This is a genomic window from Actinocatenispora rupis (assembly GCF_016861975.1).
GTDB lineage: Bacteria > Actinomycetota > Actinomycetes > Mycobacteriales > Micromonosporaceae > Actinocatenispora > Actinocatenispora rupis.
Map to the genome: position 1 here is coordinate 1 of NZ_BOMB01000004.1, position 110679 is coordinate 110679.

Sequence of the window (110679 nt, forward strand, 5' to 3'; positions counted from 1 at the left end):
TGGGGCGTACCAGGCGATTCCGGCCGCGCGACGGCCAGTGGGGCCGCAGCGCCCGCACGTGTCGGAGGTGCGGCGTGCGGCGCAGGGCCGGGGCGCGCCGGGTGGCCAGGGCCGCGACGAGGACGGCGAGGAGAGCGGCGAGCACCGGTGGGCCGCCGTACAGGTGGTCGAGGACGCTGGCGGTGGCACCGACCGTCACCGGCGGGATCCACGACACCTCCGCCGTCTGGCCCGCCGACACCACGACCAGCGGGGCGCACGCGACCACGACCACCGACCCGGTGACCAGCCAACGGCCGGCGGGCCGGGCCCGGCGTACCGCGACGACGGCGTGCGCCAGCAGCACCAGCGCGGCGAACAGGTGCAGGTACACCGCCGCCACCGCGACGATTGCGTACCCGGCGAGCCGGCGCGGCACCGGCCGGTCCAGCGCCCGGACGTACAGCAGGGTGGCGCCGGCCGTGGCCGCCGTGGCGAGCGCGTACGGACGGGCATCCTGCGCGTAGAACGCGAACGTCGGGTGCACGGCGAGCAGGACACCGGCGACCGCCGCGGCCGGTGCCCCCACGTACCGGGCGGCGAAGGCGACGGTGCAGCCGACCGCCACGACCGCGGCGACCAGGCTGGGCAGGCGTACCCACGCCTCGGTGGGCGGAAGCCGCAGCAGGCGCCCGAACGCCAGCCAACCGTGCAGGCCCAGGTAGTACGCGCCGAGCGGGGCGTCGGTGTGTCGCAGCAGCGCGGCCAGGTCCGGCAACCGGTGCCGCGCCGCCGACACGCTCACCGCCTCGTCCCACGACAGCGGCTGCCGGCCGAGCCCGATGCCCGCCACGATCGTCGCGGCCAGCACCGCCAGCGCCACCGCCCGCTTGGTACCGAACCCCGCGCGCCGCGCCAGCGGGACACCCGCGTACGCGCCGGTGACAGTCGACGCCATCACGCTCCCGGACTCCGAACCGGCCCCAAGGAACGAACCCTAGGCGGCGATCCGGGCGACGCGACCGGCGTTCACCGACCCCTCACCGTCCGCTGGCCGACCCCTGGCCCGGCAGACGTCGCACGACTCCCACCGCCGGGCTCTTCCAGACGATCAGGGCTCGACCGGCCACTCGGCGGCGAGCATCCCGTACACGAGGGTGTCGCTCCACTCGCCCTTGCTCCAGTAGTCCTCGCGAAGGTGCGCCTCGCGCCGCATGCCGACCCGCTCACACAGCCGCGCCGACGCGGTGTTGCGCGCGTCGAGCTGCGCGTACACCCGGCGCATCCGGTACGTCCCGAACGCGACGCCGAGCAGCGCCCGCACCGCCTCCGTCGCGTACCCGCGGCCGGCGACGGACGGGTGGAACGCCCAGCCGACCTCGCCGCGCTCCAGCGTCTCGTCCGCCGGCCACACCACCACGTCGCCGACCAGCCGCCCGTCGTGCTCGACGACCAGCGCGAGCGACGAGTCCGGCCCCACGATCCCGGTACGCTCCAGTCGCTTCCGCAGGTGTTCCTCGGCGTCGGCGCGCGTCCACGGCCCCCACGGGAGGTACCGGCAGACGTCCGGGTCGGCGTAGTAGTCGTAGAGCGGTTCGAGGTCGTCGGGGCGGTGGGCGCGCAGGCGCAGCCGTTCGGTGTCGATCGGGAGGCGAAGGTCGGTCACGACCCGACCCTAACCGCACCCCCCACCGGTATCCCGGCCGGTGGGCCGTGCGGCTCGCGCGTGGTTTCAGGCTGAGCAGGGGGTGGGGGCGGGGACGTGGCCGGCGAGGAACGCGGCCGGCGGTACGCCCATCAGGTCGCGGAAGTCGGCGGTGAGGTGCGCCTGGTCGGTGTACCCGGCTTCGCTGGCGAGCCTGGCCCACCGGCCGTCGCGGGCGCGGGCGAGGACGCCGCGGACCCGGGCGATCCGGGCGTACCGCTTCGGGGCGAGGCCGACGGCGTCGGTGAACAGCGCGCGCAGGTGGCGTTCGCTGAGGTGGAGCCGGCCGGCGGTGGCGTGCACTCCGGTCGGCCGCGACCCGGTCAGGCTGGCCGCGGCGCCGGACACCAGGTCGGCGCGGGCGAGGTCGGCGTGGCTGAGCGCGGAGAGCCGCGCGGCGCCGGCGGCGGCGAGGCGCCGGAGGATCCGTTCGTCCTCCGGTACGGGTGTGTCGGTGAACGCGGCGCCCGCGGCGTCCCACAGCTCCGCCAGCGGTACGCACCGGTCGGCCAGCTCGCGCGCCGGTACGCCGAGCATGAGGTGGGCGCGGCCGGGCCGGAGACGGATCCGCAGCCACGACACCCACGCCTTGCCGGCCGAGTACGTGGCGCGGGTGCGTGGGCCGAGGACGACGGCGCCGGTGACACCGGGCGCGCGCCGGTACACGAGGGTGGTGGCGCCGTCGGGTGGATGCACCATCACCTCGGCCGGGTCGGCGGCCGAGCCGACGGCGATGTCCGAGACCCAGGGGCGCAGGCCGGCCGGCACCGGCAGCCCCCGTTCGCCACGCGTACGCACGGCGGCAACGCTAACCACCCACCCGCCGTACGGCCAGGGGAGCCGCGGCGTACCGCCGAAAGTTCCAAGCCGGCGGGGCGGGTGCGGCGGCATCGTCGGGGCATGATCCTCATCAGCGGTGCCACCGGCACCATCGGACGCGCACTACTCCACCAGCTCAGCGCCCAGGGCGTGCCGGTACGGGCGATGACGCGTGATCCGGCGCGGGTGCGCGACCTGCCCGGCGTCGAGGCGGTACGTGGCGACTTCACCGATCCGGCGTCGCTGTCCCGGGCGGTCGCCGGGGTCGACGCGGTCTTCCTGCTCACGGCGCCGAGCGCGCCGGTTGCCGAGCACGACGCGGCGATGGTCGCCGCGGCGCGGGCCGCCGGGGTGCGGCGGGTGGTGAAGCTGTCCGCGATCCGGGTACCGGAGCTGGACGAGTGGAGCTTCCACCTGGCCGGTGAGCGGGTGCTCCGGGACAGCGGCCTGGACTGGACGGTGCTGCGCCCCGCGTCGTTCGCGTCGAACACGCTGAGCTGGGCGCCCGCGATCCGGGCCGGCGCACCGGTACCGAACCCGAGCGGTGCCGGGCGGCAGGGTGTGGTGGATCCACGGGACGTGGCCGCGGTCGCCGCCCGGGTACTCACCGCCGGCGGCCACCACGGCGCGGTGTACACGCTGACCGGGCCGGCCGCGATCAGCGTCCCGGACCAGGCCCGACACCTCTCCGCGGTACTCGGCACGCCGGTGCCGGTGCGCGACCTGCCGGCCGCGGAGTACCGGGAGGTGTTGGTGGGGGCGGGGATGGACGCGGGGTTCGTGGAGGTCGCGGTGCGCGGCACCTCCGTCGTACGGGAGGGCGGCGGGGCCACGGTCACCGACGACGTGGCGCGGATCCTCGGCCGCCCGGCGACCCCGTACGAGAACTGGGCCGGTGCGCACCGGGCCGCGTTCCTGGCCGGGTGACGCGGGTGACGGCGGGTCCGGGGCGGCCCGCCGTCAGTGCCCGCTGGACGCGTAGCGGTTCAGCTGGGAGCGCCAGAACCGGTACGCCGCAACGAAGAGCGCCACCCCCACCGCCGGTGCCGCCCAGGCCAGCCACACCGGGATCCACAGCTCGCCGGTACGGCCGAGCAGTACGGTGGCGGGGACGTAGCTGGCGAACGCGAGCGGCAGCACGACGGTCAGCGCCCACCGCGCGGCGGGTCCGAAGATCTTCGTCGGGTAGTTGCCGAAGGTGTTGAACACGTCGTCGAGGGTGAACTTCAGCGACCCCGTGGACAGCATCCGGAACGCCAGCCCGGCGATCGCGGTCTGGCCGGACAGTTCGACGAGCGCGCCGCCGACGAGCGCCAGGCCCAGCAGCAGCACGCGCGGCAGCGTCCAGTGCAGGTGCGTGGTGGCGAGCGCGACGCCGAGGATGGCGAGCCCGCCGAGCAGGTCCGAGATGGTGGTCACCGGCAGCCGGCGGGTGACGAGCTGGACGAACGGGGCGACCGGCCGCGTCAGGTACCGGTCGAACTCGGCCTCGCGGACCGCGGTGTCGATCACCATCAGGTTCGAGCACGGCAGGGTCCACAGGCCGTGCGAGGTGAGCCGCATCCCGTACAGCAGCATGAGTTCCGGCAGCGACCAGCCGCCGATCTGCTGGAACCGGGCCAGGATCGTACCGATGACGGCGAGGCCGGCGCCCTGCAACGCGAGCCCGCCGAGGATGCCGAACGCGAAGTTCGCCCGGTACTGCAGCTCGGTGCGCAGGCCCGCGCGGGCGAGCGCGGCCCAGACCCGTACGGTGCGGCGGATCCGCTCAACCACCCTGTACCACCACCCGGTGCAGCGCGCGGCTCCACACCAGCCGGGCCAGCAGCGCCAGCACCAGGACCCAGCCGCACTGCACGCCGGTCGCGAGTACGGCGGCGCCGGCGTCGAGCCGCCCCAGGTAGATCGCCGTCGGCGTGTACGTGACCGCCTGGAACGGCAGCACCTGGGCGACCGTACGCAGCGCGCCGGGCATGAACCACAACGGAATCAGCGCGCCGGACAGGAACTGCGCGACCATCCGGTAGATGATGAAGATGCCGCCGATCTCCATCGTCCAGAACGTCATGAGCCCGAACACCACCGACAGCACCGTGGTCACCGCGTACCCGAGGGCGAGGCTGACGAGGTAGCCGACGGCGGCGAGCGGTGACGCGGGCGGCGCCATCCCGGACAGCAGCACCGCGAACGGCAGCGCGGCGAGCGCGAACGGTGCGGTGGCGGCGGTCCGGCCCACCTGCGCGGCGACCACCTGCGACACGAACCCGACCGGCCGCACCAGGTCGATGCCGACCCGACCCTCGCGTACCCGGTCCGGGATGAGCGTGAACACCCACGGGTTGAACAGCCAGCCCTGCACGCTCGCCAGCGTCACGTACGCCAGCATGGTCGCCAGCGGCACGCCGTCCACGCTGTCCCGTTCGCCGTACACGGTGCGCCACACCACCGCGAGCAGGAACACCTGCAGCAGCAGGCCGATCAGCCCGTTCAGGTAGTCGATCCGGTACGCGAGCACCACGCGCGCCTGCATCCGGGCGAGTGCCAGGTACCGGCGCATCAGGCGGTCCGGTCGGCGTAGATGCCCGCCACCACGCGCTCCAGGTCGGGCTCCACAATGGACAGATCGGTGACCCGGTGGCGCGCCAGGACCCGGCCGATCAGGTCCGCGCTGGACACCCGCGCCGGATCGAACCGCAACGTCACCCGCCCGTCGGTGGCGGCGACCGGCTCGGCGTCGGCGATCTCCACCGGCCCCGGCTCCGCCAGGTGTACGACCAGCTCGCGGTGCGGGGCGTGCCGCGCCTTCAGCGTCGCCACGTCCCCGTCGTACAGGACGCGGCCGTGGTCGATGAGGATGATGCGGCGGCACAACGCTTCCACGTCGTCCAGGTCGTGCGTGGTCAGGACGACCGTGGTACCGGCCGCCCGGTTCAGGTCGGCCACGAACGCGCGGATCCGGTCCCGCGCCACGACGTCCAACCCGATCGTCGGCTCGTCCAGGTACAGCACGTCCGGACGGTGCAGCATCGCCGCCGCCAGGTCACCGCGCATCCGCTGACCGAGCGACAGCTGCCGTACCGGGGTGGTCAGGAACTCGTCCAGGCCGAGCAGGTCGGTGAAGCGGGCCAGGTGCGCGCGGAGGTCCGCCGGACGCACGTCGTACAGGGTGGCGGCGAGGTGCAGCGAGTCGATCAGCGGCAGGTCCCACCACAACCCGCTGCGCTGCCCGAACACCACGCCGATGTGCCGGGCGTTGCGCTCCCGGTCCCGCCACGGCACCACCCCGGACACCTCGACCGCCCCCGAGGTCGGTACGAGGATGCCGGTCAGCATCTTGATGGTGGTGGACTTCCCCGCGCCGTTCGGCCCGAGGTAGCCCACGAGCTCGCCGGCGTCGATGTCGAACCCGACGCCGTCCACCGCCCGCGTCACCGTGTACTGCCGGGTCAGCAGCGTGCGCACCGCGCCGAACCGGCCCGGCACCCGCTTCGGCCGGCGGAACTCCTTGACGAGACTGTCCGCACGAATGATCGGCACAGTCGACGACCCTGGCAGTACACCGCAAGGCCCGTCAACGCTGATTCCCGCCGGAGTCGATGCGCCACTGTGGACACTGGTGGCGGCCCACCGAGGAGGTACGTGATGATCCTGGTCACCGGGGCGACCGGCAACGTCGGCGCCGAACTCGTCCGCGCGCTCGCCGCGTCCGGCACGCCCGTGCGCGGCCTGACCCGCGGCACCGGACCCGCCGCCACCCCGCCCGTCGAGTACGTGTCGGGCGACCTCGGCGACCCGGCGTCGCTGCGGCCCGCGCTGGCCGGCGTCCGCGGCCTCTTCCTGCTGCCCGGGTATCCGGCCATGCCGGAGATCCTGGCCGAGGCGGCCCGCGCCGGCGTCGAGCACGTCGTCCTGCTGTCCGGTTCGTCGGCCGCGTCCGGCGACACCCGCAACGCGATCACCCGGTACATGGTCGAGTCCGAGCGGGCGGTACGCGACAGCGGACTCGCCTGGACCGTACTGCGGCCCAGCGGCTTCATGTCGAACACGCTGGAATGGGTGCCGCAACTGGCGTCCGGTGACGTGGTCCGGGCACCGTTCGCCGGCGTGCCGATCGCCACCATCGACCCGTACGACATCGCCGCGGTGGCCGCGGGCGCGCTGAGCGGCGACGGGCACCGCGGCCAGGTGTACCGGCTGACCGGGCCGGAGGCGCTGCGGCCCGCCGACCGGCTGCGCACCCTCGGCACCGTGCTCGGCCGCGACCTGCGGCTCGACGCGCAGTCCGACGAGGACGCCCGCGCCGAGATGCTCGCAACCGTACCGGCGGACTACGTCGACGCGTTCTTCGACTTCTACGTCACCGGATCGCTCGACGACTCGACCGTCCTGCCCACCGTACGGGAGCTGACCGGTCGCCCGGCCCGGACGTTCGCGCAGTGGGCCGAGGCGCACGCCGCGGCCTTCCGCTGACGTACCCGTGCCGGAGCCGGCAGCCTGGCGCGCATCATGGTGGGGTGAGCGCTGACGACACGAACATCACCGAGCCGCAGGCGATCCGGGCCATGGCCCACCCCGTCCGGCTGGCGATCATGGAGTACCTGGGGGCGCAGACCTCGGCGACCGCCACCGAGTGCGCCGCCGTCGTCGGCCTCTCCCCCAGCGCCACCAGCTACCATCTGCGCGAACTCGCCCGGTACGGGCTCGTCGTCGAAGCGCCCGGCGCCGACCGGCGCGAACGGCGGTGGCGCTCCGCACCCCGGATCAGCGTCGGCCAGGGCAGCGCCGACGACCCCGCCGTACGCGACGCCACCCAGCTCCTCAGCCGCCTCATGGTCGGCCGCTCCGACGCCCGCGCCCAGACGTTCCTCGACTCCGCCGGCACCGAGGACCCCGACTGGTGGGACGCCGCGCTCGTCAGCGAATCCCGGCTCTGGATGACCGCCGACGAACTGCGTACCCTCGCCGCGGCGCTCCTCGACCTGCTCGAACCGTACCGGCGCGGCGCGCGTACGCCACCGGACGGCTCCCGCCAGGTACAGGTGTCCCTGCGCGCGTTCCCGCTCCCCGACGAACCGCCCACCGACAAGTCCTGAACCCGCGCAGTACTGCCGGAAACGGCTCAACGAAGCCGATCCGGCAGCCGCGCACCCTCCGCCGGGCACGTCACGGACCCCAGCGGACCGCCGAGGAACGCCGCAGGACCAGCGGGCCGCCGATGCGCGAGCGACCCGCCCCGGCCCACCGTTCCGCCCGAGCACCCCTCCCCGCGGAAACGGCTCAACAGAGCCCGGTCACCCCCGCCCCCCTGTGGCCCGAGCACTCCTCCCCCGCGGAAACGGCTCAACAGAAACCAGTCGCCCCGCCCGCGCTGTGGCCCGGGCGCTCCTCCCCGCGGAAGCGGCCCAGCAGAGCCCAGTCGCCCCGCCCGCCGTGTGGCCCGAGCGCTCCTCCCGCAGTATCGGCCGAGCGGAGCCCGGTCGCCCCTGGTGCGGCGTGCTCGCGGAGCCGGGCCGATCGGCGTGTACCGCGTGATCCGCGGCCGGGCAGTCGCCCGCTGCCCCACATGCCGCGGTCGAGAGGCGAGCAGCCCGGGATCGGCTCAGCAGAGCGCGATCCGGCCGTACCCGCCAGGGCTCGGACCGACAACCGACTTCGCGATGGGACACGGGCAGAGGGCGGGACGGACATTCCGCCGATTGCACGCAGGGGGCTTGCGCGTTCCAGATGTGAAGGATTATTTTCGAAATATGTCCTTCGCATATGCCCGCCGCGACGTGTGGATCGTCGCCGCCTGCACCGGCATCTCGTACGCCGGCGACTTCCTCGCCGAGACGGCGCTGACGCTGACGCTCCAGGAACGCGGCGCCTCCGGTACCGAGATCGCGGCGCTGCTGCTGGCGCTGATGGTGCCGATGGTCGTGCTGGCGCCGGTCGCGGGCCGCATCGCCGACCGGTACTCCAGCCGGGTGCTGCTGCCGCTGATCGGTTCGGCGCAGGCCGTGGTGTGCGTGGCGCTGGCGTACGTGACGGGGCCGGCGGCGGCGATCGGGCTGATGGCTCTGCTGGCGACCGGGCTCGCGGTGACCGGACCGACGCTGTCCGCGCTCGTACCGCAGATGGTCGATCGGGAACGGCTCCCCCGCGCCCAGGCGACGATCCAGACCGTCCGCGGCGTCGGCATCCTGCTCGGCCCGGCGCTCGCCGGACTCCTCGTCGGACGGTACGGCCAGGCGGTGCCGCTGCTCGTCGACGCCGCGAGCTTCCTCGCCGTCGTCGCCGCCGGCCTGTTCCTGCGTACGGTGCGGCGCGGCGGGTCGCTGCGCGACGCCGGCACCGGCCGGGTACGCGGCGGCTTCGATCTGGTCCGCTCCGACCCGCTGCTGGTCGCCGCGCTGGTCCTGATCAGTGCCGGCATCGCGGCGGTGAGCTGCGACAACGTCGGCATGGTCTTCCTGGTACGCGACACCCTGCACGGCAGCGCCACCGCGTACGGGCTGCTCGGCGCGCTGTGGTCGGTGGCGGCGATCGTCGGCGGCTGGCTGCTCGGCCGGCGTACCCCCGGCGACCGCGGCCTGGTCACCCTCCTCGTCGCCGTCGTCGCCGTGTTCGGCCTGACGATGCTCGGCCTGGCCGCGGCGCGCTCGGTCGGCTGGCTCGTCCCCACGTACGTGATCGGCGGCCTCGCCAACGGCGGCCTCAACCTCGTCATCGGCGTACTCCTAGGCCGCCGCGTACCGGCGGGTGCCCGGGGCCGGGTCGGCGCGATCTTCGGCGGCGTCGTCAACGCCGGCACCATCATCGGGTACGCCGGCGGCGGCCTGCTGCTGTCCGTCGTCGGCCCCCGTACTCTCTTCGCCGGCAGCGGTCTGGTCGCGCTGGGCGTCGTCGCGGCGCTCTGCGTCCCGGTACTCCGGATGGCCCGCCGCGCCACCACCGCCGACCCGGTCGCCGCCGCGACGATCACCGCCGCGCACCCGCACACCGCGGCCACCGGCGCCGCTGCGCACGCCGCCGACCCGGCCGGCGCGGACCGGGCGGGCATCGGGTCGGGTGTGGACGGACCGGGGGTCGCGCCGGCCGCGTCGTGAACCGGCGCGACACCGCCCGATGAGTTCCGCGCACCGGGCTCGTCGTACCTGGGACGGGACCTCGACGAACGGGACCTCGACGTACGGAAGGACACCGGCACCGTGAGCACTGACACCGAGGAGATCCGCGGCCTGATCGAACGGTGGGCCGACGCGGTACACCGGGGCGACCTCGCCGCCGTCGTCGCCGGGCACGCCGCCGACGTGGTGATGTTCGACGTGCCGCCGCCGTACGAGGGGGTGCGCGGGCTGGCGGCCTACCGCGACACCTGGCCGCCGTTCTTCGCCTGGCAGGCGTCCGGCGCCACCTTCGACATCACCGAACTGGAGATCACCGCCGGCGAGGACGTCGCCTTCGCGTACGCGCTGCTGCGGTGCGGCACGGCCGACGAGTTCGCCGCGAACCCGGACCTCCGGCTGCGGCTGACCCTCGGCCTCCGCCGCGAGAACGGCCGCTGGCTGATCACCCACGAGCACCACTCCTTCCCCCACCCGACCGACGCCTGACCCCGGCACGGGATCGACGACCGGAAACCCGTGGATCCGTTACTGAGCAAGGGATCCGTCACGGCATCGGCGGCGTGTGGAGGCCGGCGCCCCGGCACCCGAACGAGCGCGGGTCGAGTTACGGTGCCCGGTGGTGTGCCGTCGCGCCACCCTGCGGTCACCCGGACGCGGCGGCGACTCGCCGGCGACGCCGGTTCTGCGGTACCGTCCCGCACTGCCACCCCGTCCCGGCACGCCACCCATCCGGAGCCGTACGCCGGGAAGGACCGGCGGCATGGCGGAACCGTCCCGCAAGCGTGCCGACAGCGGGACGAAAGCGCGGCGTGGTCCCCTTCCCGGACCCGGCGTACGACCGTGCGCCGTGGATTCCGCTGCACGAACGGAAGGACCCACTGTGTACCCAGCCGGTACGCCCCGACGCCCGGTGAGGTGGGCGGTCCGGGCCGCCGCCGCGGTCTTCGCGGTCGGCGCCGCCACGGCCGCCGCGCTGCCGGCCCACGCCGACCCGGCGGCGCTGCGGGTGGAGAACCCGCGCTCGTCCGGGCAGGTCGTCGACCCGGCCGACACGCCGTACCAGTACGCGCCGGCGGTGTTGGCCGAGAACGGCCGGTACCGCATGTGGTGGTGTTCGCAGAGCCCCGCGGGCACCGCACCCGGCGACGACATCCTGTACGCCGAGGCGGACAGCCCGAACGGCCCGTTCCACGCGCCGGGCAGCGACAAGCCGTACCAGATCGTGTTCCAGAACGACGGGGGCGGCGGCTGGGACGGCCAGCACGTGTGCGACCCGTCCGTGGTGAAGGTCGGCGGCCGCTACCTGATGTACTTCTCGGGCGCGCCGGCCGACCACGGCCAGCAGCAGGGTTCGGAGACGAGCATCGGGGTCGCGGAGAGCGCCGACGGGATCAGCTGGCACGCGCTGTCCGGGTCGGCGATCGTGACGTCGGCGCACCAGCGGGACAACCACAACAACTACGGCGCCGGCCAGCCGAGCGTGACGTACCGGGACGGCAAGATCTACCTGCTGTTCACGGACACCACGGCGGCGGGCGCGTTGCCGGCCAACGGCGCCGGCCAGTTCGCGTACCGGTCGGCGGATCCGACGTTCGCCTCCGGTGTCGAGGTGGCGACGAAGGACGGGTGGCAGCCGCGGTCGGCGGCCAACGACCGGCAGTTCTCGGTGGCGAACGCGTTCAGCGCCGACTGGCAGTACTCGGACGCGCTGTCGGCGCTGATCGTGGCGCACAACAACGATCCGGGCCGTACGACGCTGGACTTCCTGTCGGCCGACAACCCGGCCACCGCGGCGTACGCGCCGGCGACGGTGCCGTCGGAGTGGTCGGAGGGCCCCGGCCTGGTGTCGACCGCGGACAAGCACGCGATCACCGGCGCCGCCTGCAACCGGGTGCCGGTGGACGTCGTGCAGTCGACCGGGAAGAACAACGGCGCGCCGGCGACGCTCCGCCGGTTCGGCGCGGACGTCGTGTCCGACCGTACGTGTGACAGCCCGAGCCCGACGCCGTCCGCGTCCGCGCCGGCCAGTACGTCGCCGAGCGCGTCGCCGAGCCACGCGCCGAGCAGCCCGGCGGCGCCCCGTAGCAGCAGTCCCGCGGCCGGTGGTGCCGGCGGCGGTGGCCTCCCCGTGACCGGCAGCCCGGTCGCGTACGTGTCGGCCGTCGGTGCGCTCCTGCTCGCCGCCGGTGCCGTCCTGTTCGTGATCGCCCGCCGGCGCCGCCGCGCCGCCTGACCCGCACCACCCCGCCGCGTGGCCGGTACCCGTCGGGTGCCGGCCACGCGGCCGTCCGCGCTCAGCCGGTCGCGGCGCGCAGGTACCGGCCGGTGACGGAGCCGGGGTGGGCGGCGAGGCCGGCCGGCGGCCCGGCGTACACGACGGTGCCGCCGTCGGATCCGGCGCCGGGGCCGAGGTCGACGACGTGGTCGGCGTGCGCGACGACACGCAGGTCGTGCTCGACGAGTACGAGGGTGGCGCCGGCGTCGACTAGTTCGTCGCAGAGTACGAGGAGGCGGTCGACGTCGGTGGCGTGCAGCCCGGCGGTCGGCTCGTCGAGGACGAGCCGCAGGTCGTCGCCCGGTCCGGTGTCGGCGAGGTGGCGGGCGAGGAGCAGCCGCTGGCGTTCGCCGCCGGAGAGGGTGTCGAGGCCGCGCCCGATCGCCAGGTACCCGAGGCCGACCCTGTCCAGCCAGCGCAGCCGGCGTACCAGGTCGGGATGGTCGGCGAGCAGCTCGGCGGCGACCGCCGGGGTACTCGCGAGCAGGTCGGCGATGCTGCGGCCGTGCAGGGTGGCGCCGAGCGCGGTCGGGTTGAAGCGGGTGCCGCCGCAGGCGTCGCAGCCGGTACGGACGTCGTCGAGGAACGCGAGGTCGGTGACGATCACGCCGGTGCCGCGGCAGACGGGGCAGGCGCCGCGGCCGTTGGCGCTGAACCAGGACGGGTGCAGGCCGGTGGCCCGGGCGTACGCGGCGCGCGCGGGTTCGGCGACGCCGAGCGCGGTGGCCGGCGTGGACCGTACGCCGCCGCGCAGCGGTGCCTGGTCGACGACGACGAACCCGGGGTGCTGGCGCGGCAGTTCGCCGGCCATCAGGGTCGACTTGCCGGAGCCGGCGACCCCGGTGACCGCGGTGAGCACCCCGAGGGGTACGTCGACGGTCACGTCCCGCAGGTTGTGGCTGCCGGCGTGCTCGACCGTCACGTACCCGCGGGCGGGTCGGGGGTGGCGGCCGAGCCGCAGCGGGGCGCGCAGCATCCGCCCGGTCGCGGTGTCCGTCGCGGCCAGATCCCTTGGTACGCCGGCGAACTGGACGTGCCCGCCGCCGCTGCCGCCGGTCGGGCCGAGGTCGATCACGTGGTCGGCGGCGGTGACGACCGCGGGGTGGTGCTCGACGACGAGGACCGTGTTGTGCGCGTCCCGCAGGCGCGCCAGCAGGTCCAGCAGCCGGCGTACGTCGTGTGGGTGCAGGCCGGTGGCGGGCTCGTCGAAGACGTAGCAGACGTCGCTGAGCGCGCTGCCCAGCTGCCGTACGATCTTGACCCGCTGCGCCTCGCCGCCGGACAGCGTCGCCGATTCCCGCGCCAGGCTCAGGTATCCGAGGCCCACGGAGACGAGCGCGTCGAGGCGTTCGGTCACGGCGCGGACCAGCGGCGCCACCTCCGGCTGCCGTACGGCGGCGACCACGTCGCGCAGCTCGACCAGCGGCAGCGCCGACCAGTCGGCGATCGAGCGGCCGTCGACGAGGCTGGCGCGGGCCGCCGCGTTGAGCCGGGTACCGGCACAGTCCGGGCAGGTACCGCGGGTCACGACGGCGGCGAGCCCGCGCCGCTCGTCGTCGGTCAGCCGGGACGGCGTGCGCCGCAGGTACGTGTCGCGCAGCCGCGGCACGATCCCGTCGAACCTCCCGTGCCCCGGGTACTCCGGGTCGGGGTCGGTGAGCCGCAGCCCCTGCGCGTACAGGAGCGTCTCGACGGTGGCGGCCGGCAGCTCCGCCAGCGGTACGCCGGGGTCGGCGAGACCGGAGTGCACCAGCCGCTTCCACCGGTACGTACCGGGGGCGAAGGTGGGGAAGCGGACCGCGCCGTCCCGCAGGCTCCGCGTACGGTCGAGGAGCCGGTCCAGGTCGATGTCGTCGACCACGCCCAGCCCCTCGCACCGCTTGCACATCCCCGCCGGATCGTTGAACGAGTACGCCGGGGTGAAGCCGGCGGACGGCGTACCGGCGCGGGAGAACAGCAGGCGCAGCAGCGGCGCGAGGTCGCTCGCGGTACCGACGGTGGAGCGGGCGTTGCCGGTGAACCGCCGCTGGTCGACGATCGTGGTGAAGACCAGCCCGTCGATCCGGTCCACGTCGGCCGGCGGGTGCTGCGGCAGCCGGTTCCGTACGAACGTCGGGTAGGTCGCGGTGACCAGGCGTTCGGCCTCGGCGGCGATCGTGTCGAACGCCAGCGACGACTTCCCCGACCCGGAGACGCCCGTGAACACGGTCAACCGGTGCTTCGGGACGCGCACCGACACGTCCCGCAGGTTGTGGGTCCGGGCGCCCTCCACCGTGATCCACCGGTCGCGCCCGGCCGTTCGTTCCTCGTCCGTCATGCCCGCGACGCTACGATCGGATGTGGCCGGAAAGTTGCCACAACTCGAAACGGAGGCGCCGTGACCGCGCCACGGGAACGGATGCTGCGCCTGCTGTCGCTGCTCCAGTCCGGCCGGCGCTGGCCCGCCGCCGAGCTGGCCACCGCGATGGGCGTACCCGCACGCACGTTGCGGCGCGACCTCGACCAGCTCCGCACCCTGGGGTACCCGGTGCGCAGCGCGCGCGGGCCGGGCGGCCACTACCGGCTGGCGGCCGGCGCCGCGCTGCCACCGCTCATGCTCGCCGACGACGAGGCGATCGCGACCGTACTGGGGTTGAGCCTCGCCGCGGCCGGCGGTACCGGGATCGACCTCGCCGCCGAGTCCGCCGACCGGGCCGCCGCCAAGCTGCGCCGCATCCTGCCCGCGGGCCTGCGCCGCCGCACCGACGAGGTACTCGCCGCCGTCGAGTTCGGCCGCAGCGAGCAGCCCGCCGCCGCCCCCGACGTACTCGGCGTGGTGGCGTCGGCGGTCGCGGCGCGCCGGTGCCTGTCCTTCGCGTACCGGGGGAAGGCGGGGACGTCGCGGCGGACGGTGGAGCCGGTCCGCCTCGTCCGGGTACGCCAGCGCTGGTACCTGTACGCGTGGGACCGGGACCGGCGCGACTGGCGCAGCTTCCGGCTGGACCGCCTCGACGGGCCGGAGCGGACGGGCACGGCGTTCCAGCCGCGCCCGCTGCCCACCGACGACCTCGCCGGGCACCTCCGGGACCGGTTCGTGGGCTCGCGGACGGTCCGCGTCGTGCTGACCCTGGACACCGACGTGCGGGACGCGGCCGCGCGGCTGCACCGGGTCGACGGCACCCTGGAGGCCGTCGACGACCACACCTGCCGGTACGTCGCGTACGTCGACTCGTACGAGTGGCTGACGGTGGTGTTGACGTTGACCGACGTGGCGTTCCGGGTGGTGGAGCCGGACGCGTTCCGCGCGCACCTGGCGCGTACGGCCCGGCGGTTGCTCGACGCCACGGACCGCGACCACGCGGCGGTACCGGCGGATAGGCTCGGGCGGTGACCGGTCGGATGCCTCTGGCGGCGGTACCCCGGCTCGCCGGTGCGGTGGTCGGCGGTGCGCTCGTCGGGGTGCTCGTCGGCCTGCTCGTCGACGTACCGCTGGGGGTGCTGTCGGCGGTGGCGGTCGCGCAGACCCTGTTCGTGGTGTCCGGCTGGGCGGTGCTGTGGCCGCTGGACGCCGACGCCACCCGGCAGAACGTCGGCCGGGAGGACTTCCGCCCTGCGCTGGAGGAGATCGCCGTCCTCAGCGTCGCGCTGTGCGGGCTCGCCGGGATCGCGGTGCTGCTGTTCTTCGGCGGGTACCGCGACGGTCGGTCGGCCGCCGCGCTCGCGCTGGCCGGCGTGTTCATGGCCTGGGCCGCCCTGCACCTCATGTACGCCACGCGGTACGCGTACCTGTACTACCTGGGTGCGGCGGGCGGCATCAACTTCAACAGCGACGAGGCGCCCGCCTTCCGCGACTTCCTGTACTTCAGCTACAACCTCGGCATGACCTACCAGGTCTCCGACACGTCCGTGTCGAGCAGCTGGATCCGCGCCGTCGCGCTGCGGCACTGCCTGCTGTCGTACGTGTTCGGCACGAGCATCCTCGCCACGGCCATCAACCTCGTCGTCGGCATCGTCAACCACTGACCTGCCGGTAGACACTGTCTGCTCGACCGTGATAGACACTGTCTACCGCCACGGCCGTGCCCGGAAACCGTTCGGGCGACAGGGAAGGAACGGCGTGCACGACCTCGTCTGCCTGCACGGTGCGACCAGCGGTCCGGCCACCTGGGAGCCGCTGCGCGCCGGCCTGACCGCCCTCGGGTACCGGCCGCACTGCCCGACGCTGCTCGGCCACCACGACGCCGGGCGCCGCGACACGTACCCGCTGGAGGCGTTCCGCGATCAGGTGTTCGGCGAGCTGGACCGGCTGGGCCCGGCGCCGGTCACCCTCGTCGGCCACTCGCTCGGCGCCGTCGTCGCCACCCTGGTCGCCGCCGCACGGCCCGAACGCGTCGCACGCCTCGTCCTGGAGGAACTCCCGGTACTCCGGCGCGACGCCGGCGACGGTCCCCCGGTCCGCAGCCGCCGCACCGGACTCGCGCTCCGGGCGTACGCGAGGGTGCGGCCGGGTCGGGTCGATCCGCGGCTGGCGCGCGACGTGCTCGCCGCGTTGCGCGCGCCCAGCCCGGACTGGTGGCGCGGCCTCGCCCGGATCACCGCACCGACGCTGCTGATCACCGGCGGCGACGCCAGCCACCTCGACCAGTCCCGGTACGCACTCGTCGAGCGGGCCGTCGGTGACGCGTCCGTCGTCACGGTCGACGTCGGGCACCGGGTGCACAGCCGGGCCCCGGAACGCTGGCTGGCCGCGGTCACCGCGTTCCTCCCGCACTGACCCGCCCGGTCAGGCGGCACGGTGGCCGATCAGCACGTCGAACACCGGACTGGCGGCGGTCGGGGCGATCTGGCGGCGTGCCGCGCCGTCCGGTCCGTCGTCATCTGGAGGAACGACCACTTATCGGTGTCTTGTCACGACTCATCTCGCTCTCCGTCGTTGGTCCCGTGACGTTGTGGGGTTTTCGGCACCATGGAGGAACGACGTGGTCAGCGGCACCATGCACCGGCGGGCGGTACCCGAACCGGACCATGCCGGGCTCGGCGACGACCCGCGCTTCGTCCAGTTGCGCTCCCGGTTCCGGCGCTTCGTGTTCCCGGTCGCGGCGGCGTTCCTCGGCTGGTACCTGCTGTACGTGGTGCTCTCCGCGTTCGCCCGGGACCTGCTCGGCATCCGCGTGTACGGCAGCGTCAACGTGGCGCTGGTGTTCGGGCTGCTGCAGTTCGTGACCACGTTCGTCGTGGCGCTCCGGTACGCGCGCTTCGCCCGGACCCGGCTCGACCCGCTCGCCGCCGAGCTCGCGGACACCGCGGCCGGTGACCGGTGAGCGGCACGTTCACGACGGGGCGGGCGCTGACGTTCGGACTGTTCGTCGCGCTCGTCCTGGTCACCCTCGTCATCACGGTCTGGGCGCGGCGCAACTCCGGCGGCGGCGCGGAGGACTTCTACACCGGCGGTCGCGCGTTCTCCGGACTGCAGAACGGGCTGGCGCTCGCCGGCGACTACATGTCCGCCGCGTCGTTCCTCGGCATCGCCGGCATCATCGCGCTCGCCGGCTACGACGGCTTCCTGTACTCGATCGGCTTTCTCGTCGCGTGGCTCGTCGCGCTGGTGCTCGTCGGGCTGATGCGCAACGTCGGCCGGTTCACCATGGCCGACGTACTGTCGTTCCGGATGCGGGCCCGCCCGGTGCGTACGGCGGCGGCCGTCTCGACACTCACCGTCTCGGTGTTCTACCTGCTCGCGCAGATGGTCGGGGCGGGCGCGCTGGTATCGCTGCTGCTCGGCATCAGGCCCGGCGAGACGTTCCTCGGCATGTCGGCGGGCGAGGCGAAGGTCGCGACCATCATCGTCGTCGGCGTCCTCATGGTCGTGTACGTGACGTTCGGCGGCATGAAGGGCACCACCTGGGTACAGATCACCAAGGCCGTACTGCTGATGGCCGGCACCGCGCTGATGACCGTACTGGTCATGGCGCACTTCGGGTTCGACCTCAGCCGGCTGCTCGGCAGCGCCGCGAAGGCCAGCGGGCACGGCGCGGCGTTCCTCGAACCCGGCCTCAAGTACGGGACGGAGGTGCCCGGCCACCCCGGTGCGACGCTCGCGCACAAGCTCGACCTGATCAGCCTCGGCCTGGCGCTGGTCCTCGGCACCGCCGGGCTGCCGCACATCCTGACCCGCTTCTACACCGTGCCGAACGCGCGTACCGCCCGCGCCTCGGTGAACTGGGCGATCGGCCTGGTCGGCGTGTTCTACCTGATGACGCTGGCGCTCGGGTTCGGCGCGGCGGCGCTCGTCGGGCACGCCGCGATCACCGCGCAGGACCCGGCCGGCAACACCGCCGCACCGCAGCTGGCGCACGTACTCGGGCACGAGGTCGCCGGCAGGTACGGTGCCGGGATCCTGCTCGCGGTGATCGCCGCGGTCGCGTTCGCCACGATCCTGGCCGTGGTGGCGGGGCTGGTGATGGCGTCCGCGACGTCGCTCGCGCACGACTACTTCGGGCAGGTTCTCATGCTCGGCCGCCCGCGCGAGTCGCAGGAGGTCGGCGTGGCGCGGTTCGCCGCCGCCCTGATCGGTACGCTCGCGATCGTCCTGGCCATCTTCGCGCAGAACCTGAACGTCGCGTTCCTGGTGGCGCTGGCGTTCGCGATCGCGGCCTCGGCGAACCTGCCGTCGATCGTGTTCTCCCTGTTCTGGCGGCGGTTCACGACCGCGGGCGCGGTCGCCGGCATGTACGGCGGGCTCGGCAGTTCGCTGCTGCTGGTGGCCTTCTCGCCCGTGGTGTCCGGCAAGGTCAATCCGGTCACGGGCGCCAGCGAGTCGCTGTTCCCGGCCGGCGTCGACTTCCACTGGTTCCCGATGGAGAACCCGGGCATCGTGTCGATCCCGGTCGGGTTCGCCTGCGCGGTCCTCGGCACGCTGCTCAGCCGCCGGCCCGCCGACCCCGCCCGGCACACCGAGCTGGAGGTACGCGCGCTCACCGGCATCGGCGCGCCCTGACGGTTCTGGTTCACTGTCGGCATGTCCACCGCCACCGCGACGACCCGCACGCCCGCCCCCGCCGTACGCCGCGGTCCGGTCGTGGCCGTCGTCGCCGTGGCCGCCGGCGTCGTACTCGGCGCGCTCGACCTCGCCGGCCAGCTCGCCCTCCCGTACCCGTGGGCGAACCTGGCGAACTCGGCCGCGCTGTGGGCGGTCGCCGCGTTCGGCCTCGCCCGGTGGGTACGCGCCGGCGCCGTACGCTGCATGGTCGCCGGCACCGTCCTGCTCGTCGTCGCCGTCCCCGTCTACTACCTCGCCGCCGCGCTGGTACTGCACGACGAGGTCGGCAACGCGGTGTCCGCGGTCGGCCTCGCCTGGACCGCCTCCGGGGTGCTCGCCGGCTGCGTGTTCGGCCTCGCCGGGCACCTCCGCGCCGTACGTCCCCCCTTCCTGGCCGCGCTCGGCGTCGCCCTCCCCAGCGCCGTACTGCTCGCCGAGGCCGCGCAGCGCGCGCTGCGCCCGCACCGTGGCTGGGACGACGACGCGTGGACGGCCGTGATCCAGGTGGCGCTGGCCGTCGTACTCGTGGCCGCCGCGGGACGCGGCCTGCGCGGCCGGGCGCTCGCCGCCGCGCTGGCCGTACCGCTCGCCGCGTTCGGCTGGGTCGCGTTCCGCGTCGCCGGCTTCGCCTGACCGCTCCGGATCGCCCGTCCAGCAACGCTTTCCCGGCCTGCACCGGACATCGTCAGCCTCCAACTCACGGGGTCGTCGGGGTGAAGGTCAGGACGCCGACAGCCCCGTCGACCCAGTCGACCCGCACGCCGAGGTTGTTGAGCTGACCGCGGGATCCGTTGCCGGACAACGTGTTCTCCACTTCCGTACCGGGTGCGGTACCCCGGACGGTGACGGTCGAGTGGGCGACGGTGACGTGCACCCGGTCGATCCCGTACGCGGGGGTCTCGACACCGAAGCCGGCGCTGCCGTCGACACGGATCTGGCACGACCCGTACCGGCAGGCGGTGGCGTCGGTGCCGTCGGTGGCGCGGGGCGGGTCGGTGGCGCCGCAGCCTGCGAGGACCGCGACGCAGCCCAGGAGTACCGCGGTCCGCCACCGCGTTCGATCCGTCATCTCCGTACCGCCTTCCGTCGTGACACCGGTGTACCGGACGGCGGCGGGAGCGGTCCCGCGCGTACTGGACACTATTCAGATCATCGGTATAGTCACCGCATGGCGATGCAGGAGCCGACCTTCCTCGTACTGACCGCGCTCGCGGGTCCGCCGCTGCACGGGTACGCGATCATGCGTGCCGCGGCGGAGCTGCCCGGCGGCATGCCGCTGCGCGCCGGCACGCTGTACGCGGCGCTCGACCGGCTGACCGCCGAGGGCCTGGTCGAGGTGGCCGGCGAGGAGCAGCTGGGCGGCGGGCGGGTGCGCCGGTCGTACCGGCTGACGGGGTCGGGCGCGACCGCGCTGCGGGCCGAGACCGCGCGGCGGCGCGACCTGCTCGCCGTGGCCACCGACCGGCTCGCCGCCCTGCGCCCGCGCCCCGCCTGACCGGCGACCGACCCCGAAGGGACCGACGTGACCGACGAGGCGACCGTCCGCCGCTACCGGCGGCTGCTGCACGCGTACCCGGGCTGGCACCGCCACCGGTACGGCCCGGACCTGCTGACCACGCTGCTCGACGCCGCCGAGGCCGACCCGGGCGCCGACAGCCGGCGGGCCCGGGCCGCGATCGTCGCCGACGGGCTGCGTACCCGGGTGCGGGTGCGCGGCGCCGGCTGGCTCCTCGCCGCACTCGCCGCGCTCGCCGGTGCGGGCGCGCTCGCCGGGCTGGCGGGCTTCGCCAGCTGGTACGCGACGGTCGGGCCGGCGCCGACGCGGGCGCGTGCGGTCGCGGTCGCCGGGCCGCTGCTGCCGGCCGGGAAACCCAGTGTCGACACCGTTTCCGACGGCGCGTACGAGTCCGGCGGCGACCCCCTCGACACCGCGTTGATGGCGGTGCTCGGCGATCCCGACCCGGCGCGGGGCGGCGTCGTACTCGAATGGTTCGAGGTGCCGCACCGTGCCGCCCCGCTCGCCGACGCCGGGCGGTACCTGTCGGGGCACGGTTGGCGGGTCCGGCACGACGCCGAGACGCTGGTCGCCGACCGCGCCAGGCTCCGGATCGAGCTGACCGTACTGGCCGGCGACGCCCGCCACCCGGACGACGTGACCGTGCACGTGCTGCCGATCCCGCCGACCACCGCGTACGTGCTGGCCACGGTGGGTGCGGCGGTTGGGCTGGTGGCCGGCTGGCTCGTCGCCGCCGCCGTACTGGCGCGGGCCCGGCACCGCGCGACCGCCGACCTCGCCGCGCTCGTACTCCTGGTGGTGGCGGTCCTGGGCACGCTGCCCGCCGCCGGCCTCGACCTCCTCGCCGTGGGCAGCGCCGGCTCGCTGCTGCCGGAGCCGCCGTGGTCTGGTTACCACTTCGCACTCGCCCGGCCGCTCGGCGCGTGCGGGGCCCTGGCGCTGGGGGCCGTCCTGCTGCTGACGGTCCGGCGCCGGCCGCGCACCCGCGTCACCGCCTGACGGCGATCCCGGCGAGCAGCAGTTCGGCCAGGGTGTCGGCGTACCGGTCCGGGTCGACGTCGGGGTGCTCGTCGAGGTAGGCGAGCATCGCGTCGATCGCCCCCTGGTACGTCACGGCCACCACCCGTACGTCGAAGTCCCGGAGGGTGCCCTCCTCCTGGCCGCGCCGCAGCAGCGCCTCCTCCGCCCGGTACGTCTCCTCGTAGTCGGCGAGGGTGAGCCGCGGCGCCTCGTCCGGGCCGCGCAGGTTGAGCGAGATCCGGTTCAGCGCCCGGAACTCCGTGGCGTGCGTCTGCCCCAGCCGCGCCGCCTGCCGCAACGCGGCCCGGAGTACGTCGGGGACGGGTCGGGTCAGGTCGAGTCCGGCGGCGAGGGAGTCGCGCAGCGCGGCGAGAGTACCGCGGGCGACGGTGGCCATCAGGTCGTCCTTGGACCCGAAGTAGTGCGACACGAGGCCCTTGGAAACGCCTGCGGCGTCGGCGATCCGGGCCAGCGACGCGTACTCGTAGCCGTGGTGGGCGACGACCTCCAGGGTGGCGCGGACGATCTGGGCGCGGCGCCGCTCCTCGCCGAGGCGTTCGCGGCGGCGGGTCGGGGCGGGGTCGGACGGGCTCATGCGCCCACTCTGACCGCTGCGGCCGCCCGGGGTCACGCGACCCGCCGGCGCGCCGCCCGGACGACGCAGCCGAGCAGGACCAGCATGACCGCGGCGACCACGACCATCTGACCGCGCATCCAGCCGGGGAACGCGGGCAGGCACGCCTCCACCACGTTCACCGCGGCGACGACGGTGGCGATGACCCCGATCGCGCGGACCGCCCGCACGCTGCCGCGCCGGGCCGCGCGCAGCCGCAACGGGAGCAGTACCGCGAAGGCGGCGACGACGAGGGCGTGGCCCCACGCCTCCCGGGTCGCGAGGTGCGGTGCGGCGGCCGTGAGGACGACCAGCACCACGACGGTCGCGACCACGATCCCCACGTACGTCCAGATCGCGGCGCGCACGGCCCGGAGGTCGGTGGGCGCCGCCTCGATGTCGTTGACCATGCGGCCAATAGTATTGACCAATTGGCCAACAAGCAACCGGGACGGACGACACGACACCGGGCAGGAACATCGGGGCGGGCCGATACCACGCCTGGATGGCCGGCGCGGCAACGGACAGCGGTCGACAAGGGGGACCGGACGGGTCGGATCCGCGCGGTGGATCCCTTGTCCGGCAACGGAAAGCGGTCAGGACGGGGAACCGGCCGGGTGGCGGCGACGGTGGGCGCGCCGTACCCGCCAGCCGACCAGACCGGTCACCGCGAGCGCGGCGGCGACCACCACGTACAGCTCGTACCGGGTGGCGAGCCGCTCGACGGCGGCGAGGTGCGCGCCGAGCAGGTACCCGAGGGTGGCCCAGACGCCGACCCAGGCGGCGGCGCCGATCGCGTTGCACACCAGGAAACGCCACCAGCGCATGCCGGCCGCACCGGCGAGCAGGCCGTTGGCCTGGCGCAGTCCCTCGACGAACCGCGCCACGATCACGACCGTGCCACCGTGCCGGCCCATGAACCGTTCGGCCCGGTCCAGCCGGCGCGGGGTGAGCAGCACGTACCGGCCGTACCGGGCGAGGAGGCGGCGACCGCCGAAGTGGCCGATGGCGTACCCGATGTTGTCGCCGAGGACGGCCGCGACGAGCGCGAGGCCGGCGACGGCGAGGATGTGCAGGTGGCCGTCGTGCGCGGCGACCGAGGCGAGGATGAGCACGGTCTCGCCGGGCGAGGGCACCCCGAAGTCCTCCACGAGGACCAGTACGGACACCGCAAGGTAGCCGTACTGGTCGAGCAGAGCGGCCAGGTCGGCGAGAGCCGTGGTCACCGGTGGCGGCCTCCAGCGGGCAGTTCGGGCGACGCGGCCGAGGCGTCGCCACCCACCCGACTGTACGACCCGGCGACCGTCGCGCCGGCGAGTACGGGCCGCAGCGGCGTCCGGGCGAGGGCGGCGAGCAGCCGGGCGACGAGCGTACGCAGGCCGGAGAGTACGAGCAGGAACGCGACGGCCGCGCCGATCAGGAGACCGCCGGTGACGTCGAGCGGGTAGTGCACCCCGACGTACACCCGGGCGAACGCGAGCAGGACGGCCAGTACGACGGCCAGTGCGCCCCAGCGGCGCGACACGACCAGCAGCCCGGCGGCGAACGCCCCCGCGATCACCGCGTGGTCGGACGGGAACGACGGATCGGTCGAATGGTTCAGCAGCAACAGGACGTGCGGCATCGCCACGAACGGCCGGGGCCGGTCGACCAGCGGCCCGACGATCTGGTTGAGCGCCAGGCCGACCAGGGTCGCCACGCCGGTGAGTACGACGGCGGCCAGCGACTGGAAGCCGTCGGCGCGGCGCCGGGCCAGCAGCCCGCACACCACCCAGACCGCGGCGAGCGCGACGAGCCCGCCCCACAGCGCGTACGCGGCCATGAAACCGTGCGCCCAGCCGGTCGCGGCAGCCAGGTGGTCGATGTCCCAGAAGAGGCTGCGATCTGCGCCCATGCCGTGCCTTCCGATGTCGGTGTCCCGCAGCGGCCGCCACGACGCGCCAGTACGCACGACCGAGTGGCTACTACAGTTGAGTGTCGTAGACATTATTACTACAGTCGCTGTCGTAGATGCGCGGGGCGGGGACGAACGGGGCGCCGGACCGGACCGGTCGGACGACCACGTCCGGGCGACGACCCGTCCCGTACGACACGGCGGGCCAGGGCACGGCCGTGGACGGCAGGCGTACCCGCGCGCGGCACACGTCGCGATCGTCTACGCCAGCGTCGGCGCCGGACCCGACCGCAACGCCGAACTCGCCCGGCGGATCGACGCCACCTGCCACAGCACCGACCGCCTCACGTGGTCAGCACGGCGGGGGTCACGCCGGCGGTGCCGGCCGCGTTCCCTCCCCCGCGTTCTGTCCGCCCGCGTTCGTGCCGCCCGCGTTCCTGCCGCCCGCGTTCCTGCCGCCCGCCGGCGCCGACGAGATCGCCGCGCGCCGCCGGTTCCGTTCGCAACCCGCACCTCCGTGCAGAACCCGCGCGGCCGCTCCACGCACGATCGCCCGACCCATCGCCACCCGCTGCGTTCGCCAGCAACGAATCCGCTCGCGCTCGTGGCCGCCACTCGCTCGGCCCGGGTCGACCGGACCGTACGGTCGCCGCCGCGCCCACCGTCCGTCCGGCCGCGCCCGCCCACACGTGGCCCCGGGCGCGCGGTTCGCCTGTCCGGTAACGGATCCGGCCATGGCGCCGTAGGGTCGACACGTGACGGCGGCCGCACCCCGCGCGGGACGCCCCGGGTGCGTCGATGAGTTCCGGCGGCGCGGACCGTCTGTACCGGTGACGATCCGATCCTGGAGGACATCCCATGGCCGCTCCGACGACCCGCACCCTCGACGCGCCCGGCGCCGTCCTGACCTACGACGTACGCCCGAACGAGGGGAGCACCGAACCGCCGCTGCTGCTGGTCGCGTCCCCGATGGCCGCGTCCGCGTTCGTCGGCCTCGCCGCACAGTTCACCGACCGCACCGTCGTCACGTACGATCCGCGCGGCGCCGACCGCAGCCCGCGTACCGACGGGGCCGACCGGTCCACCCCGGAGGAGCACGCCGACGACCTGCGCCGCGTCATCGACGCCGTCGGCGGCGGGCCGGTCGACATCTTCGCCAGCAGCGGCGGCGCGGTCAACGCCCTCGTCCTCGTCGCGCAGCACGGCGACCGGGTACGCACCCTCGTCGCGCACGAGCCGCCCGCCTCGTCCGCACTGCCCGACCGAGCCCAGGTACTCGCCGCCTGCACCGACATCCGCGAGACGTACCTGAAGTCCGGGTTCGGGCCCGGCATGGCGAAGTTCATCATGCTGGTCAGCCACCAGGGCCCGCTCACCGACGAGTACGCCGCGCGGCCCGCGCCCGACCCGGCCGCGTTCGGCCTGCCCACCGACGACGACAGCGTCCGCGACAACCCGCTGCTCGGGCAGAACATGATCACGTGCAACGAGTACGAGCACGACTTCGCGGCGCTGAGGTCCGCACCCACCCGCATCGTCGTCGGCGTCGGCGCCACCTCCGGCGAGACTTTGCCCGCCCGCGCCGGCCGCGCCATCGCCGACCGCCTCGGCACCGAACCGACCACGTTCCCCGGCGACCACGGCGGGTTCGTCGCGGGCGGCGAGTACGGCGGCACCGGCGACCCCGTCGCCTTCGGCGCCGCCCTCCGTGCCACCCTCGGCTGACTCCCCCGCCGGGATCCCTTGCCCACCAACCAATCCCGCTCCGGTTCCCGCCGGCCCGGCTCACCGCGGTCTGTTGTCCTCCCGCCGATCCGGTACGCGCCGGCGCCGCTCGGCGTACCGCGCGACCGGCGACGAGCCGCGGGTGACGGGGTGCTGGCGCGAAGGTCCACTATGGAGAGTCGGTCGGGCGGGCCGGATCCGCCCGCGTCACGGACTTGCGAAACTCCACGACTTCCCTTGCGTGGTAAGCATTTGCGAACGTCCCGACTCGCCGCGCGGGATGTCGTGGACACCGAGCGGCCGGCGACGTTCGGTGTCCCCATCCGGTCGGGACGCGAAGCCGTTCTGTGTTGTGGCGTCGGCCGCATGCCGTACGCGACGCCGGCCCTCGAACACAGGTCGGCGTTCACAGTTGTTGCCGCGGAACATCTGGCGCCTCCGAGGTACGGCGGCGACCAGCGTCGTGGCCACACACCGGGCGCGACGCCGACCCTCGAACACAAGTCGGCGCTCGCGGTTGTAGCCGCAGAACAGCTGACCCTCCGAGGTACAGCGGCGTTCGGCGTCGTGGCCCCAAGCCGAGCGCGACGCCGACGCTCGAACGCCGGTCGCCGCTCGCGGTTGTGGCCGCAGAATGGCTGGCTCCTCCGAGTACAGCGGCCGTTCGGCGTCGTGGCCGGGATGCGGCGGCCGCGTGTGCGGTGGCGTTCGGTGCCGTGGCGCGGCGGGATGCTCGGTATGGCCGGTGTCCGGGGACGGGAGCGGCGTGGGCCGGACCCGGTCGTACGAGGGGATCCGGGGTCGGTGCGTTCCGGTGCACCCGGGACGGTGAGCGGGGGTGGGTTCGCGCCCGGGTGGGCGTCGGCCGGGCGTACGGTCGCAGCGTAGGGCGGGTGCCGTGGACGCGGCGGCACGGCGGTACGGCGACGACGCACGAGGGGGCGCCATGACCACGACCCACACCGAACACACCGGGCACGGCCACACGCACGGCGACGGCTGCGGGCACGTGGCCGTACCGCACGGGGATCACGTGGACTACGTGCACGACGGGCACCTGCACCGCGAGCACGGCGGGCACACCGACGAGTGCGAGCCGACAGGGCACGTCGAGCACACCGGGCACACGCACACCCACGGCGACGGGTGCGGCCACGTCGCGGTGCCGCACGGCGACCACGTCGACTACGTGCACGACGGGCACCGGCACGCGCTGCACGAGGGCCACGTCGACGACCACTGACCCGATCTCCCCCGATCCGTCCGACCGGTGGAGGATGACCGGATGATCGGTGACCGGTGGGGCGTCCGGGACGACGAGGTACGGCGGCGTTATCCGTGCGACGACTTCGTTCCCGCACCCGTACTCCAGGCGTGGCGCGGTGTCGACGTCGCGGCCTCCGCCGCCGCGGTCTGGCCCTGGGTCGGACAGGTGCGCATCGCGCCGTACTCGTACGACTGGATCGACAACCTGGGCCGGCGCTCACCGCAGAACCTGGTCGGCCTGCCCGAACCGCGCGTCGGCGAACCGTTCACCACCGCCGGTGGGCGCCAGCGCGGCCGGATCGTCGCGGTCGAGCCCGGACGCGAACTCACCGGCACCATCATGGGCGCCTTCCTGTCGTACGTGCTCGTGCCCGACGGGCCCGACCGAACCCGCCTGCTGCTCAAGGTTTCCTTGCGTACCAACCGGTTGGTGGCGCCGGCGGCGTCCGTCGGCGACCTCGTCATGGCCCGCCGCCAACTGCTGAACCTCAAGCGCCTCGCCGAGGGCGGCGGATCCCCCACCCCCTGACCGCATCCCGTCGTACGCCCACCGCACGGCCGCTCTCCCGCGCGAAACGGTGCTTCCACCGCGCACGGCGCGAACCGACCGCATGATGCCGCAGCTCTCCAACTCGTCACGGTTCCGCGCAATCGGCGGGAAGCCTTGCACACCAACCGGAAGCGGTACGCTCGGGCCGCGGTGACGGTATGCGATCAGGACCGGGTGGGTGATGTCCGGCGAGCCCGGCATGTCAGTACGGTGCGCCACCGGTGTCCACCGATCGTGGCGTACACCGGGTTAACGATGGGGGAACTGACCCGGGCCCCGTTGGTTCCCGGCACGGATCGCGGTCACGATGGCGGCACGGACGCGACGCCAGGTGCTGGGGGGTTGCCTGGCGTCGCGTCCGGGTGCGGTCGGGTGCCGGGGTCACCTCGCCGTCCGACACGGGTGCGGCGCCAGGCGCTGGGGGGTTGCCTGGTCCCGTGCCCCACTCGGCCGCCCGGCCGGGCTCCACGTGGGCCCGGCCGGGCGGCCCCGTGCCGGACGACCGCACCCACCCCGAGCCCCGGAACCCGCGCCGAGCACACCGGCACCGCACCGCGCGGCCGACTCAGTACGACGGGACGACGGCGTGGCACGGCAACGAGTGCGGCGCGGGCGATCGCTGGCGAGTACCGGGCGGCGGTGGGTCATCGGGCTGGGGATGACCTCGGAGGTCATCGACCGGGTGCGGGGTCGGCGGGCAGGGTTGCCGGTGTCGGACGAGGAACGGACAACCGGGAGATCGAGATGCCGTACGTGACCGCCAGCGACGGAACCCGCCTGGCGTACGAGGACTACGGGACGGGGGCGCCGGTGGTGTTCGTGGCCGGCTGGGCGCTGGGCGCGGACATGTGGGAGTTCCAGGTACCGCGGTTCCTGGAGGAGGGGTACCGGTGCGTGTTGCGGGACCGGCGCGGCCACGCCCGTTCGGACCGCCCGTCGACCGGGTACGACATGGACACGCTCGCGGACGATCTGGCCGTACTGCTGGACGCGCTGGACCTGCGGGACGTGACGCTGGTGGCGCACTCGTTCGGTGGTGTGGAGGTGGCGCACTACCTGGGCCGGCACGGGTCGGCGCGGATCGCGCGGGTGGTGCTGGTGGCGGCGTGCCTGCCGTCGATGCGGCGCAGCGCGGCCAACCCGGAGGGTGTACCGGCGGAGCTGTGCGCGGCGTCGATCGCGTCGCTGCGGGCGGACCGGTACAGGTGGTTGGCGGACCGGAGCCAGGCGTACTTCGCCACGCACCTCGGCAACGACGTGTCGCCGGCGTTGGTGGACGCGACGGTGCGGCAGTGCCTGGACGTGGCTCCGTACGCGGCGCTGCGGGTGCAGGAGGTCAACCTGACCACGGCGCACGAGGACGTCCTGCCGACGATCGACGTGCCGGTACTGGTGGTGCACGGGGACGCGGACGCGTCGGCGCCGGTGCACATCACGGGGCGGCGTACGGCGAAGGCGATCCCGGGGGCGGTCTACCACGAGTACGCGGCGGCGGGGCACGGGTTGTACGTCACGCACGCGGAGCGGCTCAACGGCGACATCCTCGACTTCATGTCCTGACCGTCAGCGGGCGCCGAGCGGTACGTCGAGGCGGGGGCGCCAGCCCTGGTCGGTGAGTTCGACGACGAGCAGGGCGGTGGCGGCGGCCCGCACCGGCAGCAGCGGCCGTACGCCGGCGGTGACGCGGTCGAGTTCGGTGGCGGTGCCGCCCATCGCGAGGGTGAGGTGGGCGGCGGGTCGCGGACCGAACCGCCCACCGTACGGCGGGGTCCGCGGCCACCGGTCGGCCGCCGCGTCCACGACCGGTTGCAGCGCCGGTACGGGCACGGCGGCGAACCCGGGCGCGGTCACCGTCTCCGTCAGGTCCAGCCCGACCGGCCCGTACCCGGCGGCGAGTTCGCGCACCGCGTCCGCCGCCTCCGCCACCGGTACGAACGGGTAGAGCACGGTGACGTGTGCGCCGACGCCGGGACGTACCCGGTCGGGGGCGATGCGGCGGGCGGCGTCGAGCAGCGGGTCGGCCGCCGGCAGCATGACCACCAGCGCGGTACGGCCGGTGTCGCCCATGCTCTCCCCCGATCGGTTGCCTGGCCGCACGATAGCCGCCCGAGGGTCGGTCGCCTCGACCGGCGTCACAGCTCGACCTGCGAGCCGAGGATGACCGTCCGTTCCCGCGGCAGCTTGAAGTGCTCCGCCGCGTCCGCGGTGAGGTGCGAGGTGGCGATGAACAGCCGCTTGCGCCACGGCGCCATCGTCGGCGCCGGGCCGCGCCGGATCTCCATCTTCGACAGGAAGTACGTGGCCCGGTCGAGTTCGAGCCAGCCCTCCGTACGGGCCGGGTCGAGGGTGGCGAGCACCGCCGGCACGTCCGGCGCCTCCATGTACCCGAAGCGGGCGGTGACCTGGATGATGCCGTCGTCGTCGTACCCGAGGTCGGCGACGGCGATGCGCTCGGCGGCGGGCACCCGCGGCGTCGGTTCGGTGGTGAGCGACAGGATCACCACGTGCTCGTGCAACACGTGGTTGTACTCGACGTTCGCGCGCATCGCGAGCGGCGTGGCGCGGGCGCCGCGGTTGAGGAACACGGCGGTACCGGGCACCCGGACGGTCGGCAGCCGATGGCGGCGTACCTGCTCGACGAAGGTGCGCAGGGAGCCCTCGCGGCGCTGCCGTTCGGCGGTGACGACCGCGCGGCCCCGCTGCCACGTCACCATCACCGTGAACGCGCTGACCGCGATGAGCAGCGGCAGCCAGGCGCCGTGGGTCAGCTTCGTCAGGTTCGCCGCCAGGAACAGCAGGTCCACCACGAGCAGTACGGACGCGCCGGCGGCGATCAGCCACACCGGCGTACGCCAGCGTTTGCGGGCGATGTAGAAGAACAGCAGCGTGGTGATCGTGATCGTGCCGGTCACCGCCACCCCGTACGCGAAGGCCAGCGCCGCCGAGCTGCGGAACGCGAACACCAGCGTGAGGACGGAGACCAGCAGCAGCCAGTTCACCCACGGCACGTAGATCTGGCCGAACCGCTGCGCGGACGTGTGCGCGACCCGCAGCCGCGGCAGGTACCCGAGGCGCGCGGCCTGCGCGGCCACCGAGTACGCGCCGGTGATGACGGCCTGCGCGGCGATGACGGTGGCCGCGGTCGCCAGGAGTACCAGGGGAAGGCGGCCCCAGCCGGGCGCGAGCAGGAAGAACGGGCTGTGCACGTTGTGCGGGTCGGCGAGGATCAGCGCGCCCTGGCCCATGTAGCTGGCCAGGCACGCCGGGAACACCAGGAACAGCCAGGACCGGGTGATCGCGGGCCGGCCGAAGTGCCCCATGTCCGCGTACAGCGCCTCGGCGCCGGTCACCGCCAGTACCACCGCGGCCAGCGAGAAGAACGCCACCCCGAAGTGCCCCACCAGGAACCCCACCGCGTACGTCGGGGACAGCGCGCGGAGGATCTCCGGCCGGCGCGTGATCCCCACCAGCCCGAGCGTCCCGATGGCCACGAACCAGGCGATCATCACCGGCCCGAACACCCGGCCCACCGCACCCGTGCCGCGCCGCTGTACCAGGAACAGCACCAGGATGATCACCGCCGTGACCGGCACGACCAGCTCGCCCAGCGACGGCTCGACGACCTTCAACCCCTCCACGGCGGAGAGTACGGAGATCGCCGGGGTGATCATGCTGTCGCCGACGAACAGCGACGCGCCGAAGATGCCGAGCCCGGCGAGCAGCATCGCGGCCCGGCGACCCGGCCCGGCTCCCCACCGGCGTACGAGGGTGATCAGGGCCATGATGCCGCCCTCGCCGTCGTTGTCCGCGCGCATCGCCAGCAGCACGTACGTCACGGTGACGATCACCGTCACCGACCAGAACACCAGCGACACCACCCCGTACACGTCGCCGGTGGTGAGCGGGACCGGATGCGGGTCCGTCGGGTCGAACACCGTCTGGAGCGTGTAGATCGGGCTCGTACCGATGTCGCCGAACACCACGCCCAGCGCGCCCACCGCCAGCGCCAGCCGCGCGGTGCCCGTCGGCTTCGGTACCGGACGTGCCCGACCGGGCGGTCCGTCCGGTGCCGCGGAGCCCTGCTGGTCGGACACGACAGCCCCCTTCCGCGGGGTCTCCGGCCCGGTCCGGTACCGCCGGCCCCCGGCGAACGCCACTGCCCACAGGATCGCGGACGCCGGCCCCGCCCGCCGCCGATCGGCGAGATCATCGCCGTACGGCCCGGGTACCGCGCTGCCGCGGAAACGCGGGCGGTGGAGCGGTGAGTTCGGCGCGCCCGCGTCGTCCAATCCAGTACCAGAGGATCCGGCACACCCGAGGAGCACGCGCCATGCGCACGATCACCGCAGGACTGTTCATCTCCGTCGACGGCGTCGTCGAGGACCCGCAGGACTGGCACTTCCCGTACTTCAACGACGAGATGGCCCGCGCGGTCGACAGCCAGATCGGCTCGGCGGACACGCTGCTGCTCGGCCGTACCACGTTCGACGGTTTCGCCGCGGCGTGGCCGGACCGGGAACTTGCCGGCGGCCCGGACGCCGGCATGGCCAAGAGCCTCGGCGACGCCCGCAAGATCGTCGTCACCACCCGGGACCTCGACACCACCTGGCGCAACTCCGAGCGGCTCGTCGGCGACCTCGTCCCGGCCGTCACCGCGCTCAAGGACTCGGCGGGCGGCACCATCGCCATGAGCGGCTCCGTCTCCGTGGTACGCCAGCTCCTCACCGCCGGCCTGCTCGATGAGCTCCACCTGCTCGTCCACCCGGTCGTCCGGTACAAGGGGCTGCGGTTGTTCGAGCACGGCGACGCGCCGCTGCCGCTGACGTTGCGGTCGTCGACCGCGTTCGAGACCGGCGTCGTGCACCTCGTGTACGGCCCGGACACCGCGCCGCCGGCCGGCACGTACGAGGACGCGAAGCAGTTCCTCGGCGACGAGTGACCGCGACGTGGGGGTGTCAACGGGTGTCGGACCGGACACGCTCTAGTGTCGTCGGCCGTGACCGACACCGCCCCGCGCGCCGCCGCGACCGCAGACGCCTACGACGCCATCGCCACCCTGTACGCCGAGCTGCCGCGTGACCAGCTGCCGCTGGAGCGGGCGCTGTTCGACGCGTACGCCGAGCACGTACGGGCCGGTGCGGCCGGGCCGGTGGCGGAGCTGGGCTGCGGTCCGGGCCCGATCACCCGGCAGCTGACGGACCTGGGCCTCGACGCGTACGGCGTGGACCTGTCGCCGGTGATGGTCGACCTCGCCCGCGCCGCGTACCCGGAGCTGCGGTTCGAGGTGGGGTCGATGGACGCGCTGGACCTGCCGGACGGCGCGCTGCGCGGCATCGTCTCCTGGTACTCGATCATCCACGCCACCCCGCAGGAGCTGCCGTCGTACCTGGCGGAGTTCGCGCGGGTGCTGGCGACCGGCGGGCACCTGCTGCTGGGGTTCTTCGAGGCGGAGGGCGGGCCGGTCGCCGCGTTCGACCACAAGGTGACGACGGCTTACCGGTGGCCGGTGGACGAGCTGGCCGCGCTCGCCGCCGACGCCGGTTTCGTCGAGCTCGGCCGGATGCTGCGCGAGCCGGGCGAGGGCGAACGATTCCGCCGCGGCCACCTGCTGATGCGCCGCGCCTGACGGGACTGGTTCTCGTACCCCGTTACCGGCGCGGCGGCGTGCCGGGCGCCGCCGGCGGGACGGGTCGCGGCCCGCTTGCCGCAGGCGGATACGTTCCTGTGGTGACGGCATGGGCGATGGCGATCGACTTCGGAACCTCCAACACGGTGGCGGTGCTGCGCCGCGACGACGGCCCGGCCGACCCGCTGCTGTTCGACGGCACGCCGCTGCTGCCGTCGGCGGTGTTCGCCCAGGCCGACGGGAGCCTGCTGACCGGCCGGGACGCGCTGCACTCCCGCCGGGTCGCGCCGGAACGGTTCGAGCCGAACCCGAAGCTGCGCGTCGACGACGGCACCGTACTGCTCGGCGCTGAGGTGCCGGTCGGTGCGCTGTTCACCGCGGTCCTCCGCCGGGTGGCGGACGAGGCACGCCGGGTCGCCGACGGTCCGGTACGGCACGTGGTGCTGACCCATCCGGCCGGCTGGGGCCCGCGCCGCCGCGCCGTACTGACCGGGGCCGCCGAGCAGGCCGGGCTCGGTTCACCCACGCTGCTGCCCGAACCGGTCGCCGCCGCGCGCCGCCTCACCGGTCCCACCGACACCCCCACCGTCGTGTACGACTTCGGCGGCGGCACGTTCGACGCGTCCGTCGTCGCCGGCACCCGGGTCCTCGCCGCCGACGGGCTCCCCGACACCGGCGGGCTGGACGTCGACGCCGCGCTCATCGCGTACCTGGAGGCGACGTACCGGCAGCGGGATCCGGCGGCGTGGGACCGGCTCCGCGACGGGACCACGGCGGCGGACCGGCGCGCCTGGTGGCAGTTCACCGAGGACGTCCGCGTCGCCAAGGAGATGCTGTCCCGCACCGCGCAGACCTTCGTGCACGTCCCGCTGATCGGGGTGGACGCGCCGATCGGCCGGGAACAGGTGGAGGCGATCGCCGCACCGCTCGTCGCCCGTACGGTCGCGGCGACGCGGGCGGTGCTCACCGCCGCCGGCCTCGCCGTACCGCCGCCGGGGCCGCTGCTGCTGGTCGGCGGCGCGAGCCGGATGCCGTTGGTGGCACGGATGATCCACCGGCGGCTGCGGACGGCGCCGACCGCGGTCGAGCAGCCGGAACTCGTCGTCGCGCAGGGCGCCCTGCTCGCCGCCGTCGACACGCCCCCGGCGCCGTCCCCCGTGGACGTGCCGGCCACGGTCGGCGCCGGCGCTCCCCCGGCGGTCGACTCGCCGGTCCCGCTGCCCGACGTGGCAGCGCCGGCCGCCGATCCGCCACTCGCCCCCGGCCCCACCCCGCCGGTCGACGCGCCCACCGACCACAGCGGATCCCTTGGTACGCCAGCGATCCCGGCCGGTACGGCGACCTTCGGAGCGGACCCGCCGGCCGGTGGCACGCCGGAGATCGGCCCGGGCTCCGGTGGCCAGCCCGGCGTCGGGCCCGGCTTCGGGGGTGCCGCGCCGGGGACGGGCCCCGGGTTCGGCAACAGTCCAACCGGCGCCGGGCCGGGCTTCGGGGGTGCCGCGCCGCACACGGGTCCGGGCTCCGGGGACGGCGCTGGCCCGACGCCGGCCGGGGACCGGGCGACAGCGCGGGGACTGCGGACGGCGTGGATCCTGCTGGCCGTCTCGCCGGTCGCCAGCACCGTACTGTGGGTGCTGATCGGCGCCGGCGTGGGGCCGGGCACGGTACCGGTCCCCGTCGCCGTCACGGTCGCCGCCGTACTCGCCCTGGCGGTCGCGGTGACGGTCGCGGTGGCCACCCGCTGGGCCGCCCGGTACGCCACGCTCCTCGCGGGGGTCGGCGTGTGGGCGCTGGCGTGGCTGACCGGGTTGGCGCCGGGGATGCCGGTCATCGCCCCGATCGGCGCGGGGATCGGCACCGTCCTGGTGGCCGGCGCGGCGACGCTGCTCGGCCGGTACCTGCCCGCGCGGCTCGCCGCGGGGGCCCCGTACCGGCCGGCGCTGGTGACCGCGGGCACGGCGCTGCTGACCGTGCTCGGCACGGTCGCCGTCACCGCCGCGGGACTGCTCCTCGCCTCGCTGCCGAACGAGATCCCCGGGATGACGCTCGGCGCCGCCATCTTCGTACCGACCGCCGCCGGGACCGCCGGCGCCCTCGCCATCCTGTACCGCGGCGCCCGCCCCACCACCCGCGCCTGACCCAGGACGGCGGTACGTGCGCCCGGCCGTACGGCGCGGACCGTACGGCCGGAGCCGGTGGTACGTCAGGCGACCGGTACGCGGGTGCCGGTGGCGGCGGACTCGACGGCGGCGTGGCACATGGCGAGGCTGCGAAGGTTGTCGTGGCACTCCCCCTGCGGTGTCGCCCCGGTACGCAGGGCCGCGACGAACTCGCGGAGCGCCGCGGCCAGCCCGTGGAACCGGCCCTCGGGCGTACCGCCCGGATCCGGTGCGGTGGCGGTGATCCGGGCGCCGGGTGCGGGTTCGGCGCGCGGGGCGGTCTCGCCGTCCCAGGCCGCGGTGCCGTGCGCGCCGACGGTACGCCAGGATCCGGTCCAGGAGGTCTGGAAGCCGTCGGCGCACCAGCTGCCGTTGAGCACGAACCGCAGCCCGCCGGTCATCTCGAACACCGCGTTCGCCGCGGCGGCGCCGGGAAACCAGCTGAACCGCGGGTTGTACGACTCGCAGTACACGGAGACGGGGTCGGTGCCGGTGATGGCGCGGGCGCCGTCGAAGAGGTGGATGGCCATGTCGAGCAGCAGCGGCTGGTCGAGGGTGAACAGGAAGTGGTCGGGGCCGACGTGGTGGCCGAGGTAGAAGTCGCAGGAGACGCTGGCGAGTTCGCCGAGCCGGCCCACGGTGTCGCGGTAGGCGACCAGCGCGGGCAGGTACCGGCGGTTCTGGCTGACCATGAACAGCACACCGGCCCGGTCGGCGGCGGCCACCATCTCGCGTGCCTGCGCCATGGTCGGCGCCATCGGCTTCTCGCTGAGCACCGGTACGCCGTGCTCCAGCGCGGTGACGGTCACCTCCCGGTGCGCCAGCGGTGCGGTCACGTTGACGACGAAGTCGGGCGCCTCGGCGTCGAGCATCGCGGCGAGCGACGGCCCGGTCGGCAGCCCGGTGACACCCAGCCGGGCGGCGCCGTCGACCGCGCGCCGCTCGTCGAGGTCCACCCAGCCGGCCAGTTCGGTGTCGGCGGAGGCGAGGAGTTCCTTGGCCCAGAACGGCCCCAGCCCGCCGGCGCCGACGAGTACGCCGCGCAGCGGAGCCGTTCCGGGTACGAGCGCCCACCCGCTCATCGCGCCGCCTCCCCGTCGTACCAGTGCAGCGGCGCGTGCCGGTTGCGCGGCGCCGCACCGGTACCGCCGGCCGGCGCCGCCCAGCGCACCGCGTTCGCGATGACGCGCTGCACGTCGGGATGGTGGTAGATCGGGTACTCCTGGTCGCCGGGGCTGAAGTAGAAGATGCGGCCGGCGCCGCGGGTGAAGCAGCAGCCGCTGCGGAACACCTCGCCGCCGGCGAACGAGCTGATGAACACGAGCTCGTCGGGTTGCGGGATGTCGAAGTGCTCGCCGTACATCTCGTGCGCGGGCAGCCGCAGCGGGTGCGGGACGCCGGCGGCGATCGGGTGCGCGGGGTCGACCGTCCACAGCAGTTCGGTCTCGCCGTCGTTGCGCCACCGCAACGTGCACGAGGTACCCATCAGCGCGCGGAAGATCTTGGAGTAGTGCGCGGAGTGCAGCGCGACCAGGCCCATGCCGGCGAGTACGCGGTCGTGGACGCGGGCGACGACGGCGTCGTCCACCTCGTCGTGCGCGGCGTGGCCCCACCAGGTGAGGACGTCGGTGTCGGCGAGGACGTCGGCGGTCAGGCCGTGTTCGGGTTCCTGGAGGGTGGCCGTGCGGACGTGGTGGCCGGGGCCGAGCCGGTCGGCGAGCGCGGCGGCGACGGCGCCGTGCATGCCGTCGGGATAGCGCTCCCGTACCGGCCTGTCGCGGTGTTCGTGGACGTTCTCGCCCCACACGGTGACGCGCATCTGATCACCTCGTTGTCTCGGAGCAGCCGGGCTGACGACGGTGTTCGCGGGGCACGCTATTTTATCGTTAAACCGGTGTCGAGCCCCCGGCCGCCGTTAGAGGTCCTGACGGAAAGGCGTCGGATGGCTGGCGAGGCTCAGGGCGGGGCTGCCAAGGCGGAGGTGCAGTCGCATACCGGTGTTGTATGCGACTGCACCGACAACGTCGGCAGCGTCGTCCTGAGCCCGCCAGGCGCCGACAGTCCTTTCTGTCAGGACCTCTTAGGCTCGCCACATGACGACGCGACGACCGACCCTGGCGACCGTGGCCGAGCGGGTCGGCGTCACCGCGATGACCGTCTCCAACGCGTACAACCGGCCCGGGAAGCTGTCCGCCGAGCTGCGCGAGCGGATCCTCGACGCGGCACGCGATCTCGGCTACCCGGGGCCGCACCCGGTGGCCCGGTCGCTCCGCCAGGGAAGTACCGGCGCGGTGGGTGTCGTCCTCGGCGAGAGCCTGTCGTACGCGTTCGAGGACCCGGGCGCGGTCGCGTTCCTCGGCGGTGTCGCGGAGTCCTGCACCGCGGCCGGTCGCAACCTGCTGCTGCTCGCCACGCGCACCCCCGCCGCCGACGCCGTCGCCGTGGTACGCGACGCCGCGGTCGACGCGTTCATCCTGTGGTCGACCCCGCGCGGGCACCCGTTGCTGTCCGCGGTGGCCGACCGCGCGCTGCCGTACGTGGTGCACGGGAGTCCGCGGCTCGCCGGCGTGCCGTACGTGGGAATCGACAACCGGGCCGCCGCCCGCGCGCTCGCCGCGCACGTCCTCGCCGGCGGGTACAGGCGACTCGCGGTGATCAGCTTCCCGCTGGGGCTGCGGCGGCGCGACCGGCTGCTGACCGGCGTGCCGCCGCGCCGCCCGGCGTACCAGGTGAGCGCCGACCGGCTCGCCGGCTACGCGGACGCCGCCACCGCCGCGGGCCTCGATCCCGCCCGCATCCCCGTGTACGAGGTGGCCCGCAACGACCGCGCGCACGGCCGGGACGCCGCCGCCGCGCTGCTCGCCACCCGGCCGCGGCCGACCGCGATCCTCGCCATGAGCGACGAACTCGCGCTCGGCGCGCTCGCCCACCTGGCCGACGCGGGCCGCGGCGTACCGGCGGATCTGGCCGTGGCCGGGTGGGACGGCACCGCGGGCAGCCGTACCGCCGGGTTGACGACCGTCGGCCAGTCGCTGCACGCGCAGGGCCGCGACTGCGCGCACCTGGTCCTCTCCCCCGGCGCGATGGTGCCCCCCGCCGACTGGACCCTCCTGGTACGCGGGTCGACGGCGCCGCGGCGATGATGGGGGGATGGAGCGAGGGCTGGTGGAGGTCGCCGACGAACTGGCGCGGATCGTCCGGTCCGGGCCGCAGGACCTGACCTGGCAGCGGCAGTACGAGACGGTCGGGCAGCTCGTCGACGACCTGCGCGACCACGCGGACCGGTTGCGCTCCGGCGACGGCAGCCGGCTGCCCGAGCTGCGGTACCTGCTGCTGCCGACCGGTCCGCTGAACGAGATCGCGATCAGCAGCGGCTGGGCCGGGCGGTACGTGACGCTCGCCAACCGCTTCGACGCGCTGTACCCCGGCCCGGGGTGACCACGGCCGGTCCGGCGGTGGGCAACGGCCGGAGAGCCGCGGAAACGCCGACCGGGCAAGGGAACGGGGCCACTGCGGCACGCGCGCCGACCCCCGCGGTCGGTTGCCCGGGGAACGACCTCGCCGCGCTGGTCGACGACCTGACCGCCCATCCGTCCGCGCGATCCGCGGCCCGCCCGGTGCCCCCATACCAGCCCCGAACCCTTGCAGGACAACGGGTCCACACCAGGCGCCGCGTGTACCAGGTCGGCGGGACGGTGTCAGGCGAACAGTTCGGGCAGCATCCGGTACGCGTCGGCGCGCGCCGGACCGACCGCCGATGCCGGCGCGGACGACGCCGGCCAGCGCAGCGTCAGGCCGATGTCCGCCCAGTCCCCCACCACCGCGAGGAACTTGTCCAGCGCCGGGTTCGACAGCCCGCGTGCCTGCAAGGGCGCCACGTGCCGGGCGAAGAACGCGGCGATGCGCCGTTCCACGTCGACCGCCGCGGCCGGATCGCTGTCCATCAGCCGGTACCAGGCGGCGGCGCCGCGCGGGGACAGCGCCGCGATGTTGGAGTAGCTGCCGTGCGCGCCGCGGGCCCGGCCGCTCGCCAGCAGATGCCCGGGAACGAACACCGACAGCCGGGGCGCGGCGCGCGCGACCGCGGCGTACCAGGTGTCGTCGCCGCCGGCGGTCTTGAGCCCGACCAGCCCGGGTACCTCGGCGGCGGCGCGCCCGAGCAGCTCCGGCCGTACCGGGGTCTTGGCGTGCGGCGGGTTGTACAGCACGACCGGCACGTCGCCGGCGGCGTCCGCGGCGCCGGCGAGGAACCGGACGACCTCGTCGTCGTTGAGCGGCACCCAGTCGGGCAGGATCACCTGGATCGCGCCGGGACGCAGCGCGGCGGCCCGCCGCACCCGGCTCAGCATCACCGGTGTCGCCGGATGCGACGCCCCGATCTGGTACGGCACGCCCGCGTCCGCGCACCGCGCCGCGAACACCTCGTTGACCCGGTCGTACTCGGGCTCGTCGAGGGTGTGGAACTCACCCGCGGTGCCGTGCGCGTACAGGCCGTGCAGGTCGGTGGCGAGCAGCGTGTCGAGCTGGGCGGCGAGCCGGGCCTCGTCGATCGCGCCGCCGGCGCCGATCGGCAGCAGCAGCGTGCCCCACACCCCGGTGATGCGTGCGGCGGTCAGCGGTTCCATGGTGTCCGTCCTCCCGGTACCGGTGTCGCTCGCGCGAGGCTACCGCCCGCGGCGCGGGGTGGACGTGCTGGCCGGGCCGGCGGCGATCCCGGAGGATGACGTGCACCCTCCGCCGGACCCGACCGGTCCACTGTGGACAGATCGGGTTCGGTGGAGCGTCAGGCCGCGGCGCGGGTGAGGCGGGCGGCCGTACCGACGGCGATGCCGGTGGTGACCGCGACGGTGCCGGCCGCGACGCCGAGCCAGATCCAGGGCCCGCCGGCCGGCAGCGGCGCCCCGGTCCGCACGATGCTGAACGGCACGACCATGACGAGTACGGCGACGGTGCCGAGCAGGACGGCGACCAGCGCGGTCACCGCGGACTCGGCGCCGACCATCCGCAGGAGCTGGGCGCGGGTGGCGCCGATCCGGTGCAGCAGCACGAACTCCGCGTTCCGGTGCCGGGTCGCGGCGACCAGCGCGTTGCCCGCGGCGATCAGCGCGAACCCGGTGATCATCACGACGACCAGGTAGTTCACCGGCGCGATGCGGGCGGCGTCGGTGTCGACCACGTGCCGGCCGTCCTCGGTGCGCTGCATGGCGAGCGTGCCCGCGGCGATGCCGACCAGCAGTACCAGCGGGCCGACCACCGCGGCGGTCGCGGCGGCCCGGACGGACATCGAGCGCACCCCGAGGCGTACCGCGCCGCCGGTGACCGCGGCGAGCGCCCGTACCGCGCCGGCGGCGGCGGGCGCCAGCAGTGCGAGCCCGATCGCCGCCGCCACCCCGCCGGGCCCGGCCGTACTCGACAGCAGCGGCCCGTTCGGCATGAACAGCGTCGTCACCCCCAACCCCACCCCCAGCCCGAGGAGTACGGCACCGGCGGCGGCGCGGGGGCGGCCGAGGTGCGCGCCGGCCGGGGCGTCGTCGGCACCGGCGAGCGCCCGTACCGGGGGGATCCGGGCCGCGCGGCGGCTGGCGAGTACGGCGGCGACGGCTGCGGCGACCAGGGCGGCACCGGTCCCGGCCGCGACGCTCCACCCGCCGGTACGGGCGGCGACGGGGCCGACCGCGCCGAACCCGACGAGCGCGGCGAGCACCCCGCGGCCGACCAGCAACCCGGGCAGTACGGCGGGGAGCGCGACGAGCAGCACCTCGGTGACGAGTGCCGCGCGTACCTGGGCCGGGGTGGCGGCGACCGTCCGCAGCAGCGCGGTCTCCCGGTCGCGCTGCCGGATCGACAGCGCCACCGTCGACACGATCCCGTACGTGACGATGGCGAGCGTCCAGCCGCCGAGGATCAGCGGCAGCAGGACGAGGGTGCGCCGGTCCGGGCCGTTGGTGTGCAGCCCGGTCTCCAGTACGGCGCCGAACGCGGTCAGCAGCGCGGTGCCGGCGAGCACCACCACCGCCGACGACAGGTACGACAGCGCGCGGGCACGTACGCTCCGGAACGCGAGGCGCAGCATCAGCGCCCACCGCCCAGCGTGGCCAGGCGCGCGGCGACGGTTCCGGCGTCCGGGCGTACGACGGTGTCGACGGGGCGGCCGTCGGCGAAGAACACGACGGCGTCCGCGCGGGCCGCGGCGACCGGGTCGTGCGTCACCATCACGATCGTCTGCCCGGTACGGAACACGGTGTCGCGCAACAGGTCCAGTACCTCGCGGGCGGCGCGGGTGTCGAGCGCGCCGGTCGGTTCGTCGGCGAAGACGACCGCCGGCCGGGTCAGGACGGCGCGGGCGATGGCGACGCGCTGCTGCTGGCCGCCGGACAGCTGGGCCGGGCGGTGGTCGAGCCGGTCACCGAGGCCGAGCCGGTCGAGCAGGCGTACCACGGCGGTCCGGTCGGGGCGGCGGCCGGCGAGCTCGAACGGCAGCACCACGTTCTGCACGACGGTCAGCGTCGGTACGAGGTTGAACGCCTGGAACACGAACCCCATCCGGTCGCGGCGGAACCGGGTCAGCGCCGTCTCGTCGAGCCCGGTCAGCTCCGTACCGTCGACGAGGACGGTGCCGGCGGTCGGCCGGTCGAGGCCGGCGGCGCAGTGCAGCAGGCTGCTCTTGCCGGAGCCGGACGGGCCCATCACGGCGGTGAAGCTGCCGCGCGGGAACGCGAGCGTGACGGCGTCGAGGGCGGTCACGGTGGCGCCGGCCGTGCCGTACCGCCGGGTGACCTGGCGGAGTTCGACGGCCGGTCCGGACCGGTCGTGGATCGTGGTGGGATGCGGCCCGGCGTGCGCTGTACGAGTCATGTCGTACACCGTATGCATGCGCCGTGTCGAAAACAGCGGAGCGTTCCCCCGCAAGAAGAGTAGGGGTACCCCCAGGGTCGGTCGCGGCGATCCCGGCTAGCCTTTCGTCACGGAACCGTTCCGCCGTGACGAAAGGAGGGCCGATGCCGACCTGCGAGCAGTGCCACCGCCGGCTCGACACCGCCACCCGCGGCCGCCCCCGCCGGTACTGCTCGCGCGCGTGCCAGGCGCAGGCGTACCGGCGGCGGGTGGCGGAACGGCAGGTCGAGGCGGCGCCCGCGGACGAGCGCACGCTCAGCGTCGAGCGGATCGTCGCCGCCGCGGTCGCCCTCGCCGACGACGACGGCGTCGACAGCGTGTCCATGCGGCGCGTCGCGGCCCGGCTGGACGCCGGCGTCATGTCGCTCTACCGGTACGTGCCGGGCCGCGACGACCTGGTGGACCTGATGGTCGACACCCTGTTCGCCCGCGCGGCGCTGCCCGAGCCCGGACCCGACGGCTGGCGTGCCCGGCTCGAACTGTCCGCCCGGTACGAGTGGTCGATCTACGCCGAGCACCCGTGGGTGGCGTCGCTCGTCGCGTCCACCACGCGGCCGCCGATCGCCCCGCACCTCATGGCGTACACGGACTGGCGGATGCGGGCGGTGGCCGGCGAGACGGCCGACTTCCCCACCCTGATCAGCGTGGCCATCCTGGTCAGTACGTTCCTCCAGGGCGCGGCGCTCACCCTCGCGCAGGAGAACCGCGCGACCCGCGACACCGGGCTCGACCGGCGGCAGTGGCTGGCCCGCCGCCGCCCCGCCATCGACGCCGCCGTACGCGCGCACCACCTGCCGATGATCGCGCGCTTCGGCGCCGACTCGTACGCGGCGTCCGAGCCGGAGGCGGTGTTCGAGTTCGGCCTGGCGCGGATGCTGGACGGGATCGCCGCGCTGCTCGGCGGGCCGGCGACCCGCTGAGCGCCGCGCTCACCGGATGCCCAGGTCGTACTCGGTGCCGTCGGCGACCGCGTGCAGCTTGTCGGGGTTGGCGACGTTCATGATGCCGGTGACGTGGCCGTCGGCGTCGATGTCGAGGGTGATCGTGGCGATCACCCGGTCCGGCCCGCGGAACACCACCCCCGGCGTGCCGTTGATGTCGGTCCGTTCCGCGCGCATGTCCGCCGGCTCGACCCCCTGGTACGGCGCGGTGCCGAGGGCGGCGAACCAGCTGGCGACCGTCCTCGCGCCGACGATCGGGCGCAGCGCCTGGCGTACCTTGCCGCCGCCGTCGGTCCACAGCGTCACGTCCGGCGACAGCAGTTCCATCAGCGAGTTGACGTCGCCGCCGGTGGCCGCGGCGAAGAACCGGTCGGTCACCTCGCGCTGCTTCCGCCGGTCGGTGGCGAAGCGCGGCCGGCGCGCCCGTACGTGCCCGCGCGCGCGGTGCGCGGCCTGCCGTACGGCGGCCTCGGAGCGCTCGACCGCGGCGGCGATCTCCGGGTACCCCACGTCGAACACCTCGCGCAGCACGAACACCGCGCGTTCCAGCGGGCTCAGCGTCTCCAGGACGACCAGCATCGCCATCGACACCGACTCGGCGTCGGTGACCACGTCGGCGGTGTCCGGCGCGGTGAGTACCGGCTCGGGCAGCCACGGCCCCACGTACGTCTCGCGCCGGTGGCGGGCGGAGCGCAGCCGGGCGAGCGCGAGGTTCGACACGATCCGCGCCAGGTACGACTTGGGGTCGGCGACCCGCGAACGGTCCGCCGCCGACCAGTTGATCCACGCGTCCTGGACCACGTCCTCGGCGTCCGCCGCCGTCCCCAGCATCCGGTACGCCACGGCGAACAGCAGCCGCCGGTGCTCCTGGAACACCTGCTGGTCGGCCTCCGGCGCGGTCACCGCGCACCCCGCCGGGTGAAGCGCCCGCCGCGCGGCCAGATCGCGCCCGTCCCCGGCATCGCGCGCATCCGCCGGTACGTCGACCACGGCGACGCCGTCACCGCCTCCTTGTACCGCGCCGCGAGCCGGCCGGTGAGTACGAGGTGGCGGGGGGTGCCGTCGGGGTGGGTGAACTGCACGACGCCGTCGTGCCGGCCGACGCTGACCGGCGTGTGGTAGTAGCCGAAGCGGAAAGCCTTGGGGCGCCTGCCGTCCAGCGTCCGGACGACGGACAGCGCGGCGTGCACCCCGGTCGGCATCCCGCCCTGGCAGGTGCCGTGCATCGTCCCGTACGGCTGGCGGACGGCCGCGGCGTCGCCCACCGCGTACACGTCGTCGTGGGACACGGAACGCAGCGTCGCGTCGGTGACGATCCGGTCGTGCCCGTCGACGGCCAGGCCCGCGGCGGCGGCCAGCGGCGGCACCCGCGTCCCGCCGGCCCACAGCACCACGTCCGCGTCGACGGTCGACCCGTCGGCCAGTTCGACCGCGTCCGGCAGCACCTTCGCCATCGTCACCCCGCTCCGTACCTCGACGCCGAGCCTGGTCAGCGCCGCCCGCAGGTACGCCGCCGCCCGCGGCCGCATCGTCGCACCCGGCGCGTCCCGCCCCAGCAACAGGACCCGCAGCCCCGGGTACTGCTCGGCGATCTCGGCCGCCGACTCGACACCGGTCAGCCCGCTGCCGGCCACCACCACCGTGCCCGATCCCAGCCGCGCCAGCCGACCGGCCAGCGCGACCGCGTCGTCCACCCCGCTCAGCGTGTACGCGTGCTCGTCGGCGCCCGGCACCGCGCCGGTGTCCGCCACGCTGCCCAGCCCGTACACCAGGGTGTCGTACTCCAGGGTCCGGTGGTCGTCGATCCGTACCCGGTGGGTGTCCGCGTCGACCGCGGTCACCCAACCGCGGACGAACCGCACCCCGGTACCGCCCAGCAACTCCGGAATGTCCAGCTCCGCCACGTACTGCCGGGTCGCGGTCAGGTGCAGCCGCAGCCGCTCGGTGAACCGTCGCCGCGCGTTCACCAGCGTCACCTCGACGCCGGTACGCCGGCCGACGCGCGCGCCGAGCTGGACGGCCGCGGCCATACCGGCGTATCCGGCGCCGAGGATGACGATCCGGTGCACCGCCGGCGCGTGTCGTGTGGTCATGGTGTCGCCTCCCGAGTCGCTCAGGACCTGTCGACCACGGGATGCGCGGACCCCGCCGGGTTGTGACATCGGGCGATGAGTTCGGGTGCCGGGCGTCGTCTGAAGGGGCAGGAACCCGACGACCCACCGCAGGAGGCATCCCATGACCGCGGTCCGCACCCACATGACCATGTCGCTGGACGGCTACATCGCCACCGCGGACGACGGCATCGACCGCCTCTTCGACTGGTACGAGCAGGGTGACGTGGCGGTGCCGGGCTCCGGCCACACGTTCACCGTCGACGCGGCGAGCGCCGAGTTCCTCAGCGAGGTACTCGCCAGCAGCGGTGCGCTGATCGCCGGGCGGCGGCTGTTCGACATCGCGCGGGGCTGGGGCGACAACCACCCGTCCGGCGCGCCCGTCGTCGTGGTCACCCACCGCCCGCCGGACGACCCGGAACGCTGGCCGCGCACCACGTTCGTCGACGGCGTCGCCGAGGCGGTCGAGCGGGCCAGGACCATCGCCGGCGACCGGGACGTCGTCATCGCCAGCCCCACCATCATCCGGCAGGCCCTCGACCTCGGGCTCGTCGACGAGGTCTGCGTCAGCCTGGTACCGCTGCTGCTCGGCGGCGGCATCCCGTACTTCGCGCCCGGCCAGCACCACCTCCTCGGCGACCCGATCGTCGTACCCGGCCACCGCGCGACCCACCTGCGCTACCCCGTGCGCTGAAATCCGCTGGAACGCAGAGCCGGCGGCGGCCAGGATCCACGGGTGACCCTGCACGAGGACGAGGTACCCGCCGGCCCGGCGACCGTACGGGCGCTGCTGGCCGCGCAGTGCCCGCAGTGGGCCGACCTGCCGCTCGCCGCGGCCGGCGCCGGCACCGACAACACCATGTACCGGCTCGGCACCGACCTGCTCGTCCGGCTGCCGCGGACCGCCGGCACGGCGCGCTCGCTGCGTACCGAACAGGAGTGGCTGCCGCGGCTCGCTCCCCTGCTGCCGCACCGGATCCCCGCGCCGGTGCACCTCGGCACGCCCGCCGCCGGGTACCCGCTGCCGTGGTCGGTGCACCGCTGGCTGGACGGCGCCGAGGTCGGCCCCGACAGCGTCACCGACTGGGCCGCGCTCGGCACCGACCTCGCGACGTTCGTCCGCGACCTGCACGCCACCGACCTGATGGGCGCCACCCGCGCCGGCGACCTCAGCTGGTACCGCGGCGGCGACCTGCGGTCCTGCGACGACTGGATCACCGGCTGCCTGCGCGACTGCCGCGCCGTCGTCGGCGCCGACCTCGACCTCGACACCCTCACCCGGTACTGGCGCGCCGGGCTCGCGCAACCCGAGCCGGCCGGGCCGTACGGGTGGCTGCACGGTGACCTGAGACCCACCAACCTGCTGGCGCGCAACGGAAAGCTGTACGCCGTCATCGACTTCGGCTGCCTGTCCGTCGGCCTCCCCGACGCCGAGCACGCGCCCGTCTGGGACCTGCCCGCCGCGGCGCGCCACGCGTACCGGGACGCGCTGGACGTCCCCGACCCGACCTGGATCCGCGCCCGCGCCTGGGCCGTCGCCGTCGCCGCCAGCGGCATCGCGTACTACCGGGGCACGTTCCCGGCGTTCGTCGCCGAGTGCCGCGCCCGCCTCGGCCGCATCCTCGGCGACCCGTTCTGACGCATTGTCCCGCAACGGATCCCGCGTTTCGCGCCGGACGGACCCCGGCGTGGTGCGGCGGCGCGGCCGGTCGTCCGGGTACGGTCGGGTGGACAGCGGCGGCCGGACGGGAGCGGGTGCGGGATGCGATCACGAATGGGGGGCATGTGGTGGGGCGCGGCCGTCGAGGCACCCGACCCCGCCGCGCTGGCCCGGTTCTACGCCGCGCTGCTCGACTGGCCGATCGGCCACGAGGAGCCGGGCACCGCGATCCTCGTACCGCCGGAGGGGTCGGTCTACCTGGTGTTCCAGCAGGCCACCGACTACCGTCCGCCGGTGTGGCCGCCCGCCGACGGCGAGCAGCGCCCGATGATGCACCTCGACTTCCAGGTCGGTGACCTCGACTCGGCGGTCGCCGACGCGCTCGCGCTGGGCGCCACCCTGGCCGACGACCAACCCCAGGACACCGTCCGCGTACTCTTCGATCCGGCCGGCCACCCCTTCTGCCTCTGCCGCGACGATGGCTGATCGCGTGCCGCCCAACGGATCCGGGGTCCCCGACTGGTGGTGCGCGGTGGACGCGCCGGCGCCGGGGTGCACCGACCCGCCGCACCCCGCGTACGGGGCGGAACTCGCGGCCGAGGTGCATCCCGGGCATCCGCTGCACGGGGTCGACGTCACGGTGGTGGCGCACGCGCTCGGCTCGGACGACATCCTGTGCCGGCACGTCGCCGAGCCCGACCGGTACGCGGTGGTGCACCTGACGTGGAGCGGCCGGCCCGAGGTCGGGTCGTGCCCGACGGTCGACTGCGACGGGACGTGGGCCGACATCCGGGAGTACTGAGACGCGGTGGACGAGGCGCTGGACCAGGTACGCGCGGCGGAGTCGGCCGGGCTCCGCGCCCCCGTGACCGCCACCGGTACTCCGTCCCGCCCGGTCGTCGTCCGCCGCTGATCCCGCGCCGTCCGCCGCCGATCCGGGGTCGCGGTCGCCGATCCCGCACCGTCCGCCGCCGATCCGCGGCGTCGGCCGGACGGGAGGTCCACACGGGGAGGGGCGTCAGCTCGGGCGGGGCGTCAGCTCGAAAAGGGCGTCAGCTCGGGCGGGTGTCAGGCCGGTGTGCCCGTCCGCACGGGGCGGAACACCACGACGGCGACACCCCGGGCCAGGGCGCGCCGCAGGTCACCGGGTTCCGGCGTACCGTCGGCGGCGCGGCGGATGTGCGCGTACCGGCCGTGGACGGGGTTGTGCGCCAGGATGCGGCGGTAGAGCGGGACGCAGCGGTCGGGGTCGGTCACCTGGTCATGGTCGGCGGCGATGCGGCGCCGGGCGACGGTCACGGTGACGGGGCGGCCGGGTGGCAGGTTGCGGCGCCAGGTGCCCGCGGTGCCGACGAGCAACCGGTCGCCGTCCGGCGCGTACCCGACCGGGATGCGGTAGCGGCGGCCGCTGACCCGGCCCCGCACCTCGACCACGAGTACCCGGTGGCTGACGACGCGGTGCAGGACGGGTGTGGCGAGCACGGCGCGCATCAGCACGTTGAGGGCCGCCTGGCCCCGGCGCGCCCACGTACGGTCCACCATGACGCACTCCAATCAAGTGATTGATTGAGCCTACGCCCGACCACCGTGTACTGTCACCCCCGTGGAACGGCGGGACGAGATCGTACGCGCGGCGTACCGGTGCATCGGTCGGAACGGGTTGCCGGGGCTGCGGATGCGCGACGTGGCCGCCGAGGCCGGCGTCAACATCGCGACCGTGCACTACCACCTGACCGACAAGACGGCGCTGATCCGGGCGGTCGTCGAGCACGCGCACGACACGTTCCGCGAGGCGACCGCGCCGCCCGCGGACACCGCGCCCGACCGGCGCCTGCGGGTGCACCTGACCCGCGTGTTCGACGTGCTGCGGGCACGGCCCGAGCTGGGCCGCGTCCTCGCCGAGCTCGCCCTGCACGCCGAACGCGACACGGCGGTCGCCGCCATCGTCGCCGCCGCCGAACGACGCTGGCTCACCGCGCTGCGCGCCATGCTGCCGCCCGGCCCGGACGCCACCGCCCGCTGCCGGCTGCTGCTGCTCACCATCAAGGGCGCCTGCCTGCCGACCGCACCCCGCGCCGCCCGCGACGCCCGCCGCGCGCTGCTGCGCACCGTCGACCTCTGGTACCCGGGGTGAGCGGGGTGTTCCGGATCCCGTTGCACCGCAACGACTCTGCGGGCGTACGGCGGAAACCGGTGTACGGCGGGGCCGAGCGGGCCCTACCCTCGGCGGCATGAGCGCGCTGCTGAACGTCATCGACGTGGAGGCCACGTGCTGGGAGGGCCAGCCGCCGCCCGGTGCGGTGTCCGAGATCATCGAGATCGGGCTGACCGTCGTCGACGTGGCCGCGCGGCGCCGGGTGTCCCGGCACGGCATCCTCGTCCGCCCGGCGCGGTCCACCGTCAGCGACTTCTGCACCGAGCTGACCGGACTCACACAGTCCGAAGTGGACGGTGGCGTGTCGTTCGCCGATGCCTGCCGGATCCTGACCGGGGAGTACGCGGCGGGCACGCGGCCGTGGGCAAGCTGGGGCGAGTACGACCGGCGGCAGTTCGCGCGGCAGAGCCGGGCGGACGGCGTCGAGTACCCGTTCGGGCATCCGACGGAACGCCTGCACACCAACGCGAAGGCGGTCTTCGCCACGGCGTACGGGCTGCGGCGCAGGGCGGGCATGGCCGGGGCGCTGGACCTCGCCGGGCTGCCGCTGGAGGGGCGCCACCACCGCGGCGAGGACGACGCCTGGAACATCGCCGCGCTCGTCCTCGACCTGGTGGACCGCGGCGCCTGGCCCGCCACGACCTGAGCCGCGCGCGTCCATACGACCTGCGGCGGGCGCGCGGGATCGCCTGTGCGGCAACGGGTCAGGTCGGCCGGCCGCCGAACTCCCAGCGGTGCACCTCGACGTCGGCGTACGGGCCTGGCGCGGGCGCGGCACCGGCCACCAGCGCGCGGGCCGCGGTCGTGTCGACGGCGCGGACCAGCGCGGCGGTACCGAGCCAGGTCGTACCGTCGTCCGACAGCAGCGGCCCGTACGCGACCAGGTCGTCCCGGTCGGCCGGCGCCGCGGGTTCCGTCGCATGCCAGGCGCCGAGCCCGAGCACCAGGTACCCGCCGGCACGTCCCGGCACGTCCCACATGGTGTGCCCGAGTTCGTTGCGCCAGCGGCGAAGCAGCACGTCCCGGTACGCCCCGGCCTGGTAGTTCGGCTCGTCGAACGCGAAGGCGCGCGCCGCCGCCGGATCGGGCAGGTCGAGGACGTGCACGCTGCCGGTCAGCGTCTCCCCGTCGTCGCCGAACGTGGGCCCACGCGCGATCATCCGGTCCGCGAACCGGTCCATGTACGCGAGGTGCCGCTCGTTCAGCTCCTGGCGCAGCGCCAGGGATCCCGGCCGGTCGCGGTGGTAGCAGAAGAACTCCATGCCCCGATCCTGGCACCTGCCCCGATCCACCGCCCACCGGGTACGGGAACGGTCACGGTCGCCTTGCGGTGCAAGGGTCTCAGACGGGCCGGCCGAGGATGGCGGCCGCGTCGGCGGCGAGCGTACGGACGATCGTCGCGGCGGGCGCGATCTCGTGGACGAGCCCGGCGGCCTCGCCGGCGTACAGGGCCATCGCGTCGACGTCGCCGTCCATGCCGGGCATCGGCGGCTGGTCCTCGTACCGCAGGCAACGGCGGCCGTCCGGGGTGGTGGCGAGGACGTCGCCCTCCCCCGGCCGGTGCGGCGCCGCGGGAGCACCGGCCGCCTCCCACGACGCGAGGGTTTCGTTGCGCAGCACGCGATGCGGCGCATCCGGCCACCCCACCTCGAAGCACCCCGTGTACGCGGTGTCGTCGACGGACGCGTCGAGTACGCGGTGCCGGTAGGCGTCGTGGGTGGCGGCCTCGGTGGCGGTGAGGAACCGGGTGCCGATCCAGGCACCCTGCGCGCCGAGGGCCAGGACGGCGGCGAGGCCCCGCCCGTCGGCGACCCCGCCCGCCGCGAGCACGGGCGTCGGCCCGACCGCGTCCACGACGGCCGGTACGAGCGCCATCGTGGACGTGCGCCCGCGTACGTGCCCGCCGGCCTCGAAGCCCTGCGCGACGATCACGTCCACCCCGACCTCGGCCGCCCGTACCGCCTCCGCCACCGACCCGACCGTGTGTACGTGCCGGGCGCCGCCGCGGCGGATCGTGTCGTGCACGCCCGCCGGGTCACCCCAGAACGTCGACACCACCGGGACGCGTTCGCGCAGGCAGGCGTCGAGTACGTCGTGGATCGGGAAGTCCAGCACCAGGTTGGCGCCGAACGCCCGCCCGGTACGGGAACGCACGGCGCGGATCCGTTCGGTGGCACCGTCGGCGCCGCACCAGGTCAGGGCGAGGGTGCCGAGGCCGCCCGCGCCGGACACGGCGGCCACCAGGTCCGGCGTGACCGCCGAACCGATCGGCGCCTGGACGATCGGCACGCTGATGTCCAGCAGTGCGCGCAGCGGACGGTGCACGGGCCCTCCCCGGATCGCGAACGCTTCTGTTTTCGAAGCACCTCCCGGGCAGTCTGCAACCAGATCGACCACCCCGCAATGAACTGGCTCACCCCGGTACGGCCTAGCATGGCGGCGACGGGTACGTGGACGAAGGGGGTGGGGGCGGTGCAGGACGGCCCGCGCCCCGGCCGACCGGTACGCGGATCGGAGACGGGGCGGCCGCTGATGGCCGCACTCGACCTGTTCGGACGACGCTGGGCGCTGCGCGTGGTGTGGGAGCTACGGGACGGCGACCTCGGGTTCCGGCAGCTCCAGGCGCGCTGCGACGACATGTCGTCGAGCGTGCTGCGGCAACGACTCCGCGAACTCACCGCGGCCCGGCTGGTGCGCCAGCACGACGACGGCCGGTACGCGCTGACCGAGCTGGGCGCCGACGTCTACCGCTCGCTGCGCCCGCTGATCAGCTGGTCCCGGCGCTGGGCCGCCGAGCTGACCGACGACACCTGACGCGGAACGGGGTGCGGCGATGGCCACGCTGCCGGTGGACGGTCTGCTCCGGCGCGCCCGCGACTGGGCCGAGCGCGACGACCGCGTCGCGGCCCTGATCGTGCACGGCTCGGTCGCGCAGGGCCGCGCCGACGCCTGGTCCGACCTCGACCTCGTCGTCGTCGCCCGCCCCGGTGCGCGCGACGCGCTGTGGGCCGAGCACGCCGCGATCGCCGCGCGGATCCTCGACGGGGCACCGGCGTGGACGCAGCAGCCGACGTGGCAGCGGCCCTTCCGGTACCAGGCGTGGCGTGCCGACCTGGTCGAGCTGGACCTCACGCTGGACGAGGGCGACGCGGTCCCGTGGCGTTCGCTCGCGGTCGGGTTCGTCGCGCCGGTCGACCGTACCGGGGTCGCCGACCGCCTCCGCACCGCCCTCGCCGACCGGCCCCACGACGACGAACTCGACGTGCCGGCGATCCACGGCGGTACCTGGGTGTGGCTCAAGTGGCTCGCGGGACGGCTCCGGCACGGGCACTGCTGGTTCGTCCGGCACGGCCTCGACGACACCCTCAACACCCGGGTACTCCCCCTGCTCGGCGCCACGCCGTACGAGATGGAACGGGTGCTGGACGAGGCGGACCAGCGGCGGCTGCGCGCGGCGTACCCGGTGTCGACGGAGGCGACGGAGCTGGCGCGGGCCCTGCGCGCCACCGCCGAGCTGTACGACCTGGCGGTGGACCGCTGGGCCGAGCGCACCGGGGAGCAGCGTCCGGCCAGCCCGCTCGAACCCGCCATCCGCGCCCGGCTCGCCGACCTATGACCCCTCCCGCGCGGTGGCCGGGAAGCGTGACGGGGCAAGGGAAACAGGTCACCGTGCCGGGTGTACCTCGGGGAAGCGGTGCGGGTCGAGAGCGGGCGGCGGTCCGCCGCGCAGGACGTGCCGGGCGAAGGCGGTGACGTACGCGTCGGTGACGACCAGGCCGCGGTCGCCGTCGATCGGGCCGAGCTGGGCGAGCCCGTGCAGCGCGGACGGTACGTAGTAGGCGCCGTAGTCGGTGAAGTTGAAGTGTTCGGCACCGGCGATCTCGTACCGGAAGGCGGGGCCGGTACTCGCGGCGCGCAGGCTTCCGCTGGCGGCGGCGATCTCCCGGTGCACGGCGTCGGTGGGGTGGCAGGCGCCGGCGATGCAGTCGCCGGGAGTACCGAGGAGCAGCATCGGCGCGGCGAGCCCGGTGCGCACGACCGGGCCGTACGGGGTGCCGTCGAGGTCGGCGGCGCCGACGCAGCGCCGGTCCTCGTGGCATGCCTGGAGCGCGGCGGCCCCGCCGAACGAGTGCCCGACGTACGCGACGCGGCGGGCGTCGACGTGCCCGGCGAGCCGCCCGCCGACGCGTCGGATCCGGTCGGCCGCGAACCGCGCGTCGGCCGCCCACACCGCGAGAAGCCGCCCGTCGTTCAGCCGTTCCGGATCGGCCGGGTTGCCGGCCGCGGTCGGCGCCACCGGGTGTCCATTGAGGACGGTCCGGTTCGCGCTGTACGTCGGCGTCACGCCCGCGACCACGATCCCGTGGCTGGCCAGATCCTCGGCCAGCGCGCTGAACTGCGGCGCGGCCAGCCCCAGCCCGGGTTCCAGCACCACCAGGGGAAAGCGGCCGGCGGCGACCGGCGCGCCCGCCACCGAGTGCGTACGCAGGACGTCCAGCCGGTTCGCGAGGAGGCCGAAGCTCAGCATCCCCGCCCAGTGCCCCGGCGCGTACGGCGCGGGCCGCCCACCGGCCGCCGCCGGGTACCAGACCCAGACGGACAGTTCGCGGTGCCGGCCGGGGTGCGGCGCGAGCGGGTCGACGCGACCGGTGTCCGTCCAGTCGAAAGCCACCCGCCCCACCCGGTACGGCCCGGTCGGTGCCGGCAGGCTCCGCGGCAGCACGTGTCGTACGCCGAGGTAGCCGACGGTGCCGACGACGGCGAGCACGATCGCCAGCGGTACCGAGAGGAGGGCCTTCGCCGGCCAACGACGGCGCCGCCGCACACCCAGCAGCAGCACGGTGAGCAGCCCGGCGAGTACCGCGACCACCGCGACCAGCCGGCCGAGCCGCCCCCACGACGTGACCGGGTAGTCCAGCAGCGCACCCACCCCGGCCCGGAACGCCAGCGCCACCGGCACGCTCGCCACCATCGCGTACCCGGCGCAGGCCAGCGCGGACCGCCGGGCCGGCACCGGGCGGTCGTCGCGCCGCCGCAACACCCCCAGGTACGCGTTGATCGGCACCACCGCGGCCAGCAGGCACGCCGCGCCGATCGCGGTCCGCGCCACCGCCGCCGCGACCGGCTGTGCGCCCAGCCCGTCGCCCCGCGCCTCCGCGACCGTCATCCCCGCCGCCACCGCCAGGCTGCCGAGTACCGCGGTGGTGAGGCGGTGCCGGCGCAGTCCGTGCCGGCCGCCCACCACCACCCGCCGCACCCACGCCAGCGCACGCGCCAGCGCCCGCCCCGGCGTACCGCAGCGCGCGGTCACCCGCCCCACCCCGTCGAGTACGTCCTCGGCCCAGTCCGGCGCGGGGTTCCCGTGCTGCGGCAGGGATCCCGCCCGCTCCGCGACGGCGGCGCCACGACCGCGGGAGCCGGCAGGAACGGTCGCGACCGCGCGGCCGGGCACGGTACCGGATCCGTCCGGGTCGGCGTCGCGGTCCGGCGCGATGCCCTGGTTTCCTTGCTGCACCGAGGATCCCGTCCGGTCCCCGGCGGTGGCGCGGTGCAGGACGAGGGCGGTGGCCCCGGCGGTGGCGCGGTGCAGGACGAGGCCGGTGGCCCCGGCGGCGAGGGTGAGCACGGCGAGCGCCGCGACCAGCAGCCGGCCGGTACCGCCCCACAGGTCGGCGTGCGTGCGCAGGGCGACGGCGATCCAGTCGGCGACGGCGGTCGCGGCGACGAGGGCGAGCACCGCCCGACCGCCGCGGAGCAGGTCCCGGGGCGCGGGCCGCCCGGCGACGAGCCGTACCGCCAGGGCGAGGCCGAGCGCGGGGACGAGCAGTTGGGTGAACGAGACGACCACGTCGTACGGGTCGTCCTGCCAGGGGCTGTGTGCCCGCAGCGCCCGGATCTGGGTGGTACCGAACGCGAACGCGGTGAACAGCACCGCGCAGCCGACCGCCCACCACGCCGCCCGGCGTACGACCGGGGGTTGTTGCTCGCCCATGCGTGTCTCCTCGTCCCACTAGTACGTGAGACGATAGTACGTGAGACGATAGTCAGGTCAAGGGCGCCGCACCGCGGGGATCGTGCGGACGGTGCTCAGCAGGGCACCGACGGCGGCGAGTACGGCGACGGCGGCACCGGTCGACGCCACCGGACCCCGCCCACCGAGTACGACGGCGGTCGCCTCCAGGACGGCGAGTGCGGCCAGCGCGAGCGTGACGCCGGCGGCGAGCACGGCGGGCAGGCGCATCGCGGCGACCGGCGGCCGGGCCCGGCGCAACGCGACCGGCGGACCCGCCGCACCGAACGCGCCCAGCGCGGCGAACCCCACCAACCAGGCGAGTACCAGCGCCACGAACGCGGCGGACGGGTGCGGCCACACCGACGGGTACGCGCGCCGCAACTGCCACACGCCGGCCGCGCCGAGCGCCTCCACGACCAGGAGTACGGCGGCGGGCAGCAGCGGGCGGAGCAGGTCGCGCCGGCCGGACCGCAGCGCCGGCAGCAGGACCCGCCACGCCAGCACGAGCGCGCTGCCCGCCGCGCACGCGCCGCCCAGTACGAGTACCGGCCAGACGCCGGTGACGAGCGTCCGCACCGCACCGTTCGCCCCCGGTACCGGCGGGTCGAGCAGCGCGCGGTCCACCACCGGTACGGCGAGGACGCCGAGGCACCACGCCACCCACGTCGCCGCCAACCCGGCCTGTACCCGGCGGCGGGTCCGCTCGGCCGGCGCGCCGACGAACACCGGACGCAGCCACGCGCCCGCCGCGCCCGTCGCGAGGTCCCACCAGACCCGCGGCCCGGCCCCGGTGTCCTCCACCAGCGCGGCCAGCTCCGCGCCGTACCGGTCGCGGAACGACGGCGGGTAGCAGGCCAGCAGCAGCCGGATCACGGGTGCGCCGCCGACAGCCGCGCCAGGCCCGTCCGGGCGAACCGCGACATGTCCGCCAGCCGCTCCGACAGCGCCGCCGCACCCTCCGCCGTCAACCGGTACGGCCGGCGCCGCTCGTCGCCCGGCAGCGCCTCCACCAGGCCGCGCTCCTCCAGCCGGGACAGCGCCCCGTACAGCGTGCCGGGGCCCATCGTGATCCCGGCCTGCTCGGCGACGTCCTGCACGATCGCGTACCCGTGCTTCGGGCCGCCGGCCAGGCTGCCGAGGATCAACAGCGGTGGATTGCCCCAGGTCAACTGGTCCGCGCGACGCACCACGGCGACACCCCCTCTAGTACGTCACACGATACAGCCGGTGTCGGTGGTCAGGTGGTGGCGGTGAGCCGGACGCAGCACTCGCCGGCCTGCGGGGCGAGCCGGGCCGTCACCGACCGGGCGTCGAGCCCGTCGAGCAGCCCGTCGAGGAACGCGTGGTTGATGGCGCACACCGTGTCGGGCGCCCGCTCCGCCAGCGGATGGAACGGACAGTTCCGCAGCCGTACGCACCGGGGCGAGTCGCGCGCCGGCGCGAACCCGTGCGACTCCAGCAGACCGGTGGCGATGGTGAGGGCACGCTCCGCACCCAGCCGGCCCGGTCGGGTACGCCGGCGGTGGTCGGCGCCGATCTCGTGCCCGCGTTCCCGCGCCGTACGCACGGCGGCGTCGCGCGCACCCTCGTCCGCGCCGGCCGCGAGTACGGCGTCGAGCAGGATCCCGGCGAGCAGGTCGTACTGCCGCGGCGGGAGGCTGACGCGGATGTCGCCGCCGGTCGGTTCGTACACCTTCGGGGCGCGGCCGACGCGACGCAGGCCGGTGGCGCGCTGGAAGGTGGCGTGCAGGACACCGGCCGCGACGAGCTTGTCGAGGTGGAACGCGGCCAGTTTCCGGGAGATCCCGACGGCCGCGGCCGCCTCGTCCCGGGTGACCGGTCGACGCGCGTCGCGGATGAACTCGTACATGCCGCGCCGCAGCTCGTCGTCGAGCGCGGCGATGGCACGGATGGCTGGATCGGCCGCCACGCCTCGACGCTATCACCAACAAGTGTGGTCGTCGGGCGCCGATCCCCGGTCGGGCTTGACGCGGTGGCGCAATAAGACCAACAATCATTGGCGTATTAGGGGGTGCGTCATGAGCAGTGACGCGGGGCAGGCGAAGCGACCGGTCAGCGCCGCACTCGCCGGACCGTACGGGCATCCGTACCATCCGATCCTGGTGGGCGTGCCGATCGGCGCGTGGATCGCCAGCCTGGTCTTCGACGTGGCGTCCCGGCTGGTCGGATCGCCCACGTTCCTGACCCGGGGCGCGGTCTGGCTGATCGCGGTCGGCGTGGTCGGCGCGCTCGTCGCCGCGATGGCCGGGCTGCTGGACCTGCTGGCCATTCCGACCGGCACGCCGGCGTTCCGGACCGGGCTGGTGCACATGACACTCAACCTGGCGGTCACCGTCGCGTTCGTCGCCAACTTCTTCTGGCGGTACGCGAGCTACGGACACGCCGGTGCCGTCGGGGCCGGCCAGCTCGCGCTGACCGCCGTCAGCCTCGCCACCCTCGGCGTCTCCGGGTACCTCGGCGGCAAGCTCGCGTTCCGCTACGGGGTGCGCGTCGCCGACGAGGCCACGCAGGCGGAGGGGTTCCGGCACACCGCACCGCACCGCCGCGCCACGTCCGGCCGCGCGCATCCCGCGCACTGACACGCGCCCCGCACCGACCACAGTGGACGGTGCGGCGGGCGTGCCGCTGCCCGCGTACCCCGGCGGCGGCACCCGCCACGCGGTCATCCGCCCATCGAACCGAAGGAGCGTCCGTACCCATGACGGCAGTACGCAGGGTCGTGATCGTCGGCGCCGGGCTGGCCGGGGCCAAGGCCGCCGAAACGTTGCGGGACAAGGGATTCGACGGGTCGGTGACGCTGGTCGGCGACGAGCCGCACCGCCCGTACGAGCGGCCGCCGCTGTCGAAGGACTACCTCGCCGGCAAGGTCGACCGGGACACCGTCTTCGTGCACGACACCTCCTGGTACGCGGAGCACGACGTGACGCTGCGCCTCGGCGTCGCGGCCACCGCGGTCGACCGCGCCGCGCACCGCGTCGAGCTGGCCGACGGGGACGCGCTCGACTACGACCGGCTGCTGCTCACCACCGGATCCAGTCCGCGTACGCTGCCGGGCGCCGCGGGCGTGCACTACCTGAGGCGGGTCGAGGACACCGAGCGCATCCGGCGGATCCTCGACACCGGCGGGCATCTCGCCGTCGTCGGCGCCGGCTGGATCGGGCTGGAGGTGGCCGCCGCGGCCCGGCAGGCCGGGATGCGGGTCACCGTACTGGAGAGCCTGGACCTGCCGCTGCTCCGCGTACTCGGACCGGAGGTCGCGCGGGTCTTCGCCGACCTGCACACCGACCACGGCGTCGACCTGCGCCTCGGCGTCTCCCCCACCGACGTCGCCGCCGACGGGGTACGACTCGCCGACGGTACGCGGATCGACGCGGACGCGGTGGTCGTCGGCATCGGCGCGGTGCCGAACACCGGGCTGGCCGAGCGGGCCGGGCTCCGGGTCGACAACGGCGTGGTCACCGACGCCGCCCTGCGTACGAGCGACCCGGACGTCCTCGCCGCCGGCGACGTCGCCAACGCGTTCCATCCGTTGCTGCGACGGCACATCCGCGTCGAGCACTGGGCGAACGCGCTCAACCAGCCCGGTACGGCCGCGGCCACCATCCTCGGCGCCGACGCCGGCTACGACGAGCTGCCGTACTTCTACACCGACCAGTACGACCTGGGCATGGAGTACCTGGGTCACGTCGGGCCGGACGGGTACGACCGGGTGGTGGTGCGGGGTGACCTCGCCGGGCGCGAGTTCGTCGCGTTCTGGCTGCGCGACGGCCGGGTACTCGCCGGCATGAACGTCAACGTCTGGGACGTCACCGAGCCGGTCAAGGCGCTGATCCGGTCCGGCCGGCCGATCGACGCCGGCGTACTCGCCGACACCGGCACCGACCTGGCCGCGCTGGTGTTCTGAGGACCCGGCCCGGCCGGTACACCCCGCACGCCGGGCCGGGACCGCAGGGCGCCTGCGCCGCAACGGTTTCGTCGAACAGGTCGCGGCGCCGCACCGGAGCCACCGCTGTCACCGGTGCGGCACCGCGTTCCCCCGCGGCGCCGACGTACGGCTGCGGGGAACGCGGACTCTAGCAGACGCCGGCCCGTTCGCAAATTGGCTCTGTCAAATGGATCCCGACCGGCTCCGACCACAGTGGACTGTGGGTATTTGTGCCGCTGCCGGCGCCACCGGACGCTGTTAGCGTGCCCCGTCGTGACCCATTCGCCGTTCAGCGACCCGACCCAGGAGCGTCCGGGTCCAGACGCGACGCACCAGATGCCGACGACGTCCGGCCCGCCCGGCCCCCCGAACCCGGTGTACTACAGCCAACCGCCGCAGGCACCGCCCACCGGCCCCACCCCGCCGCCCTCCGGCCCGATGCCGCCGGGCGGCCCGATGTCGATGCCGCCACCGCCCGGAGGATCCGGTCGCCGGTCCGGTACGGCGGGCGCGCTCGCCGCGATGCTGGGACCACGGCTGATCCCGGCGATCCTCACCGTGGTGGTCATGGTCGGCTTCGCCGTCTTCTACTTCGTGATCTCCAGCTCGCACTCCAGCTCGTCGCACGCGGACGTGACCAACGCGCTGCCGCAGGACCACGGACCGTCGGGGCCGGCGATGCCGAGCCCGACCGCGCCGTACACGACGCCCACGCCGGCCTCGTCGCCGGACGACCACGCCTCCGCCAAGCAGCAGGTGCTGTACGAGCTGGAGGCGCGGGTGATGCGCGAGGCGGGCGTGGAGGGCAGCGCGACCGGTTCGTGCGACCAGGACTTCGACGGGTCGAAGAACACCACGGTCACGTGCACCGTGACGTTCGAGAACCTGCACGTCCCGTTCACGGTCGACATCACCAACAGCATCGCGACGGCCACGATGATCAGCTACACCTTCAAGGCCGACCAGAAGAAGGCGCCGCTGACCGCGGAGGGCGTACGCACGGCGTTCCGGGCGTCCGCGTACGGCAGCACGATCACGCACCCCAAGCCCGGTACGGTGCACTGCGACGCGAAGCTGCCGAAGCTGGAACTGGTGGGCTACGCGAAGACCACGAGGTACAAGTGCTCGTTCCAGGACGGCGACACCGGCACCTGGAACGTGCAGGACGTGGTCATCACCGACGACGGTCCGACGTTCCGCTGACCGACCGTCCGATGTGGACAGACAGGGGTACGCGGCGGGGCGGCGTCACGTCGCGTCCTTGCGGGCCTGCCGCCGCGCCCCCTTCGCCCGCGTCGACGCACGTTGCTTGCGCAGTACGGGTTGCGTCGGCCGCCGGTCCGTACGCTGCGGGCGGGCCCGGGACGGCCGCGGTGCCGGCGCCGTACGGGCGGGCCCGGAGTGCCGGACGCTGCGGGCCGCGGCGAGCCGCTCGGTCCGCAGTGCGGTGGCGCTGCGCCGGGCCGCGGCGGCCAGCGCCCGGCTGACCCGGGCCAGCGCGTCCTCGAACAGCTCCGCCTTGTCGGCGTTGCGCCGGTTCTTCGGCCGGGCGGTGCCGCGCGCCGCGTACTTCTCGACGCGTTCCGCCGCAGTCCTCCGGTACTGCGAGACGAACTTGTCCCGCGCCCGGCGGATCCGCTGGTGCAGCTCGATCAGCGCGTCCTCGTCGAGCCCGGCGATCCGGTCGCGCTCGGTCTCGCGCAGCAGCGCCGATTCGGCCTCGGTCAGCGAGTTGAGCAGTGCCTTCGCAGCCATCGCACACTCCGACGCAATCGGCGGCGACCCCGGCCGTACCGGTGGTCTCCTGGTCACGATAGGCGGAGCGGTGCCATGCCGTACGCCGATCGGCGAAGCCGGCTCAGTCGGGCTCGCCGGCGAACCAGTCCCACTCCGTCAGCATGGTCCGCATCAACCGCGCCGCCCGCGACAGCCGTACGTCGGCGCCCTGGTAGAGGGTGACGGTGCGGCGGCAGTCCGGGTCGTCGACGGCGACCAGTACGAGCGGCATGCTCGCGTCGATCCGGCGCGCGAAGCCCGGCACCAGGCCGACCCCGAGCCCGGCCCCGACCAGGCTCGCGATCGTACTGGGTTCGTCGCCCTCGCAGACGATCCGCGGCGTCCGGTTGTGCGCGGCGAACAGCCGGTCGAGGAGCTGGCGCTGCCAGTGCCGCCGGCTCGCGGACACGAACGACTCGTCCGCGAGTTCGTCGACGCGTACCGATTTGCGGTCGGCGAGGGGGTGGTCGAGCGGCACGCCGAGCCACACCTGCTCGTCGAACAGGTGCTCGGCGACCAGCCCGTCGGTCGGGATCGGTTGCGAGGACACGCACAGGTCGACCTCGCGGGCGCGGAGGTGGCGGGCCATGTCCGCGGCCGGCATCTGGTTCAGCCGCACGTCCACCGCCGGGTACTCCCGCTTGAACGCGGCGAGGACCCCGGTGAACGTCAGGAACGTCTCCGACGCCAGCCGTACGGTGCCGAAGCCGTCGCGGGTGACCTCGGCGACCGCGCGGCGCCCGGCGTCCAGCTCGCCGAGGGCACGCTCGACGTACCCGGCGAAGAGTTTTCCGGTGTCGTTGAGCCGGAGCCGGCCGGCCCGGTCGAACAGCGGCGCGCCCAGCTCCCGTTCCAGCCGCGCGATCGTACGACTCAGGGAGGGTTGGGCGACGTGCAGCTCGTCGGCGGCGCGGCTGAGGTGTTCGCGCCGGGCCACGGCGAGGAACTGGGTGAGCATCGTCAGGTCCATGGGCCCTCCCGGCAGGTCGACATGACGCCAGGAGCATAACCTCATAGCAATACAGATCTTGGACAGGATGCCTCTCCGGTCATAACGTCGGGGGTGATCACGCCACCGTCCGGGAGGTCGCAGCATGTCCACCGCCGCCGAGCCCGCCGCCGCGGCCGGGCCCACCGCCGAGAGCCCCGGCCCGCCCGCCGGGCACCGGACCCGGCCGATCGGCTGGGTACTGCGGGCCGTCACCAGCGCGCACCTGGTGGCCCTCGCCGGCCAGCCCGTCTTCGCCGGCGTGTACCTGAGCGGCGACTACGACGCCCTGCGCTGGCACGCCACCGGCGCCGACCTCGTCACCTCCCTCGGGTACGTGCAGCTCGTGGTGGCGGTGGTCGCCTGGCTGCGGATGCGCCGGATCTGGCCGTTCGAGGCCACCCTGGCGCTGGTCGTCGCCGAGACCGTCCAGTACTTCGCGGGCACCGCCGGCGCGCTGTGGCTGCACCTGCCGCTCGGCGTCGCCACCGTCGCCGGTCTGGTACTGCTGTTCGTCGCGGTGTGGCGGCGCCCGCTGGACCGCCGCCCCGGCGTACGCGGGGAGGTCGGCGATGCGTGAGGCCGACGGGCTGAGCCGGCGCCGGGTGCTGGGGATCGGCGGTGCGCTCGGGCTGCTCACCGCGACCGGGCTGACCGCGTCCGCCGCGCTGGCCCGGCATCCCGCGCAGACCGGCACCGAACTGCGCAGCGCGGTGCCGCTGCCCCCGGCGTACCGGGTGCCGTTGCCGGTGCCGGCGGTGCTGTCGCCGACGGACACCGCTGGCGGCGTCGACCGGTACGAGATCACGCAGCGGCCGGCGTCGGTGGAGATCCTGCCCGGCGTACGGACCCCGATGTGGACGTACGGCGGCGGGTTCCCGGGGCCGACCATCGAGGCGCGCCGCGGCCGTACGGTCCGGGTGACGCACCACAACGAGCTGCCCGTACCGACCGTCGTGCACCTGCACGGCGGGCACACGCCGGCCGAGTCCGACGGGTACCCGACGGATCTGGTGCTGCCGGACGGATGGCGGGAGCCGGCGGCGCACGACATGCCCGGCATGGACATGTCCGGCGGGCACGGCATGGACGATCCGCACGCGGTACGGACCCGCCGCACCCGGCACTACACGTACCCGACGGACCAGCGGGCGACGCTGCTCTGGTACCACGACCACCGGATGGACTTCACCGCGCCGGCGATCTGGCGCGGCCTGGCCGGGATGCACCTCGTCCGCGACGACGCCGAGAACGCGCTCGGGCTGCCCAGCGGGCCGCGCGAACTGCCGCTGATGATCACCGACCGGGCGTTCGCCGCCGACGGCACGCTGGCGTACCCGGCGCTCGACCCGACGCTGCGCACCACGCCCGGCGTACGCGAGCCGTACCTGGCGGGGGTGCTCGGCGACGTGATCCTGGTCAACGGCGCGCCGTGGCCGGTGCACGAGGCCGACGCCGCCCGGTACCGGCTGCGCATCCTCAACGCCTCCAACGCCCGGCACTACGAACTGGCCGCCGTGGACGACGCCGGGCGACGGCTGGACCTGGTGCAGGTCGGCGCGGACCAGGGGCTGCTCGCCGCGCCAATCCGGCACCGCAGCCTGCCGGTCGCCCCCGCCGAGCGGTACGACGTGGTCCTCGACCTCGCGCACGTACCGGTCGGCGGGCGGGTCCGGATCGTGAACCTGCTCGGCACCGGGCGCACCCGGGACGTGCTCGCGTTCCGGATCGTACGCCGGGCCGCGGACCGCAGCCGGATCCCGCGCACCCTCGCCACCGACCTGCCGACCTGGCACCGCACCGACGCGGTACGGGTGCGCGACATGGCGTTCCGCGCCGGGCGGATGGACGGCGGGCACGGTTGGCTGATCGGCGGGCGGCCGTTCGACCCGGCCCGGCCGGACGTGACCACCCGGCTCGGCGACGTCGAGGTGTGGCGGCTCGTCGCCGACGTGCACCATCCCGTACACGTGCACCTCGTCGGCTTCCGCGTACTCTCCCGCGGCGGCCGGGCGCCGCTCGCGTACGACGGGGGGTTGAAGGACACCATCTCGTTGCGGCCGGGGGAATCCGCGGAGATCATCACCCGGTTCGACGGGTACCGCGGGCGTTTCCTCTTCCACTGCCACAACGCCGAGCACGAGGACATGGGCATGATGGCGAACCTCACCGTCACCTGAACGCTTGCCGGAAGACAAGCGTTCAGCGGAAGAGGGACAGCTCGGCGCCCCAGGCGTCCACCACGTCACCGAACCCGGCCCGCCGCGCCTGCGGCTCGACCAGCGCGTACAGGGCGCGCTGGGCGCCGGGATCGCCGTCGCGGACGATCCGCTCCACCAGCCCCACCAGGGTGTCGCCGTCGATCCAGCCGCCGTCCAGCGGCCGGCGCGCCAGCTCCCACCGCAGGTACTTGTTGTACGGCCGGACCCGGTGGTGCAGCGCGAACACGACCGGGAGTACCCAGGGGAGGCTCTCCACCGCGTCGAGCGTCGCCTCGAACGGCCGCCCGTCCCGGTGACTCTTCAACGACCGGTACGCGAAGTTCAGCCAGCCGTCGAGGTACGTGATGAGCACCCGTCGTACCTCGGCGTCGGTGAGCGTGGTCTGCCTGCGTACCAGAGCGGGCAGCTCACCGTCGGTGCGGTCCAGCAGGATCCGCGCGTCGGCGTACGAGTAGCGGCCCCACCAGTCGGTCGGGTCGTCCGGGATGCTGCGCACGGCGTCGAGCGTGAGCACCGCGACGTCGATCGCCGGCGAGTGCACCGTACGCCACGCCGGCGACGGCTCCGCGACCACCACGTACACGTCGACGTCGGAATGTTCCGTGGCCATCCCGGTACGGGCGGCGGATCCGGTCAGCAGCAGGCCGACGACGGTGGGGTCGGACTCCGCGCGGCGCCGTACGGCGGTCAGCGCGGCGGGTTCCGGGCTGTCCTGCATGCCCGGATGATGCCCGCTCCTCCGCTTGCGCGCCAACGGTTTCCGGGCGCTGGCGCAGCACCTTCGCGACGTGGCGGGCGGGGTCGGAGCGGACGCCGTAGCGCGTCTCGTCGTCGTGCCCCTGCCGGTCGGACGGCGACGTGCGCGCGGGCCGCTGTCGTGTCGGGGCGCGCGGCGGACGGCGACGCGGCGGATGCCGTACCGGCGGGCTCTGCCCTGCTTGGCTCTCCGCACGGCGCCAGCGGCAGTGCCACCGCACCGAGCAGCACCGCGCGGCGTCCGAGCCGGGCGTACCGCGGCGTCATCCCACGGCCCCGGCGAGCCCGGACACTCCTGCCGCGCCACGCCCCGGCCCGCGGCGGGTAGGCCGGGCCGTACGACGGGGTGGGGCCAGACCCACTTCGGCCCGCGGACCGTGGGGTTCGCGGCGTCGGTACGGCAGAGTGGGACCGGTCCGGCCGGTCGGCCGTTGGTCACGAGGAGAAGGACGGTCCATGCGAGGGGTGGGGTCGTGGGCGCGCAGCGCCGGCGCGGGATTCCTGCGGGCGTGCGTGGTCGGCGCGGTCGGCCTGGCGGTACCCGCCGGCTGGGCCGCCGGGGTGGCGCTGGTGATCTGGTGGCACAGCCCGTGGACGCTGCTGCCGGTGGGCATCTGGGTCTGCCTGGGCACGTTCCTGGCGTCCCGCCCGATCTGCCGCCTGGTCCGGTACCTGGTGGCCCGGTGGACCGGCACCGTCGTGGCCGGCGGGTACCGGCGGATCGGTGCCGTGACGCGGATGTCCACCGGCTACTGGTGGAACGGCCACTCGTACGAGCGGTCGCAGCAGCGGGCGCGGGAGGACCTGGAACTGCGGCTGCGGTTCACGGATCCGGCCACCTGGCGCGATCTGCGCTTCATGGCGATACTCCCGCTCGCCGGACTGGCCGCCGCAGTACCGCCGGCGGGTGTGGTGGTGGCGGTGCTCGGTCTGACGCAACCGACCGCCCCCGCGCGCGTGGTCGGCGTACTCGGCGCGCTCGTCGCGGTCGCCGCCGCCCCGTACGCGTGGCGGCCGCTCGCGCCGCTGGCCGTACGGTTCCTGCGGGCGACGCCGGAGATGCTGCTGGCCGACCGGGTCGACGAACTGCTGGCGCAGCGGGCCGACACCACGGTGGCGCAGGCCGCCGAGATCCGCCGGATCGAGCGCGACCTGCACGACGGGGCGCAGGCGCGGCTGGTCGCGCTGGGCCTCGCGCTCGCCACCGCCGAACGGTTATGGCCACCGATCAGGACCGGGCGCGGGCGCTGATGCGGGAGGCGCGGGTCGGCGCCGCCACCTCCCTCGCCGAGCTGCGCGACCTGGTCCGCGGCATCAGCCCCCCGGTACTCACCGAGCGCGGCCTGGTCGACGCCGTACGCGCGCTCGCCATGGACAGTCCACTGCCGACCGAGGTGCACGCGGACGGTCCACTCGCCCTCGACCCGCCGATCGAGGCCGCCGTGTACTTCGGCGTCGCCGAACTGCTCACCAACGCGGTCAAGCACGCCCGCGCCGGTACGGCCCGCGTCACGATCAGCCGCGACGACACCGCCCTGGTGGTGGAGGTCACCGACGACGGCCGCGGCGGCGCGGACGTACGGCCGGATGGTGGGCTGGCGGGGTTGCGCCGGCGGCTGGCCGTGTTCGACGGCACCGTCGAGGTCACCAGCCCGGTCGGCGGTCCGACCCACGCGAGAATGGTGGTGCCGTGCGCATCGTCGTAGCCGAGGACCTGTACCTGCTGCGGGACGGCATGGTGCGCCTGCTGGAGGCGTACGGGCACGAGGTGGTGGCGACCGCGTCGACCGGGCCGGAGACCGTGACCGCGCTGCTCACCTGGCGGCCGGACGTCGCCGTCGTCGACGTGCGGATGCCGCCCACCCAGTCGGACGAGGGGCTCCGCGCCGTCCTCGCCGCCCGCGCCCAGGTGCCCGACCTGCCCGTCCTCGTACTCTCCCAGCACGTCGAGCAGCTGTACGCCCGCGAACTGCTCGCCAACGGCGCCAGCGGCATCGGCTACTTCCTCAAGGACAGCGTGTTCGACGCCGACCAGTTCGTGGACGCGCTGGAACGCGTGGCCGCCGGCGGTACGGCGATGGACCCGGCCGTCATCACCCGCCTGCTGTCCAGCGGTACCACGAACCAGCGCCTCGAACGGCTCACCGAACGGGAACACTCCGTCCTCGCGCTGATGGCCGAGGGCCTGTCCAACCAGGCGATCAGCCGGCGGCTGTTCCTCAGCGAGAGCGCCGTCAGCAAGTACACGACGTCGCTGTTCGGCAAGCTCGGCATCACCGACGACGACGGCAGCAACCGGCGCGTACTCGCCGTTCTCCGGTACCTGAACAAGCCCTGACGCCACACCTTGTCCGTTGCGGGCGTGCCGACGCGGGCGCTGACTTCCTTTGCCCCACAAGGGTTTCGCCGGGCATGCCCGGACCGGCTCGGCCGGCAGGGCGTCGGCCGGGCGGCGAACCGGGCCGGCGCGGCGACGTCGGCCCGGTCGACGAACGGCCTGAGGGCTGACCGGCCGGTTCCCCTGCCGCACCAGGGTTCGCCGGCGGGCACGGGACAGCTGCCCGACGCGAACTGTCACGGCCGCTGCCATCTCACCGTCGTCGCCGCGGCGCCCGGGATCGTCGGGCTTCCGCACGGCTGAAGCCGGGCCAGCGCACGTCCACCTTCCACCCGGACGGTCCCGAGCGGCGCAAGATTTCCTTTATCTGAAAGGGATCCGGCGCGGCCCGGCCTGACCTGCGGCGACGCTCCACCCCGTGGAACCCCGTCGGTACCGTCCCGCGCATGAGAGACGACATGGCCACAGCCCCGGCCTGTCGCCCGGTCCGCCGGACCGGTACGGCGCCGACGCCCGGGGACACCGACCTGACCAGTACTCCGACCGCGGCGCGGCACCGGCGCACCCCGGCGGATGGCACCTTCCACCGTGCGTACCGTGGGGTCCGGGGCCGGCGATCGCCGGTGCCGGGCGGGATGCAGACGGCCAGTACGGTGATCCGGTGACAGACTCGACCGACACCGAACGCGTGTACCTGCTCGGCCCCCATCTCAGCGGATGGCGCACCGTCCCCAAGGGCACCACCGCCGTGTCCGCGCCGGTCGCGTGGGTCTCGCTGAGTACCGGTGACGGCCTGGACATGCCCCGAGCCGGCGCCGCCGAGACCGTACAGCGCGCCTCCGTCACGTACGCGAGCACCGGGCACCGCCGCGCATCCGGCGAGCCGATCCTCGCCGCACAGGGCGTCGAGGTCCGCGCCCACTCCACCCGCGAGGTCCTCCCCGACACCGCCGACACCCAGGGTTCGGAGCAGCTGACCCGCCTCGCCGAGGCGTACGAGCACACGCTGGCCACCTGGACGCGGGCGGTGTCGCGCGGCGGCTACTCCCCCGTCGACGGGCCGCTCGCCGAGCAGCTCGTGGAGCCGGACCGGCCGCCGATCGTCAACGTCACCGGCGTCGTCTGGCGCGTCCGGTCCACCACGGCATGCTCGGACGCGGCACCGGGCGACGAGTCACAGTAGCGCCGCATCCGTTGCCCTGCAAAGGATCTCGATCGGGCTACTCGCCAGCGCCGGGGGGCGGCGGGCTTCTCGGCGCGCGTGTTCCGGGGCGGGACGGCAGGATCCGGGAGAGCGCGCGGGCCATCGGATCGTGGGGTCCACCGGGCCGCTGACGCCGTCGAGTGCGGCGGCGGGTCGGTCCACAGTGGACGCCGTCATGCCGCGGTGACGTCGGCGTTCGGCGCGCTGCGGGTCGACGGGGACCGTGTCGACGCCGAGCGGACGTAGCTGCGCGCGCCGTGCGCGCGCCGCCAGCAGGAATCCGCCGCTGCCCGGGCCGAACGCCGCGGTCGACGGTTCCGCGTGGTGGGGCCGACCGCGGTCAGCGCCCCGGGCGGGGTACGACACAGCCGGATCACCGCGCAGCCACGGACGTACCGAACGGGCACGTACAGGGGGGCGCTTGCTACGTCGTCCACGTCGGGGTTTTCGTCCCCGTCGGGCCTCGACGTAGGGCCGTGGGTACGCCAGCGGCCCGGCGCTGACGGTTTCCTGACGCCGCCATCGGGCGGTACTGACGCGACCCCTGGCAGCGGTTCGGCCGACGGCCCTGTCGGTACGCCAGCGGTGCGACTGGCGACAGTCCACAGTGGACGGTACTCGGCGCCGCACCCGGCACACGTGAGCCGATCGTTCAAGATCATGATCTGGTCGCAATCGATTGTTCAACTGTCGCATTGTTGGACAAGGAGACAGTTGAACAATTGAACAATCGATTGCAGTTTCGCTTCATAGCGACCATTCCGGGCAGCCAAGCGACAACACCCGGGCGGCCACCCCTCACCAGTGGCGAGTGGTTCGTACGGATCCGGGCCCAACCGGCGCCACGACGCGGATCCGGCCCAACCGCCCGCGCCGCACGAAGGTCGCGCCGATGCGTCAGGGGGCGAACGCCGCGCGCGCCGCATGCCCGTCCGCGATCTCCTCGTACGCCGGGGTCCAGCCGGCGGTGGTCCGGAGTGCGGCGTACTCGCGGGTGAGGGTGGTGGCCACGGTGGTGCGGGCGTCGGTGCTGACGGTGATGGCGAGGCCGGCGGCGAGCAGCCGTGCGGCCGGGTACGTGGCGAGGTCGGGCACGGCGCCGGTCCGTACGTTGCTGGTCGGGCAGAGTTCGAGGGCGATCCGGTCGGCACGCAGCCGGTCGAGCAGGGCGGGGTCGCCGACGCAGCGCACGCCGTGCCCGATCCGGCGGGCCCCGAGCACGTCCAGCGCCTCCCACATGCTGGCCGGTCCGGCGGCTTCGCCGGCGTGCACGGTGCACGGGAGTCCGGCGGCGTATGCGAGGTCGAACGCGGCGCGGTGCGGGGCGGCGCCGTACCGGGTCTCGTCGCCGGCAAGGTCGAGGCCGGCGACCGTGTCGCGGTGGCGTACGGCGGTGTCGGCGACGGCGAGGCTGTCGTCCGGTGTCTGGTGCCGTAGGCAGCACAGCAGCAGCCCGGTGCGTACGCCGGTGGCGGCGCGGCCCTGGGCGAGCCCGGCGGCGACCGCCTCGACGGCCCCGTCGAGCGTCATGCCCTGCCGGCCGTGCAGTTGCGGCGCGAACCGCACCTCCCCGTACGTGACGCCGTCGGCGTGCCAGTCCTCGACGAGTTCGCGGGCGGCGCGGGTGAGCGCGTCGGGTGTCTGGAGCACCCGCAACGGCAGTTCCAGGTACGTGAGGAACCGGGTGAGGCTGCCGCAGCCGGGTGGCGCGACGACGAGCTGTTCGACCGGCCGGTCCGGGGTGACGCCCTGCGCGCGGGCGAGGTCGGCGACGGTGCCCGGGCGTACCGAGGCGTCGAGGTGACAGTGCAGTTCGTGGCGCATCGGCGGCTCCGGCGTCAGGGCGAGGCAGCCGGCACACCGCCGGCCACGGTACGGAACAGCAGGTCCTTGAACGCGGCGCCGTCGACGCGCCGGACCAGTGTGAGGGTGGGTGCGGGGGCGCCGGCGCGGCGGTCGACGATGAGCTGCCCGCGCGTCTCGGCGCCGACCGCGACGTCCACGTACGCCCGCTCTCGTACGGTGACGAGGTCGGGCCGCAGCGCCACGGCCATCGCGAGCGGGTCGGGCAGGTCGTACCCGGGGAGGCCGGTGACGTCGCGCGCCCAGTCGGCCACGGATCGGTTGATGCGGTGGGCGAAGCGGGCCATCGGCGTGTCGATCGCGACGAGTCGCGCCTGGTCGTCGGGGGTCATCACGGCGTCGCGGCGGGAGACGTCCCACCCGATCCAGGTGACGCTGTCCGGGCTCGCCGCCCGCGCCACGATCCGCGCCGCCTCCGGATCCGCCCACACGTTGTACTCGGCGGTCGCCGAGACGTTCCCGTGCGCGTCGGCGGCGCCCGCCATGCAGTAGACGTGCCGGTACCGGGTGAGCAGGGCGGGGTCGCGGAGCAGCGCGGCGGCGACGTTGGTGAGCGGGCCGAGGGTGACGAGCGTCAGGTCCCGCTGCCGCGGGCGGGTCAGCAGCACGTCGATCGCGTGACCGGGCTCGGGCCCGCGTACGGGATCGGGCAGGTCGGTGTCGCCCATGCCGTCGGCGCCGTGCACCTGCTGCGCGGTCGTCAGCGGCCGCGCCACCGGACCCGCACACCCGGCATGCACCGGTACGTCCGGGCGGCCGGCGACCTCCAGCGCGATGAGCGCGTTGCGGGTGGCGGTGGCGAGCGGCACGTTGCCGGCGACGGTGGTGACGGCGTCGAGGTCGCCGAGCCCGCTGGCGGCGGCGAGCAGCAGGGCGACGGCGTCGTCGGACCCGGTGTCGGTGTCGACGAGCAGCGGCAGCGCGGTCACACCCGACCTCCCTCGTACGGTTCGGTTCCCATGTCTAAACGTTTAGATGGCAGAATGCAAGCCGTGACGACCCGTCGGACGGCCACCATGGCGGACGTGGCCCGCCGCGCCGGCACCTCCACCGCCGTGGTCAGCTACGTCATGAACGACGGCCCCCGACCGGTGGCCGTCGCCACCCGCGAACGCGTCCTCGCCGCCGCCGCCGACCTGCGCTACCGGCCCAACCGCATCGCCCGCGCCCTGCGCGCCCGCCGTACCGGGGTGGCCGGGCTGATCCTCGCCGACGCGTCCAACCCGTACTTCGCGGCGCTCGCCCGCGAGATCGAACGCGCCCTCGCCGACCGCGACACCCTCACCCTCGTCGGCAACGCTGGCCACTCCCCCGCCCGGCAGAAACGCCTCGCCGAACGGTTCCTCGCCGCGCAGGTCGACGGGCTCGTCGTGGTCTCCGCCGAAGGCGGCGCCGACGTCGCCGCCGAAGCCGAGGCGCACGGCACCCGCGCCGTCCACGTCCACCACCGGCCGCGTACCGCGCACGGCCCGCTCGTACCGGCCGACAACGCCGCCGCGGTCCGCGCCGCCGTCGACCACCTCCGCGGACACGGGCACGAGCGGATCGACTTCCTGTCCGGCCCCACCGACGCCGGCCCCGTCGGCGTACGACGCCGCGCCTGGGCCCGCGCCACCCCCGGCACCCTGCTGCGCTGCACGTACTCCCGCGCCGACGCCGCCGACCTGACCGAACGCCTCGCCGCCACCGACACGCTGCCGTCCGCGCTCGTCGTCGCCACCGACGAACAAGCCATCGGCGTACTCGCCGGCGCATGCCGAGCCGGCGTCGCCGTACCGGGACGGCTGGCGGTGGTGAGCCTCGACGGCGCGCCGGACACCGCGTACACGGCACCGGCGTTGACGGTGACCGCGCAACCGCTGACCGCGATGGCGGACCGGGCAGTGGATCAGCTGCTCACCGGCGAGGCCGACGACACGCCACTCACCGCTCCGCTGATCACCCGCGCCACCTGCGGCTGCCCCGACCGGCCGCGATCCGGCTCACCACGCTGACTCCGGAACTCGACCGGCCGCAGTACCGACGGTCGGCGGCAGCCTTGCTCGGAGTACGGCCCCGGCGCACATGCTGCTGCGGCTGACCGATCGCGGTCTGCGGGTATGGCGCCGGCCTTGGGCTACAGCCCGGCGAGCGTGTACATGTGGTAAACGCTGATCAACTGCGAGCCACACTGTTCAACTGTGTCATTGTTGAACAAGTGAACAATTGAACAGTTGGGAAAACCAACTGACCACGGCGACCCACCAGCCACACACCACCGCCCACCAGCCACACACCACCGGCCCGCCAGCCACGCACCATGCCGCACCCGGCCGACGGCGATCAGCCGGCAGCGACCAGGCGCCGACCAACCGGCGCCCATCAGGCGACGCCGGCCCCCGAGCGAGACCCGCCGCGCCGCCGCTGTCTGCCGACGACAGCGGTGAGGTCGCCGACGCCGAGGTCCGGCCGCAGCGCGCCGTCCGCCCACGACCGGCAGATCCTGCCTGCCATGCGGTCACCCACCCACCGGACCCGGACGTACGCTCCACACCCGGGATCGCGCCAAGAGACCGCCGGTCAGGCGGCGACGATGCGGGCCAGCGTACGGCGGCCCAGCTGGCACATCGGCGGGTTGCTGTCGAGGTAGTACCAGACGAGGCCCATGGACTGCTGGAAGGCCCAGGCACGGCCGCGTTCCCAGTCGAGGTCGTCGCAGCCGAGCGCGGCCCGGAATGCCTGCCGTGGCACGGCTTCCAGCAGGTGCCAGGCGGCGACGAGGTCGAGCGCCGGGTCGGCCGGGCCTAGCCCGCCCGCGTCGAGTACGCCGGCGAGGCAGCCGTCGGCGACGAGTACGTTGCCGGGGATCAGGTCGCCGTGGTTCATCACGTCGGGCCGGCCGTCGCGGGGCAGATCCCGTAGCTCGGCCCACAACCGTCGCAGTTCCGGTACGTCGAGAAGCCGCTCGCTGCGCCGGAAGCACGTCTCCAGCCACTCGTCGTGCGCGCGGAGGTCACCGCCGCGTCCCGTACCGCGGAAGGTGCGGCCGGCGGTGTCGATCCCGCGTACGCCGGCGACGAACTCGGCGAGGTCGCGCGCGAACGGCACCGAGTCACCCGGGTCGTCGTCGGTGGCGACCACGCCGGGCACCCAGGTCTGCACCGACCAGGGCAGCGGGTACCCGTGGCCCGGCTCGCCGAGCGCGACGGGCTCGGGTGTGCGGAATCTGGTGCGCCCCAACAGTTCCCGGGTTGCCGCCGCCTCGGCCGCCAGCCAGGTACGCGTCTCGTCGGCGTCGCCGGCGCGCAGCGGGAACCGGGCCGCCAGCCCGTCGCCGATCCGGTAGATGGCGTTCACGGTCCCGTGCGCCCCGACCCGGCGTACGGAATGGTCGCGCCATTCCGGGAACTGGTCGGCGATCAGCGCGCGCACCGTCTCGGGTGGCACGGTGAGTTCGTCGTCATGCATCGGCACCCCGCCACCCTTCCCTGCCGTTCGCGGTACCGCAACCGACTTGCGGTCGCCGTGGTGCGGGCGGGGCGGTCCGTGCCCGGATGTCGTTTGTGCCGCGGCCTTTCGGGGTATCAGCCGGACAGCCACGCGGTACTGGAACGCCCCTGGCCAGGCGTACCCGGTGCCGCGCTCTCGACCCGCAGGCGCGCCGACTCCGCGCACCGCGGGCGGACACTGGGAGGACCCATGCGGATCGGACGTGTCGGGATCGTGGTCGTCGTGCTGTGGCTGCTGGTCGGTGTGATCGCGGCCGCGCAGCGCGGCTACTTCAGTACTTCCGAGACGAACTGCGCGAAGGCCGGCAACACCATCGTCACCGTCATCGCCGGCCCGCTGAACTACCTCGGCATCAACCCGAAACTGAAGTGCACCGTGCCGCAACCGTCGAAGTGACGCCCCCGCGCCGGCGCTGCGACGTGGCGCCGGCGCGGATCCGTTGCGGCACAAGCATCAGCGCCGACCTCTCCGGGTACGCTGCGGCGGTCGCTCGGGCAGCTGGTCGAGGCGGCTGATGAGGCGCTGCTCGCTGGCGTACAGGAGGCGCCGTTCCTCGGGATCGAGGTCGGCGAACGGGTCGTCGAGCACCTCCCGGCGCGACACGTACACCATCGTGCCGACGTACTCGCGGCACAGTGCGCACCAGGCGAACCCGATGCACCGCTCGTGGAACTCCGAGTCCGGCGGGTTTCGCCGGCGGACGAACGTGCGGACCCGCCCGTCGCAGGTCGAGCCCGGCGGGTGCAGCTCGGAAACGTTGCGCCAGTGGCGTTTCGGGGGTTCCCTTCCCATCCCGGCAGTATGCCGCGGGTCAGGTGGCCTGGACGAGGGCGGTGCCGAAGACGGCGGCGATCCAGGTCCACAGCAGTGCGAACCCGACGTGCCCCGCGGTACGCACCGGCGAGCCGCGCCAGGTGGACGGCGGGAACGCGGCGAACTGGCACAGCCAACGCGCGCCCCAGAACACGCACTCGCCGGCCAACAGTGCCGCGGCGAGCCGGCCGCCGGCGAGCAGGTCCCCGGTGAGCAGCAGCGGCGGCAACCCACCGAGTACGCAGGCGAGGCCGATGAACCCGGTGTGCACGTGCATGATGCGCCGGGTCAGCGGGGTGAGCGCGGTGAACTCGCGCAGCCAGCCCAGGCCGTACGGCAGGACGGTGTGCGCGACGCCGAGCAGGAGGAGGACCGCGCCGACGAGGCGGAGCTGGACGGCGATCACCGGCGGAACGCCCAGCCGCGGACGAACGGGGTCAGCGCGCGTTCGGCGACCAGGGCCAGACCGGCGGATCCGCTGTGCCGCAACCAGTCCCGCCGCGGGAAGAAGTGCCAGGCGCCCGGCCCGAACGCGGCGATCGTGGCGGCGTTGCGCGGGTGTTCCACCACGACCAACCGCCCACCCGGCCTCAGCACCCGGTACGCCTCGGCGAACAGCGCCGCGCGCTGCGCGGGCCGGCGCAGCTCGTGTGCGGCGAGCACGGTGACGACCGCGTCGAGCGCACCGGCGCGTACCGGGAGGGCGTCGTGGTGGCAGGGCCAGCCGGCGTCGGCGGTGTGTGCGCGGCGGATGGAGCCGGTGGCCGTGTCGCCGAAGCAGTCCAGTACGAGGGTGGGCGGGGTCGGCAGGACGTTGCCGAGCACGGCGCTCGCCTCATCCAGCCCGGTCGTGACCACCGCGTACCGGTGGGTGCGCGCGGGCAGCAGCGGGCGCAGCCATTCCCCGTCGTACAGCGAGGAACGGTCGTAGACCCACCAGCTCGCGGCGAGGCTGGTCGCCGTCCAGGCGGCACCGAGGGCGGCGCCGGCGCGGACGGCGCGGCGCGGCAGCGCCGGCAGCCGGCCCGAGAACGCGGCGGCGCCGACGGCGAGCGCCGCCGCCCCGGCGTACTTGGGCCAGTTGAACGCGACGACGCGGCGTACCCCGGCGGTGCTCACCGCGGGCTCCCGTCCGGCGCGTACGCCTGGCCGCGGTGCCAGCCGTAATCGAGGTCCGCGACGTGGAAAGCGTTGGCCAGCACCGGATCCGTGCCCGCGAACGGTCCGCGCGCCAGGAACCCGAGCCGGGTCACCGAGACCTCGACCGGCCGCGGCGTCCACGCCGACCGGTACGCCTTGACGACGACGATCGACCCCGTCCGCGGCTCGTGGTCGAACGTGTACGGCAGCGGCCCGGCGAACCGGCGCGCCGCGGCCATCGTCGGGAACGGCGAGCCCGCGGGCAGCCCGGCCGCTTCGCGGATGTCCGCGGACACCGCGAGATCCGCCGCACCATCCACTGTGGACACGTCGTACCGCAGGGTCGCATCGTCGGCGACGTAACGGATCCGTGCCGGTTGGTACCGGTAGCGGGTGAGCGCGTTGCCGGCGGTCCGCAGCAGCCGCCGGTCGGTGTCGCTGCGCAGCACGAACAGGCCGCGCCGGACGCGCCCGCTCGGCGTCGCGAACCGCGCCAGGATCCGGTACCCGGTGAGCACCGCGTCGATGCCCGCCCGGGCCGGCAGGTACGCCGGGCGCAGCCGCCGGGTGGCCACCACCCCCACCGCCACGAACCCGCGCCCACCGTACTCGTCGAGCCGGAGTCCGTTGGGCAGCAACGGTTCCAGCGTCGCCGCGGGCAGCGCGTACACGAGGACGAGCGAGTGCTCGAAGCGGGTACGCATCGGCACCGGGTGGCGCCGCAGCCGTTCGATCACCGCACCTCCCCCACGGACACGACGCCCCACAGCGGGCACCGTTCGGATCCGGTGACGTCGCGCCAGCCGAGGTCGGCGGGCAGCGGCACCGTCGTGCCGAAGCTGCGCAGGACGACCCGGCCACCGCGGCGTACGCCGTGCCGCAGCGCGTCCGCGAGCCGCTGTCCGAAGTGGACACCGGCCCCGTCGGCGATGTTGGACAGCGCGACCGCGTCGTACCGGTCGGGCGGCCCGGCCGCGAGATGTGCCACCAGATCGCCCGGTACGAACCGGTCCACCGGCGCGATGAGCGGCGCCGTGCCCGGGCCGAGCAGCAGCCGGCGGAGCCAGGTGTTGTCCGCGTTCGGATGCCGGGAAAGGGTGTCCCGCAACCGGTCCCGCAGTACGTCGTCGAACCGCGGCGGCAGCGCGGCGGCCAGCGCCGGGCGTACCACGGGGGCGGCGAGCCGGAGCGGGCGCAGCGCCAGCCGCAGCGCCGTGCCGTCGAGCCTCCCGTCCCACCAGGCCACCTGCCGGTCCGGGTCGCGCAACCGCAGGAACGGGGCCAGCCGGGCCGGCCGCCACTCCGGCGCGAGCGTGCGCAGCACGGTACGGCCGGCGGCAAGCAGCCGCTCGGCCTGGCCGTCGCGGGGCGCGGCACCGGCGAGCCGGCGCTCCGCGTACCGGAGCTGGACGGGGTTGATGTCGATCGCGGTGACGCGGTGGCCGGCGGCGGCGAGCGCGGCGGCGGTGTCGCCGGCCGACGCGACCGCGAGCACCCGGCACGGCGCCCCGAACGCGGCCAGCTCCACCGCCGGATCCTCGTACGTGCGGCCGAACAGCAGCCGCGCGCCGCGCCCCGCCGTGAGCCACCCCGCCCGCCACGCGGTGTCCCCGATCATCCCGCGGATCCCTTGGTACGCAAGGCGACCAGCCACACCAGTGCCAGGAAGGCGACGTTGCGGACGAGCATGCCGGCGGGGTCCGGCACGTGCGCCGCGCCGAACGCCAGCCCACCGGCGTTGAACGCGACCAGCGCGCCGGTCTGTACGACCGCGGCGGGGCGCGGTCGCCACCCGGACAGTGCCCAGGCGCCGAGCGCGACCTCGGCGAGCCCGATGCCGAGCACCGCCGCGGTCACCGCGCGGGCCGGCAGCCACGGGACCGCCGCCACGATCGCGCGCTGATCCGGGCTGCCACCGAGCACCTTGTCCCACAGCCCCTCGTACCACCAGACGAGCGCCACGGCGGCGGCGCCGATCCGGGTCGCGTCGAGCGGCCGGGTCATGCGGTGCGGCCGGCGCGGCGGAGGCGGGCGCGCAGGGCGCGGCGGGCGACCGGGCCGAGGTCCTCGACCACCTCGGCGAGCACCGCGATCCGTTCCAGCGCGGCGAACGCGTCGCCCGCCGCCGACCCGTCGACCCCCTCGTAAAGTTCCAGGCCGATGAACGCGGCGGCGACGGCGCGGGCCAGGCCGCGGGTGTCGGTGACACCGGCGAGCGGTCCGCCGGACAGCAGCCGGTCGAGCAGCGCGTCCAGTTCCGTCACCCACAGGTCGAGCGCGGCGGCGACCGCGGGGCGCAGCGCCGGGTCGCTCTGCGCGCCGGCGAGTACCTGGGCGAGGACGGCGACGTTGCCGAGCCGCCGTTCCTCCTCGTGCAGCGACCGGCCGACCGCCAGCAGCTCCGGCAGGGACGCCACGGCGGCGAACCGCTTGCGGTACACGGAGACCCGCGCCTCCGTGCCGTACCGGCAGGCATCGGCGAGCAGGGTCGCGACGCTGCCGAAGTGGTAGAAGACGAGCGCCTGGTTCACCCCGGCCTCGGTGGCGATGGTCCGCGCGGAGGCGCCCGCGACGCCGCGGTCGCGCAGCACCCGCAGCGTCGCGTCCATCAGCTTGGTACGGGTGCCCGACATCGCGCCACCTCCCGGAGCCGTCCTGGGACGGGACCGTAGCACGATTTGAGCGACTGCTCAAACACGCCGGCTCCCGTGTATCGCGCGACGCGGGCGTACCCGGGGCAGACTGTGGCGCATGGCGGACGAGGATCCGTCGCGGTCGGCGCTGGTGGTCAACCCCGCCAAGGTCGACGCGCGGCGCGTACGGGCGGAGGTGACGGCGGTGCTCGCCGAGGCGGGCCGGCCCGCACCCGACTACCGCGAGACCACTCCGGACGAGCCCGGCGGCACCCTCGCCGACGCCGCGGTACGCGACGGTGCGCGCCTCGTGTTCGTCTGCGGCGGCGACGGTACGGTCCGTTCCTGCGCCGGTGCGCTCGCCGGTACCGACGTGGCGTTGTGCGTACTGCCCGGCGGCACCGGCAACCTGCTCGCCGCGAACCTGGGCGTACCGAACGGGATCGCGGCCGCCGCCCGGCTGGCCGTCACCGGCGTACGGCGGCGGATCGACGTGGGCGACGTGGACGGCGACGTGTTCACCGTGATGGCCGGCATGGGGTTCGACGCGCACATGCTCGACGCCACCCCGGAGGCGTTGAAGGCGCGGGTCGGCTGGCTGGCGTACCTGGTGGGCGGCGCGCGCCGGCTGCGGGACCGCCCGATGCGCGTCATGGTACGGCTGGACGACGCGGAACCGCTGCGCCGCCGCGCCCGCTCCGTACTGGTCGCGAACGTGGGCCGGTTGCAGGGCGGGCTGACGCTGCTGCCCGACGCCGAGCCGGACGACGGGACCTTCGACGTCGCCGTGGTCACGCCGCGGTCGCTCGCCGACTGGCTCCGGCTCGGCGCCGCCGTCGTACGCCGGGCGCCGCGGCCACCGCGGATGGAGACGTACCGGTGCCGCGAGGTGACGGTCCTCAGCACCCAGCCGCAGGCCCGGGAACTCGACGGCGACGTCGTCTCCCCGGGACCGCGGCTGCACGCGACACTGCGCCCGCTGGCGCTGACCGTCTGCGTACCGGCGGGCTAGCGGTACACGCCGTCGAGTTCGAAGGTCTGCACGGTGTTCGCGGGGAACCAGCTCCAGAAGCGGCGCCCGGAGACGTTCGTGTCGACGTGCCGGCCGTACAGTTCGGCGCCGCTGGTCTGGGTGCACCAGCGCGGGATCGCGCCGTCGGGCACCGTGGCGAAGCGACCCAGGTCGTACGTGATCCACTGGGCGGTGCCGTAGTTGGCGGTCACGAGGACGAGCTTGTGCGCGGCCGGATCGTACGCGGCGACGGTGTTGGACTCGCCGCCGTCGATGATCGTCATCCCCGCCCGGATGTGCCGGCTGTACTGCGCGAGCACGTGGTACTTCGGGTTCACCGCGCCGGTGGTGCCCGCCGCCTCGTCGGCCTGGATCAGCCCCCAGCCACCACCGTCCAGGACCTGCCAGTACACCCAGGCGGTGGGGTGCAACCAACGGAAGTCGAGGTTGAGGTTGCTGGCCAGCGACATCCCGGACGCGTCCGACTCGCCGTACTCGGAGTTCCACAGCACCTTGCCCGCCGCGTGCACGTCGTCGTACAGCAGGTCGCGCCGGCCCCCGCCGTACTGGTAGCCGTGCACGTTGACCTTGCCGACGACGCCGCGCGCGGCCGTACTCAGCGCGTTGAACGTGGACCGCGCCAGGTCGTAGCTCGTCTCGTCGGACGCGGCGACCACGGTCGAGGTGAGGCCGCGCGCGTCGAGTTCGGTGCGCAGGTTTCCGAGTACGGTCGACTGGGTCGACACCGCGACGTGGCACCCCTCCTGGGTGCCGGTCGCCGTCCACCAGTTCGACATCGGCTCGTTGAACGCCTCCACCGACGTGAACGAGAAACCCCAGTGGTCGCGCGCGTACTTCGCGATCGTGGCGAGGTAGACGGCGTGCTGGTCGTAGTTCCACGACTGGAGGTTGTCGGAGACCCCGTCGGCGCTGCCGGACGGGTTGTGGTTGTAACACATCCACCACATCGGCGAGTTCGAGAACAGTTCGAAGTGCGTCGCGCCGCGGTCGCGCGCCTTCCACAACAGGTTGCGCTGCGCGCTGTCCGCGTACCAGTTCCACGACGCCGAGGACGGGTCGGCGGAGTACCAGTCGAGCCAGTAGCCCTCGATCTGGCGGGTGGGCGAGATGTTCGGCGACACCACCATCGCGTCGCCGCCGATCGTGTTGGTCGTGCACGCGCCCGCGTTGTACCGCACGATGGTCAGACCCAGCCCGGGCAGCGTCGCCCCCTGGTACGCCACGGACTTCGTGGTGAACATGACGTCGGCGAGGGTGTCGTCGTTGCCGAAAGCCTTGCCCCACCAGCAGGCGAGGTGCCCCACCCTTCCCAGGTACCCCAGCTCGTCGCGGGGTCCACGGTGGTCGTGTAGTCGGCGTACGCGGTGCCGGGTGCGGCGAGTCCGCCGAGTGCGGCGGCCGCTCCGGCGGCGGTGAGCAGGGTACGGCGGCGCATCGGGCCTCCTGCCGGTCCGGGTGTGCGGGCACACCACACGGATCGGGCCGTACGCCCGCGCGGGTGCGCCGGCGGCCGGATCCGGTGTCCAGGGTAGGACGGGGTGTCGGGATCTGTCGACGTTCATCCCCCTTCGGTAGGTTCTCTGCACCGGCGATGTCACGGCGGACCCGGCTGACTCGTCTGCGGGGGTGACGACCCGAACCGACGGCAAGGAAACCCATGAACGACACGCAGATCGTCCTCGTCACCGGCGCCAACAAGGGCATCGGCCGCGCGGCCGCCGGCCTGCTCGCCGCGGCCGGCCACACCGTACTGATCGGCGCCCGCGACCCGCGGCGCGGCGAGACGGCAGCCGCGGAACTGCGCGCGACCGGCGCCGAGGCGTACGCGATCGGGCTCGACGTCACCGATCCGGCGACCGTCCGCGCCGCCGCCGACGAGATCGACACCCGCTTCGGCCACCTCGACGCGCTCGTCAACAACGCCGGCATCACCGGCTCCGGCCGCGTCAACCCGGCCGAGGCGTACGACCAGGTGCCGAGCACCGTGGACCCGGCGATGGTCCGCGCCGTCTTCGAGACGAACGTGCTCGGCGTGATCGTGGTGACCAACGCGATGCTGCCGCTGCTGCGGCGGTCGCCGGCGCCGCGCATCGTGAACGTCAGCAGCGGCGCCGCGTCGCTCACGCTCACCGCCGACCCGGACGGACCGCTCACCGCCCTGCCCGCCTCCGCCGCGTACTCGCCGTCCAAGACCGCGCTCAACGCGCTGACCGTCCAGTACGCCAACGAGTTGCGCAAGGACGGCATCCTCGTCAACGCCGCCGATCCCGGGTACGTCGACACCGACATCAACGACCACCACGGCATGCTCACCCCCGACCAGGGCGCCGCCGTCCTGGTACGCCTGGCCACGCTCGGCGCGGACGGCCCGACCGGCGGCTTCTTCGCCGAGTCCGGCCCCGTCCCCTGGTGACACGGCGCCGTCCGACCCGTTCGCCGGCGGGAGTCGCGACCGGTAATCCACAGTGGACGGACGTACCGTCGACGCGCGCCGCAGGCGACACCACCGGGCCACAGGTCGACGATCGAGGCACCGACCGGTGGTTCCCTTGCGTACCAAGGGATGGTGGTGCGTAGGCTGGTGGCAGCGTACGAGTGGGGGAGGCGAGCGGTGCGGATCGACGGCGCGGTGGTACTGGTGACAGGCGCGAACCGGGGGCTGGGCCGGGTGCTCGCCCGGATGTGCGTCGAACGTGGCGCGGCCCGGGTGTACGGCGGGGTCCGCGATCCCGGCGCGGACCTGCCCGCGGGCGTCGTGCCGGTGCGGCTCGACATCACCGATCCGGCGCAGGTGTCGGCGGCCGCGGAGACCTGCGGCGACGTGACGGTCCTGGTCAACAACGCCGGCGTGCTGACCAACACCCCGCTGGTCGGCGCGCCGGACCTGACGCGGGCGCGCGCCGAGATGGACGTGAACTACTTCGGCACGCTGGCGATGTGCCGCGCCTTCGCCCCCGTACTGGCGCGCAACGGCGGCGGCGCGCTCGTCAACATCCTGTCGATCGCGAGCTGGTTCACCAACCCCGCGATGGGGTCGTACAGCGCGTCGAAGGCGGCGGCCTGGGCGATGACCAAGGGCGTACGCGACGAGCTGCGTCCGCAGGGCACGCTGGTCGTCGCGGTGCACAGCGGGTACATCGACACCGACATGGCGCGCGGGGTCACCTCGACCAAGAACTCCCCGGAGGACGTGGCGGCGCGGACGCTCGACGGCCTCGCGGCTGACCGTACCGAGGTGCTCGCCGACGACCGTACCCAGCGCGCGAAGCGCGCCGTCGCCGCCGATCCCGTACCGGAACCGCGTCCGGTCGCCGAGACTCCGGTGCCGGAACCGCGTCCGGTCGCCGGGGACACGGCGTCGGAGCCGCCCACTGCCACCGGGAACCCGCCCGCCGCCGAGGATGCGGCGCCGGAGATGCCCACTGCCATAAGGAATCCGCCTGCCGGCGGGAATCCGCCTGGCGCCCGGGATGCGGCGCCGGGGACGCGCACCGGGGATGTGGCGGCGGAGACGCGGCGGGCCACCGATGCGGAGCTGGGTGCGGCGCTTCGGGTGTGGCGGGCGGCGAACGAGGCGCGAGGCAAGGTCCCGGACGCCGAGCGGATCGCCCGGGTACGGCGGAAGTTGGCCGATCCGGCGGCGTTGCCGGTGGTCGCCGTGGCCGACGGCGCGGTGGTGGGGATGGCGCTCGCGGAGCCGGGCCGGGCCGACGACGGCGCTGGGCCAGTACTGCCGGATCTGTGGCACGTGTCGATGGTGTTCGTCGACCCGGCGTACCGGGGGCGCCGGATCGGGGTGCTGCTGCTCGACGAGGTGGCGGCGCGCGCGGGCGGGCGCCGGCTCCAGCTGTGGACCGGAGCGGGCAACGAGCGGGCGCAGCGGTTGTACCGGCGGGCCGGTTTCACCCCGACCGGCCGGGTCCGCGAGCACGGCGGCGAGACGATCCTCCACCTGGAGCGCCGCCCCAAGAGGTCCTGAGCCGACCCCGGCGTACGCAACGGGGATGACGTGGCGGTGCGACGATCGGCGGACGCGCGGCCGGGTTCGTCAGGGGCGGTTTCAGGGCGTCGCCGGAGGCGCCGCGACCGGTGCGGCGGCGAGGATTCCGGGCATGGCACCAGAACCCCACGACCCGGCGACCGATGCCGGGCGGTACACGCTGGCCACCGTCGGCCTGACCAAACTGTTCCGCGGCCGTCCCGCCGTGTCCGGACTCGACCTGCGCGTCGCGCCGGGCCGGGTGTACGGGCTGCTCGGCCCGAACGGTGCGGGCAAGAGCACCACCCTCAAGATGCTGCTCGGTCTGCTGCCACCGGACCAGGGCACCGTGTACCTGTTCGGCCGGCCGTGGCAGCGGTCGGCGCTGGCCGCGGTCGGCGCGAGCATCGAGGGGCCGGCGCTGTACGAGCACCTGTCGGCGGCGCAGAACCTGGAGGTGCACGCCCGGCTGTTGCGGCTGCCGCGGGAGCGGGTCGGCCGGCTGCTCGTCGACGTCGGGCTGGACCGTACGGGGCGGCAGAAGGTCCGCACGTTCAGTACCGGGATGCGGGGTCGGTTGGCGCTGGCAGTGGCGCTGCTGTCGGATCCGGCGCTGCTGATCCTGGACGAGCCGCACAACGGTCTCGATCCGGAGGGCATCGTGGCGCTGCGCCGGCTGCTGCGCGGGTTCGCGGCGGCCGGGCGCACCGTCGTCGTCAGCAGCCACGTACTCGGTGAGGTGGCGCAGATCGCCGACGACGCGGGCGTCATCGCCGGCGGGCGGCTGCGGTACCAGGGGCCGTTGGCGGGCCTGGCACCGGACGGCGACCTGGAACGGGCGTACTTCGCGCTGACCGGTGCGACCCTGGCGGGTGTCGCGTGAGCGCGGAGGTCGGCACGTGGGGCGCGATCAGCGCCGAGCGGTTGCGCTGGCGCCGGAGTACGGCGGGGCGGTTGCCGGTCATCGGGTTCGCCGCCGCCTGCGTCGAGGGCCTGCTCTACCTGGCCGGTTCGGTACGACACGACTGGGCCGCGCTGACGCACTGGCAGATCCTGTGGGTGACCGGGCTCGGCCCGATCTCGGTGGGGTTGCTCGCCGGCCTGCTCGGCCGCCGGGAACGGACCGCGCGCGGCGGCGGCGCCTGGTGGCGCCCGGTGTCGCCGCTGCGCGCGCACCTCGCGCAGTCCGCCGTACTGGCCGTGCACGCGTTCGCGCTCCAGCTCCTCGTACTCGTCGCGGCGCTGCCGTTCGGGTGGCTGGACGGGCTGTCGTTCCCCGGTCCGCTCGGCACGGTCGCGGTGCTGGCGCTCGTCCAGTGGGGCGCGTCGCTCGTCCTGCTCACCGTCGCCCACCACCTCGCCGTACGGTTCGGGTTGTTCGCCGCGGTCGGGTTCGGGCTGGTGTGGGCGATCGCCGGCACCCTCACCGCCGAACGCGGGCTCTGGTGGCTCCAACCCTGGTCCTGGTCGGTCCGCGCGGCACTGCCGCTCGTCGGCACCCACGCCAACGGGATCCCTGTGGCGGCAGGCGATCCGCTCGCCACCGCGTCCCCCTGGCCACCGGTACTGCTGACCGTCGCGCTCGCCGTACCGCTGGCGGTGCTCGGCGGGCTGGCGCGGCCCCACCGGCACGGCGGCGGCGGCACGGAACGGCGGGCCCGGCCCGTCGCCACGGTCCCCACCGGCCGCCGACCGTGGCGCGGCGGTACCGGGCGCGCGCTCGCGACGTCGCTGCGGCGTACCGCGGTGGGGCCGTTGCTCGCCGCGACCGTACTGGTCGTGCTGGCGTCGCTGGTGCTGTGGGCCGACCCGCACGCGACCGTACAGTTCGTCGGCCTGGCGGTGATTCCGGCCGGCGCGGCGCTGCTGCCCGTGCTGGTGTGGCAGGCGACGGCGCCCGCGTGGCGCTCGCTCGCCGTACGTCCCGCCGGTCCCGCGCGGCTCGCCACCGCGCTCCTCGCCCTGCTGGGTACCGCCGTCGCCGCGCTCGTCGCGTGCACCGTCCTCGCCCTCGTACTCGCCGGGATGCCGCCGGGGCGGGCGCTGGCGTTCGGGCTGCTCGCCGGCACCACCGCGGCGATGCTGGTGTGCTGGCACCTGTTTCTGGTCGTCCGGTTCGGCATCGGCGTCACGCTGGGCGCCGCCGCGGTCGGGCTGCTCGGCGCGCTCGTGGTCGGCGGCTCCAGCCTCGCGTACACGCTGTGGCCGGCGGCGCCGTGGGCGTGGGCGGCCACCGGCACCGCCGGGTACCGGATGCTGGTGTGCGTGCCGGTGTCGTTGCTGCTGACCGGGATCCTGGTACCCGCCTGCCGCCGGGCCGCGCGCCGCGCCGCCGCCACCGCCGACTGAGCCGGACACGTTCGGGGTTTGGGGTCGGCGCCTAGCCTGACCCCATGCCCTCGCGCGTACGGATCCCGCCCCTGCTCGGGGCCATGATCGGGGCCGTGTTCATGACCGTGGTCTGGTCCGGATACACGGTCTTCGAAGCCATCCAGTACTTCGGCGGCGAGACAACCGTGGCGCACGTCGACGGCTGCGAGACGCACCGGACGAGCCGCGGCGGCAGCAGTACGATCTGCCGGGGCACCTGGAAGACGAAGGACGGCCGGACGCACTCCGGCACGATCGACGGCGCCTCCACCGGCGACGAGGGCGGCGACGTCCGGGTCCGCGCCCTCGGCAACACGGCCCAGACCGCCGACGGCACGATGATCACCGTCGTACTCCTGGTGGAGGCCATGATCGTGGTCACAGCGACCGCGGTGGGCGTGGCCTACGCCGTCAGCCGCCGCCGACGCCGCGCCACCAACGGCCCCCCACCCACCAACGGCCCCCCACCCACCTACGGCCCACCTCCCGCCTACGGCCCCCCGCCGGGCTACGGCCCACCGCCGGGTTACGGTCCCCCACCCGGTCACGGACCGCCGCCCGGCTACGGCCCTCCACCGGGTTACGGACCACCGCCCGGGTACGGTCCGCCGACGGCGATCCCCGATCGGCGGCCCTGACCGCTCGCGTCGCCCGCGCCATCCGGAAGAGCACGACGGTGGTCGAGCGAGCGTGACCGCGGCGGCGGGTGGTCAGGCCAGGGCCACGAGGGTGATGCCGCCGAGGACGACGACCGCACCGATGAGCCGGCGTACCGGCTGGGCCTCGCGGAACAGCAGCCACGCGAGCAGCGAACCGATCACGATGGACGACTCGCGGGCGGGCGCGACGATCGTCACCGGCATCGTCCGCATCGCGATCAGTACCAGGATGTACGCGGCGGGCGACAGGACGGCGACGGTGCCGATCTCGCGCCAGTGGCCGGTGACGACGGCGCGCAGGGCGGCGCGCCGGCGTACCGCGGCGGGGGTGAGCAGGGCGGCCTGCATCGTGACGGCGAAGGCGAAGTAGACGACGGGCGCGAGGCCCCAGCCGGTGACCGAGTGGTCGTCCCACAGCGTGTACGCGGCGATCATCGCGCCGGTCGCCGCCCCGTACGCGAGGCCGCCGGTGAACGGGAGCCCGGTGCGCTGCCGCCGTACGGTGGTGACGACGGTGATGCCGGCGAGGACCAGCAGTCCGCCGGCGAGCGCGGTCGGGCCGGGCCGCTCCCCCAGTACGACGACGGCGACGACCATGGTGACGAGTGGCCCGACGCCGCGCGCGACGGGGTACACGACGCTGAGGTCGGCGCGCTCGTACCCGGTCTGCAGGACGAGCGAGTAGACGATGTGCAGGACGGCCGAGACCAGCGGGCCGACCACGAGCCGCCACGACCAGTGCCCGGAGCCGGTGGCCAACAGCACCAGCCCGATTGGCAGGCAGAGTACGGCGGACACGAGCATGTAGCACCAGACGAACAGGTACGAGTCGCCGCGGCTGCGCTTGGCCGCGAGGTTCCAGACGGCGTGCAGGACGGCGGCGACCAGCACCATGCCGAGGGCGGGCGGCATCACTCCGCGCCCGACGGGCGGTCGATGCCCAACTCTTCCGCGCTCGACGGAAGGTCGATCCCGATCTCTTCGGCCCGCCGGGTGCGGTCCATGTCGGCCAGGGCGACCCCGGCGTGCAGCATGTCGACCACGGTCAGGTGGGCGAGCCGGCTGCTCGACGCGGCCAGCTGCAACCCGAGGTCCTCGCCGCCGGCGACCAGCGCCACGTCCGCCGCCCTCGCCAGCGGCGAGTGCACGAAGCTGGTCACCGCGACGACCGCGGCCCCCGCCGTACGGGCGGCGTCGACGATGCGCAGGGTCTGCGGCGTGACGCCGGTGTGGCTGACCGCGACGAGGACGTCGTGGTCGGTCAGCAGGCGCGCGACGACCAGCGCCGACACGTGGTCGGTCGGCGACTGCACCATCAGCCCGATCGAGGTGAACCGGAACGCCGCGTCCAGCGCCACCGCCGCGGACGTACCGGAGCCGGCGACGAGGACGCGACCGGCCCGGTCCAGCAGCCGTACGGCACGGCCCAGGGCGGCGGTGTCGAGCGTTCCGCGGATCGCGCCGACGCTGGCCGCGTGGCTCTGCAGTACGGTCTCCGCCAGCTCCGTCATGCCCGCCGCCTCGGTCAGCCGCGGCGGCGGCATGAACACGCCCGAGCCGCCCGACGCGCGGGCGATGGCCATCTTGAACTCGCTGAACCCGTCGAAGCCGACGGCCCGCGACGCCCGTACGACGGTGGCCGGGGAGACGCCGGCGCGCTCCGCCACCTCGGCCGTGGTCGCGCCGAGCATGAGGGCCGGCTCCTCCAGCGCGAGCCGTACGACGGCGGCGTCGCTGGGACGCAGGGCGGGGAGCTTCGTCTGGAGCGCGGCGCGCAGCCCGGCCAGGTCGAACGGAAATCCGGAATCCACGTTTCCAACCTAGCACCAGCTCGGAAACTGAGTTTCCGGCACTGCCGTCACCCGTGCGGGTCGCGCGATCACCCGCACGGGTGCCCGAGCGCGCCGGGCCCTTCCGCCCGGCGGTACCGATCGATGATCATCGGCTCCGCGGATCGGCGACGGGGGTCGTGATGGGGGAGGCGAGCGGCGCCGTGTGGCGCAGTATCAACGGGGACTGGCTGGTCGAGGCGGTACCGCCGGACGGCGACGGGCCGGCGAGCGCGGAACGGTACCGGGTGACGCACCACGGGCGGCGGGTGGCCGAGGTGTCCACGTTCGCGGAGCTGGCCGGGCTCGTACCGCTGCATCTACTGGTGGAGCAGGAGCGGCGGCCCTGAGCGGCTCGGCGCTGACCTGCTCTGCCCTGCGCGGCGCGGAGTCGGGCGGTGCGGAGGCGGGCGGGATGTCGAAGGCGCGCCCGCGGTGTCGTACCGACCCCGTATCCTCCGGAGGGTTGTCGGGGGGCTTCGGGTAGGTGACCGTTCGTGGCTGGTAGGAGCGCCGAGCAGCTGCTGCGCGAGTTCAGCAGCAACGCCGAGGCGGACGTGACGATGTCGCTGCTGCGGTCGGGCGACGCGCTGGTGCACCTGGCGCTGATGGCCGCGCACCTGGGCGACGGGCAGGTCGTCGACGGCGGGACGCTCGCCGCGGCCGTCGAGCGCGACCTGCCCCGGATGCAGCCGATGACCGGCGACGCCGGCCCGGCGCCCGACCCCGACGCGCTGCTCACCCGGTGGACGAAGAAGGGCTGGGTGCACCGCACGGTCGACCCGGACACCGGCTCCGAGCGGTACCAGCTGACGGCCGGTGCGGCGCAGGCGGTGCGGCAGATGCGCACGCTGCGCCGGCACACGTCGACGGCGACGGAGTCCGCGCTGGCGATGGTGATGGCCGGCGTGCACCAGATCGCGACCGAGGCCAACCCGGATCTCGACGCCCGCCGGGCCGCCCTCGACGACCAGATCCGGGTACTCACCGAGCAGCGCGCGGCGCTGGACCGCGGGGAGGCGCCGGTCGTCGCGCACGCCGAGCTGGCGGAGCGGGTGTCGGCGCTGATGCACCTGGTGGAGCGGATCCCCGCGGACATCGCGCGCTACGGCGAGCGCATGCAGGCGAACACGGTCGCGCTGATCCGGCAGAGCCTGTCGGAGGACGCGACGGAGTTCGCGGAGTCGCTGCGGCGGATGTTCGAGGGGCACGACGTGATCGCGGAATCGCCGGAGGGGCAGGCGTTCCGGGCGTTCGCGACGCTGATCGGCACGCCGTCGCAGCGGGCGCAGCTGGAGTCCGACATCACCGACGTGCTGGCCCGGGTCGACGGGCTGCCGGGCGAGGTGGCGGAGGCGCTGGCCGGCTTCATCGACGCGATGTGGCAGCGGGTGAAGGAGGTCGAGCAGGCGCGCGGCATGGCGTTCCGGCGGATCAACAACTTCGTCCGCGGCGGCGACATCGCGCACTACCGCAGCATGCGTACCCGGGTGGCGGAGGCGCAGGCGGCCGCGGCGGAGGCGTTCGCGGTGACGCACGGCGGCCGGGACGTGGGCTTCGCCGTACCGACGGCGGGGGTCGAGGCGACGTCGGTGGGGCGGCTGCGGCTGCACGAGGGGTTGGCGGAGCCGCCGGACCCGCTGGCGGACGACGGCGGGTTCGCGATCGATCCGGCGGCGCTGGTCGGCGCGGAGTCGATCGACTGGGCGGCGCTGCGCCGGGCGGTGAACACCGCGCGGGACCGCCACGACGGGTACGCGACGCTCGCCGAGGTACTGGAGCTGGTGGAGGAACCACGGACGGGGGACGTGATCGGGTTGTGGTCGTTGGCGAACAGGCACGGCGCGTCGGACCTGTCGGCCCGTACCACGGCGGTGGTGCACACGGGCCGCGGTCCGCGCGCGATCACCTTGCCGTACCTGCTGTTCGGTGAGCCGATCCCGGATCCGGCGGTCGATCCGGGCCGGCGGCGCGGGTTGCTGGAGGGGGTCGTGGCGGATGCCTGAGGAGTTCGACGACGCGCTGTTCGCCGAGCAGGACCGGCCGGCGGGGCCGGCGCTGGACCCGACCGAGGTGTTCTCCGAGCACGCGCCCAGCGTGGGCACGCACGTGGAGCGGGCGCGGGAGCCCCGGTTCGACGGCGACACGAGCGAGCTGCCGCCGGAGGTGTGCTGGGCGTTGCAGGAGCTGGTGGCCGCGCCGCACGTCACGGACAAGTCGAAGAAGCACTGGCCGGTCGTTTTGCAGTACGAGCAGGTGCTGCGGAGCCGGTTGGCGGAGCTGGGGCTGGTGCTGGAGGTGAACCGGGAGCACCGGTTCGCGTTCACCCGGCAGGCGGACGACCCGAGCCCGCACAGCCGGACGGTGCTGCGCGCCCGCACGCTGAGCCTCGCCGCCAGCGCCCTCGCCCTCTACCTGTACCAGCAGTACCTGGTGGCGTCGGACGATCCGGTGGTGTCGACCACGGACATGATCGACCACATGCTCGCGTACAAGCGGGCCGAGGACACCGACGAGGCGGCGTTCCAGAAGAAGGTGCGCACGGCGATCCGGTCGCTGGACGAGGCGTCGATCGTCAAGGAGATCAAGGGCACCGACCGGTACCTGATCTCGCCGGTGATCACGTCGGTGCTCACCGCGGACCGGGTCGAGGCGCTGACCGAGCGGTACCGGGCGATCGCCGGTGGGCTCGCCGGGGAGGACGACGATGACTGACTGGGCGCGCACGATCCATCTCGGGCAGGTGCGGCTGACCCGGCTCCAGGTGGTCAACTGGGGCACGTTCAGCGGGTACAAGGACTTCCCGGTGGACGAGCGCGGCGTGCTGTTCACGGGGCCGTCCGGGTCGGGCAAGTCGTCGCTGATGGACGCGCACTCGCTGGTACTGCTGCCGACGCACGACCAGCGCTTCAACGCGTCGGCGGACCTGACGGCGCGCGGCGCGAAGCAGGCCACCCGCAGCGTCGCGGACTACGTGCGGGGCGCGTGGTCGGAGACCAACGACGACAACGCGCAGGCCCGCACCCGGTACCTGCGCGGCGGCAAGGCCACCTGGTCCGCCGTCGCCGCGACGTACGACAACGGGTTGGGGTCGGTCACCACCGCGGTCGTGGTCAAGTGGTTCACCGGCGCGGAGACGGACGGTTCCTCGCTGAAGTCCCTCTTCCACCTGTACGACGGGCAGTTCGAGCTGCCGGTACTGGAGGAGTGGGCGGCGCGCACGTTCGACACGCGGTGGCTGCGGTCGGCGTTCCCGTGCGTACCGTGCGACGGGCAGGGGCGGTTCCTGCGCGAGCTGTCCCGGCGGATCGGGCTGGGCACCTCCGCGGCCGCGCTGTCCTTGCTGGGCAAGGCGAAGGCGATGAAGAACGTCGGCGACCTGAACATGTTCATCGGCGGGAACATGCTCGACGAGCCGGAGACGTTCGCCGCCGCCGACAAGATGCTGGACACGTTCAACCCCCTCAACGACGCGTACGACACGGCCCGGCGCGCACACGCGCAGGAGAAGGTGCTGCACGACCTGCCCGCCGCGTGGGAGACGTACCAGCGGTCGGGGCACCAGCAGACGATGGCCGAACGGCTGCTCGGCGCCCCGCTGGACAGGTACGTGCGGGGTGTGCAGGTGCGCGCCGTCCGGGAGGCGCTCGACGACATCGACGAGCTGACCGGCGCGCTCGACGCCCGGCTGTCCGGGACGCAGGAGCAGGCCGAGGCCGCCGAGGAGGAGTACCGGTCGCTCGACTCGCAGCTGCGCGCGGACGGCGGTGTCCTCAAGCAGTTGCAGGACCAGTTGCGTACGGCGCGGGCCGAGTTCCGCACCCGCGAGCAGGCGTACGAGGGGTTCGCGCGGCTGGTCGAGGAGATCGGGGCGGCGCCGCCGACCGACCGCGACGGGTTCGACCGGCTGCACGCGTCGCTGACCGCGCTGCTGCGCGACGCCGCGAACGAGGCCGCCCGGCTCGCACCCCGGCGGTACCCGCTGATCTCGGCGGCGGCGAAGGCGCGGGACGCGCACCGGGCGAAGGAGGCGGAGCTGGCCGCGCTGCGGTCGGCGCGGTCGCTGATCCCGGCGCGGCACCAGGAGCGGCGCGAGCTGATCGCCCGCGGCGCCGGCGTTCCCGCCGACGAGCTGGCGTACGCGGCGGAGCTGATCGACGTCGCCGACGGCGAGGAACGCTGGCGTCCCGCGGCGGAGAAGGTGCTGCGCGGCTTCGGACTGCGCCTGCTCGTACCGGCGCGGCACCAGCAGGCGGTGATGCGGTTCGTCGACGAGCACGACATGCGCGGCGTGCTGGAGTACAGCGTGGTAGCGCCGGCGGCCGCGGCGGTGACGCCGGGGCCGGACACGTTGGCCGGCAAGCTGACCGTGGACACCGACCATCCGAGCGGCAGGTGGCTGGCGGCCCAGCTGGCGAAGCGGTTCGGGCACGTGTGCGTCGACGCGGCGCACGAGCTGGAGCGCCACCAGCTCGCGGTCACCCTGCGCGGCACGGTCAAGCAGCCCGGCAACACGTTCCGCAAGGACGACCGGGCCGAGCTGACCAGCCGCTCCTCGTACATCCTGGGGGCGAACACGGCGGCGAAGATCGCCGTCCTGGCCGAGGAGGCGGCGGCGCTCGGCGAGCGGCGGCGCGCCGCGGACGAGGAGGCCGACGCGGTCGACCGGCGCTGCACCGCGCTGGACCGGACGGCGCGCTGCGGCGAGCAGCTCGGCCGGTACCTGGACTGGACGCAGCTCGACCACTGGGCGTCCGCGGACACCGTACGGGGCATCGAGGAGCGGATCGCGGAGGTCCGCAGCGACGACGCCGACCTGGGCAAGCTCGAACTCCGGCGCGACGACGCGTACCAGCGGTGGAAGGACCTGCTGGAGGAGTGCGCGACGCTGAAGGCGCAGCTCGGCGGGCACAACACCCGGCAGGCGGCGCTGATCGCGATTCTGGAGGCGGAGCAGGACCGGCCGCACGGGGTCGACGACGACGCCGAGCGGGCGTACCTGGACGAGGCGTTCGCGGCGACCGAGGTGACCGTCGACCCGCAGCACGTGGAGCCGGTACGGTCGGCGCTGCGCCGGGAGCTGACGGCCCGGCGGGAGAAGGCGGACGCCGACCGCAGCCATGCCCGCACCCGGGTGCGTACGGCACTGGACCGGTTCCTGGAGCAGTGGCCCGACTCGGCGCCGGACACCAGCGGCGACCTCGACGCGTCCGGTGCGGACTTCGCCGCGCTGCACGCCGACATCGTGCAGCGTCGGCTGCCCGAGGCGATGGCCCAGTTCCAGCGGATGATCAGCGAGGACATGGTGCCGTCGATCAGCGTGCTGCAACGCGCGATCGAGAACGCCACGGCCGACATCCGGCGCCGCATCGACATGGTCAACGCCGGGCTGCGGCGCGTCGAGTTCAACACCGGGCGCTACCTGCAGATCGCGTACCGGGCGAACCCGTCGCCGGACGTGCGGGAGTTCCGGTCGATGGTGGACACGCTGCTCGGGCAGGCGCCGGCGGCGCGCGGCAACCCGGCGCGGCTGCTCGCCCAGTTCCAGCGGGTGCAGGCGCTGATGGCGCGGTTCACGGCGCCGACACCGGAGGCCCGCCGCTGGCGTACGAACGTGCTCGACGTGCGCACCGGGTACGTGTTCTACGGTCAGGAGGTCGACGGCGACGGCCAGGTGCACTACACGTACCGGAACACGTCGTCGAACTCGGGTGGCGAGCAGGAGAAGCTGGTCGCGTTCTGTCTGGCGGCGGCGCTGAGCTACAACCTGGCCGACCCGGACGGCGACGGGCTCCCCCGGTTCGCGCCGCTGATGCTGGACGAGGCGTTCAGCAAGTCGGACGAGGAGTTCTCCCGGCAGGCGCTCGCCGCGTTCGACGACTTCGGCTTCCAGCTCATCATCGCCGCGCCGATCCGGATGGCGGGCATCCTCGAACCGTTCATCGGGCAGGCGGTCCTCGTCGACAAGCGGGTGTTCGCCGACGGCGCCCACTCGCACGCGGCGACCGCCACGTTCGGTGACCTGGTGACCCGCGCGGAGCGCGCCGCCGACGACACCCGCGCCACCGCCTGAGCCGCGGCCGGCCACGCCCGCCGGGACCGGCCGGCCGAGCTGGACCGCGGCCATCCTGATCGGGCCACAGCCACGCCCGCCCCGGACCGGCACGGTGAGCCGGGTCGGCTGGGGCGGGCGGCGGGCATTCGGTGCCTTTCGGCCCGGGTCGCCGGGTGGTTGGACCCTGTGCGCCGGGGCGTACCGCGGGTGACCATGGTCCCGAGGGGGGTCGCCATGAGGCAGAGGTGCGTCACGGTCGGAGTGGACGGGTCGCCGGCGAGCCAGGTGGCCGTCGGCTGGGCGGCGGATGAGGCGCGGCTGCGCCGGCTGCCGCTGCGGCTGTTGCACGTGGTGGACTGGCCGGTACAGGATGCCGCGGCCCGGTCCGTCGCCGGTGTCGAGGTGTTGCAGCAGTTGCGTACCGAGGGGCGTCGGATCCTCGACGACCGGTACGACTACGTCCGCGCGCTGTCGCCCGAGTTGTCGGTGTCGGCGTACCTGTACGACGGGAACCCGGCGCACCGGCTCGTCGCCGAGTCGGCCGAGGCCGACCTGGTGGTACTCGGCCGGCGCGGGCTCGGCGGCTTCCGCGGCCTGCTGCTCGGCTCGGTCAGTACGCAGGTGTCGGCGCACGCGTACGCGCCGGTGCTGGTGGTACCGCCGGGCACGTCGGCGCTGCACACGTCGCCGGCCCGGATCGTGGTGGGGGTGGACGGCTCACCCGGCGCGACGTACGCGGTGGAGTGCGCGTTCGCGGAGGCGGCGATGCGGCGGGTGCCGCTGCTGGCCGTACAGGTGTGGCAGCCGATGCCGTACGAGCCGCATCCCGGTGGGCGGGTGATCGGCGAGGCGGTCGCGCCGTGGCGGGAGAAGTACCCGGCGGTGGAGGTCGAGGAGCGGCTGGTGACGGGTCCGCCGGCGGCGGCGCTGCTCGCGCTGCTCGACGCGGAGAGCCTGGTGGTGGCCGGTTCCCGCGGGCGCGGCGGGTTCCGCGGGCTGCTGCTCGGCTCGGTCGGTCAGGCGCTGCTGCACCACGCGCCGTGCCCGGTGCTGGTCGCCCGCGCGGTGGGCGTACCGGCCGAGGGTTGACGCATCAGCGAGGGGGGACGATGAGTGAGCTGCGGGACCTGCTCCGGCGGGTCGAACGGGACCTGCAACGGCAGGGTTCCGGTGCCGAGCAGTCGCATCCGGCGGCGCTGTGGCGGCAGCTGGTGGAGCTGCGGGAGCGGGCCGAGCACGGCGATCCGGGCGATCCGGAGCTGCTCGGCGCCGCGCACGCCCTCGCCCACCAGACCGACGACATCGCCGCTCCCCCACCGGTACGCACCGTGCCGGCCCGGGACCGTCGCGGCGGGGGCGGGGCGGGGCGGAGCCGGGCGTCGGCGGCCGACGCGGACCGTACGGCGGCGGAGACGGTGGAACGGCTGGTCACGGCGGTCGCGGCGGCGATCAGGGCGCCGTCGCTGCACAACAGCCAGCCGTGGCGGTTCGTGGTACGTGCCGACCGGGTCGACGTACGGCTGGATCCGGCGCGGCGGTTGGACGTGGCCGACCCGGACGGGTCCGCGGCCCGCATCGCGTGCGGCGCGGCGGTGCACAACCTGACGCTGGCGTTCCCGGTGCTGCTGGGGCGGGAGGCGGACGTGACGGTGCTGCCGGACCGGTCCGACCCCGACCTGGTCGCCCGGCTGCGGCCCGGCCAGGCGCGACCGGCCACGCCGCGGGAACGCGCCGGGTACGCGGCGATCCCGCGGCGGCGCACCAACCGGTACCCGTTCCGGGACGACGTGCCGGTGCAGCCCGGCCAGTACTGGGCGCTGGGTGAGGTGGCGCGGGCGGAGCACGGCTGGCTGACGGTGATCACGGACGCGGATCGCCGGCGCCGGATCGGCGCGATGGTCGCCGAGGCGGACCGTACGCTGTCCGCCGACCCGGCGTACCGGGCGGAGCTGGCGTCATGGGTGCGGCGCGACCCGCACACCGACGACGGGGTACCGACGGCCTCGGCGGGGATCCGCCCCGAGGTGGGCGATCCGTTGCGCGGCCGGGACTACGGCGGGCGCACCCGGCGGCCGGGGCGCGGTTTCGAGGCCGAACCACTCCTTGCCGTACTCGGTGGGCCGGGTGAGCGGGCCGCCGACCAGATCACCGTCGGCCGCGCGCTGCAGGCCGTACTGCTGGCCGCGACGGAGGCCGGCCTGGCCGTCTCGCTCTACTCGCAGCCCTTCGAGGTACCGGCGATGCGGGCCCGGCTGCGGCGGCTGATCGACCGGCTCGGCGCGCCGTACCTGGTGCTGCGGATCGGGTACCCGTCGCGCCCGTCGCCGACGACGCCGCGGCGCCCGCCGCCCGCCGTCGTCGACCGCGCCGACTGAGCCCGGCCGTTCCCCCCTCCGGGTGAGGGCGTGTCCGACGTTTGCCCGATGTCTCCCCCGGAGGGTGGCCCGATCCCCACCACGCGGCACGTCCGCTCGGTAGCGTCGGACCATGGTCGGTACGCCGCCCGCTGGTGACCCCGAGCCGTCGCCCCGGTCGCTGGGCTTCCACCCGCTGTCCCGGGTGCGGCTCGACACCCTGCTCCAGGAACTGCTGGACCGGGTCGGCGAGGTCACGGCGAGCCGGGAACGGTTGCGCATCCTGCTGGACGCGGTCGTCAGCATCGGTACCGATCTGGACCTGCGCTCGACGCTCCAGCGGATCGTCCGGTCCGCCTGCGACCTCGTCGACGCCCGGTACGGCGCGCTCGGCGTGATCGACCCGAACCGGCGACGGCTGGTCGACTTCATCACCCTCGGCATCAGCGACGAGCAGCGCGGCCGGATCGGCGACCTGCCCAGCGGCCACGGCGTACTCGGGCTGCTGATCGACGATCCGCAGCCGATCCGGATGCCGGACATCGCGGCGCATCCGGCCGCGTTCGGGTTCCCCGCGAACCATCCGCGGATGCGCACGTTCCTCGGCGTGCCGGTACGGATCCGCGACCACGTCTTCGGCAACCTGTACCTGACGGAGAAGCGCGACGGCGACGAGTTCACCGCCGAGGACGAGCAGATGGTGGTGGCGCTGTCGGTGGCCGCGGGCGCCGCGATCGACAACGCGCAGCTCTACCAGCAGGCGCAGCGCCGGCAACGCTGGCTGTCCGCGACCACCGAGATCACCGCCGTACTCCTCGGCGAGGTGCAGCGCCGCCCCGCCCTGCAACTCGTCGCCGACCGGGCCCGCGAGGTCGCCGAGGCCCAGATGGCCCTGGTACTCCTGGCCGACGATGCCGCCCGGCAGCTGACCGTCGAGGTGGTGTCCGGCGAGGCCGGCCGCCCGCTGCTGGGTGCCACCGTGCCCGGCACCGGCGGCGCGCTCGGCTCCGCGCCGAAGGGTCAGGTGGCGCTCGTCGACGACCTGGCCGGGGTCGCGGACTGGGCCGGTTCCGTACCCACCGGGCCGAGCCTGCTCGTACCGCTGGCGTCCGGGCCCCGGGTGTTCGGCGCGCTCGTCGTGACGTACCCGAAGGACAGTCTGGGGCCGGCCGAGTCGGACGTGGCGCTGGCGGAGACGTTCGCCGGGCAGGCCGCGCTCGCGCTGGAACGGGCCCGCGCGCAGGACCAGCGCGAGCTGCTGGCGATCCTGTCCGACCGCGAACGCATCGCGCGCGACCTGCACGACGTGGTGATCCAGCGCCTGTTCGCCGCCGGTACGCAACTGGCGATCGCCGACCGCATCACCGTCAAACCCGAGGTACACCAACGGATCGACGCGGTCATCGACGACCTCGACACCACCATCCGGGACATCCGCGGCACCATCTTCCAGTTGCGCGGCGCGGAGTCCGGGCCGTTCCGCGGGGCGGTGCGCGGCCTGGTCGCGCAGGCCGAACAGTCGCTCGGCTTCGCGCCGCGCCTCACCCTCGCCGGCCCGGTGGAGACCCTCGTACCGGAGGACGTGCGACCCGACGTGCTCGCCGTACTCCGGGAGGCGCTGTCGAACGTGAGCCGGCACGCCGCCGCCACCGACGTACACGTCGAACTGATCGCGGAGCCGGGCCGGCTCGTCCTGCGCGTCACCGACAACGGCACCGGGATGGGCGAGGCCACCGAGACCGGCGGGCTGGCCAACCTGCGGCAGCGCGCCGAGGAACGCGGCGGCGCGTTCACCCTCGCCTCCGCGGCACCCGGCACCGTCCTCCGCTGGCAGATCCCCCTCTGATCGCTTTCCCTTGCGTACCAATGGATTGCGGGTCAGCGGCGGACGACGGCGACCGGGCAGGTGGCGCGGTGCAGCAGCGACCGGCTGGTGGATCCGAGCAGCAGCCCCGCGAACCCGCCGCGCCCCCGGGAACCGACCACCAGCAGGCGGGCGCCGGCGGACTCGCTCAGCAACTCGGGCACCGGGGCGCCGTGGGCGAGGACCGGACGCACCGACACGTCCGGGTACTTGACGCGCCAGCCCGCCAGGGACTCGGCCAGGACGCGGCGTTCCTCGGCGATGACCTCGTCGAGGTTGTAGAAGCGCGGGATCCGGTCGTGCTCGATGTGCGAGCCGGGCGCCGCCCACGCGTGCACGGCGACGAGTTCGACCCGCCGCCAGGAGGCCTCCTCGAACGCGAACCCGATCGCCGGCTCGGACAGTTCGGAGCCGTCCACGCCGACGACGACCGGGCCGATGCCGGGCTCCTCGTCCGGAACCACCACGACGGGGCCGCTGGCGTGCGTGGCGACCTGGGTGGCGACCGAGCCGAGCAGCAGCCCGGTGAGTCCGCCCTCGCCGCGCTGGCCGAGTACGGTCAGCGTCGCGCCGGCGCTCTGCTCGACCAGTACCTTGGCGGGGGTGCCGTCGACGAAGTCGCCGCGTACGTCGAGGTCGGGGTGCGCGGCACGGATCGCGCGGACCTCGCCGTCGAGCATCTCCCGGACCTGGTCGCGTACGCCGGCCTCGTCGGGCATCTCCGCCCGCGGAGCCACCGTGTACGACTCGACCGGCCAGCGGAACACGGTCATCATCCGCAGCGGCCGGTGCCGCAGTCCCGCGGCCTGCGCCGCCCACCGCACCGCGCGCCGGCTCGCCGCCGAGCCGTCCAGGCCCACGAGTACCGGATCCGTCATCGTCACCACCCCCGCACCCTCACTGTGCCCTGTCCCCCGGGTCTTTCGCACCGCAACGGGGGTAACGGCCGACAGGGTGGCCGCCGCGGGCGTTTCCGGACGCCCCCGGCCGGGGGAACCGTGCCGTTCGCGCTGGTCAGCGCGGTCGTACGCCGGTAGAAATCGAGACATGATCCGGGCGTACCTGCTGGACGACCACGAGGTGGTCCGGCGCGGGCTGCGCGAGCTCCTGGAGTCGGCGGGCGACATCGAGGTGGTGGGCGAGTCGGGGTCGGCCGTCCAGGCGGTGCACCGGATCCCCGCGCTGCGCCCCGACGTCGCCGTACTCGACGCGCGGCTCCCGGACGGCAACGGCATCGACGTGTGCCGGCAGGTACGGTCGGTCGACCCGTCGATCCGGGCCCTGATCCTCACCTCGTACGAGGACGACGAGGCGCTGTTCGCGGCGATCATGGCCGGCGCGCACGGGTACGTGCTGAAGCAGGTCCGCGGCACCGACCTGGTCGACGCGGTACGCCGGGTCGCGGCGGGCCAGTCGCTGCTCGACCCGGCCGTGACCGAGCGCGTACTGGACCGGATCCGGCGCGGTCCCGAGCAGCCGGACGAGCTGCGCGAACTGACCGAGCAGGAGACGCGCATCCTCACCCTGATCGCCGAGGGCCTGACCAACCGGGCCATCGCGGGACGGATGCACCTGTCGGAGAAGACCGTCAAGAACTACGTGTCGAGCATCCTCGCGAAGCTGGGCCTGCACCGGCGTACCGAGGCGGCGGTGCTCGCGTCCCGGCTGCTCCGGCCCGACGACCCCGAGCACTGACCGACCGCGGAATCCCCCGGTACTCCCGCGTGGCCGGTTAGCATGATGGCCGCACCCGCGCCCGACACCGGTGCTCATCGCAGCGAGCGTGGAGCGAGCCGGCGTCAGGAAAAGGCGGCCCGGTGCAGCCGGGCGCTCGCGCCTCCGGGTGTGGTGAACGCACCGACCGGACCACCGGCGGCGGCGCTCCGCCGACCGCGGCACCGACCGACAACGCGAGCATCGGCGGCACAGTCCGCGGGGAAGGCCGACTGCGATGACGTCTCCCACCACCGACCACGTCGAGCGGCTCGCCCGGCTGCTGCGCGAGGACCTGGCCGCCGCCGGGTTCGCCGTGCCGCACGGCCTCGCCCTGGAACTCGTCGCCCACCAGTTCGGCAGCCGCGACTGGACCGTGCTGGCCGCGGCGCTCGGGCGCACCGCGCCGGCGTCCGGGCCGGGCGTACCGGTGCTGCGGGTGATGTCGGTGCCGACCGCGTTGCCGTTCTACGTCGACTACCTCGGTTTCACGCTCGACTGGGAGCACCGTTTCGAACCCGGCCTCCCGCTGTACGTGCAGGTCTCGCGCGCGGGGACGGTCCTGCACCTGTCCGAGCACCACGGCGACGGCAGCCCGCACGGCGTCGTCTGGATCCCCGTCACCGACGTGTACGCGCTGCACGCCGAGCTGCGCGCGAAGCCCGACGCGCCGCTGCGGCCCGGGGTGGCGGCGGACGCGCCGGGCGGGCCGACGCTGGAGGTGATCGACCCGTACGGCAACGTGCTGCGGTTCGCGCAGGCCGCGGACTGAGGCGGGGCCGGGCGATGAGTTCACCGGTGCCGCGTCGTCTGCCGTGGTGATGGACGAACGGGCCGCCGCGGAGCGGGCCGGCGTGGGCGGGCACCGGCCACGAGATCATGAGGAGACACGGAGATGCGCACACTGATCAGCACGGCCTTCATCTCGCTCGACGGCGTCGTCGAGGCGCCCGGCGGCGAGAGCGGCTACCGGAACGCGGGCTGGACGTTCAAGGACGTCGAGTTCGTGCCGGAGGCGTACGAGATCAAGGGGCGGGAGCAGCAGGAGTCCGCGGCGATGCTGCTGGGCCGGGTCAGCTACCAGGCGTTCAGCCCGGTGTGGCCGGACATGGCCGAGTTCGCCGAGTACAAGGTGATGCCGAAGTACGTGGTGTCGAGCACGCTCGGCGACGGCGACCTGGTGTCGAACTGGGGCGAGACCACCATCCTGCGCAGCCTGGACGACGTCGCCGCGCTGAAGGAGACCGACGGCGGCCCGATCATCGTGCACGGCAGCGCCACCCTCAACCGCGGCCTGTCCGACGCCGGCCTGATCGACCGGTACCACCTGCTCGTGTTCCCGTTGCTGCTCGGCGCGGGCAAGCGGCTGTTCAGCGACACGGACAAGGACGCGCAGAAGCTCCGGCTCGTCGAGTCCGAGGCGTACTCCAACGGCGTCCAGAAGAACGTCTTCGACGTCGTCCGCTGATCCGTCACGCGGTCGGGTCGCTGCGGCGACGGCGCGCCGGGGCGTAGTACGCGAACCGGTCCCGGCGCCGCCGCGGTCCGCCTAGCGTGGTGCACGGGCCGGCGGCGGACCGGCCATGACCGAGCCGAGGAGCGCCGTGCACATCGACCTGTCCGGACGTACCGCCCTGGTCAGTGGATCCACCCAGGGCATCGGCCTCGCCATCGCCGAACGCCTCGCCGACTGCGGCGCGCACGTCGTCGTCAACGGCCGCGACCCCGGCCGTACCGACGCGGCGGCGCGTGACCTCCGCTCCCGGGTACCCGCCGCGGAGGTCACGCCGGTCGCCGCCGACCTCGCCACCGCGGCCGGCGCAACCGAACTGGCGCAACGGTTTCCCGCGCTCGACGTGGTCGTCAACAACCTCGGGATCTTCGGCGCCCGCCCGGCGCTGGAGATCGACGACGCCGAGTGGCTCCGGTACTTCGAGGTCAACGTGCTGTCCGCGGTACGCCTGATCCGCACGTACCTGCCGGGCATGATGGCGCGGCGGTGGGGCCGGGTGATCAGCATCGCCAGCGACTCCGCGGTCGTCGTACCGGAAGAGATGATCCACTACGGGATGACGAAGACGGCGCTGCTGTCCGTGACGCGCGGGTTCGCCAAGGCCGCGCGCGGGTCCGGCGTCACCGTCAACAGCGTCATCGCCGGGCCCACCCACACCGCCGGCGTCGAGTCGTTCGTGGCCGAACTCGTCGGTGACGAGCTGCCGTGGGACGAGGCGCAGCGCGAGTTCATGCGCACCCACCGGCCGCTGTCGCTGATCGAACGGCTCATCGAACCGGCCGAGATCGCCAACCTCGTCGCGTACCTGGCGTCCGACGCCGCGTCCGCCACCACCGGCGGCGCGCTGCGCGTCGACGGCGGCTATGTCGACTCGATCCTCCCCTGATCGTTCCCTTACGTAGCAAGGGATCTGTCGCGATCGGTGGACCGCCGACCGCGGGCGACGGGGCCGGCCAGGCGTGAAATCCGGGCCCGGCGGGTACGAGTCGGTCGACAGGGTGGACGCGACCCGGCGGTTGTACGTCGCGTCCCGCAGGCTCGGAGCTGGGAGGCGCGATGTACCGGACGATCGTCGTGGCGGTCGGCGGGTCGGACGACTCGACGCGGACGGTGGCGCACGCCGCCGACCTCGCCGCGGGACTCGGCTCCCGCGTCGTCGTCCTGCACGTACGGGCGATCGACGCCGACATGCCGGTACCCGGCGCCGTACCGACCGGAGCCACCATCGTCCAGGAGGACGCCCGCACCGCCGACGAGGTCGTCGACACGGCCCTCGCCGTACTCTCCGCCGCCGGCGTCACCGCCGAGGCCGACGTCGCCGACGCCATGCGCACCGAAGTGCCCCGGGCGATCCTCGAACTCGCCGGCAAGCACCAGGCCGACCTCATCCTCACCGGCATGCACCAGCGCGGCCTGCTCGGCTCCCTCGTCGGCAGCATCGGCGACCGCGTCGCCCGGCACGCCGACTGCCCCGTCCTCCTCGTCCCCTGAGCGCTCCAACCCTTCCGGTACTCCAGCGCCGACGCCGCGGGTCGGGTTCCGCCGGTGCGGGGTGGCTGCCCACACGGGCAGCAACGGTTGCCGGGCGTACCCCGTTGCAGGATGGATCCGTTTTCCCCCAACGGTTTCCGCACCGGGATGCCTCGACGTGAACCGACGCATCGAATGTTTCGGCCCGACCTGCGGGGCTGGATGCCACGGGTGACGGACGCCGCGGTGGATGCGACCGCGGGCTTCGTTGGTCGCTGGTTTCCGTTGCGGCCAACGGGGTTTGGCCGCGGGCGTGCGGTGACACCGGGGAATCGAGGTCGCAGCGCCGGTTCACGCGGGCCGCCGCGGACCGGATCGTGGTGCTGTCCGCCGGCCGCGTCGCCGAGTCCGGTACGCACGACGACCTGCTCGCCGCGGGCGGCACGTGCGCGACGCTCTGGGCGGTCGGGACCCGTCGAGCGCGATGCGCGTCGGGCCAGTCGAGCGGGGCGGGCGTCAGCGCCCGTCGAGGGCGTCGAGCAGGGTGAGCGCGTCGCCGACCGAACCGGCCGGGTCGGCGACCGGGTAGAGCACGCCGCGGACCGTACGGCCCCGGTCGACGAGCAGCGTCAGCCGCTTCAACCGGTCCACCCCGGCGGCCCGGAAGGTCGGTAGCCGCAACGCCGCCGCCAGCCCCAGCTCCGCGTCCGACAGCAGCGGGAACCGGATCCCCTCGTACTCCGCGAACGCGTCGAGCTGGTCGACCCGCTGCGTGCTCACCCCGCGCACGCTCACCCCGCGCCGCTCGAACTCCCCCGCCCGGTCCCGGTACGTCCGGGACTCCAGCGTGCAGCCCGGCGCACCGGGGATCGCCGACCAGCCCGGCGGGTACCCCTGGGTGTCGGGCGGGTACGCGCCGGGGAAGCAGTAGAGCACCGTCCAGGGGGTGCCGGCGACCGGGTCGAGGCCGTCGGAGCCGTGTCCGAGCCGCAGCTCCGGTACGCGGGTGCCGACCAGCGCGTGCGCGTGGCGTACCTCGGCGGAGCCCTCGGCGCCGGTGGCGGTGAGGCTGCCGTCGCCCGACACGTACCGCGTGCCCCAGTTCTGGAGGGCGATCAGCACGGGCAGCAGCCCCTGCCCCGCCGCCGTCAGGTGGTACTCGTGGCGCGGCGGATGCTCGGAGTAGCGCCGGGTGGCCAGGACGCCGTGGTCGACGAGCGCGGCGAGGCGCTGGGCGAGGACCTTGCGGCTGACGCCGAGGCCGGCGGCGAGCGCGTCGAAGCGGTGCGTGCCGCCGGCGACGTCGCGTACGACGAGGAGGGTCCACCAGTCGCCGACGACGCCGAGCGCCTGCGCGATCGCGCAGTCGTCGCCCGCCAGCTCGGAATACCGCATCGTCTCACCCCCGCCGCCCCCATTATAGTGAGTTCCCATTGGGAACTTACTAGTCGAGGGGTGGCCCGTGGCGACCATCGAACGAAAGCGTCACCGCGCGGCCACCACCTTCTGGCGGTACTGGACGGCCTCGACGGTCAGCAGCGTCGGCGACGCCGTCACCGCGGTCGCGCTGCCGCTCGTTGCCGTGCAGGTGCTGGGCGCCAGCACGTTCGAGGTCAGCCTCATCACCGCCGCCGGGTACGTCGCATGGCTGCTCATCGGGTTGCCCGCCGGCGTCCTCGTGGCCCGGCTACCGCTGCGCGGCACGCAGGTCGCGATGGACCTGGTGCGGGCCGCCGCGCTGGCGTCCGTACCGGTCGCGGCGGTGTTCGGGGTGCTGGGGCTGCCGCAGCTCGTCGTCGTCGCGCTCGTCGTCGGCCTCGCCGGCGTCGTGTTCTTCGTCGGCAACGCCACGCTGCTGCCCGCGATCGTGCCCGCCGGGCAGCTCACCGCCCGCAACAGCCTCACCTCCGGCACCCAGGCCGTCACCCAGCTCAGCGGGCCGTCGCTCGGCGGCATCCTGGTACAGGCGGTCGGCGGGGTCGGCAGCCTGCTCGTCGACGTGGCCAGCTACCTGGTCTCCGCGGTGCTGCTCGCCGGCATGCCGCGGCCCGCGCGCGACACCGCCGCCGTACGGCGCGATCCGCCGCTCGCGATGATCGCCGCCGGCCTCCGGTACGTGACGCGCCACCGAGTGATGCGCTCCTGCGTCGCCGCCGCGACCCTCGCGAACTTCGTGTGCGGCGCGCTGCTCGCCCTCACCCCCGTGTACCTGGTCCGTTCGCTCGGCGCGTCGGCCGGGCTGGTCGGCGTACTGGTGGCCGCCGAGGGGATCGGCAGCCTCGTCGGCGCCGCACTCACCCCGCGGCTCGCCCGCCGTGTCGGTACCGGTCGGGCGCTGGTGGGCGCGAGCCTCGCCGGTGCGGTCCTCGCGCTGCTGATGCCGGTCGCCGGGCACGGCTGGGGACTCCTCGCGTTCGCCGCTGGCAACGCCGGGTACGCGGGCGGGGTCGTGGTCCTCAGCGTCCTCACCCGTACGCACCGGCAGACCACGACACCGCCCGAGCTGCTGTCCCGGGTGATGGCCACGGTCCGGTTCGTGTCCTGGGGCGCGATCCCGCTCGGCGCGCTCGCCGCCGGCGGCGTCGCCACGCTGCTCGGCAACCGCGGCGCGGTGGCGCTGACCTGTGCCCTGGCCTTCGCCGTACCGGCGGTGCTGCTGGCCGGTCCGGTCCGCCGGCTCCGCGACCTCGACTGAGGACCGGCGTTCCTCAGAGCAGGTTCTTGTACAGCACGCCGTCCTTCATGCTGGCCACCAGCGAGGTCTCCGGGGTGGCGAGCAGGTCGAGGCGGTCGAGGGGGTTGCCGTCCACGAGCAGCAGGTCGGCGAGCGCCCCCTCGGCGACCACCCCGAGCGTCCCCGGGTACGGGTTGCGCGGGCCGCTCATCGCGAGCAGTTCCGCGTTGGCCGAGGTGGCCATCCGCAGGACCTGCGCCGGGGTGAACCAGCGGGTCATCTTGGCGAGCTGCGCGCCCTGCCGGGTGGCGAGCTTCGCGTCGAACAGCGTGTCGGTCCCCCACGCCAGGCGCACCTGGTACCGCTGGGCCAGCTCGTACGCGATGTCGGTGCCGTGTACGACGGCGAGCTGCTTGGCGCGGCCGGCGGGGCTCGGGATCGGGATCGCGTCCTCGTCGTCGAGGAACGGTTGCAGGCTCCACCACGCGTCCTTCTCGGCGATCAGCGCGACGGTCTCCTCGTCGAGGAGGTGCCCGTGGTCGACGCACCGCACCCCGGCGTGCAGCGCCTGCCGCACCGACCGCGGCGTGTACGCGTGGACCAGCACGTACGTGCCCCAGTTCGCGGCAGCGTCCACGGCGGCGCGCAGCTCCGGCTCGGTGTACTCGGTGACGTCGATCGGATCGTACGGGGAGGCGACGCCGCCGCCGGCCATCAGCTTGATCTGGCTGGCGCCGCCGCGGAGCTGTTCGCGGGTGGCGCGCAGGACCTCGGTGGTGCCGTCGGCGATCGCGGTGGCGCCGACGAGTTCGCTGTGCGAGAGCCAGCCGCACGACCCGCGCGGCGTCTCGTACGGGGCACGGAAGTCGCCGTGCCCGGAGGTCTGCGAGATCATCGCGCCGGACGGCCAGATTCGTGGCCCCGCAACGAGTCCCTCGTCGATGGCCTGCTTGATGCCGAACGTCGGGCCGCCGCAGTCGCGGGCACTGGTGAACCCGCGCTGCAGCATCTCGCCCGCCGCCACCCCACCCCGCACCGCGATGTACTCGGGTGCCGCGAGCGTCACCGCCGCGAGCGGCACCGTACCGAAGGCGATGTGGGTGTGCGCGTCGATGAGACCGGGCATCAGGACGCGGCCACCGCCGTCGAGTACGCGGGTGGTCGGGTCGGTGCCGGAATCGGCTGCGGTGGGCGCGATCGACCGGATCAGGTTGCCGGAGACGACGACGTCGCTCGGCCCGGACAGCGTGTCGGACCGGCCGTCGAACACCCGCACGTCCCGGAAGACGATGTCGCCGCCGGCCTCCGCCACGCGAACCCCCTGGTACGACGCCGTAGTTCCGTCGTGCCGACTCTAGCCACGGCGCGCCCCCGACCGGACCGGAACGCCGAACGCCGGCACCCCGCCCGTACTGTCCACAGTGGACTCAGTTGGCCGGGTGGGCGGCGTCGGCGGGCCGCGGGGGTGGGGGTGGCCTGGATCGTGCCGCCGAGCGCGGTGTCGGTGAGCACGCGCGTCAGGTCGGTGTCGAGAGCGTGGCCGGCGGCGTCGCGGACCGGGCCGGCGTCCTCGCGGCCGACCCAGGCGACGGCGGCGAGCCACGGCACCGCCATCGCCAACCAGACCGCGCACACCGGCTCGCCGCACCCACGGTTCGACGAGCGTCGAGATCGGTGTGGTTGAGCCGGTTCCGGTGGATCGCTGAGCCGTCAGGCTGACGTGGTCGGGGCGGAGCCGGCGGACTGTGGACTGTGGACTGTGGACTGTGGACTGTGGACTGTGGGGCAATTGTCGCTTTTCCTGATTGTTCAATTGTTCAACTGTCTCATTGTTCAACAGTTGGACAGTTGAACAATCGATTCCTGACTCACCGCATGCCACCGCGCGCGACACACGCCACCTCACGCCGCAACCCGCACCCGTCGGCCGCCGGCGCACCACCCCCAACCTCCGAACATTTTCCAGTAGCTGGAACTTTCCCGATGATGTACGTTGGTCGCCGTGGAGGAGTCCCGGCGTGACCGCAAGAAGCGCCTGACCCGGCAGCGGATCGTCGACACGGCGATCCGCCTGTTCGAGGAGCAGGGGTACGAGAAGACGACGGTGGCCCAGATCGCCGCGGCCGCGGACGTCGATCCGAAGACGTTCTTCAACTACTTCGGCACCAAGGACGAGGTGCTGTTCAACGACGTGCGGCAGGACCTCGACGTCTTGTACGGCGCGATCGCGGAGCGTCGTGCGGAGGAGGGGCCGGGTGAGGCGTTGGCGCGCGCGGTCCGGACGTACGCGGCGCACCGGCGGCCGAGGGTGCCGTCGCGCGGCGCGGTGGAGTTGTCGGCGGCGGCCCGGTTGGCGTTGAGCACGCCGGCGCTCCAGGTGCGCGGCCTGCACGTACTGCTGGAGTTGCAGCAGCGGATGGCGGAGGAGTTGTGTGCGGCGTTCCCGGAGCTGGATCCGGTGACGGCGGCGGCGATGACGGGCGCATTGTTGGGCGCGATCCAGCACGCCGGGTACGCGAGTGTCCACAAGGGACGGTCGCAGGCGGAGCTGTGGCAGGCCACGGAGCGGGCGGTCGACGTGGCGCTGCACGGACTGTTGGCGGCGGGCGGAACCCGCCCTCGGAAGGGACGGGCCCGATGAGTGAGGACATCCGGCGGTTCACCCGGGAGGCGCGCCGTACGGCCCGCCGGGACGTACGGGAGGGGCCGGCGGCGGTCGAGCGGCGGCAGCGGGAGCGCCTCGCCGACCTGGTGGCGTACGCGCGGGAGCGCTCGCCGTACCACCGGGAACTGTACCGGGGGCTGCCGGAGCGGGTGGCCGATCCGACGCTGCTTCCGGTCACGGACAAGGCGATGCTGATGGCGCACTTCGACGACTGGGTCACCGATCGGGAGGTGACGCGGGCGCGGGTGGAGGAGTTCGTCGCGGATCCGGAGCTGGTCGGCGCGCGCTTCCTGGACCGGTACCTGGTGGCGACGAGTTCGGGGACCAGTGGGCTGCGCGGGCTGTTCGTACTGGACGAGCGGAACCTCGCGGTGCCCAACGCGCTCGCGGCGCGGGCGGGCGGTGCGCTCGGCGCGCGTGACCTGGTACGGCTGGTGGTGCGGCGCGGGCGTACGGCGGTCGTGACCGCGCCGGGCGGCCACTTCTTCACCGTGGCGGGCACCCGCCGGTTCCAGCGGGACCATCCGCGGCTGGGCGGGCTGATGCGGGTGTTCCCGACCGACCGGCCGCTGCCGGAGCTCGTCGACGCGCTCAACCGGTACGATCCGGCCAGCATCGCGGGGTTTCTCAGCATGCTGACGCAGCTGGCGGCCGAGCAGGAGGCGGGCCGGCTGCGTGTCCACCCGGCGATCCTGATTCCCGGCGGTGAGACGTCCACCGCCGAGGTACGCCAGCGGCTCGCGGCGGCGTTCGGTGCCCGGGTGCGCGCCGCGTACGCCGCGACGGAGTGCGGGTTCCTCAGCGTCGGCTGCCCGGCCGGTTGGTACCACGTGAACAGTGACTGGGCGGTCGTGGAGCCGGTCGACGCCGACCACCGACCGGTACCGCCGGGCACGCCGTCGCACACGGTCCTGGTCAGCAACCTCGCCAACCGCGTCCAGCCGTTCCTGCGGTACGACCTCGGCGACAGCGTCGTCATGCGGCCCGACCCGTGCCCGTGCGGCAACCCGATGCCGGCGTTGCGGGTCGAGGGCCGCGCCGCCGACGTGCTGACCTTCTCCTCGCGTACGGGTGGGCGGGTCGGCGTGTCCCCCATGCTGTTCGGTACGGCGCTGGACCGGGTGCCCGGGGTGCACCGGTTCCAGCTGGTCCAGTCCGCGCCCGACACCCTCCTGGTACGGCTGGAGTCCGGCGACGGTGACGTGTGGCCCGCGGTACGCGACGCGATCGGCCGGGTGCTCGCCGACCGGGGCGCCGACGGCGTGACGCTGGTCCGCGCGGACGAGCCGCCGCAGCAGTCGCCGGGCGGCAAGTACCGGCGGATCGTGCCGCTCGCCGCGCGTACCTGACGATTGTCGTTGTGCCGCAGGCGATTCCGCCGTCAGCGACGATCCAGGGCGGCCTCCACGGCGTCGTGCCGCTCGACGCTCAGTGGCCCGTACGCCAGCGCACCGGTGTTGTCGTCGACCTGCCCGCGGTCCCGGAACCCGGGCAACGGTACGGCGCGCTCGTCGTGCGCCCAGATCCAGCCGAGCGCACCCTGCGCGAGGCTGCGACCGTCGGCGGTGAGCTGGGCGCGCACCGCGTCCAGCCGCCCCAGGTACGCCGGATCCGGTCGCCCGTCCCGGAACCAGCGCAGCCACTCCGGTTGCCGGCCGCGGATGTCGTCGTCCGGCAGCGTGCTCGCCGCGTCGTACCGGCCGCCGAGCAGGCCCATCGCGAGCGGCGACCGGCACAACACCCCCAGGTCGTACTCGGCGCACAGGTCCAGCATCGCCCGGTTGTCGTCCAGCACGTTCAGCTGGACCTGCATCGCCGTGCAGTGCGGGCCGCGGGCGTACCAGGCGGCCTTGACCGGGTCGTCGGTGCTGACACCCCACCACCGCACCGTGCCCGCCGCCACGCACTCCTCCAGTACGGCGACGAGGTCGTCGGCCTGCGCGGCGGACACGTCCGGCGTGTGGATCTGGTACAGGTCGATCCGGTCGCGGCGCAGCCGGCGCAGCGACGCGGCGAGCGCGCGCCGCACGTGCCCCGGGGAGACGTCGTGGCCGACCAGCCGCCGCCGCTGCTCGTCGATGACGTTGCCGAACTTGGTCGCCACCAACACGTCCGGCCGGTCGTGCAGCGCCGCACCCAGCAACCGTTCGCTGTGCCCCGCCCCGTACGCGTCGGCGGTGTCGAACAGCGTCACGCCGCGCTCGACCGCCCGCAGTACCGCGGATCGGGACTCCTGGTCGTCGGTGCCGGCGTAGCCGCGCGGTTCGCCGTCGACCGACATCGCG

At 74.3% G+C, this 110679-nt stretch carries 112 protein-coding genes and 1 pseudogene (1 of these 113 only partly in view); 64 read left to right on the forward strand and 49 right to left on the reverse strand.

Annotation, left to right across the window (positions count from 1 at the left end; translation table 11 throughout):
* From Aru02nite_RS03740 to Aru02nite_RS03750, 3 genes are all read right to left on the reverse strand, one after another.
* Positions 1-937: glycosyltransferase family 39 protein (locus Aru02nite_RS03740; protein ID WP_203654911.1), on the reverse strand; the 937-nt coding region annotated here is incomplete at its 3' end.
* Between the two features lie 153 nt (positions 938-1090).
* Positions 1091-1645 (reverse strand): GNAT family N-acetyltransferase, encoded by a 555-nt coding sequence (locus tag Aru02nite_RS03745; protein ID WP_203654914.1) that lies wholly within the window; start codon positions 1643-1645, stop codon positions 1091-1093.
* Positions 1646-1711: 66 nt separating this feature from the next.
* On the reverse strand, positions 1712-2482 hold the full coding sequence (locus Aru02nite_RS03750; RefSeq protein ID WP_203654915.1) for a helix-turn-helix domain-containing protein: 771 nt from the start codon (positions 2480-2482) through the stop codon (positions 1712-1714).
* A 102-nt stretch (positions 2483-2584) separates the two neighbouring features.
* Between Aru02nite_RS03750 and Aru02nite_RS03755 the strand changes: the two genes are divergently transcribed.
* On the forward strand, positions 2585-3430 hold the full coding sequence (locus tag Aru02nite_RS03755) for an NAD(P)H-binding protein (RefSeq protein ID WP_203654917.1): 846 nt from the start codon (positions 2585-2587) through the stop codon (positions 3428-3430).
* A gap of 33 nt (positions 3431-3463) precedes the next feature.
* Here Aru02nite_RS03755 and Aru02nite_RS03760 read toward each other — a convergent pair whose 3' ends face one another.
* From Aru02nite_RS03760 to Aru02nite_RS03770, 3 genes are read right to left on the reverse strand one after another with little or no spacing between them, the layout of a single operon-like run.
* Positions 3464-4279, reverse strand: a complete 816-nt coding sequence (locus Aru02nite_RS03760) for an ABC transporter permease (protein ID WP_203654918.1) — start codon at positions 4277-4279, stop codon at positions 3464-3466.
* A complete protein-coding gene (locus Aru02nite_RS03765; RefSeq protein ID WP_203654919.1) occupies positions 4272-5060 on the reverse strand; it encodes an ABC transporter permease in 789 nt (262 codons plus the stop codon). Before Aru02nite_RS03765 ends, Aru02nite_RS03760 begins: the two co-directional genes overlap by 8 nt.
* Complete coding sequence (locus tag Aru02nite_RS03770; protein ID WP_239076381.1) at positions 5060-6040, reverse strand: ABC transporter ATP-binding protein; 981 nt, start codon at positions 6038-6040, stop codon at positions 5060-5062. The genes Aru02nite_RS03765 and Aru02nite_RS03770 overlap by 1 nt, the downstream gene beginning before the upstream one ends.
* A gap of 105 nt (positions 6041-6145) precedes the next feature.
* Between Aru02nite_RS03770 and Aru02nite_RS03775 the strand changes: the two genes are divergently transcribed.
* From Aru02nite_RS03775 to Aru02nite_RS03795, 5 genes and pseudogenes are all read left to right on the forward strand, one after another.
* The gene (locus Aru02nite_RS03775) at positions 6146-6973 is read left to right on the forward strand and encodes an NAD(P)H-binding protein (protein WP_203654920.1); all 828 of its coding nucleotides are present in this window, start codon (positions 6146-6148) and stop codon (positions 6971-6973) included.
* Between the two features lie 44 nt (positions 6974-7017).
* Positions 7018-7596: an ArsR/SmtB family transcription factor gene (locus Aru02nite_RS03780; RefSeq protein ID WP_239076382.1), complete on the forward strand. Its 579-nt coding sequence runs from the start codon at positions 7018-7020 to the stop codon at positions 7594-7596.
* A 654-nt stretch (positions 7597-8250) separates the two neighbouring features.
* Complete coding sequence (locus tag Aru02nite_RS03785) at positions 8251-9591, forward strand: MFS transporter (RefSeq protein ID WP_203654921.1); 1341 nt, start codon at positions 8251-8253, stop codon at positions 9589-9591.
* Between the two features lie 102 nt (positions 9592-9693).
* A pseudogene (locus tag Aru02nite_RS03790) lies at positions 9694-10080 on the forward strand (YybH family protein); the annotation flags it as partial.
* A 442-nt stretch (positions 10081-10522) separates the two neighbouring features.
* Positions 10523-11845 (forward strand): glycoside hydrolase family protein, encoded by a 1323-nt coding sequence (locus Aru02nite_RS03795; protein WP_203654923.1) that lies wholly within the window; start codon positions 10523-10525, stop codon positions 11843-11845.
* Between the two features lie 61 nt (positions 11846-11906).
* Here Aru02nite_RS03795 and Aru02nite_RS03800 read toward each other — a convergent pair whose 3' ends face one another.
* Positions 11907-14204 carry an excinuclease ABC subunit UvrA gene (locus Aru02nite_RS03800; RefSeq protein ID WP_203654924.1) on the reverse strand — a complete coding sequence of 766 codons (2298 nt, stop codon included), beginning with the start codon at positions 14202-14204 and terminating at the stop codon, positions 11907-11909.
* A 60-nt stretch (positions 14205-14264) separates the two neighbouring features.
* On the opposite strand from Aru02nite_RS03800, the gene Aru02nite_RS03805 reads away from it, so the two are divergent.
* From Aru02nite_RS03805 to Aru02nite_RS03830, 6 genes are all read left to right on the forward strand, one after another.
* The gene (locus tag Aru02nite_RS03805) at positions 14265-15257 is read left to right on the forward strand and encodes a helix-turn-helix transcriptional regulator (protein WP_203654925.1); all 993 of its coding nucleotides are present in this window, start codon (positions 14265-14267) and stop codon (positions 15255-15257) included.
* The gene (locus tag Aru02nite_RS03810) at positions 15254-15889 is read left to right on the forward strand and encodes a DUF1345 domain-containing protein (RefSeq protein ID WP_203654926.1); all 636 of its coding nucleotides are present in this window, start codon (positions 15254-15256) and stop codon (positions 15887-15889) included. Before Aru02nite_RS03805 ends, Aru02nite_RS03810 begins: the two co-directional genes overlap by 4 nt.
* A 94-nt stretch (positions 15890-15983) precedes the next feature.
* Entirely contained in the window at positions 15984-16640 is a 657-nt protein-coding gene (locus Aru02nite_RS03815) for an alpha/beta fold hydrolase (RefSeq protein ID WP_203654927.1), read from the forward strand.
* 205 nt (positions 16641-16845) lie between these two features.
* Positions 16846-17187, forward strand: coding sequence for a DUF485 domain-containing protein (locus Aru02nite_RS03820; RefSeq protein WP_239076383.1), 342 nt, complete (start codon positions 16846-16848; stop codon positions 17185-17187).
* Positions 17184-18863, forward strand: a complete 1680-nt coding sequence (locus tag Aru02nite_RS03825) for a monocarboxylic acid transporter (protein WP_203654928.1) — start codon at positions 17184-17186, stop codon at positions 18861-18863. The genes Aru02nite_RS03820 and Aru02nite_RS03825 overlap by 4 nt, the downstream gene beginning before the upstream one ends.
* Positions 18864-18884: 21 nt before the next feature.
* On the forward strand, positions 18885-19538 hold the full coding sequence (locus Aru02nite_RS03830) for a DUF6518 family protein (protein WP_203654929.1): 654 nt from the start codon (positions 18885-18887) through the stop codon (positions 19536-19538).
* A gap of 64 nt (positions 19539-19602) precedes the next feature.
* Here the strand turns inward: Aru02nite_RS03830 and Aru02nite_RS03835 are convergent, their stop codons facing one another.
* Positions 19603-19974, reverse strand: a complete 372-nt coding sequence (locus tag Aru02nite_RS03835; protein WP_203654931.1) for a hypothetical protein — start codon at positions 19972-19974, stop codon at positions 19603-19605.
* A 99-nt stretch (positions 19975-20073) separates the two neighbouring features.
* Between Aru02nite_RS03835 and Aru02nite_RS03840 the strand changes: the two genes are divergently transcribed.
* Together Aru02nite_RS03840 and Aru02nite_RS03845 are read left to right on the forward strand one after the other, a co-directional pair.
* The gene (locus Aru02nite_RS03840) at positions 20074-20400 is read left to right on the forward strand and encodes a PadR family transcriptional regulator (RefSeq protein ID WP_308446252.1); all 327 of its coding nucleotides are present in this window, start codon (positions 20074-20076) and stop codon (positions 20398-20400) included.
* Between the two features lie 27 nt (positions 20401-20427).
* On the forward strand, positions 20428-21420 hold the full coding sequence (locus tag Aru02nite_RS03845) for a hypothetical protein (RefSeq protein ID WP_203654932.1): 993 nt from the start codon (positions 20428-20430) through the stop codon (positions 21418-21420).
* Here Aru02nite_RS03845 and Aru02nite_RS03850 read toward each other — a convergent pair.
* The 4 genes from Aru02nite_RS03850 to Aru02nite_RS03865 form a co-directional block, all read right to left on the reverse strand.
* Positions 21410-22036: a TetR/AcrR family transcriptional regulator gene (locus Aru02nite_RS03850; protein ID WP_203654933.1), complete on the reverse strand. Its 627-nt coding sequence runs from the start codon at positions 22034-22036 to the stop codon at positions 21410-21412. The genes Aru02nite_RS03845 and Aru02nite_RS03850 overlap by 11 nt on opposite strands.
* Positions 22037-22068: 32 nt before the next feature.
* Entirely contained in the window at positions 22069-22464 is a 396-nt protein-coding gene (locus Aru02nite_RS03855; RefSeq protein ID WP_203654934.1) for a hypothetical protein, read from the reverse strand.
* Positions 22465-22650: 186 nt separating this feature from the next.
* Positions 22651-23280: a DedA family protein gene (locus tag Aru02nite_RS03860; RefSeq protein WP_239076384.1), complete on the reverse strand. Its 630-nt coding sequence runs from the start codon at positions 23278-23280 to the stop codon at positions 22651-22653.
* A complete protein-coding gene (locus Aru02nite_RS03865) occupies positions 23277-23948 on the reverse strand; it encodes a phosphatase PAP2 family protein (protein ID WP_203654935.1) in 672 nt (223 codons plus the stop codon). The genes Aru02nite_RS03860 and Aru02nite_RS03865 overlap by 4 nt, the downstream gene beginning before the upstream one ends.
* An 858-nt stretch (positions 23949-24806) precedes the next feature.
* On the opposite strand from Aru02nite_RS03865, the gene Aru02nite_RS03870 reads away from it, so the two are divergent.
* From Aru02nite_RS03870 to Aru02nite_RS03885, 4 genes are all read left to right on the forward strand, one after another.
* Entirely contained in the window at positions 24807-25673 is an 867-nt protein-coding gene (locus Aru02nite_RS03870; RefSeq protein ID WP_203654936.1) for an alpha/beta fold hydrolase, read from the forward strand.
* A 946-nt stretch (positions 25674-26619) separates the two neighbouring features.
* Positions 26620-26916, forward strand: a complete 297-nt coding sequence (locus Aru02nite_RS03875; RefSeq protein WP_203654937.1) for a hypothetical protein — start codon at positions 26620-26622, stop codon at positions 26914-26916.
* A 42-nt stretch (positions 26917-26958) separates the two neighbouring features.
* Positions 26959-27468: a polyketide cyclase gene (locus Aru02nite_RS03880; RefSeq protein ID WP_203654939.1), complete on the forward strand. Its 510-nt coding sequence runs from the start codon at positions 26959-26961 to the stop codon at positions 27466-27468.
* 765 nt (positions 27469-28233) lie between these two features.
* Positions 28234-29049 carry an alpha/beta fold hydrolase gene (locus Aru02nite_RS03885; protein WP_203654941.1) on the forward strand — a complete coding sequence of 272 codons (816 nt, stop codon included), beginning with the start codon at positions 28234-28236 and terminating at the stop codon, positions 29047-29049.
* Positions 29050-29052: 3 nt separating this feature from the next.
* Here the strand turns inward: Aru02nite_RS03885 and Aru02nite_RS03890 are convergent, their stop codons facing one another.
* Positions 29053-29556 (reverse strand): 2'-5' RNA ligase family protein, encoded by a 504-nt coding sequence (locus tag Aru02nite_RS03890; protein ID WP_203654943.1) that lies wholly within the window; start codon positions 29554-29556, stop codon positions 29053-29055.
* A gap of 65 nt (positions 29557-29621) precedes the next feature.
* Positions 29622-31583 carry a potassium transporter Kup gene (locus Aru02nite_RS03895; protein WP_203654945.1) on the reverse strand — a complete coding sequence of 654 codons (1962 nt, stop codon included), beginning with the start codon at positions 31581-31583 and terminating at the stop codon, positions 29622-29624.
* Between the two features lie 236 nt (positions 31584-31819).
* Here Aru02nite_RS03895 and Aru02nite_RS03900 point away from each other — a divergent pair, with 236 nt between their 5' ends.
* The 3 genes from Aru02nite_RS03900 (at position 31820) to Aru02nite_RS37115 (ending at position 35253) form a co-directional block, all read left to right on the forward strand.
* The gene (locus Aru02nite_RS03900; protein WP_203654947.1) at positions 31820-32428 is read left to right on the forward strand and encodes a dihydrofolate reductase family protein; all 609 of its coding nucleotides are present in this window, start codon (positions 31820-31822) and stop codon (positions 32426-32428) included.
* Between the two features lie 57 nt (positions 32429-32485).
* Complete coding sequence (locus Aru02nite_RS03905) at positions 32486-33115, forward strand: class I SAM-dependent methyltransferase (protein ID WP_203654949.1); 630 nt, start codon at positions 32486-32488, stop codon at positions 33113-33115.
* A gap of 101 nt (positions 33116-33216) precedes the next feature.
* Positions 33217-35253 carry an Hsp70 family protein gene (locus tag Aru02nite_RS37115; RefSeq protein ID WP_203654951.1) on the forward strand — a complete coding sequence of 679 codons (2037 nt, stop codon included), beginning with the start codon at positions 33217-33219 and terminating at the stop codon, positions 35251-35253.
* Positions 35254-35318: 65 nt separating this feature from the next.
* Here Aru02nite_RS37115 and Aru02nite_RS03915 read toward each other — a convergent pair whose 3' ends face one another.
* Both Aru02nite_RS03915 and Aru02nite_RS03920 read right to left on the reverse strand, forming a co-directional pair.
* A complete protein-coding gene (locus Aru02nite_RS03915; RefSeq protein ID WP_203654953.1) occupies positions 35319-36356 on the reverse strand; it encodes a Gfo/Idh/MocA family protein in 1038 nt (345 codons plus the stop codon).
* Positions 36353-37093, reverse strand: a complete 741-nt coding sequence (locus tag Aru02nite_RS03920) for a ThuA domain-containing protein (protein ID WP_203654955.1) — start codon at positions 37091-37093, stop codon at positions 36353-36355. Before Aru02nite_RS03920 ends, Aru02nite_RS03915 begins: the two co-directional genes overlap by 4 nt.
* Before the next feature lie 274 nt (positions 37094-37367).
* On the opposite strand from Aru02nite_RS03920, the gene Aru02nite_RS03925 reads away from it, so the two are divergent.
* Together Aru02nite_RS03925 and Aru02nite_RS03930 are read left to right on the forward strand one after the other, a co-directional pair.
* Positions 37368-38417 carry a substrate-binding domain-containing protein gene (locus tag Aru02nite_RS03925; RefSeq protein ID WP_203654956.1) on the forward strand — a complete coding sequence of 350 codons (1050 nt, stop codon included), beginning with the start codon at positions 37368-37370 and terminating at the stop codon, positions 38415-38417.
* 7 nt (positions 38418-38424) lie between these two features.
* Positions 38425-38712, forward strand: a complete 288-nt coding sequence (locus Aru02nite_RS03930; RefSeq protein WP_203654957.1) for a hypothetical protein — start codon at positions 38425-38427, stop codon at positions 38710-38712.
* Between the two features lie 260 nt (positions 38713-38972).
* Here the strand turns inward: Aru02nite_RS03930 and Aru02nite_RS03935 are convergent, their stop codons facing one another.
* The 3 genes from Aru02nite_RS03935 to Aru02nite_RS03945 form a co-directional block, all read right to left on the reverse strand.
* Positions 38973-39899 carry a dihydrodipicolinate synthase family protein gene (locus Aru02nite_RS03935; RefSeq protein WP_203654958.1) on the reverse strand — a complete coding sequence of 309 codons (927 nt, stop codon included), beginning with the start codon at positions 39897-39899 and terminating at the stop codon, positions 38973-38975.
* A gap of 158 nt (positions 39900-40057) precedes the next feature.
* A complete protein-coding gene (locus tag Aru02nite_RS03940; protein ID WP_203654959.1) occupies positions 40058-41347 on the reverse strand; it encodes an FtsX-like permease family protein in 1290 nt (429 codons plus the stop codon).
* Positions 41347-42129, reverse strand: a complete 783-nt coding sequence (locus tag Aru02nite_RS03945) for an ABC transporter ATP-binding protein (RefSeq protein ID WP_239076385.1) — start codon at positions 42127-42129, stop codon at positions 41347-41349. Before Aru02nite_RS03945 ends, Aru02nite_RS03940 begins: the two co-directional genes overlap by 1 nt.
* Before the next feature lie 143 nt (positions 42130-42272).
* Between Aru02nite_RS03945 and Aru02nite_RS03950 the strand changes: the two genes are divergently transcribed.
* A complete protein-coding gene (locus Aru02nite_RS03950; protein WP_203654961.1) occupies positions 42273-43088 on the forward strand; it encodes a TetR/AcrR family transcriptional regulator C-terminal domain-containing protein in 816 nt (271 codons plus the stop codon).
* Between the two features lie 9 nt (positions 43089-43097).
* Here Aru02nite_RS03950 and Aru02nite_RS03955 read toward each other — a convergent pair whose 3' ends face one another.
* A complete protein-coding gene (locus Aru02nite_RS03955; protein WP_203654963.1) occupies positions 43098-44012 on the reverse strand; it encodes an RNA polymerase sigma-70 factor in 915 nt (304 codons plus the stop codon).
* Positions 44009-45202, reverse strand: coding sequence for an NAD(P)/FAD-dependent oxidoreductase (locus Aru02nite_RS03960; protein WP_203654965.1), 1194 nt, complete (start codon positions 45200-45202; stop codon positions 44009-44011). The genes Aru02nite_RS03955 and Aru02nite_RS03960 overlap by 4 nt, the downstream gene beginning before the upstream one ends.
* A gap of 142 nt (positions 45203-45344) precedes the next feature.
* Between Aru02nite_RS03960 and Aru02nite_RS03965 the strand changes: the two genes are divergently transcribed.
* From Aru02nite_RS03965 to Aru02nite_RS03980, 4 genes are all read left to right on the forward strand, one after another.
* Positions 45345-45914, forward strand: coding sequence for a dihydrofolate reductase family protein (locus Aru02nite_RS03965; protein WP_203654967.1), 570 nt, complete (start codon positions 45345-45347; stop codon positions 45912-45914).
* Between the two features lie 42 nt (positions 45915-45956).
* The gene (locus tag Aru02nite_RS03970) at positions 45957-46859 is read left to right on the forward strand and encodes an aminoglycoside phosphotransferase family protein (protein ID WP_203654969.1); all 903 of its coding nucleotides are present in this window, start codon (positions 45957-45959) and stop codon (positions 46857-46859) included.
* A gap of 123 nt (positions 46860-46982) precedes the next feature.
* Entirely contained in the window at positions 46983-47366 is a 384-nt protein-coding gene (locus Aru02nite_RS03975) for a VOC family protein (RefSeq protein WP_239076387.1), read from the forward strand.
* Positions 47359-47682 carry a hypothetical protein gene (locus Aru02nite_RS03980; RefSeq protein ID WP_203654971.1) on the forward strand — a complete coding sequence of 108 codons (324 nt, stop codon included), beginning with the start codon at positions 47359-47361 and terminating at the stop codon, positions 47680-47682. The genes Aru02nite_RS03975 and Aru02nite_RS03980 overlap by 8 nt, the downstream gene beginning before the upstream one ends.
* Positions 47683-47948: 266 nt before the next feature.
* On the opposite strand, the gene Aru02nite_RS03985 is transcribed toward Aru02nite_RS03980, so the two are convergent.
* The gene (locus Aru02nite_RS03985; RefSeq protein ID WP_203654973.1) at positions 47949-48422 is read right to left on the reverse strand and encodes a nitroreductase/quinone reductase family protein; all 474 of its coding nucleotides are present in this window, start codon (positions 48420-48422) and stop codon (positions 47949-47951) included.
* A gap of 61 nt (positions 48423-48483) precedes the next feature.
* Here Aru02nite_RS03985 and Aru02nite_RS03990 point away from each other — a divergent pair, with 61 nt between their 5' ends.
* Together Aru02nite_RS03990 and Aru02nite_RS03995 are read left to right on the forward strand one after the other, a co-directional pair.
* Positions 48484-49014, forward strand: coding sequence for a TetR/AcrR family transcriptional regulator (locus tag Aru02nite_RS03990; RefSeq protein WP_203654975.1), 531 nt, complete (start codon positions 48484-48486; stop codon positions 49012-49014).
* A 97-nt stretch (positions 49015-49111) separates the two neighbouring features.
* Complete coding sequence (locus Aru02nite_RS03995; protein ID WP_203654977.1) at positions 49112-49681, forward strand: 3'-5' exonuclease; 570 nt, start codon at positions 49112-49114, stop codon at positions 49679-49681.
* Between the two features lie 58 nt (positions 49682-49739).
* Here Aru02nite_RS03995 and Aru02nite_RS04000 read toward each other — a convergent pair whose 3' ends face one another.
* Together Aru02nite_RS04000 and Aru02nite_RS04005 are read right to left on the reverse strand one after the other, a co-directional pair.
* The gene (locus tag Aru02nite_RS04000) at positions 49740-50297 is read right to left on the reverse strand and encodes a YciI family protein (protein WP_203654978.1); all 558 of its coding nucleotides are present in this window, start codon (positions 50295-50297) and stop codon (positions 49740-49742) included.
* Between the two features lie 79 nt (positions 50298-50376).
* Positions 50377-51360, reverse strand: a complete 984-nt coding sequence (locus tag Aru02nite_RS04005; protein ID WP_203654979.1) for an NAD(P)H-dependent flavin oxidoreductase — start codon at positions 51358-51360, stop codon at positions 50377-50379.
* Between the two features lie 108 nt (positions 51361-51468).
* Between Aru02nite_RS04005 and Aru02nite_RS04010 the strand changes: the two genes are divergently transcribed.
* Positions 51469-51849, forward strand: coding sequence for a winged helix-turn-helix transcriptional regulator (locus tag Aru02nite_RS04010; protein WP_203654980.1), 381 nt, complete (start codon positions 51469-51471; stop codon positions 51847-51849).
* Between the two features lie 19 nt (positions 51850-51868).
* Positions 51869-52651 (forward strand): nucleotidyltransferase domain-containing protein, encoded by a 783-nt coding sequence (locus tag Aru02nite_RS04015; protein WP_203654981.1) that lies wholly within the window; start codon positions 51869-51871, stop codon positions 52649-52651.
* 48 nt (positions 52652-52699) lie between these two features.
* Here Aru02nite_RS04015 and Aru02nite_RS04020 read toward each other — a convergent pair whose 3' ends face one another.
* The 4 genes from Aru02nite_RS04020 to Aru02nite_RS04035 are packed head-to-tail and all read right to left on the reverse strand — an operon-like array spanning position 52700 to position 56978.
* Complete coding sequence (locus Aru02nite_RS04020; protein ID WP_203654982.1) at positions 52700-55027, reverse strand: alpha/beta hydrolase; 2328 nt, start codon at positions 55025-55027, stop codon at positions 52700-52702.
* A gap of 57 nt (positions 55028-55084) precedes the next feature.
* On the reverse strand, positions 55085-55921 hold the full coding sequence (locus Aru02nite_RS04025; RefSeq protein ID WP_203654984.1) for a hypothetical protein: 837 nt from the start codon (positions 55919-55921) through the stop codon (positions 55085-55087).
* Positions 55918-56238, reverse strand: a complete 321-nt coding sequence (locus Aru02nite_RS04030) for a PadR family transcriptional regulator (protein ID WP_239076389.1) — start codon at positions 56236-56238, stop codon at positions 55918-55920. The genes Aru02nite_RS04025 and Aru02nite_RS04030 overlap by 4 nt, the downstream gene beginning before the upstream one ends.
* Positions 56239-56285: 47 nt before the next feature.
* A complete protein-coding gene (locus Aru02nite_RS04035; protein WP_239076391.1) occupies positions 56286-56978 on the reverse strand; it encodes a helix-turn-helix transcriptional regulator in 693 nt (230 codons plus the stop codon).
* 109 nt (positions 56979-57087) lie between these two features.
* On the opposite strand from Aru02nite_RS04035, the gene Aru02nite_RS04040 reads away from it, so the two are divergent.
* The 3 genes from Aru02nite_RS04040 to Aru02nite_RS04050 all read left to right on the forward strand — a co-directional run bounded on the left by Aru02nite_RS04040 (position 57088) and on the right by Aru02nite_RS04050 (position 60197).
* Entirely contained in the window at positions 57088-57648 is a 561-nt protein-coding gene (locus Aru02nite_RS04040; RefSeq protein WP_203654986.1) for a DUF2231 domain-containing protein, read from the forward strand.
* Positions 57649-57767: 119 nt separating this feature from the next.
* On the forward strand, positions 57768-58973 hold the full coding sequence (locus Aru02nite_RS04045; protein WP_203654988.1) for an NAD(P)/FAD-dependent oxidoreductase: 1206 nt from the start codon (positions 57768-57770) through the stop codon (positions 58971-58973).
* Between the two features lie 294 nt (positions 58974-59267).
* A complete protein-coding gene (locus Aru02nite_RS04050) occupies positions 59268-60197 on the forward strand; it encodes a hypothetical protein (RefSeq protein ID WP_203654989.1) in 930 nt (309 codons plus the stop codon).
* A 45-nt stretch (positions 60198-60242) separates the two neighbouring features.
* Here the strand turns inward: Aru02nite_RS04050 and Aru02nite_RS04055 are convergent, their stop codons facing one another.
* Together Aru02nite_RS04055 and Aru02nite_RS04060 are read right to left on the reverse strand one after the other, a co-directional pair.
* The gene (locus tag Aru02nite_RS04055) at positions 60243-60749 is read right to left on the reverse strand and encodes a hypothetical protein (protein ID WP_203654990.1); all 507 of its coding nucleotides are present in this window, start codon (positions 60747-60749) and stop codon (positions 60243-60245) included.
* Between the two features lie 103 nt (positions 60750-60852).
* Positions 60853-61740, reverse strand: coding sequence for a LysR family transcriptional regulator (locus Aru02nite_RS04060; RefSeq protein ID WP_203654991.1), 888 nt, complete (start codon positions 61738-61740; stop codon positions 60853-60855).
* A gap of 124 nt (positions 61741-61864) precedes the next feature.
* Between Aru02nite_RS04060 and Aru02nite_RS04065 the strand changes: the two genes are divergently transcribed.
* Complete coding sequence (locus Aru02nite_RS04065) at positions 61865-62338, forward strand: hypothetical protein (RefSeq protein ID WP_203654992.1); 474 nt, start codon at positions 61865-61867, stop codon at positions 62336-62338.
* Entirely contained in the window at positions 62331-63938 is a 1608-nt protein-coding gene (locus Aru02nite_RS04070; protein WP_203654993.1) for a multicopper oxidase family protein, read from the forward strand. The genes Aru02nite_RS04065 and Aru02nite_RS04070 overlap by 8 nt, the downstream gene beginning before the upstream one ends.
* Before the next feature lie 22 nt (positions 63939-63960).
* Here Aru02nite_RS04070 and Aru02nite_RS04075 read toward each other — a convergent pair whose 3' ends face one another.
* Positions 63961-64698 carry a hypothetical protein gene (locus Aru02nite_RS04075; RefSeq protein WP_203654994.1) on the reverse strand — a complete coding sequence of 246 codons (738 nt, stop codon included), beginning with the start codon at positions 64696-64698 and terminating at the stop codon, positions 63961-63963.
* Between the two features lie 494 nt (positions 64699-65192).
* Between Aru02nite_RS04075 and Aru02nite_RS04080 the strand changes: the two genes are divergently transcribed.
* From Aru02nite_RS04080 to Aru02nite_RS04095, 4 genes are all read left to right on the forward strand, one after another.
* A complete protein-coding gene (locus tag Aru02nite_RS04080; RefSeq protein WP_203654996.1) occupies positions 65193-65987 on the forward strand; it encodes a sensor histidine kinase in 795 nt (264 codons plus the stop codon).
* Entirely contained in the window at positions 65954-66442 is a 489-nt protein-coding gene (locus tag Aru02nite_RS04085; protein WP_203654998.1) for a sensor histidine kinase, read from the forward strand. The genes Aru02nite_RS04080 and Aru02nite_RS04085 overlap by 34 nt, the downstream gene beginning before the upstream one ends.
* Positions 66427-67074 (forward strand): response regulator transcription factor, encoded by a 648-nt coding sequence (locus Aru02nite_RS04090; protein WP_203654999.1) that lies wholly within the window; start codon positions 66427-66429, stop codon positions 67072-67074. The genes Aru02nite_RS04085 and Aru02nite_RS04090 overlap by 16 nt, the downstream gene beginning before the upstream one ends.
* A gap of 661 nt (positions 67075-67735) precedes the next feature.
* Positions 67736-68257: a hypothetical protein gene (locus Aru02nite_RS04095; RefSeq protein ID WP_203655000.1), complete on the forward strand. Its 522-nt coding sequence runs from the start codon at positions 67736-67738 to the stop codon at positions 68255-68257.
* Between the two features lie 918 nt (positions 68258-69175).
* On the opposite strand, the gene add is transcribed toward Aru02nite_RS04095, so the two are convergent.
* Positions 69176-70102 carry an adenosine deaminase gene (gene add / locus Aru02nite_RS04100; protein WP_203655001.1) on the reverse strand — a complete coding sequence of 309 codons (927 nt, stop codon included), beginning with the start codon at positions 70100-70102 and terminating at the stop codon, positions 69176-69178.
* Between the two features lie 14 nt (positions 70103-70116).
* A complete protein-coding gene (locus Aru02nite_RS04105; protein WP_203655002.1) occupies positions 70117-71070 on the reverse strand; it encodes a nucleoside hydrolase in 954 nt (317 codons plus the stop codon).
* Positions 71071-71133: 63 nt separating this feature from the next.
* On the opposite strand from Aru02nite_RS04105, the gene Aru02nite_RS04110 reads away from it, so the two are divergent.
* On the forward strand, positions 71134-72135 hold the full coding sequence (locus Aru02nite_RS04110; RefSeq protein WP_203655003.1) for a LacI family DNA-binding transcriptional regulator: 1002 nt from the start codon (positions 71134-71136) through the stop codon (positions 72133-72135).
* Positions 72136-72502: 367 nt separating this feature from the next.
* On the opposite strand, the gene Aru02nite_RS37120 is transcribed toward Aru02nite_RS04110, so the two are convergent.
* Together Aru02nite_RS37120 and Aru02nite_RS04115 are read right to left on the reverse strand one after the other, a co-directional pair.
* The gene (locus Aru02nite_RS37120; RefSeq protein ID WP_275408576.1) at positions 72503-72634 is read right to left on the reverse strand and encodes a hypothetical protein; all 132 of its coding nucleotides are present in this window, start codon (positions 72632-72634) and stop codon (positions 72503-72505) included.
* Between the two features lie 66 nt (positions 72635-72700).
* Positions 72701-73588 (reverse strand): aminoglycoside phosphotransferase family protein, encoded by an 888-nt coding sequence (locus tag Aru02nite_RS04115; RefSeq protein WP_203655341.1) that lies wholly within the window; start codon positions 73586-73588, stop codon positions 72701-72703.
* A 231-nt stretch (positions 73589-73819) separates the two neighbouring features.
* Between Aru02nite_RS04115 and Aru02nite_RS04120 the strand changes: the two genes are divergently transcribed.
* Positions 73820-74026 carry a hypothetical protein gene (locus Aru02nite_RS04120; protein ID WP_203655004.1) on the forward strand — a complete coding sequence of 69 codons (207 nt, stop codon included), beginning with the start codon at positions 73820-73822 and terminating at the stop codon, positions 74024-74026.
* 57 nt (positions 74027-74083) lie between these two features.
* Here Aru02nite_RS04120 and Aru02nite_RS04125 read toward each other — a convergent pair whose 3' ends face one another.
* From Aru02nite_RS04125 to Aru02nite_RS04155, 7 genes are read right to left on the reverse strand one after another with little or no spacing between them, the layout of a single operon-like run.
* Positions 74084-74422, reverse strand: coding sequence for a hypothetical protein (locus tag Aru02nite_RS04125; RefSeq protein WP_203655006.1), 339 nt, complete (start codon positions 74420-74422; stop codon positions 74084-74086).
* A 19-nt stretch (positions 74423-74441) separates the two neighbouring features.
* On the reverse strand, positions 74442-74849 hold the full coding sequence (locus Aru02nite_RS04130) for a hypothetical protein (RefSeq protein WP_203655008.1): 408 nt from the start codon (positions 74847-74849) through the stop codon (positions 74442-74444).
* A complete protein-coding gene (locus Aru02nite_RS04135; RefSeq protein WP_203655009.1) occupies positions 74846-75562 on the reverse strand; it encodes a methyltransferase domain-containing protein in 717 nt (238 codons plus the stop codon). The genes Aru02nite_RS04130 and Aru02nite_RS04135 overlap by 4 nt, the downstream gene beginning before the upstream one ends.
* Positions 75559-76320: a DUF2071 domain-containing protein gene (locus Aru02nite_RS04140; RefSeq protein ID WP_203655010.1), complete on the reverse strand. Its 762-nt coding sequence runs from the start codon at positions 76318-76320 to the stop codon at positions 75559-75561. The genes Aru02nite_RS04135 and Aru02nite_RS04140 overlap by 4 nt, the downstream gene beginning before the upstream one ends.
* Positions 76317-77201, reverse strand: coding sequence for a DUF3419 family protein (locus Aru02nite_RS04145; RefSeq protein WP_203655011.1), 885 nt, complete (start codon positions 77199-77201; stop codon positions 76317-76319). Before Aru02nite_RS04145 ends, Aru02nite_RS04140 begins: the two co-directional genes overlap by 4 nt.
* Positions 77198-77587 (reverse strand): DoxX-like family protein, encoded by a 390-nt coding sequence (locus tag Aru02nite_RS04150; RefSeq protein ID WP_203655012.1) that lies wholly within the window; start codon positions 77585-77587, stop codon positions 77198-77200. The genes Aru02nite_RS04145 and Aru02nite_RS04150 overlap by 4 nt, the downstream gene beginning before the upstream one ends.
* Complete coding sequence (locus Aru02nite_RS04155; RefSeq protein WP_203655013.1) at positions 77584-78216, reverse strand: TetR/AcrR family transcriptional regulator; 633 nt, start codon at positions 78214-78216, stop codon at positions 77584-77586. Before Aru02nite_RS04155 ends, Aru02nite_RS04150 begins: the two co-directional genes overlap by 4 nt.
* Positions 78217-78334: 118 nt before the next feature.
* Between Aru02nite_RS04155 and Aru02nite_RS04160 the strand changes: the two genes are divergently transcribed.
* Positions 78335-79228, forward strand: a complete 894-nt coding sequence (locus tag Aru02nite_RS04160; protein WP_203655014.1) for a diacylglycerol/lipid kinase family protein — start codon at positions 78335-78337, stop codon at positions 79226-79228.
* Here the strand turns inward: Aru02nite_RS04160 and Aru02nite_RS04165 are convergent.
* Positions 79225-80553, reverse strand: a complete 1329-nt coding sequence (locus tag Aru02nite_RS04165) for a glycoside hydrolase (RefSeq protein WP_203655015.1) — start codon at positions 80551-80553, stop codon at positions 79225-79227. The two genes, Aru02nite_RS04160 and Aru02nite_RS04165, sit on opposite strands and share 4 nt — an antisense overlap.
* Before the next feature lie 353 nt (positions 80554-80906).
* Between Aru02nite_RS04165 and Aru02nite_RS04170 the strand changes: the two genes are divergently transcribed.
* The 5 genes from Aru02nite_RS04170 to Aru02nite_RS04190 all read left to right on the forward strand — a co-directional run bounded on the left by Aru02nite_RS04170 (position 80907) and on the right by Aru02nite_RS04190 (position 86236).
* Complete coding sequence (locus Aru02nite_RS04170) at positions 80907-81662, forward strand: SDR family oxidoreductase (RefSeq protein ID WP_203655017.1); 756 nt, start codon at positions 80907-80909, stop codon at positions 81660-81662.
* 198 nt (positions 81663-81860) lie between these two features.
* Positions 81861-83228, forward strand: coding sequence for an SDR family oxidoreductase (locus Aru02nite_RS37125; RefSeq protein ID WP_203655018.1), 1368 nt, complete (start codon positions 81861-81863; stop codon positions 83226-83228).
* A 133-nt stretch (positions 83229-83361) separates the two neighbouring features.
* The gene (locus tag Aru02nite_RS04180) at positions 83362-84111 is read left to right on the forward strand and encodes an ABC transporter ATP-binding protein (protein ID WP_203655019.1); all 750 of its coding nucleotides are present in this window, start codon (positions 83362-83364) and stop codon (positions 84109-84111) included.
* Complete coding sequence (locus Aru02nite_RS04185; RefSeq protein ID WP_203655020.1) at positions 84108-85577, forward strand: hypothetical protein; 1470 nt, start codon at positions 84108-84110, stop codon at positions 85575-85577. The genes Aru02nite_RS04180 and Aru02nite_RS04185 overlap by 4 nt, the downstream gene beginning before the upstream one ends.
* A gap of 44 nt (positions 85578-85621) precedes the next feature.
* A complete protein-coding gene (locus Aru02nite_RS04190) occupies positions 85622-86236 on the forward strand; it encodes a hypothetical protein (protein WP_203655021.1) in 615 nt (204 codons plus the stop codon).
* Between the two features lie 72 nt (positions 86237-86308).
* Here Aru02nite_RS04190 and Aru02nite_RS04195 read toward each other — a convergent pair whose 3' ends face one another.
* On the reverse strand, positions 86309-87169 hold the full coding sequence (locus tag Aru02nite_RS04195; RefSeq protein WP_239076392.1) for an EamA family transporter: 861 nt from the start codon (positions 87167-87169) through the stop codon (positions 86309-86311).
* The gene (locus tag Aru02nite_RS04200) at positions 87169-88068 is read right to left on the reverse strand and encodes a MurR/RpiR family transcriptional regulator (RefSeq protein ID WP_203655023.1); all 900 of its coding nucleotides are present in this window, start codon (positions 88066-88068) and stop codon (positions 87169-87171) included. Before Aru02nite_RS04200 ends, Aru02nite_RS04195 begins: the two co-directional genes overlap by 1 nt.
* A 161-nt stretch (positions 88069-88229) precedes the next feature.
* Between Aru02nite_RS04200 and Aru02nite_RS04205 the strand changes: the two genes are divergently transcribed.
* From Aru02nite_RS04205 to Aru02nite_RS04235, 7 genes are all read left to right on the forward strand, one after another.
* Positions 88230-88436, forward strand: coding sequence for a hypothetical protein (locus tag Aru02nite_RS04205; RefSeq protein ID WP_203655024.1), 207 nt, complete (start codon positions 88230-88232; stop codon positions 88434-88436).
* A gap of 147 nt (positions 88437-88583) precedes the next feature.
* Positions 88584-90092, forward strand: coding sequence for a DUF3375 family protein (locus tag Aru02nite_RS04210; RefSeq protein ID WP_203655026.1), 1509 nt, complete (start codon positions 88584-88586; stop codon positions 90090-90092).
* Positions 90085-90801 carry a DUF4194 domain-containing protein gene (locus tag Aru02nite_RS04215; RefSeq protein WP_203655028.1) on the forward strand — a complete coding sequence of 239 codons (717 nt, stop codon included), beginning with the start codon at positions 90085-90087 and terminating at the stop codon, positions 90799-90801. The genes Aru02nite_RS04210 and Aru02nite_RS04215 overlap by 8 nt, the downstream gene beginning before the upstream one ends.
* Complete coding sequence (locus tag Aru02nite_RS04220; RefSeq protein WP_203655030.1) at positions 90794-94159, forward strand: ATP-binding protein; 3366 nt, start codon at positions 90794-90796, stop codon at positions 94157-94159. Before Aru02nite_RS04215 ends, Aru02nite_RS04220 begins: the two co-directional genes overlap by 8 nt.
* A gap of 216 nt (positions 94160-94375) precedes the next feature.
* Positions 94376-95230 (forward strand): universal stress protein, encoded by an 855-nt coding sequence (locus tag Aru02nite_RS04225; protein ID WP_203655032.1) that lies wholly within the window; start codon positions 94376-94378, stop codon positions 95228-95230.
* Positions 95231-95250: 20 nt separating this feature from the next.
* A complete protein-coding gene (locus tag Aru02nite_RS04230; protein ID WP_373324839.1) occupies positions 95251-96516 on the forward strand; it encodes an Acg family FMN-binding oxidoreductase in 1266 nt (421 codons plus the stop codon).
* 112 nt (positions 96517-96628) lie between these two features.
* A complete protein-coding gene (locus tag Aru02nite_RS04235) occupies positions 96629-98341 on the forward strand; it encodes a sensor histidine kinase (protein ID WP_203655034.1) in 1713 nt (570 codons plus the stop codon).
* 32 nt (positions 98342-98373) lie between these two features.
* On the opposite strand, the gene Aru02nite_RS04240 is transcribed toward Aru02nite_RS04235, so the two are convergent.
* A complete protein-coding gene (locus Aru02nite_RS04240) occupies positions 98374-99237 on the reverse strand; it encodes a universal stress protein (protein WP_203655345.1) in 864 nt (287 codons plus the stop codon).
* 169 nt (positions 99238-99406) lie between these two features.
* Here Aru02nite_RS04240 and Aru02nite_RS04245 point away from each other — a divergent pair, with 169 nt between their 5' ends.
* From Aru02nite_RS04245 to Aru02nite_RS04265, 5 genes are all read left to right on the forward strand, one after another.
* Positions 99407-100054 carry a response regulator gene (locus Aru02nite_RS04245; protein WP_203655036.1) on the forward strand — a complete coding sequence of 216 codons (648 nt, stop codon included), beginning with the start codon at positions 99407-99409 and terminating at the stop codon, positions 100052-100054.
* 256 nt (positions 100055-100310) lie between these two features.
* Positions 100311-100844, forward strand: coding sequence for a glyoxalase superfamily protein (locus Aru02nite_RS36425; RefSeq protein WP_239076393.1), 534 nt, complete (start codon positions 100311-100313; stop codon positions 100842-100844).
* A 123-nt stretch (positions 100845-100967) separates the two neighbouring features.
* A complete protein-coding gene (locus tag Aru02nite_RS04255) occupies positions 100968-101540 on the forward strand; it encodes a dihydrofolate reductase family protein (protein ID WP_203655038.1) in 573 nt (190 codons plus the stop codon).
* A 115-nt stretch (positions 101541-101655) separates the two neighbouring features.
* Positions 101656-102471 (forward strand): SDR family NAD(P)-dependent oxidoreductase, encoded by an 816-nt coding sequence (locus tag Aru02nite_RS04260; protein WP_203655040.1) that lies wholly within the window; start codon positions 101656-101658, stop codon positions 102469-102471.
* Positions 102472-102641: 170 nt separating this feature from the next.
* Positions 102642-103076, forward strand: coding sequence for a universal stress protein (locus tag Aru02nite_RS04265; RefSeq protein ID WP_203655041.1), 435 nt, complete (start codon positions 102642-102644; stop codon positions 103074-103076).
* Positions 103077-103571: 495 nt separating this feature from the next.
* Here Aru02nite_RS04265 and Aru02nite_RS04270 read toward each other — a convergent pair whose 3' ends face one another.
* Positions 103572-104450 (reverse strand): winged helix-turn-helix transcriptional regulator, encoded by an 879-nt coding sequence (locus tag Aru02nite_RS04270; protein WP_203655042.1) that lies wholly within the window; start codon positions 104448-104450, stop codon positions 103572-103574.
* A gap of 67 nt (positions 104451-104517) precedes the next feature.
* Here Aru02nite_RS04270 and Aru02nite_RS04275 point away from each other — a divergent pair, with 67 nt between their 5' ends.
* The gene (locus tag Aru02nite_RS04275) at positions 104518-105750 is read left to right on the forward strand and encodes an MFS transporter (protein ID WP_239076394.1); all 1233 of its coding nucleotides are present in this window, start codon (positions 104518-104520) and stop codon (positions 105748-105750) included.
* Positions 105751-105763: 13 nt separating this feature from the next.
* Here Aru02nite_RS04275 and Aru02nite_RS04280 read toward each other — a convergent pair whose 3' ends face one another.
* The gene (locus Aru02nite_RS04280) at positions 105764-107041 is read right to left on the reverse strand and encodes a metal-dependent hydrolase family protein (protein ID WP_239076395.1); all 1278 of its coding nucleotides are present in this window, start codon (positions 107039-107041) and stop codon (positions 105764-105766) included.
* Positions 107042-107731: 690 nt separating this feature from the next.
* Here Aru02nite_RS04280 and Aru02nite_RS04285 point away from each other — a divergent pair.
* The gene (locus tag Aru02nite_RS04285; protein ID WP_203655043.1) at positions 107732-108370 is read left to right on the forward strand and encodes a TetR/AcrR family transcriptional regulator; all 639 of its coding nucleotides are present in this window, start codon (positions 107732-107734) and stop codon (positions 108368-108370) included.
* On the forward strand, positions 108367-109743 hold the full coding sequence (locus Aru02nite_RS04290; protein ID WP_239076396.1) for a phenylacetate--CoA ligase family protein: 1377 nt from the start codon (positions 108367-108369) through the stop codon (positions 109741-109743). The genes Aru02nite_RS04285 and Aru02nite_RS04290 overlap by 4 nt, the downstream gene beginning before the upstream one ends.
* A gap of 32 nt (positions 109744-109775) precedes the next feature.
* Here the strand turns inward: Aru02nite_RS04290 and Aru02nite_RS04295 are convergent, their stop codons facing one another.
* On the reverse strand, positions 109776-110679 hold the 3' portion of the coding sequence (locus Aru02nite_RS04295; protein WP_203655044.1) for an aldo/keto reductase. It continues 95 nt past the right edge of the window; the window shows 904 of its 999 coding nt (coding positions 96-999); its start codon lies beyond the right edge, outside the window; the stop codon is at positions 109776-109778.

Excerpts from the sequence above, each read along its gene's own strand:
- Aru02nite_RS03935 (WP_203654958.1), bottom strand. The coding sequence starts at position 39,899 with ATGGAACCGCTGACCGCCGCACGCATCACCGGGGTGTGGGGCACGCTG.
- Aru02nite_RS04010 (WP_203654980.1), top strand. The coding sequence starts at position 51,469 with ATGGCGGCGACGGGTACGTGGACGAAGGGGGTGGGGGCGGTGCAGGAC.
- Aru02nite_RS03890 (WP_203654943.1), bottom strand. The coding sequence starts at position 29,556 with ATGGGCGACACCGGCCGTACCGCGCTGGTGGTCATGCTGCCGGCGGCC.
- Aru02nite_RS04255 (WP_203655038.1), top strand. The coding sequence starts at position 100,968 with ATGCGCACACTGATCAGCACGGCCTTCATCTCGCTCGACGGCGTCGTC.
- Aru02nite_RS03930 (WP_203654957.1), top strand. The coding sequence starts at position 38,425 with ATGGAGCGAGGGCTGGTGGAGGTCGCCGACGAACTGGCGCGGATCGTC.
- Aru02nite_RS04290 (WP_239076396.1), top strand. The coding sequence starts at position 108,367 with ATGAGTGAGGACATCCGGCGGTTCACCCGGGAGGCGCGCCGTACGGCC.
- Aru02nite_RS04220 (WP_203655030.1), top strand. The coding sequence starts at position 90,794 with ATGACTGACTGGGCGCGCACGATCCATCTCGGGCAGGTGCGGCTGACC.
- Aru02nite_RS03915 (WP_203654953.1), bottom strand. The coding sequence starts at position 36,356 with ATGAGCGGGTGGGCGCTCGTACCCGGAACGGCTCCGCTGCGCGGCGTA.
- Aru02nite_RS03900 (WP_203654947.1), top strand. The coding sequence starts at position 31,820 with ATGCGCACGATCACCGCAGGACTGTTCATCTCCGTCGACGGCGTCGTC.
- Aru02nite_RS04225 (WP_203655032.1), top strand. The coding sequence starts at position 94,376 with ATGAGGCAGAGGTGCGTCACGGTCGGAGTGGACGGGTCGCCGGCGAGC.
- Aru02nite_RS03775 (WP_203654920.1), top strand. The coding sequence starts at position 6,146 with ATGATCCTGGTCACCGGGGCGACCGGCAACGTCGGCGCCGAACTCGTC.
- Aru02nite_RS03995 (WP_203654977.1), top strand. The coding sequence starts at position 49,112 with ATGAGCGCGCTGCTGAACGTCATCGACGTGGAGGCCACGTGCTGGGAG.
- Aru02nite_RS03830 (WP_203654929.1), top strand. The coding sequence starts at position 18,885 with ATGTCCACCGCCACCGCGACGACCCGCACGCCCGCCCCCGCCGTACGC.
- Aru02nite_RS04180 (WP_203655019.1), top strand. The coding sequence starts at position 83,362 with ATGGCACCAGAACCCCACGACCCGGCGACCGATGCCGGGCGGTACACG.
- Aru02nite_RS03925 (WP_203654956.1), top strand. The coding sequence starts at position 37,368 with ATGACGACGCGACGACCGACCCTGGCGACCGTGGCCGAGCGGGTCGGC.
- Aru02nite_RS04195 (WP_239076392.1), bottom strand. The coding sequence starts at position 87,169 with ATGCCGCCCGCCCTCGGCATGGTGCTGGTCGCCGCCGTCCTGCACGCC.
- Aru02nite_RS03965 (WP_203654967.1), top strand. The coding sequence starts at position 45,345 with ATGACCGCGGTCCGCACCCACATGACCATGTCGCTGGACGGCTACATC.
- Aru02nite_RS04015 (WP_203654981.1), top strand. The coding sequence starts at position 51,869 with ATGGCCACGCTGCCGGTGGACGGTCTGCTCCGGCGCGCCCGCGACTGG.
- Aru02nite_RS03985 (WP_203654973.1), bottom strand. The coding sequence starts at position 48,422 with ATGGTGGACCGTACGTGGGCGCGCCGGGGCCAGGCGGCCCTCAACGTG.
- Aru02nite_RS03880 (WP_203654939.1), top strand. The coding sequence starts at position 26,959 with ATGATCGGTGACCGGTGGGGCGTCCGGGACGACGAGGTACGGCGGCGT.
- Aru02nite_RS04000 (WP_203654978.1), bottom strand. The coding sequence starts at position 50,297 with ATGGAGTTCTTCTGCTACCACCGCGACCGGCCGGGATCCCTGGCGCTG.
- Aru02nite_RS03920 (WP_203654955.1), bottom strand. The coding sequence starts at position 37,093 with ATGCGCGTCACCGTGTGGGGCGAGAACGTCCACGAACACCGCGACAGG.
- Aru02nite_RS03870 (WP_203654936.1), top strand. The coding sequence starts at position 24,807 with ATGGCCGCTCCGACGACCCGCACCCTCGACGCGCCCGGCGCCGTCCTG.
- Aru02nite_RS03940 (WP_203654959.1), bottom strand. The coding sequence starts at position 41,347 with ATGCTGCGCCTCGCGTTCCGGAGCGTACGTGCCCGCGCGCTGTCGTAC.
- add (WP_203655001.1), bottom strand. The coding sequence starts at position 70,102 with ATGCGCCACGAACTGCACTGTCACCTCGACGCCTCGGTACGCCCGGGC.
- Aru02nite_RS04215 (WP_203655028.1), top strand. The coding sequence starts at position 90,085 with ATGCCTGAGGAGTTCGACGACGCGCTGTTCGCCGAGCAGGACCGGCCG.
- Aru02nite_RS04150 (WP_203655012.1), bottom strand. The coding sequence starts at position 77,587 with ATGACCCGGCCGCTCGACGCGACCCGGATCGGCGCCGCCGCCGTGGCG.
- Aru02nite_RS03800 (WP_203654924.1), bottom strand. The coding sequence starts at position 14,204 with ATGACGGACGAGGAACGAACGGCCGGGCGCGACCGGTGGATCACGGTG.
- Aru02nite_RS03960 (WP_203654965.1), bottom strand. The coding sequence starts at position 45,202 with ATGACCACACGACACGCGCCGGCGGTGCACCGGATCGTCATCCTCGGC.
- Aru02nite_RS03835 (WP_203654931.1), bottom strand. The coding sequence starts at position 19,974 with ATGACGGATCGAACGCGGTGGCGGACCGCGGTACTCCTGGGCTGCGTC.
- Aru02nite_RS03850 (WP_203654933.1), bottom strand. The coding sequence starts at position 22,036 with ATGAGCCCGTCCGACCCCGCCCCGACCCGCCGCCGCGAACGCCTCGGC.
- Aru02nite_RS04020 (WP_203654982.1), bottom strand. The coding sequence starts at position 55,027 with ATGGGCGAGCAACAACCCCCGGTCGTACGCCGGGCGGCGTGGTGGGCG.
- Aru02nite_RS36425 (WP_239076393.1), top strand. The coding sequence starts at position 100,311 with ATGACGTCTCCCACCACCGACCACGTCGAGCGGCTCGCCCGGCTGCTG.
- Aru02nite_RS04085 (WP_203654998.1), top strand. The coding sequence starts at position 65,954 with ATGGCCACCGATCAGGACCGGGCGCGGGCGCTGATGCGGGAGGCGCGG.
- Aru02nite_RS04080 (WP_203654996.1), top strand. The coding sequence starts at position 65,193 with ATGCGAGGGGTGGGGTCGTGGGCGCGCAGCGCCGGCGCGGGATTCCTG.
- Aru02nite_RS04235 (WP_203655034.1), top strand. The coding sequence starts at position 96,629 with ATGGTCGGTACGCCGCCCGCTGGTGACCCCGAGCCGTCGCCCCGGTCG.
- Aru02nite_RS04155 (WP_203655013.1), bottom strand. The coding sequence starts at position 78,216 with ATGTCGGGCACCCGTACCAAGCTGATGGACGCGACGCTGCGGGTGCTG.
- Aru02nite_RS03765 (WP_203654919.1), bottom strand. The coding sequence starts at position 5,060 with ATGCGCCGGTACCTGGCACTCGCCCGGATGCAGGCGCGCGTGGTGCTC.
- Aru02nite_RS04125 (WP_203655006.1), bottom strand. The coding sequence starts at position 74,422 with ATGGGAAGGGAACCCCCGAAACGCCACTGGCGCAACGTTTCCGAGCTG.
- Aru02nite_RS03755 (WP_203654917.1), top strand. The coding sequence starts at position 2,585 with ATGATCCTCATCAGCGGTGCCACCGGCACCATCGGACGCGCACTACTC.
- Aru02nite_RS04265 (WP_203655041.1), top strand. The coding sequence starts at position 102,642 with ATGTACCGGACGATCGTCGTGGCGGTCGGCGGGTCGGACGACTCGACG.
- Aru02nite_RS04120 (WP_203655004.1), top strand. The coding sequence starts at position 73,820 with ATGCGGATCGGACGTGTCGGGATCGTGGTCGTCGTGCTGTGGCTGCTG.
- Aru02nite_RS04205 (WP_203655024.1), top strand. The coding sequence starts at position 88,230 with ATGGGGGAGGCGAGCGGCGCCGTGTGGCGCAGTATCAACGGGGACTGG.
- Aru02nite_RS04240 (WP_203655345.1), bottom strand. The coding sequence starts at position 99,237 with ATGACGGATCCGGTACTCGTGGGCCTGGACGGCTCGGCGGCGAGCCGG.
- Aru02nite_RS03855 (WP_203654934.1), bottom strand. The coding sequence starts at position 22,464 with ATGGTCAACGACATCGAGGCGGCGCCCACCGACCTCCGGGCCGTGCGC.
- Aru02nite_RS04055 (WP_203654990.1), bottom strand. The coding sequence starts at position 60,749 with ATGGCTGCGAAGGCACTGCTCAACTCGCTGACCGAGGCCGAATCGGCG.
- Aru02nite_RS04160 (WP_203655014.1), top strand. The coding sequence starts at position 78,335 with ATGGCGGACGAGGATCCGTCGCGGTCGGCGCTGGTGGTCAACCCCGCC.
- Aru02nite_RS04070 (WP_203654993.1), top strand. The coding sequence starts at position 62,331 with ATGCGTGAGGCCGACGGGCTGAGCCGGCGCCGGGTGCTGGGGATCGGC.
- Aru02nite_RS04040 (WP_203654986.1), top strand. The coding sequence starts at position 57,088 with ATGAGCAGTGACGCGGGGCAGGCGAAGCGACCGGTCAGCGCCGCACTC.
- Aru02nite_RS04170 (WP_203655017.1), top strand. The coding sequence starts at position 80,907 with ATGAACGACACGCAGATCGTCCTCGTCACCGGCGCCAACAAGGGCATC.
- Aru02nite_RS04245 (WP_203655036.1), top strand. The coding sequence starts at position 99,407 with ATGATCCGGGCGTACCTGCTGGACGACCACGAGGTGGTCCGGCGCGGG.
- Aru02nite_RS04260 (WP_203655040.1), top strand. The coding sequence starts at position 101,656 with ATGACCGAGCCGAGGAGCGCCGTGCACATCGACCTGTCCGGACGTACC.
- Aru02nite_RS03865 (WP_203654935.1), bottom strand. The coding sequence starts at position 23,948 with ATGGGCGCAGATCGCAGCCTCTTCTGGGACATCGACCACCTGGCTGCC.
- Aru02nite_RS04230 (WP_373324839.1), top strand. The coding sequence starts at position 95,251 with ATGAGTGAGCTGCGGGACCTGCTCCGGCGGGTCGAACGGGACCTGCAA.
- Aru02nite_RS03980 (WP_203654971.1), top strand. The coding sequence starts at position 47,359 with ATGGCTGATCGCGTGCCGCCCAACGGATCCGGGGTCCCCGACTGGTGG.
- Aru02nite_RS04065 (WP_203654992.1), top strand. The coding sequence starts at position 61,865 with ATGTCCACCGCCGCCGAGCCCGCCGCCGCGGCCGGGCCCACCGCCGAG.
- Aru02nite_RS37120 (WP_275408576.1), bottom strand. The coding sequence starts at position 72,634 with ATGGCAGGCAGGATCTGCCGGTCGTGGGCGGACGGCGCGCTGCGGCCG.
- Aru02nite_RS04075 (WP_203654994.1), bottom strand. The coding sequence starts at position 64,698 with ATGCAGGACAGCCCGGAACCCGCCGCGCTGACCGCCGTACGGCGCCGC.
- Aru02nite_RS03875 (WP_203654937.1), top strand. The coding sequence starts at position 26,620 with ATGACCACGACCCACACCGAACACACCGGGCACGGCCACACGCACGGC.
- Aru02nite_RS04115 (WP_203655341.1), bottom strand. The coding sequence starts at position 73,588 with ATGCATGACGACGAACTCACCGTGCCACCCGAGACGGTGCGCGCGCTG.
- Aru02nite_RS03840 (WP_308446252.1), top strand. The coding sequence starts at position 20,074 with ATGGCGATGCAGGAGCCGACCTTCCTCGTACTGACCGCGCTCGCGGGT.
- Aru02nite_RS03975 (WP_239076387.1), top strand. The coding sequence starts at position 46,983 with ATGCGATCACGAATGGGGGGCATGTGGTGGGGCGCGGCCGTCGAGGCA.
- Aru02nite_RS04045 (WP_203654988.1), top strand. The coding sequence starts at position 57,768 with ATGACGGCAGTACGCAGGGTCGTGATCGTCGGCGCCGGGCTGGCCGGG.
- Aru02nite_RS04190 (WP_203655021.1), top strand. The coding sequence starts at position 85,622 with ATGCCCTCGCGCGTACGGATCCCGCCCCTGCTCGGGGCCATGATCGGG.
- Aru02nite_RS04270 (WP_203655042.1), bottom strand. The coding sequence starts at position 104,450 with ATGCGGTATTCCGAGCTGGCGGGCGACGACTGCGCGATCGCGCAGGCG.
- Aru02nite_RS04060 (WP_203654991.1), bottom strand. The coding sequence starts at position 61,740 with ATGGACCTGACGATGCTCACCCAGTTCCTCGCCGTGGCCCGGCGCGAA.
- Aru02nite_RS03950 (WP_203654961.1), top strand. The coding sequence starts at position 42,273 with ATGCCGACCTGCGAGCAGTGCCACCGCCGGCTCGACACCGCCACCCGC.
- Aru02nite_RS04145 (WP_203655011.1), bottom strand. The coding sequence starts at position 77,201 with ATGATCGGGGACACCGCGTGGCGGGCGGGGTGGCTCACGGCGGGGCGC.
- Aru02nite_RS03885 (WP_203654941.1), top strand. The coding sequence starts at position 28,234 with ATGCCGTACGTGACCGCCAGCGACGGAACCCGCCTGGCGTACGAGGAC.
- Aru02nite_RS03945 (WP_239076385.1), bottom strand. The coding sequence starts at position 42,129 with ATGACTCGTACAGCGCACGCCGGGCCGCATCCCACCACGATCCACGAC.
- Aru02nite_RS03785 (WP_203654921.1), top strand. The coding sequence starts at position 8,251 with ATGTCCTTCGCATATGCCCGCCGCGACGTGTGGATCGTCGCCGCCTGC.